We start from the raw sequence: 115,343 nt of genomic DNA, 5'->3' as shown, positions 1-115,343 counted from the left end.
AATTTTTCTATATGTATATTATTAAACACATCTCCTGCTCTTGATTATCAAAATCCTTAAATCTTGTTTTATTTATATGTGCAAGTTTTGCACTTATATTCATTATTTTCGATAATTGATTCTCAGAATAGCTTTGGAGTGTAGAAAGTAGTTGATTAGTTAACGTAAAGAACATTGGAGTCGTCAGCTCCGTCTTGGGAGCTAACTTCTCGAAATGTAGAGTTTTAGCAGAAGAAATAATAGCAAGCATTTCTATCTAGCCGGAGTACTCGGGAGAGATGAAGTAGTGCTAGCGATATTTCTGTTAGTACTATCGATTGTTTGCATAATTGCATAGCTTGGATCACCGTCAAGCTCTACTAATTCTTTGGGTTTCGTAGTTTTTTGACCGGTACAGCCAATTAAAGCTATAGAAGCAAATAAAATTATTAAATATCTTATCATAAATACCCTGTTTTAATTTTACACTTAAGATAGCTGCCTATTATTATAATGTCAAGTGAGAGGAAAATTTTAGTACCCTACCCTATAACCTTTCAGTAATAGTCTAAAGATTCTTCATAATATTTTAAATCTAATTCTGCATAATTTAAATTAGGTTCATCTTCGCTTCTTTCTATTTCGGGTTCAGGTTTAGGCTTATCATAATTTTTTCTAGTTTTTAAATAATATTCTAAAGTTTCTTCATATGCCCATATAGGTAGAGGGTGATTATCAGATTCTTTTTCTAAATATATCATTATTGATGATGTTTTTTCCTTTAAAGATTCATTACATAATTCTTCAACAATAGGATAATATTCTTTCTTATTCAGATACTAAAGGCATGATTGTTGGTTTACTATCATTTAAGTAATTATATAATGCTTTAAAAAAAGAATCATATTTCTCATTACCTATAATATCGTGATATATAAAAGAGTCTATATTAAGTGCTTGAATAACCAGCTTCCCATCTATCGATAATATTTTTTTGAAGAGTTCTAAATCTTCAATATGAAGAGCCATGGAAAAAATATTATTATGTAGTACCATGCTTTTTATTATTTGCCACTTCTCTATAGTACTATATTTAGCCCATTCCATAACTTATTTACTTCTTAAATAAATTTTTAGGCATTCTGTAATAAACCATATTATAGAATTTTTCGCTTTCAGGAAATTTGCGTTTGCGGATAGAGAAATTACCGAAATTTCTGATTTCGATACGTTTTTGTTCTTTAAGAGATTCATTTAAATAATCTAAAATTAAATCTACTGAATCTTTAACATCTTCTTTAGAAAGATAATTCAGCTTATCATGTATTTTATCTATTAAATAATTCTTAGTAATCATTATTAAAAAATCGCTTTGATTCCGTTAAAACTATTTTTAAAAAAACTAGGTGCTATACTACCAAAATCTTCAAGTATTATGTCCATTAATTTTGGTGTTGGTTTTAATTGATAATCTTTAACTAGTAGATTAACATTAATTTTCTGAACTTCCTGTAACCATTTTAATGCAGTATCTTCCGAGCCTATAGCATCCACAAGCTTTAGCTTTAAAGCCTGACGACCTGAATATACTCGTCCGTCTGCAAGCTTTTTTACTTCTTCTATAGGAAGATTACGCCTCTCTGAAACAAGTTCAAGGAAGAAATTATAAGTATCTTCTATATTTTCCATAATGGTTACCCGCACTGCTTCCGTCAGTTTTTCGGTAGGATTTGGGACAGCTTTTAATTCACCCGATTTGAAATTATTAAACTTAATCCCCAATTTTTGAGCAAGCTCCGTTACCTCGGCTGTTTGTAGTATTACACCGATTGAACCCGTAATAGTTCCGTTATGGCTGATAATATAATCACCTCCAAGAGAGATTAAATAACCGCCGCTTGCAGCCATTGTTCCCATAACTATCACTACCGGCTTTTTTGCAGATATTTTACGCAGAATATTATAAATTTTTTCAGAGCCGACTACCGTACCGCCTGGAGAATTTACATTAACTATTAACGCTTTAATATGAGAATCATCAATTATTCTTTTGAGCTTTTGGTCACGCTTTTCGTCTTCAAGAATTATTTCGTCTATTAATACGGAAGCTATATAGTCTTCATTACTATTAATAGGTAAAACCTCTTTTGGAGCAAAATCTTTACCGACTAGTAAGAATACGATCGCAATTAAAATAATAGCTGCTAGCTTCCAAATTAACAAACGAGATTTTATTTGTCTTCTTTCAATTAAATAATCAGGTGTTATACTCATAATTTTATATACTTTTTTAGAATACTATAGTCAATTCAGATCTATACTGTGACAGGCGTGAGGAGCGAAGCCTATAATAAATAGGCGAGCCGACGAACAACGAAGCACAATAATAGGTATCAATTGACTATAGACCGTTCTTAGGACGTTCAGGACTCTTCATCATCTCAAAAAACTCACCGTTAGTTTTAGTATTTTCAAGTTTTTTGAGTAAAAATTCTATTGCTTCACTGCTACCCATCGGATCGATAATACGACGAAGAACCCACATTTTATTTAATATTATTTTATCTACTAATAAATCTTCTTTTCTAGTTCCTGATCTAGTTATATCAATAGCCGGATAAATACGCTTATCGGCAATCTTACGATCTAGAACTATCTCGGAATTACCTGTACCTTTAAACTCCTCAAAAATTACCTCATCCATACGAGAACCGGTTTCAATTAAAGCCGTACCAATTATAGTAAGTGAACCGCCGTTTTCAATATTTCTTGCTGCTCCGAAAAATCTTTTAGGTCTCTGAAGAGCATTAGCATCAACACCGCCCGTTAATACTTTACCTGATGACGGCACTACGGTATTATAAGCACGAGCTAAACGTGTTATCGCATCTACTAAAATTACCACGTCTTTTTTATGTTCTACTAAACGCTTTGCTTTTTTGATCACCATTTCTGCAAGCTGTACGTGCCTACTTGCTGGTTCATCGAAAGTAGAGCTCACAACCTCCCCACGCACGGAACGTTGCATATCGGTTACTTCTTCAGGTCTTTCGTCTATTAACAGTACTATTAAAAATACTTCCGGATTATTGGTTGTAATTGCATGTGCTATATTTTGTAATAATACGGTTTTACCTGTACGAGGCGGTGCTACTATTAATGCACGTTGTCCTTTACCCATAGGGGCAACAAGTTCAATAACCCGTGTACTAAAATCCTTACTATCTTTACTATTATTTTCAAGTTCTAATCCTAATTTTTCATCAGGATATAAGGGGGTTAAATTATCAAAATGAACACGATGATAAGCTTTAGAAGGGTCTTCAAAATTTACTCTATTGACTTTCAGTAAAGCAAAATAACGTTCTCCGGCTTTTGGAGCTCTGATCTGACCTTCTACAGTATCACCGGTACGCAGACCAAAGCGACGAATCTGACTAGGGGAAATATAAATATCATCAGGGCCTGCTAAGTAGTTTACTTCCGGCGAACGTAAAAAACCAAATCCGTCAGGTAGTACTTCAAGTACCCCCTCTCCCACTATTAAACCTCCCTGCTCTACGGATTTTTTCAAAATTGCAAAAACTAATTCTTGTTTAAGTAATGAATTAATATTTTCAATTTTTAATCCTTCTGCTTGAGCTTGTAGTTCCTCCGGTAATTTACGTTTTAATTGTTTTAAATTAATAATATTACCGTTCTCTGCAAAATTATTATGATTGTTATTGGATTCGGTATTGTTAAGTTCTGCTGTGGATTCTTTATTAGTGGTGTTCATTATTTTATTATTAATAGATTATAATTGAAAAGTTGAGTTAGCAATTAAGTTTAAAGGTAAGTAATATACTTTTTTAAATTAGGAATCAAATTAGATTTTTAGAAAGTTTTATTTATTCTTGCGGTTTGAAGAATTATTTATCTTGTTAGCTTATAAGAGCTGTATATGTATGTAAAAGCATACTAACAACGTTAATAGCACATTGTCAACCCAAATCGTCATTGCGAACAGGTAATCGGTAAATGGTCATTGCAAGAAAATTACGAAGCAATCTTAGGAGTTTATTATATTATTTCATGAGATTGCCGTACAGCTTACGGCTGCGTAGCTCATGACGATCCTGGTAACCTCTTCTCGCAATGATGGATAAATCAATCCACGTAACGCTAGCAATTCTTTGATTTTAACAATAACACATTTGTATTAAGTAATGGGATGCATACGTTTTTAACTTCATTTAATAAGGCCTCATTGCTTATTTCTTGGTTTAATTCGCTGCGTACCGCATCAAATATTTCTCTTAAACTTTTCTCTTCTACCATATATTTAAAAATATATTTAGTGCTTCTAAATATCGACATTGAGATATTAACATTATTTAATATCGCATTATTAATAGTAAAATTAATAGCATTATTTATTGCTGAGGGATTAGATTCCAAATGCTCATAAATTTGTTTAGCAAAATTGGCAATATTATGGAAGTACGGTATATTATCAAGGTCATCAAGAGAGGCTACACTATCTTTTTGATTTGATACGTAAAATGAATGTTTAATAATATTACCGGTAAGTATTTCGGAAATTGCTTCTCTAGTTACTTTATCCATCTTTTTAACTTTTTGTAGAAGTGAAAAATCTTTTATATAATTTTCCGGTCTTAATAAAATTTTCTCTAAAGGATCAAGATAATCAACAAAATTTAAGCTTGCTTTTTCTACGAATTCATATAACTCAGGAACGGAATAGGCTCTATCCTGTTTGTGCAGGAACATATCATAAACTCCGACGTCACCGAAATTTTGGTAATCTGAAAATAACTCCCAACCTCTTTTATACCAGTTAGTAGCAGGCAAATTATCTAGAATTAGCTTCCCGTTCATTACTTCTTCGACACGGCTTTTAGTATCTTTATTTATCATTTTCATTAAATCCTGAATTTGATAAACACCGGTACGTCCGTATTTAGCATATACCATTAAACCCATACCGCCGGTCGGCTTTAAAGAATCTTTTAGATTTTTTAAACCTTCATCAGGATTTGCTAAATGATGAAGCACGCCGGTACAATTTATATAATCGAATTTTCCAAGTTTTAGATTAGGTATATTTAATATTGAATCATTAATCCATTTAATATTTTTAAGACCTCGTACTTCTGCACGTTTTTGTGCTACTTCCATGCTAGGCTTGCTGAAATCTAGATATATTATTTCGGCATTTTTATCTTTTAACTGCTCGGCAAGATAAATAGTCGAATCACCGGTGCCGCCGCCTGCTATTAAGCATCTAAAATTATTATTAAAATTTTCTTTTCCTTGATATAGAAAATGGTTTAATTCTCCTAAGAACTCACCGCATATTGCAAGTAAACGTTCTTTTTCTTGATTTGGGTCTCTGAAAGGATAAGGATAATCTTGATAATGCTCTTGTACTTCTGCTAAGTCTTTAGAAATTGTAGTATTTTTTTTTTTCTTTAAACTGCTCATAAATTATTATTTTTTAGGTTGTTATTATATATACTTGTCTATCTACTCTTTTAGAAGTATATCTTTTATAATTAATTGAATAGTATAATTATCTTGCCAATTATTAGTTTTTAACGTTCCTATTGCGGCAATATTTTTTGCTTTAGGGCTTAATAAAACATCTTCAAATGCAGTTCCTACCGAATTAAAAGCAATAGCAGATAAGGCTTTATTACCAAAGCCTTGCTTATTTGGAACAAGTATACATTTAATATGCTTACTTCCAACGATATCCGCTTTTAATACAAATAAATCATCGAATTTAAATATAGGCTTATGATTTCCTTGACCGAAAGGCTCTAAAGTGTTTAATTCCTCCATTAAAGGGAAATTCACACTATTAACCGTTAAATCAATATCATATTCCGCATGCTTATAATTTTCTAGTTTATTTATACTAATTCTAAAAGCATTATTAAAAAAATTCTGCAATTCTTGTAATTTTTCAGCAGTTACGGTAAAACCTGCCGCCATAGCATGACCTCCACCTGCTATTAGCAAATCTTTGCTTTTAGCATTGATAATTTCAGCACCAAAATCAATACCTAAAATAGAACGGCATGAAGCTTTACCAATCCCGTCATTTAAAGCTATAACTGCCACCGGCTTATCAAATTTTTCTTTTAATTTGCTGGCAACGATTCCTATAACGCCTGGATGCCATCCTTCTTTTACGATAAATAATAAACTACTATCTTGTTGTGTCAAAGCAATTTCCATCGCTTCTTCTATCATTAATAACTCAATTACTTTACGCTCATTATTATGTTTTTCAAGTTCTGCAGCTAATTTATTTGCTTCATTAGAACAACTAGTAGATAGGAGATTAGCCCCTAAACTTGACTTTCCTACTCTACCGCCCGCATTGATACGCGGACCTAGAATAAACCCTAAATGATAACATTTTGGTATTTCATTAAGCCCTACCATATCATATAATGTTTTAATCCCTATATTTTGCCTTTGTTGCATTACTTTCAATCCGCTTGCAACAAATGCACGATTTAAGCCTGTTAATTTCATCATATCGCAAACAGTACCAAGAGCCACTAAATCTAGATACTTCATTAGATTAGGCTGAAGCATTGTTTGCGTGAAATAATTTTGCTTCTTTAAATTCGATAATATTGCAGTTGCAAATAAGAAAGCAACTCCTACGGCTGCCAAATGTTTATATTCGCTTTTTTCATCAATACGATTTGGATTTACTATAGCTACTGCATCCGGTAATATTTCCGGAGCTATATGATGATCGATTACTATAACATCAAGGTTAACGTCTTTTGCGTATTTTAGGGCTTCATGTGCCATAGTACCGCAATCAACCGTAATTAATAATTCTGTGCCGTTATCTTTAATTTTTTGCATAGCAAAAGGAGTTGGACCGTATCCTTCAGCTATACGATCGGGAACATAAATATCACATAGCATATTTAAATCTCTAAAAATATTTTTAAGTAAAGCGGCTGAAGTAGCACCGTCTACATCATAATCGGCAAAGATACATATTTTTTGGTTATTTAAAATAGCTGTAACGGTTCTATCTACAGCCTTTTTCATATCAAGCAGATGAAAAGGATCAGGTAATAAATTTTTGATTTTCGGTATCAAAAAATTTTCTACTTCCTCTAGATTATTTACTCTTAATGATACTATCCTAGCAAGTAAATCACTAATTTTGAAACTACGACATAACTCGGTGACTATATCTTCGTTAATCAGTTTCTGCTGCCAGATTTTACCGTTTATAGATGCTTGTGGTTTCATTTGTTTATTAGGCTGTATTTTTGCTTTATATCTCCAAAAGTTTTGTAGCTTCATCATCCGCAATTAAAGCTTCAACAAACTCATCTAATTGTCCGTTTTTAACTACTTCGTCTATCTTATAAAGTGTTAAGTTTATTCTATGGTCGGATACTCTTCCCTGTGGGAAATTATAAGTACGTATCCGCTCCGAACGATCTCCCGAACCGACCTGCCCTCTTCTGCTGTTGGCTCTTTCTTGTTCCTTTTTACGTCGTTCTTCTTCATAAATTCTAGCACGTAGAATTTTTAACGCCTTTGCTTTATTTTTATGCTGTGACTTCTCATCTTGCAAGGCTACGGTAATACCGGTAGGGATATGAGTTATACGTACGGCAGAATCGGTAGTATTAACGTGCTGTCCACCAGCCCCTGAAGCTCTATAAGTATCGATTCTTAAGTCTTTATCTGCAATTTTAATATCAACCTCTTCAGCCTCAGGAAGTACTGCAACCGTTGCTGCCGAAGTATGAATACGTCCTTGTGATTCCGTTTCTGGTACTCTCTGTACTCTATGAACGCCTGACTCAAATTTGAGCTTAGAGAATACATCTTTGCCTTTTATTGACGCCGATGCTTCTTTATAACCACCTATTCCCGTATCGGAAATTGCTAATATCTCAAAACGCCATCCTTTTAACTCAGCATATCTTTGATACATATTAAAAAGTACGGCAGCAAAAAGTGCAGCTTCTTCTCCGCCGCTTCCTGCTCTAACTTCAATAATAGCACTTTTACTATCCGCATCATCTTTCGGTAATAAAGCAATTTTTACGGCTCTTTCAAGTTTTGATAACGAATTTTCAAGAGTGTGTATTTCGTCTTCAATCATTTCTAAAGTGGCATTATCAAGTCCCACTTCTAGCTTAAAATTATTTGCTTCTTCAAGCTCAGATTTAGCCTTATTATATTCTTTAATTTTTGCTACAACATCTTCAAGTTCTGCATATTCTTTAGATGCCTTCACAAACTCGTCTCCCATAATGCCGGAAGATAGTTTGTTGCCTAAATTTTCATATTTATCTAAAATTTTTACTAAATTATCTGAAAAACTCATGTTATTTTATTGTGATTTGTTTATGGGTGAGATTTCAACGTTATTGCGAGAAGAAACTGAAAGTTTCGACGAAGCAATCTCAGGATATTTGACGAGATTGCCACGCAGCCTATGGCTGCTCGCAATGACGACTTATATCAACATCAAAGCGGGACTCTCTATAAACTTTTTAAATGCTGCCAAGAACTCAGCACCGACTGCTCCGTCTACTACTCGGTGATCGGCCGAAAGAGTTATGTCCATAATTGTTGCTATAGTTATTTGATCATTCTTGACTATAGCACGTTTTGCACTAGCTCCGACGCCCATTATACAACTTTGCGGTGGGTTAATTATAGCATTGAAATTCTTAATACCATACATACCGAGGTTAGAAATGGTAAACCCTCCGCCCTGAAATTCTTCAGGGGTTAATTTATTATCTTTTGCTTTCTTTATTAATGCTTTCATTTCACGAGATAGTTCTAGAATGTTTTTTTGATTGGCATTTTTAACTATCGGCGTAACAAGCCCGTTCTCAATCGCTACCGCTACTGAAATATCGACATTATTGTAATATCTAATTGCATCTTCTCCCCAGCTAGCATTGGCATTTGGCACTTCTTGTAAAGCTTTGGCTACTGCTAAAATAATAAAATCATTAACCGATATCCTTGTTGATTTATCTTCAGAAAAAGATTTATTAATGTCTTCTCTTATATCTAACAATTTATCGACATTACATTCTATAGATAAATAAAAATGTGGAACTGTTTGTTTAGATTCAAGCAGACGCTTGGCTATAGTCTTGCGGATATTATTATTTGGTACTAAACGATCTTCTTCAGGATTTCTGCTAACTATTTTATTATGAGCAGTGCTAGGAGTATATGATAAGATATCTTGTTTGACTATTCTACCGTGCGGGCCGCTACCTTTCACGCTCTCAACTCTAATATTTCCCATTTTTGCAAGTCTTTTTGCAAGCGGTGAGGCGAGTATTTTACTAGCATCATGTTTTATAACTGTTACCTGTTCTTCTACATTAGCTATATTCTCGTGGGGTTTCGGAAGATTAGCATCTGTTTTCGGCGACGGTGATACACTATTATTTTTTGCAATAAACGCATCAATGTCCGTTTTTTCTTCTCCCTCTTCACTTAACACAGCAATTAAAGAGTTAACAGGTACATTTTGACTATTTTGCGGGATAACTATTTTAGCAAGTATACCTTCGTCTACTGCTTCTACTTCCATCGTTGCTTTATCGGTTTCAATTTCAGCAATTACTTCCCCAGGATTAACTTTGTCCCCTTCTTTTTTTAACCACCTAGCTAGATTTCCTTCCGTCATAGTTGGAGATAAAGCAGGCATTAAAATTTTAATCGGCATAACTTATTTAGATTTAATTTTTTATTGTTGTTACTACACGTCATTGCGAGGAGAGGCAAAGCCTCGACGCGGTAACCTTATGAAACAGTAAAATTCCTGAGATTGCCACACTCTCTACGTTCGCGCGCAATGACGATTTGAGTAGCTATTGCACCTTAATATCAGGGCTAACGATCATTATCATCTGCTTACCTTCCATTTTAGCATGCTGATCGATTTTAACGAGTCCTTCGAGCCCTACTTCTATACGTTTAAATAGTTCTTGACCGACCTCTTTATGAAGAATCTCTCGCCCCTTAAACCATAAAGAAATTTTTACTTTATCTCCGTCTTTTAAAAATTCTTTGATTTTTCTTAGCTTAGTTTCAAAATCACCTATACTAATATTAGGTTTAAATTTCATTTCTTTAAGTACGACGATTTTTTGCTTTTTGCGTGCTTCATGCAAACGTTTTTTGCTTTCGTACTTAAACTTACCAAAATCTAGAATTTTACAGACAGGGGGTACAGCATTCGGTGATATCTCGACTAAGTCAAGACCGGCTCTTTCCGCCATATCTAATGCTTCTCTAATATTTACGACGCCGTGCATTTTGCCGTTTTCGCCTACTAAACGAACTTCTCTAGCTCTGATTGCTCTATTAGCCTTAGGAAAATTATTTTTAGAAATAAAATTGCTCCGTATTATGTTTATAAATAAATATATATCGCATTTAACTTATTTTATTTAAAATTACAAGTAAATAAAATATTTTATCTTTAATTTTATTTAGAAAGTTTTAAAAAAAAATTGAAACTACAAGGCAAATTCCAAATATTAATAAATAGATTCGTGTTAATTTAGCGACTCTTGCCTGTATTTTTAAGTTTTTTAGATCTATAGCATGCTTATGAGCTTGTTCTTTTTGTGCCATATGCATTAATTTCTGTAAAGTACCGGGATAAATACTCTCATACTCACTGATTAAATCAATTGGCGGTAATATATGTTCAAATTTTTTATGGTAAAAATTATTATCAGGTTCGTTTACACTAAAAGTCTTAGCATAACCTTTATTTAATCTAGTATTTTTGTTAAAAAAACGTTTAGTCTCTTTCATATTCCTTTTTTATTTTTTGAAATGTATATAATATATTACTTTCAACTATTTTAAAATAATCAATTAATTGCGTTTCTTTTTTTTGCTGTTGTTTGGAGCTTTTCATATTTATTATATTCTTTAGCTCTGCATATACTAGTTTTATAAAACTTTGTTTCATTGATTATACTAAATTTATAAAATCTGTTTTTGATGTTAGCGGTTCGCCCCTAAAATTTATAGCATTATTAAATTTATTGCAACAGGTTATAAAATTTTTATCACATCCGGCAGTAATTTTTACTTCCTCGGCATCTTTAACATAATCCGGTATAATATCCTCTAATATAATCAAATCACCGAAATTGCTTAGAACTTTACTGTTAAAACGATTTTCGCTGAATATAATTTGACCGCCGTTATAATAGCCGTTTTCTTTATCTCAATCTAGTATTCTTAAACTTTCCTTGAGCATTTCTGTAACCTTATATATGCCACTATATAAAGCTTTATCTATTTTACATTGACTATCTCCGAAAACTGCTCTACATGTTTTGCTATATCAATTAATTATAGTCTGATTATATTTTACCATTTCAGGTTTTAAATGTATTTAAAAGTTTAAATCATATTTTGTATATAAAGTGCAATAATATGTAATGAAATGCTCAAAAACCTTGTCAGTATATATTTATTATTTTAACAATAGCATTATTTAAATCCATTGTCGTCGTAATGCCGTTTTCCTCAAAAATACCTTCAATGATTATATGGTTTTGTGCGGAATCGTTAAATTCCGCGTCTTTTAAATCTAAACCGGAATTCGGTCAAAAAACTCTCTCTTCACTTTTTATAGCATGATCGCTATTTGTTAAGTTTAATTCCTCAACGCTAGCTCGCTTAATTTGAAAACAATAAACAAAATTTGTAAGCTTTGTAATTACCTCTTCAATCGCAATACTCATATAATCACCTCCACTAACTCTATGTTGGATAACGCTATAGAACCGCCATTACAATAAGAATATTCAAAACTATCTATACTAAATCTAACTGCTACGTCAAAAGTAAAATCAGCAGTTAAAATTACATCTTGACCTAAGGGACTTGGTCAGGTCACTATACCATCGTTGTAATCTACAATGCCCATAGTTCTAACATTATTAATATATAGAATTACACTATTATTAACCGGTTGAGTGATACTCGTTCGTAAGGAGCAATAGGATTGCTATATATCTTCCTTAGCTGAAATTTATTTAAATTACCGTCCCCTTTTAGCAATAACTTCGTTAATTCCTCTATAATCTGCATAATTCCTAAATCTCAAAGCAAAATTACTTCCACATCTTGCTTTAAAAAAGCTATTAAAGCTTAAATTCCGTACTGCTTAACCTTGCATTTTTGATTAAATATTTCTGACAGCCATAGTTGCGATCTAAATGTCTTGCTTCTCTACCGAATTTAGTTATAGCGTGCGAAGTAGAAAATTCCGGCTTCCCAACCGCAAAACTTTCAATAAATTCCGGCATGCGTATATCGTGAAAATTCATAAGATACCTGAGCTGTTAATGAAAAAGGATAAGATCATTTTTAATTAAAGAGCGAAAATCTTCATTCATATCTATATTCCATCTTTTTATATCTATATGTATTGATATATCAGATTCGTCTAGTGCTTCCCTAATTTTAAGCAAAACTTCATAATTAATATCATCCATAATACAAAGATCAAGATCGGAGAATTTTTTTGCATTACCTTTAATCCTTGAACCGTAGGCATAAAATTTATAAGGATATTTCCCAAGTATAGAACGTAATATTAACAAATCTTGCTTTTCAATCTGAACCACTATATTTCTCCAAATTATTTATAAGCTCATTTAAAGCATCAGAAAAATCATCAAAAATACTAATTACTAGTTCTAAATTTTTTTCATTATAAGTATGAACCGTAATGTTACGAATCTCTATAAATTTAAACCATATTCTAGGGTCAGAAATCAACCCGCTAACCGCTGCTTCCCGAAATACATCCTTTAAAACATAAGGTGTTTTGCCGGATTTTTCACAAAAGCGTTTCATTGTTTTCCAAGCTAGTTCATAACAAAATTCAAAAGATTGGATACTGCCGGCTTTGTTCTGCTCAGTATCTAAATGTTTACGAAACTCTTCGAATTTCTTCCTTGATTTTAATAGACTACTTATATCTAGCCCTGCGATTAAATGCATTTTATACTCCTATTTTTTGCTTTAATAATGCCTGATAATTCATTACCAGTTTTGTACTTACTAAGTCTTTGCTAGTTTGAAACTCTATTTTAGTTATTTTTATACCAACAACATTTTCAAATGAGTGATGCTCTATTTTATCGCTTATTTTACTAGCAAGGCTTAGAGCGATATTACGGTTTTTATCATTAGTAAAAATACATATTTCAAATTCCAGCTGCATTATATTTTGTACATTAGTAGATATATTATTAACATGCAATATATTAACAAGTAAGAACGGACATTTTGCATCCTGAACAAAAATATATTTTATTAATTTTAGTTTTGATGTCATTATAGTTTATAAGTCATTTATACAAACTTAGCTGCAAATTATAGATAAAATCATGATACATATATTTCCAACGCTATTATATTTAAAAATTTACTCTTTTCTTCAACGTTAATAATTCGTTTAATTTCAAATTTCTATTCTTTAAATAAAATACGCATTTTAGTAGTGATATTTTTAATAAATCTTATTTTAAATAAAAAATATCCTTCTGTTATTATATGTCCGAAGCTTATATTTTCTAGAGCAAGGAATTTACTATCGCATAGTGGTTTAATTTCGGCATAGTTTGTTAATTTCTCTACCCATCTATCCTCTTCCATTTCTTCTCCTGCGATATTTTTTAAAAATTTAATTTGATGCTGAAAATTTTTCACTACTGTTTTTGTTATTTTATTACCTTTTAAATTAAGTAAGATGTCATCCTAGCTCACTTGTAGGCGTTGCCTGTATGGATCATTTATGTCATTCCCGCGAAGGCGGGAATTCAGTAATAAAAAGGTATAAATATATTGATTTTTAATATTAAAAGCTCGCTTTACCATGGATTCCCGCCTTCGCGGGAATGACATATTAAGTATATCTAATGAAATACCCCACTCTTAATAGTTTCTTGGTTCACCACATCCACCCCCTACTCTCTTTACGGCATAAAATTTTACAAAATGCTTTTCAGTGTAAGGAGCACGTATAATATTAATACCGCTTCTATCTACTATTTTATAACCTGCTTTAAAGTCACCTATCGCTATATTTCCCTTTTTATCTATAGGAGGCATAGCGGAGCTACAAACTACCAGTACTCCAAATATAGTTTGCTTAAAGGAACCGGATAGTGAAGACTGCCAAATAAAACGTCCTTGGTGCTCTTTAAGCTTCTGAACTTCGGATAAAGTAATACGATTCATGAGCAAAGTTGCATTCACTAAATATGCTTCTTTAAGGGAGTTTATAAAATCAAGCAGCCCATCGGCGGTAATTTTATTACCCATCTTAATCTTCTCGATTTTATCATGGTTAGGTGATAAAATATCTCTAGGTTTTTTTATACCGTTACTATTGATAAACGCATTATTTTCCATTTTAACGAAACTATCACGCAATCTTTCACCGAACCAATTTTTAACCCTAATAGTCGTATCCTCAAGTAATGCCTGGCTAGCTTTAGATTGTGCATATAGTTCATGAACAAAAATACGCTGCTACTTTAACTTCGCTGCCGAAGTCTCTTCTCGAGCTTCTACTTCTCCAATCCAGCCACTGCTAAATTTGCCGTCCTCGCTTATTATATCAATTGCATTCGTAGAAATTGTTTCAATCGAAGCTAACTGCCTCATTGGTGATCTAGCATTTATTTCGGTGATGATACTGTTATATAAAGTCTGTAATATTAAAACGTTCCCTGCTTCCGTACTACTATTTAGAGATGACTTTTGCATAAGCCCATTATCTTCGCCTTTACGTATGTAATTAATAAACGAGTTTTTTTGTTCCTGATTTTCTATATTAATACTATTTGGTCTTTCTAAAATATTTTGCATATTATATAGCTTTTCCTCTCACTCATTGATTTTATCTTGATATTCTACATCTTGACTTTTAGTAATATATAAAATTTCTTTGATTAGCTGGAAAAGTAACAATGCTTATCTCTAAAAGTTCTGCTTCAGTAATTACTCTTTGCCTTGCATCATTATAAACCGAATTTTTTATATAAAAACCTATAGATAATCCGTCTTTGCGCCTTGCTTTATTAGCTCTATCGCCACCATTCCTGCCTTGACCTTATTATTTATCACCGCTTCCATTTTTAAACCGTGATCATTTTCAGCCAAATGAGTAATAATCCCGATAGACTTTTTACTGTTGTGTTGCCAAAGAAATTTTACGTTATGATGAGAAGCATTTGCAAAGCCCCCTTCACAAGTGTATCATTATGATGATCGATAAGATTATAAACACTCGCATAGCCGATAATTACTAACTCTTTATTGGTTATGGATTTTATTTCCATATTGTCGAAAGTTTGATTGCTGTAGATTATTTTTTTCATATATTTATTACCTATTTTCTGTTGTCATCCCGTGACTTGATCACAGGACCCATTAAGATAATATAACTGAAAAAATGCTAGCACTAAGAGGTGGGTGTTGTATGGATCGAAAAATACGGTGTTATCCTGTGGCTTGACCAGTTTTGTTGCATGGCTCGAAAAACCTACTCAATGTCATTCCCGCCTACGCGGGAATGACATAAACCTATCCACGCAACAAGGCTAGCTTGACCACGGGATCCATAAAAAAATTTAAAAAGACTGGATCTAGCTCACAAGTTGCGGGATGACAGGAGTAACATTTAAGATATCAAGTATTTACTATCATCAGTAGATTTTGTACCCATCAAAGGTACTTCTTCAAGTTTTTCGGCTTCTTCTTCCGGCATTTCAAAAGATAATAATGTTGAATAGGAATATTCAAATTTACAAAAATGCCATGCTTTATCAAATTGCTCATTGCAATCTCTAATAATTTGTTTTAACATCATTACTTATGCATTTAAAATTACGATAATAAAATAATATATTAGAAGTAATAGCAAGACTATCTAGCTGCTTTTCTAAACACTTAGTATTAGTAATCATTCTTAAAGGAATATTTTGGCATGATTTATATCCAAGTTTTTGACCTATTAAAATAATATAATCACTAAAAACTAAATCCGGTAAAATATCGTAAATAGTACCGCTACAATAAAGCTGCGATAGAGGCAATATTGCCTCTTCTTCACCAAGTAGCATAGCACAGGTCAAATTTTCTACTGCCGACTCAAACAATAGATTAACTGCTTTTTTAGTATAAGAAGGCCATTGATCGTGAAAAACAAAAAACATTTCTTGTTGTCTTAAACCTGCCTTAAACAACTGATTTACCGGTGATAGATAAAAGATTTTATTGTTTTTTATAGAATTAAACATTTTTTAACGAAGCAATTATTATTTTTTTCTGTATCTTCGCCTAACCCAAGAATCTCTATTTGTTGTGCGGTATTGAATTCTGTCTGCTGTAAGGGAACAGGTGGTGGAGGTGCTTTATCATCAGCATTATTATATTTTGTTGGTTCATTTACTTTAGAAAGCAGCATTAACATGCTTAAACTATCATTTTTTTAGGCTTATCTAATGGTCCACTTAATTCTAACGATGTATCAGGTTGCGTTAATAGCTCCAGAGTATTAGATATATTGTGTGACGTGTTATCGATAATACTGAATATGTCTTTTATTTCAGTATCTTTTACATATTCAATAATAGCAGATTCAGCTTCCTTTTTTATTGCGTCGGTTATTTCTGATTTATATTTTGACTTGGAGCTTATAATAACTCTAGTACATTTTACAGCCAAAACTTTAAGCCCTGCAGATAAAGGATCATCATTTTTATAATCCAAAACCATACAATTTTGATCACCGCATTTTTTCCCTATTGAAAGAATAAAATCTCCCTTAATAATATCTTTTTTAACTGACCAGCCGTTATAATAAAATTGAGATAAATAGTAAGCTGCCTCCCCTTGCTCGCAAAAGAATGTTTCTTTTAATTTTTTGATGTAATTCACATATAATGTTTTCGTTCTTAGGTGTCATTTCTAATGTATTAGTTTCTGATCTCATAAATAGCCGGTTGATGTCTGTGAGATATTGATCTCGTGCTGCTGTAAACATTGCATCAGAAGTTAATTTTTATCTTGGTTATTTATCATTATTTTTATCCCTTTATTTTTTTAAGATATGGTGCAGTGTGTTGCGCCTGTTAGCCCGTAATCATCATTCTTAACATACTCTCTATATTTTTCTATTGGTTTTGAAGTTATAGATTGAGATTGGGCGTTAGTAGGCTTTATTATTGCTTCTGTTTCTTGAGGTTTTTGAATTATAGATTTATGCTTATCTTTATTGCTACCCAATACGGTAAATTTGTTTATTGCTTCTTTACATTCAAAAACACTTGCATCGGTAATTAAATGGTACTCAGTGGGTAAAGTACTATTAAAATCTGTTATAATTGATTTTAAATTAGAAAGAATTAAGTATTCAGGAACGGCCATTCTCCCTGTATTGCATTCATATATCCATTTTCTATTATAGCTAGCTCTTTAAGTTCAGAGTAATCATATATCCCAAAATCTTTTAAACATAAAGAATTTGTCAAGGTGATTTCCATTTTTATAAAATTCTGATAAATATGCACAAGCATAATTAGGCATTTTTTTATTACTTCGTCATATAATTCTACTAAACCTTCACATGCGTTATTATTACCCGTAAATAATGTACATTTAAAAGCTTTTTCAATTTTATAAAATCTTGCATGAATGTACTAATGTTATTAGAAGAAAGTTTTTTAAATTCGTTTAATTGCTCATATGCATTTGTTAAAAACGCTTGAGACAGATAACTTGGGTTGTTATTCTCTTGGGGCATATTATTTATTATCTTGTTAAATTGGAGCTTAAGTAGAAGTTAACAAAAATTAAATCTACAATCTAAATTTAGTAATATTGTTGCTAAAAAAAAAGTTCGGCAGTGGAAAAAGAGATTATTTTTTTGGAAGGTAGTTGCAATATTATTCTGCCGGTATTATCGATATCTTTAAAAAGACCAGTTACTATATCATTTTGATATTTAACGCTAATATTTTCATATAACTTATAAGCATGTTCTAACCATTTTTTTCTAATAAAAGGAAAACCGTTATTGTGCCAAATTTGATAATATTCTTCAAAATTTTCTATTAATATCTCGAGTAAAGCTTGCGGTTCTATAGGTAGTAGATTTTCGCTTATTAAGCTAGTAGTAGGCTGGTCGATATTATCAGGGTGATAGGTAATATTAATGCCGATACCGATAATAAGGTAATAATTATTTTCTACTTTAACAGATTCAAGAAGTATACCGGCAATTTTCCGACCGTTAATTAATACATCATTGGGCCATTTTAGTTGTATAATGTTATTTTCATTCCTTATGTCATTCCCGCTTTCGCGGGAATGACATAGAGAACTATGGGAGTGACATAAAGAGGTTATACTATCATAAACACTAAGTGCCGTAACAAAAGATAATTGCGGCAATAATTCTAGCTCTTTATCAGGCTTTATTAGTAAACTTACATGTAAGTTACCTGACCTAGACTGCCAGTTTTTGCCGCTTCTACCACGTCCGTTAGTTTGAGATTTGGCAAGTACTGCATAGTTTGAATCAACTTTAGCATTCTGAGCCATTCTCATAGCCTCAGAGTTTGTACTGTATAGCTTGTCAAAAACAATTAGTTTAAATTTACCGATATTCATTTTTTTTAGTAGCCGTCATTGCGAGCTTTGTTGCATGGCGCGAAAAATCCGCTCGATGTCATTCCCGCGAAAGCGGGAATGACATAAAAACACCTCACTCACCCCTACTGACATGACTTGTAGCTACACTATGTCTGCTTTGAATTTTTGGTGCTTCGCTTTTACTCTTAGTTATAAAGCTTTCTAAATCTTGTTTAGTAAATTTAAACTTAGCAATATTTTCATCAAAGGTTTTAGTTTTATCAAATCTTACATCTTTATTTTTATCTATTCCAAGTACCTCAATGAAACTATCTTTTATTTTACTTGAAGCAGTAGTATCGTTTAAGGTATACAACAAAGCGTTCAATGAGTTTGTACCGGCTTTTAGTGTATTATTACGACTAGTTGCAGCAATAATTACATATTCTTTAAGCTTTTCATTTAATTCTTTTTCGTTTAATGCTCCGGTTTTACAAAATGATAATAACATCTTTGCTTTATCATCATGATTTTCAATAACTCCTTCTTGCCATTTAGAAGTATTATTTTCTTTTAACGGAATAAACATTTCTAACAATTTAGTGCCAAATGTTTTATGTAGATTTTTATTATCATAAACTTCATAAACATTTAGTAGAAATTTTTGATGGTCAAATATTTTATCTGCTTCTTTGCCAAGGTCATGATTATTCAAATGTCCTCTAGTTTGACAATATCCTTTAATATGCAAATAATCAGAATATTTTTGTGCATCTTTGAAATCCAAAGTATCTATTCCGGCAGTATCTAAAACAATAGTGTTTAAAGCATTTTCACGTAACTGCTCATTAGTTGCTTTTAGAGTTTCAGTATATTTAAATTTTCCTCCTACTTTTGCAAGCGTCTTAAATAATATATCAGTTAAAAACTTTACGATCTCACTTGGGCTTTCAAATTTTTTTGCACTATATATAGCAATATTTGCATCAGCTTCCATACCCGTACCAAAAGCCATAGCTAGAGTTCTACCTTGCTTTTTAGCTAAGGTAATCTCCTCCATATTATCAGTTACTGCTTTTGTATCAAATTCCGGTTCATTGCCTTTAAAATATTTTGTCGGTATATTATCTCTATATCCACCGTCGATATATTTTTTACCGTCAATTTCTACCGGCTTAAAAACAAGCGGTATAGAAGCAGAAGCACGGCAAACTAAAGCAATTTCAACATTTGGCGTATCAAAGCTATTGAAAATAGTTAGTTCACTTGTCTCTTGCTGAGTTGCCGTAATTACTAAATCCTTATACTGCACTGGATCGTATTTTCGCAGTAACGCTATATCCTTAAAATATATTTTACCGTCTTTTTGGTTGGATCTTTCTCTTAATTCATCAAGAGCTTTATCATCTTTAACATTTACTATATCTGATCTCTGTAAAAAATTTCCTATATTTTCTTTAATAACAAGTTCTAATAGAGCATATAAAGGTTTACCGTCTTTATTTAGCTGTACTATACCTGCCGAAAATCCTTTTTTTCCAAGTAAAGTTTGCAGATTTGTATTTTTAGAAATTTCTTCAAATCGCTCAGGCGGTGTCCCAAGAGCTACCACTGTGGCAGTTATAGCACCAGCGGAAGAACCTGCTACCGCCTTGACATTATCTAAAATACCAGCTTTTTTTACTGCCTTATAAGCTCCGGAATATATTGCGCCCTTAGCTCCTCCTCCACTAAAAGCTATATATTCGATAGGAGCTTTCTGTGCTTGCTCTAACTCCTGCAATGTTTTGGTTTGATTGCTAGAAGATTGTTGAATTTTTTTTAGGTCTTTTAACTCCTCTAATATATCAGATTGCTCATTAACTACAGGAGTTTTTGACTCTTGCTTCAGATTATTAATAATAGGATGTTTTCTTACCTTTATATCAGCCATGTTTTATTTTATTAAGTTATCTTCTACAAACTTCCAGTTAATCATATGCTTAATAAATATGTCAACATAATCAGGTCGTTTGTTACGATAATCAATATAATAAGCATGTTCCCATACATCACATGCAAGAAGCGGCTTCATACCGTTTGCTATAGGTGTACCGGCATTAGCGGTTTTTATAATTTGTAACCTATTATCGTGATATACAAGCCATGCCCAGCCGCTACCGAACTGCCCTACTGCCTCTTGCTTAAACTGTTCGCAAAACTCTTCAAAACTACCGAAATCTTTATTAATTTGTTCTAATATTTTACCGCTTGGTTTACCTCCGCCCTGCGGCTTTATTGAATGCCAAAAAAAGGTATGATTCCATATTTGGGCTGCGTTATTAAAAATAGCCGCATTTGAGTTTTGTGATGACCATTCTATTATTTCTTCTAAATCTTTTTTTTGTAATTCTTCTTTATCTTTGAGTAAATTGTTTAGATTTTGTACATAAGCATTATGATGCTTACCATGATGATAATCAAAAGTTTCGAGAGTAAAATGTGGTTTAAAACTTTCTTGCTCATAAGGTAAATCAGGTAAGATAAAAGGATATGAGGTTTGATTAGATTTGTTGCAATAGGTCATATTATTTTCTCCTATGTTGGTTTTTATATATTTATAGCGAGAGTCATTGCGAGGAAAAATTGAAAATTTTGACGAAGCACAATCTCAGGAGCCCTACTTTATGAGATTGCCACGCTCCTTGCAGTTGCTCGCAGTGACGATTTAGTATCCACGCAGGAATGACATCATAGTAACTTATGAAAATCGGAAACTAAATAAAGCGATCCGGTTATTATAATATTTGCTTTATTATCGCCGTTTATCTTCTTTATATCACTAATCGCTTCTTCGAGTGAGTCGCTTGCGCTAAAATCAATACCACTCTTTCTGCCTTCCAAATTTATTGTTTCTGCACTATGGCTTAGCGGTTCGGATAAAACTTTAACGCCGTAACCTTTAATTGTCAAACCCTTAAAGTAAGAGCAAAATTCCTCGATATTCCTATTTTTAGTCATACCGAGTATTAAATATATCGATGATTTTAAATTATCACGCATCCAATTTGCCAAAACTTGAGCTCCGCTATTATTGTGAGCTACGTCTATCCAAATTTGAACATTATCACCTATTAATTTAGAATATTTTTTCGGTTCTATTTTTTCAATTCTAGCAGGCCAAATAGTATTTTGTAATCCTTTAGCAATAACCTCATTATTAATATTAAATTGTTTGTTAATAAGGCTTATTAAGGCAATAACACTTGCAGCATTTATTAATTGATGATCACCAAGTAGCGAAGGAGTCGGAAACTCATAGGTAAAATTTCGTGATGAATAAATAAATCCGTTGTCCGTCTTTTTAATACCGAAATCATATTCATAACAGAAACTCGGTACTTCTAACTCTTCAGCCCTTGCAAATAATGTTTCATAAACTTCCAAAGCTTGCATACTTATAACGCAAGGAACGCAAGACTTCATAATACCAGCTTTCTCAACTGCTATTAGGGGTAATGTATTACCCAGCATATGTATATGATCATATGAAATAGGTGTAATTAAAGTAATTAACGGTCGTTCTACTATATTTGTTGCGTCTAACCGACCGCCTAGTCCCGTCTCTAAAATTAATATATCAGCTTTTGTTTTCTCAAATGCTAGAAATGCTGCTGCCGTAGTACCTTCAAAGAAGCTAGGTTCAATATTAAATTTTTCGCTTGCTACCCTCACCTGCTCACAAACCTGCCATAATTCATTATCCGAGATTTTCTCACCTGCTACTACGATTCGTTCATTAAATTCTAATAAATGAGGAGATGTATAGCAATGTACCTTATAACCGGCAAGCGTAAAGATGCTTTTAAGCATAGCACTGCTTGAACCTTTACCGTTTGTACCTGCTATATGTATGACGGGAGGAAGCCTTAAATGAGAGTGACCTAAGGCTCTTAAAAGTCTTGCTATATTTTCAAGATCATATTTAATGTTATTTTTCCAGGTCGGCACCGGAAAATGCGGCATTAGCATTGTTATCTCATGAATAATAGAGTTATACCATATTTGTTGTCCACTTAAAGATCGATGCCATTCCTGCAAAGGTGGTGTTTTGCATGGCTCAAAAAACCTACTCGATGTCATTCCCGCTTGCGCAGGAATGACATCGAAACTTTAGATCAACTGTTTTTAGGCAATACTGAAGTTCACCGAGTTTTTGGTTTTACTATATTGATAAGTCCAATTAATAATACTGATTTAATTATTCCCGGTATTATAAAAGGTAATACGCCGCCGTAAAATGCACCGCTTGCTCCTAAGAGTGTAGAGAGCCACATCCAGCCTAAACTCATAATAATTATATTACCGATCAAACATAAAGATATCTGATTTAACCGTTTATTAGAAGTAAAAATTTTATCTTTTAAGCTAGCCATAACATATACGGCAATTATAAAACCTGCTAGATATCCTCCGGTAGGACCGAATAATATTCGTAAACCGCTTGAAAATTCTCCGAACACAGGGATTCCCATTGCTCCAAGCGTTATAAAAGATAATATTGTTAAAGGTGCGGTCGTCTTATTATATGTAAGTCCGATGAATATCACTGCAACGGTTTGCAATGAAATAAATATAGGCTTTATAGGTATTACTATTTGTGAACAAATAGTAAGTAATGCCACTCCTAAAACTATTTCTATTGCTTGCCTTGTAGTTAACGGTAGTGAGATTGAATTAAGTTGCATAAAATTACCGCATGATTTATTTTTAAGTAATTACACTAAATAGAATTATATAATGTCCTTGTCAAGAATATAAAAATGAAAATAAAAATTTATAATGATCTAGGAGTTTCAAAAGACAGTATTAAGCATTGCGTGCATACCTTAAGACTTTATGCTCCAAAGTATAACGTAGTTATATTACTGCACAAGAAATTATAGACGAAAAGTGGGTTCAAAACACCTTATTACTTATTTTACTCGGTGGAAGAGATTTATACTATGTACAAAAATTGCAAGGCAAAGGAAATGCTAATATAAAGAATTATATTAAAAACGGTGGTAATTTTCTTGGGATATGTGCAGGCAGTTACTACAGCGGTAACTATGTAGAATTCGCTAAAGGAATAAATATAGAGGTTATAAGTAAAAGAGAATTAAAGATTTTCAATGGAACGGTTAGAGGACCAGTGTTTGCTCCTTATTATTACAACTCACATAAAGGAGCAAGAGCCGCTTATCTAAAAATAAATCCAACACTTAATTTAAATATTAAGGATTGTTATGCTTTTTATAATGGCGGTGGATATTTTATTGATGCAGAAAATACCAAAGATACTGAAATAATAGCAAGTTATGAAGATTCTCAGGCTGCAATAATAAAATGTACTTACGGCGACGGGACAGCTATTTTAAGTGGAGTTCATCTTGAATATGAGCCTGCACTCATAAAAAATCAATCTCTTAATAATATTCGTAAAATACTCAAAGCTTATGATACGGAAAGAATCAAATTATTAAATTATATAATAGACTTCTTCGGACACTCGCTTATAGAGAGGAATTTGTAGGAAACACGCAACACAGCACCGCAGCGTACATAGAAGTACGTGAGGATGCGAGCAGCGAATTGACGCACAAATTACCTCTAGAAGTAGAGTTTCCGAAGAAGTCTATTCAAAAATCTAAATCTGTATAATAGTTGGGGGGGGAAAAGCCAGGGATTCTATCTTGTAGTAATAACCTAAAAGCCGGTCTTGATTTAATTAGTGAATACCAATGTTTGATAAGCGTCCATTTATCCCAATAAATCTCACCGAAATAATCGAGTACCGATAAGTGACAACTGGCGGCAATATCGGCAATAGTTAGTGAATCCGATACAAGATAACTTCTTTTTTCTAGTAAAGAAGTTATATATTCTAAGTGATAATTTAAATTATTTTTTGCAGCACGTAAAAACTCGGTTCGTGGGCTGCTCATTTTAGCAATTGATCTTATAACTTTTTCATCGATAATAATCTTAGTAACTTCACGATAAAATTTATCGTTAAACCAAAAGAATAATCGTCTAATTTCGCAACAAATATCAATATCTTCATCTAAAAAATTAAAATTCGGATATTTGCTATTAAGATATTCAACAAAAGGATAAATACCTACTACAAATAAGCCGTATGATTCTGCTAAAATAGGTAAAGTTCCGGCAGGATTTATTTTTAAGAAATCTTTATTGAATTGCCAATAATCTTCTTTAATCGTAGTAAATTCTATATCTAATTCTTTTAAGAAGACACGGGCTTGTCTTGAAAGAGGACAAATAGGATTATGATATAACTTTTTCATTAAATTGTGTTACAGTCCTAGTCATTCCGCGACTTGATCGCAGGGTCTATCAATATTTAATAAGCTGTTTTCTAAGCTCCCGCGATCAAGTCGCGGGATGACAATAAGGTCTATAAGCCGGATTCTGTATGAATATAAATTCATTGCAGTTATTTATCTAGGATAAACGTTACCGTTTACCTCAAGCGATCTACCCGCATTACAAGCCGGCTAGAGATAACCCGGGAACTTGATAAGTTCTGTAACGCCTATTTGATCTTGCTCTTGGTGGGGTTTACCATGCGTAATTTGTTACCAACTTACCGGTACGCTCTTACCGTACCTTTTCACCCTTACCAAAAATACTCGATCAACTTCAAAAATTGGCTGCGTCATTCCACAAGTACTAACGGTACTCACGTATTAAGTATACGCTCCGTTCCTCGTCTTGTAAACTCCTAGCTCTTTTTGAAGTTGACCTTCGTATTCATACTTGGCGGTGTATTTTCTGTGGTACTGTCCCTAAAGTAATAATACTCTGCCGGAGGTTAACCGGCACCATACCTCTATAGAGTCCGGACTTTCCTCGTGATCTATAGCTTTGCTATATCATCACGCAACTGCACGACCATTTAGAATTATGGTCAATTTTCTTAAATTAGTCAATAACATTTAGAATAAGTTCAATTAACTTATTAGGTTCTGTGAAGGTTTCTAATTGATTTGCTATTTTGAGATATTTTTTAGCGAAAATTAATAAGATTTTTTTTGAAAATTTGACTTTTGTACACAGAATATAATTAAATTAACAAGTATAATAATAAATTAAAATTTCAACTATTTTTATTAAAGATATTCTTAATTTAACGTTGCTACTATTTTTTTCATACTGTATAAATATGTATTTATGCTCCTAAACACATAAATTGTTAGCAAATTTTGATATATGATATGAAAAAATTAATTTATTATTTTGGCAGTAATGGTAGTGATGGAAACGCTAGCATGAAAAATATACTTGGTAACAAAGGTGCCGGTCTTGCCGAAATGTCCAACCTAAAACTACCTATTCCTGATGGTTTTACAATCACTACAGAGCTATGTAATTACTTTTATACCCACAATAATAACTTGCCTAAAAACTTTCAAAGCGACTTAAAAAAAGCTATCACCGAACTTGAAATAACTACCGGTAAAATTTTCGGCAGTACAAGCAATCCTTTATTATTATCGGTGCGTTCGGGCTCTACGATTTCAATGCCTGGAATGATGGATACTATCCTTAATCTTGGAATGAATAACGAAGTGTGTAATGCTCTTGCGGATTCCTGCGGTGATAAACGATTTGCTCTTGATAGTTACAAAAGATTTTTAGAAATGTACGGTTCAACGGTATTATCTATACCTAGTGATCTATTTGAACAAATTTACGAAAAGCACAAAATGCAAGCCGATATTCATAAAGATAGCGATATTACCGTAGAATTATTAGAAAAAATTATTGATGATTTCAAACGGTTGCATATTAAGTATACTAAGCAACTAATTAATGATCCTTATGAACAGTTAGAATCGGCAATTAAAGCGGTGCTACATTCTTGGATGAGTAATAGAGCGGTTATATATAGAAAAATCAATAATATTTCGGAGGATTTCGGTACGGCTATTAATATCCAAGCAATGGTTTTCGGTAATTTAGGTAAAACTTCAGCTACGGGAGTTGCTTTTACTAGATCACCTTCTACAGGAGAAAAAAAACTCTTTGGAGAGTTTTTAATAAATGCTCAAGGTGAAGACATAGTATCGGGAACTAGAACACCTATGCCTATTATTGCAAAAGATTCAAATTCTATGCAAGCAATGATGCCGGAAGTATTTAAGGAGTTATCACAAATTGCGCAAACGCTTGAAGAACATTACTTAGATATGCAGGATATAGAATTCACTATAGAAAATAATAAGCTATATATTTTGCAAACACGTACTGCAAAAAGAACAGCCATCGCTGCTATTAATATTGCCGTACAAATGGTAGAAGAAAAGCTTATTTCTAAAGAACAAGCCTTAATGCGAATCGATCCGGAATCATTAAATCAATTATTACATACAAGAATTGATTACAGTAAGGGGCTTACTTCTATTGCTGAGGGGCTACCTGCTTCTCCTGGGGCTGCAACAGGTATTGCAGTATTCTCACCTTATGATGCCGAAAAATTATCTCATCATCATAAAGTAATTTTAGTACGCCATGATACTAGTCCTGAGGATATTAACGGAATGCATGTTTCTTCAGGTATTTTAACTATTAGAGGGGGAATGACTTCACATGCCGCAGTTGTGGCAAGAGGTATGGGGACACCTTGTGTTTGCGGTACAAATAATTTATCTATAGATGAGAAAAAGCAAATATTAACAGCAGGCGACATAGTTATTAAACAAGGTGATATTATAACGATTGACGGAGGTAGCGGTAAAATCTTCTTAGGTGAAATGCCGTTAATTCAACCTACTTTCAGTGAGGAATCAAAGTTAATTTTAGATTGGGCAGACGAGATTAGTAGCTTAAAAGTTCGTGCAAATGCTGAAACAGTTAACGATGCTTTAGTATCTATAAAGTTTGGAGCTCAAGGTATAGGTTTATGTCGTAGCGAACATATGTTTTTTGATACAAATAAAATTCCTTTAGTAAGAGAAATGATTATTGCTCCTGATATAGAACGGAGAAAGCTTGCTGTGCAGAAATTATTACCTCTGCAAACTGAGGATTTTAAAGCTTTATTCAGAGTAATGAAAGATAAGCCGGTAAATATTAGATTACTTGATCCGCCATTACATGAGTTTTTACCTACCACCGAAGAAGATAAAAAGAATTTGGCCAATAGCTTAAATCTACCTTTATCCATGATTAATCAACGTCTTCATGCTATGCATGAAGTAAATCCTATGCTCGGTCACCGTGGATGTAGACTTGGTATATGTTCACCGGAAATTTACCAAATGCAAATTGAAGCAATTTTTACAGCTATTTTTGAGCTACATAAAAAAGAACATATAGAATGTAACTTAGAATTAATGATTCCTTTAATTAGCAATGTAGGTGAAATACAAAAGCTTAAAATGGATATTTATGCGGTAATAGAGAAATTAGAGCAACGTTATAGATATAAGTTTTCCTTTACGTTCGGTACTATGATAGAACTACCCAGGGCAGCACTCGGCAGTAAGAAAATAGCTAAGGAAGTTGACTATTTTAGTTTTGGTACTAATGATTTAACTCAGACTACATATGGAATTTCTAGAGATGATATGGCCTCTTTTCTTCCATATTATTTAGAAGAAAAGATTTTTGAATCCGATCCATTTACTACTCTCGATGAAGAAGGAGTAGGAGAATTAATTGAAGTTGCTATAAAACGCGGAAAAAGCAGTAATGCTAATTTGAAACTCGGAGCTTGCGGAGAACATGCAGGGAACCCTGCCTCTATAGAATTTTTTCATAGAATGAATTTAAACTATGTTTCTTGTTCTCCATACCGTATCCCTATAGCAAGAATCGCCGCAGCACAAGCTAAAATTAAACACGGGTGAAGGCGTTGTTGCGAGTGGGTATTGATACCTATAGTACCGGACATTTTGCGTTCTATGTCATTCCCGCGTGGCCTTGTTGCGTGAATCAATTTCACCTCTGTCATCCCGTGGTCAAGCCACGGGGTGACACAGTGGGTTTTGCCGGTCCACGCAATGACTAAAAAATTATTTACAAATTAATATGATCATAATACCGATATTAAGCATTTTTGGGTTTTCGTCTTTTTTTGCCAAATATTTCAAAACAAAATTGACTTTCGCTCTTCCCGTCACAATCAGCATATTAGTACCGATTTTATATTGTTTTGCTATGTTAAAGCTATTACCGGCTGCAACATATATATGTTATCTCATCGGTATATTTTTAGCTTTTATGTCATTCCTGCATTTCATAGGCGTTGTTGTAGGGGTTGGCTCTGCTCCTGTCATCCCGCGACTTGATCGCGGGATCCAGTTAAAAATGTTTAGTATTTTTAAGTTATATTTTTGGATACCGTGGTCAAGCCACGGTATGACACCGCACGCATTTCTTGATCTATGCAATAATACCTTCTTCATGTCATTGCTGTGGAAGCAGGAATCTAGAAAAAATATAATTGAAATCATTGTATTTACTTTATTGATTCTTTTGTTTTTTCTTTATACCAGAGATGCATCGCTGCATGCTTATGATGATTTCTCACATTGGGGAATATTTACTAAAGAATTGTTATATTTCGGTGTTTTTGAAAATCAGTCTTCGTTAACTTCCATTATTACTACTCATGCCCATTATCCAAGAGGAGCTGCCGTTTATCATTATTTTATGCTGCTACTTTCAGGTTATTCGGACGGTAACGTATTATTTGCTCATTTCTTATTACATTTAGCATTTCTAGCTCCTTTAGCCGCAAATAAGAAATTGTGGCAAACCGGAATGTTGTTTTCACTTTTACTTTGCGGCGTAGTATTATATACGACCGGGATTCGTTCAATATATAACGATAGTACTATTGGCTTAATGTTCGGAGCTATTTTTGCAATTTATATCCTTGCGGAAGACAAGAAAAAAGCATTATTGCTTATTTTACCTATTACGATATTACTTGCCTCTTTCCGAGAAATTGGAACATGGCTTGCTAGTTTTGCTTCGATAACTCTTATAGCTCATTATACAATTTTTTATAAAAAGCCTAAAAAATCAAGTGATTATATTACGTATCTGATTTTACTTACTTTACCTATTTTGTGTAATTTTATTTGGATGAGTTATTTTAAAAATACCCATGATTTTTTTGACAGATGCGAACATAGTTTTAGCAATTTAGTATATATTGCTGAAAATTTTAATGAACAGCATAGATCATTATTACTGAATTACGGTAAATTTCTCTTGTTATTCTTATTAAAAGAAGGAAGTTTAGTTGTATATACTATTTGTATAGCTGCATGGTACGGAATTCGTAAATATAAACCGGATTTGCTTAAAGAATATAAATTTTTCCTGATAAGTACGTTTGTGTGTTTTATAATTTTTGCTTTGTGGCGGTTATATTTATATTTCTTTAACTTTAGTTATGAAGAGGCAATTAGAGGAGCATCGTTACTGAGATATCTTGGATGTTATGTTATAGCTATCGGAATGATTGCAGCTTCATATGTTAAAAATAGTATTTTCTTACACAAGCAAAGTAATAAAGAGTTATTTATATTCCTTCTGCTGCTTGCTGTTTCTACGTTTTCCGTAGTAAAAAATATACTAAGAATCAAACACTTAAACTTAGAACAAAAGAATTTTATCCAGCAAACAACAGAAGTTAAAAAGCTATTGGAGCAAGGCAATAAAATTGAATTTAACTTTAGCGGTAAGAAAGATAATTTACAATGTTATATATTAAATTATAATCTAGTACCGTATTTAGGTAAGAAATCCTTACAAGAATGCATAAAAGCTCCTAAAGAAGCAATTATAGAAACAAATGAAGAAGCGGTATACGCTCCTTTTAAATAGCGTTGAGGATTTGTTGCACAGCTTCTATGTCATTCCTGTGTGGCCTTGTTGTGTAGATATTACCCCATCATTGCGAGCAGTCGTAGTACTTGCGTGGCAATCTCATAAAATAATAACAGACTTCTGAGATTGCTTCGTCAATTACTATGCAATTTCCGTAGCTTAGACGGGAAAGCTGATTCACGCAACAACATCACGCGAGAATAACATAAAACCAATATAGATTTTAACAATTATGGATATAAAATATAATTTAGCTACCGCTTACCGAATAATGGCGTATTTATCGCTGGATGGTCATACTTATACGCATCTATCCGCAAGACCTCAAAATGCCAATTTTTACTATATTTATCCTTTTGGACTCAGATTTGAAGAAGTAACTACAGAGAATCTTTTAAAAGTTAGTTTAGACGGACAAATTTTAGAAGGGGAAGAATATCAATATAATAAAACCGGTTACTTTATTCATGGTAGTATTTATAAAACACGCCCTGATATTTCTGCCATTTTTCATTATCATACTCCTGCAGTTATTGCCGTTTCTGCTTTAAAATGTGGGCTTTTACCGATTAGTCCAATGGGCATTACATTTTTACGACAGAATATCATATCATAATTATAATTCTCTAGTCCTAGATGCTGACACACAGAGTAGTAGACTTGTTACTGATCTTAAACAGAATTATGTGATGTTACTTCGTAATCACAGTACTATTACCTGCGGCAAAACTATTCATGAAGCTATGTTTTATATTTACCATTTAGAACAAGCTTGTAAAACGCAATGCCTATTAAATTCTACAAAAGAACAAGAGCTTATAATCCCTTCTGTAGAAATATGTAAGCAGACGGTAAAAGACTTATTATCGTTTAAAGCAGATTTAGGCAAACGTGACTGGGAAGCTTGGCTACGACTTGTGAAGATGTGATCACAATACTACGACCCCAGCGGCTTTACTGGCTTGTTTTAAGGATTTATCAAGTGTTGCTATTGGTAACCCACAGCGTAATGCTAGCTCTAAATAGCTAGCATCATAAAGTGTTAATCCATATTGTACGGCTAAATCCATTGTCTCAAACCATATATGCTCCAGTGTTATTTGATCAATTTTGATGTAAAGATCCTTTAAAGTATAAATTGCTTGGTGACGTTGATTTGCAGTAAGACGTTTTGTACGCTCTGCATATGATAATACATTTCCAATCTCAAGCTCCCAAATAGCAGGGACAATTGCTCCTTCTGTTATGGTTTTATCTAGTATGTCCAAGCTTGCTACTTCATCAGGCATAAGCCATGATAAAGCGATTGAAGAATCTAAAATAAAAGAGACCATTTTTTACTTCTTACCCTCATTTTTGTAATTTAGCCATACTTCTAAATCCGATGGTTGTAAATTAATTTCTTTTGCAAGTTTTCGAAGTCTAAGAACTGCAATCTTTGCTATTTCAATATTATTATGAGAATCAATAGGAACAATTTTTGCAGCAGCTTTCCCTCTTTTAGTAATTAAAATTTCTTCACCTTTACTAGCGCGGTCTAATAATCTAGAAAAATGGGTTTTAGCATCAAAGGCTGTAATTGTGTTTTTCATATAATTAACTAGTTAATTAACTAGTCAGTTATAACATATTTTAAATTTAAATGTCAAAAACTTTAATAGACATCTTTCCAAACGCTTATAGAGAGGAATTTAAAGGAGACACAGAAGCACTTGTCACCGCTAGTGTGTACGTGAGGATACGAGTCTAGACTCGATGTATAAATTACCTCTAGAAGCGAAGTTTGAGAAAATGTCTAATGCTTACAACCGCTACCGTGAATATGTGGAGGCTGGAGTTTTATATGCTTTAGCATCTTTTTAAGTAGTGTATCACGCTTAAGTTTTGATAAATAATCTAAGAAAGTTTTGCCGTTTAAATAATCTATTTCATGCTGAATTACAGTTGCTAAAAAGCCTTCTGCTGCTAGTTCTTGCTTATTACCGTTATAATCAAGATATTTTACCTTGATTGCTTTTGATCGTGTAATAGATGCTTCAATGCCTGGAAACGATAAAGAACCCTCAATAAAAGTTTTTTTTTCTTCCGAAAAATAAGTGATGTCCGGATTAATAAAAACTATAGGCGATGATTTATTATTTTCATGTAGGTCAACTACCTCTATACGCTTTAATATTCCTACCATATTAGCACCCAAGCCCACTGCCCTTTCTATATGTAAATTCTGAAGCACTTTATCGACAATAGTACGAATATTATCATCAACAATGTCTATATATTCTGCTTGTTTTTTAAAAATATCGTTTGGTGCATAAACTATTTGATAGTAAGGTTTATCTTGATTCATTAATATACTCTGATAAATGAAGGGTTATTTTTGCATTGCTAAATAAAGATAGATATCGTTATTGCGAGCGAGCATTGTGGCATAGACCGGTTTTCCCGTCATTGCGAGGAAATTACAAAGTAATTGACGAAGCAATCCAGTAAAAAATTCTAATTTACAGAATTTTTTTAATTATTTTCTAGATTGCCACGCAGCCTATGGCTGCTTATAATGATGACTCAGTGTCCATGCAACAACGCCTCCTTGCAATGGTGTAACTTGTTCAAACCATCAATATTTATTTAGCAATGCCATTATTTCATTACGATAGCTGATAATATATTCTGATTATAAGGTTCTTGCAAATGATATGCGCGTCTTTTACTTGGATATTTTAATGGATTTGTGTAAGTATCTTCAGCAATATTTTTTATATCTTTGACGCCTGCTTCTTTAAGTTTTAACTCTACAAAAGCCGGTAAATCAAACATATAATGATTTTCTTTTATAGAGTTTATAAAAAACTGTTTATTGTTAATATCCTTACTTAAGAAAGCTTTATAATATTCATCATCAACTTCATATGAACTTTGCGCTATAGCAGGACCTATCACTGCTATTAAATTCTTTGCTCCTTTTTCTGTTATTTTAGTAACTATATTACTAATAATATTATTTATACTTCCTTTCCAACCTGCATGTGCCGCTCCGATTATTTTACCGTCGCCGCTTGTAAGTAATACCGGTACACAATCTGCCGATTGTACCGCTAATACTAAATTTTTTTTAGTTGTAATGCTGCCATCTGCTTCAGGTACGGCAATTATGGACTCATCAGCATTAACAATTTGATTGCCATGTGTTTGGTTTAAAATTAAAATATCTTGTGCTTTAAAATAAGTAGTAATAGATTTTTTGTTTTCAACTATTTCTGTTTCATGTATAGAATTATTTTTTTTTATATATCTATGACTAGAATTATTGAATGTTTTATCAAAAATTTTATAATAAACTGATCCGTTTATTAATCCTTCCATGAAAATACCCTATATTAATTATAATAGTTTTATTAATACTTTATCCGGTCGTTTACAAAAAAATAAACAGCTAGAAAAAATAATAACACAATTTCATCAAGACTATAACCTAATCCCTATTATCGGCGTAGAAATAGAGTTTTATTTAAGTCACAATATTGATATAGCTAAATTTGAAATACTTTCAAGAAAATACTTAGCTAGATTTAAAATTGCTAAAATAAAAAAAGAAAAAGGCAATAACCAATTTGAAATAGATCTTCCCCCTTCTATAAACTTAATACAATATATAAAAAATATATTAGAGGTTAAAACTATTTTAAAAAAAATGGCACAGCAGTTAAACGGTTATATAGATTTTTCGCCTAAGCCGTTTTTGGATGATTATGGTAATAGTATGCATTTTCATATTAATTTTAATTCCGAGTTCAATGATTATTATATAATTTTAGCAGCACAAGGGCTATGTCACTATATGTTAGACACCCTACTCGCTTTTATGCCTACTACTCTAGATTATTCACGGATAAATAAAAAATTTATGGCTCCTACGCATATATCGTACGGTGGAAATAATAGAAGCGTAGCCGTACGAACTCCAAATGCTTTTCCCAAACGTTTAGAACATCGCTTATCTTCCCCCGAAACCGATCCATATATAGCAATTTTTACTATTTTAAAGTCAATATTGTTGGCTTTAAAATCTCCAAGTTCGCTCCAAACAATAGAAAAAATTTACGGGAATGCTTTCGATCCACAATATAATTTAACTCCATTACCGACATCATCTCAGGAGAGCTTTATGTTATTTAAACCGGATTTTTTTTAATAATTTGTATTTTGTTTACAAAACCTAAAAACTAAACAATAATTGTTTTTTACAACTAAAATAAAGATTGATATAAAATATTAAATATAAAACTGCCGAAATTGTTTCAATTAATTATTTTATTTTTGTAAAACTAAATACTGATGAAGTGCTTTAAGCTACACTTCATTCTATATTTTCATAATTTTTCATTAGATAATTAAATTCCGCACCATAGATAAATATCATATTTATAATATAGAAGAATATTAATGTAACTATTATACTACCAAGGGAACCATACATTAGATTTAATTGATTATAGTAGACTATATAAGTTGAAAGCAAATAGCCGCTTATTATCCATAATATCACAGTTAATAAAGCCCCTGGAAATACATCAATAAAATTGAGTTTTACATTAGGTAATATATAATACAAAGACGAGGCACCTAAAAATAATAAAATTAAAATTAAAGAATATCTTATAAAATTTAAAATGATCTTATATTTTTCAATGGTCTCTAATATTATCGGAATTTTTGTAAATAATATTGGAATCACCACTAAAAGAAACATAGTAAAGGTAATCAAGGCACTAATTATAAGAAACTGTATAATACTAAGTAATCTTCTTCTTATATAAGGGGGGGGAGATTTTATTTGATATACACGATTTAAAATAGTCCTTAAACATTCTACAAAAGAAGAAGCAGTCCAAATACTGCCTACTATGGCAAGATTCATTAAACTTTGAGGAGGAGCACTTAGTAATTCTCGTGTTCTTTTTTCTATTGATTCCGTTGCTTGTTCCGGAAGACTCTCTAGAAAAATTTGTATAAAATTTTGACCAAGTTCTGAAGCTCCTAAAAAGCTTGTTAAAGCTAATAAGAATACTAGGAAAGGAAAAATAGATAAAAGGATCATGAATGACATATATCCCGAATGTTCAATGCCATCATCTTCTATTGTTCTAAATAAGGCTACATAAAGACAATTAAAAATTTTTCTCATTATAAAAGCTAAGTTGTTATTATTAATTTTATATTTAATCTTAAATAAGTTCGCTGTAAATAATTAATTTATAATTAAAATGAAACTATACTTTATCCTTGATTTGAAATATTAATATAGAAATGAAGTTTTTCCTTGCATTAATTTTATATTTTTCTATAGTACGCCAAAATTTTATTTTTTTATAAATTGTAATTTATGCTTCAGTAAATAAGTTTTTAAAACATAAGGTATTCATATTTTAAAAATAATTTTAAAGTTCTTATGATATTTTTATTTGATAAGAAATAATTTTGCACGATTTAATAATTATTTACCAAATGATTACAAAAAACTTAAAAAATGTTATTTTATAGTTGCTTATAATATTAATTTATGGTATCATTTCTACTTACACTTGGATAAGTTTAATGGTATAACAACCAAATGTTTATAATATATATAGGATAATATCATTTTTGTTCAAAGAAAATTTTAAATATAGTTATAATTAAGTAACCAAGGAGAGGATAATGGGTAGAAAAAACGATATTATACAAAAAATTGATAGTTTTATCGGCAAGAAAATTTATTCTTTAAGACTCGCTAAGGGGTTGTCTCGTCAACAACTTGCTGAAGTAATTGATGTTACGCATCAACAATTACAAAAATACGAAAAAGCAATTAATAGAATTTCTGTAGGAAGGCTAGTACTAATCGCAGAAGCTTTAGATAGGAATATTGATTATTTCTTTGAAGGTTTAGAAGAAGCTAATAAACCGCAGCCCGTACATACTCAACATCAACGTATGTGCATTGAAGTTTCAAGAAATTTTATGAAAATTAATAGCACGGAAGAACAACAAGCCATTAATAATTTAGTAAAATGTTTAGCTGGAAAAGAAAAACTAAAGACTAATGCATAAAGGCAAGCTGCCATACTGATTATGTTATGATATCATTTATGTCATTCCCGCAAAAGCGAGAATCCAGAAAATAACTTTAACATTGATACAGAAGTTACATATTTGATAAAATAAACATATAAAAAACTTATTTTTTATATGTTTTACTAGATTCCCGCTTTTAGCACAGAATACAAATCTTGATCAGCGTTGTGGAGGGGAAGACCCTCTTTTAATAGGTATTGATTTATTTAAATTTTCCGACTGAATGCTATCTCTTGCATTCATTAATGCTCCCATAATTTTTATATTCTTTTTGATGTTAACTCTATCTACTCCTACTACCATTTTAGCTTTTTCAATATCCGGCTTATCTTTACTTATAGGTTTTAATTCAGACTTTCCTGATACTACCCTTACATCTTCTGTTTTAACACTAGGGTTTTCAATTGCTTCTGCTCGTTTTTGTTCTTGTAATAACTTATCTATAGTTTGTAAACGTACCTCTTTAGATAAAGTTTTATCATCAATTAAATTAGCTTTAATGAAACTTTGCTGTTCTTCAGTAGAAGATTTAGTACCAAATTCCTTTACCAGCTCATCTACTTTTTTTATTGATTCCTCTTTTTTTTCTTTAAGAGTTTTAAGGTTACCATTTGGAGAAAGCATAGCACGAAAATTATTGACTTTCTCAACTGCAAGCTTAGAGATATTATTTAATATACTAGAAGTTTCTTGTACAATTCTTTCTTCTGCCGACACTACCGGTTCTTTAGATTTTTCTAATGCTTCTATAACAGGATTAACAGCGTTAATTACTTCCTGAGCTTTGTTATATATATCATCGCGAGGCTTGTGTTCTTCTATATTCTGTCCTTTTAACCCTTCAGTTAAATTTTGAGTTTCTCTATCTAAAGCTGCCTCACTCGCTGCATCTTTAGCTTTTTTAAGTGCCTCTTTCTCAGAGTCATTAATATTACTATTATCGATCCCGCTAGAAACTGCCTTAGTTATTTCAGGACCTCCTTTGCCTTCATAAATACCATCTACTAACCCTTTAGTCATTAGCTCTCTATAAGGTAAATTGGTCTTACTTTCTGCAATACCTTTTTCCGCTGATGCCATAATAAGTGCTTTATTAGGTAAGGATAAAGAGGTATCACTATGAGTAGCTATAGTCTCGCCTACCCCTTTAACAATCTCTGCTTTGTCTTGAGCTTCAAGCGAGCTTTCTGCAACCGTGTTAGTAATTTCTTGAATTATTTCGCCTTTGACTTCTGCTGTAGCCGGACCATCTAAAACATTAGACGTAATGGCTTGTATGTTTATTGTTTTTAATTCAGTATTACTTAGAGGATCAAACAAAATATCATTTACTTTTTTTATTGTATCTTTTTTAGTTGGTTCTGCCGTAATCTTATCTAAATTCTGCTGTATCAATTGTTGTTGTGCCGGACTGAGCACTTGGGCTTCTACACCTTTCTGTAATACAGAACCTAATAATTTTTGTTTTTCCACATTGCTTAATTCAGAGACATTAACCTTATCACCTACTGCTATAAGCATTGTCCCTTTATCTTTAGTAGAAAGGTTACTTTTTATTACAGCATCCGTAATACCGTCAATTGCTGCAGCTCTACTTGCATCATCTTTAAGACTTAAACCGACATCTACTGCTTTTTCTAACATCTGCTGTTTTTGCTTCGGCTCAAGATTCTCTGAATTTAAAGCGATAGCTACTGTAGCTTCAAGCATTTTTGATTTTGCTAGGTCTGGGGTATTCTGATCATTTTTTATGGTTTCTAATACTGCATTGACTCCAGCTACTTTTGCATCCGGTGTGAGGTTTTTATTATTGACCGTATTTTCAGCTAAAACAATGATATTAGTCTGCTTTTCAGCAATATCACTTGTCTCATTATTAAGAATTGCCGTGGCTGCTTCTTTAATTAAATCAATTTCTTTTGTGAAACCTGCATTTACATAATTTAATAAATCTTGCATGCTGCCTGATAAAGCTGTAGCTGCATTAAGAAGGTTTGGATTCACTTGTTGCGACTGTGGCATTTGTGAAGTCTCAGGTTGCAGTGGTTGGTTAGTAGGAGTAATTGGTGATACTTGTTGTTTATACTGAGGTGGTTCAACCGATGAACTTGCTGTTTGCTGTGGAGTTATTAGCGGTTGTTCCTTACTTTGTCCTTGTCCTATTATAATATCTTCAGCTTGCGATAAATCAACGCTCTGCCCTTGGTTTAGTTCTACCTCTTTCATCATTTCTTTATATTTACCGCGTGTTACCGCAAGTGTATAAATTTCTCCACCATGCTCTATATAAGCTATTGCGTCATCTCCGGTTCCGGCAAATTTTAAAGGTTTTGGTGAGCTTATTTCTTTAAGTTGAGGTTTACCGTTTGGTCCTTCTTCGTAGTGGGCAGTGAAATATACGGCTTTATCTTTGGAGGGCTTTGTGCCATCAGCTTTTAATGCTACCATCGATAAATGCATTGACCCATCGGCTTTATCAAGTTTTATAGGAAAATCTATTTCCCTATATGAGCTGATCTGAACCTGAGTACCGTCTTGTTTAGCTACAGTAAAAGGCTTAGTTTTAACAGTTGTTTCATTTAAGGTACAGAGTTCATCACCTGCATCATTTTTAACTACTGTTGCTCTAAGATCGTTTGCACTTACTTGATTTTCCCACTGTACCGGTTTAAATCCACCAGGGTATCCACTAGCGGCACTAAATGTATTATGAACATTTTTATAGCCGGCTATTTCTATTGATTCTAATTTCTTTTTAAGCTCAGGATTTTCTAAAGCCTTATCAATAAATTCTCTATTAGCCGGATTACCGAAAAAAGTACTTAATGTTTTATCTTTTTCTTTTTCTTCTTCTATTTCTTTTCTTTTTTGTTCAGCTAAATCACGGTCTGCAAGGACTGCCAGGTCTTTTAATATTTGTTCTATTAAATTATCTTTTTGCGGTTGTATAATTGTTTCTCTTACAGCCTTGGTTATTGGGGCTGATGTCTGACTGTCAGGAGAAATATGGCCCGATAAAGCACTAATTGAAGGGGTAGATTGAGCAGAAGATGCAGAAGTAGCGATAAAACCATCGTCAGCTTCTAGTTCTGGGGTTGTAGTTTGAGATAAAAATTCTTTTTTCTCTTGTTCTAATTTTTGCTTTTGTTCTTCTGTATATTCCTTATTTGCTAAAGGATCAAATTCACTTGTATCTAGGTTACCGTCTTTACTCATAAAACCTCTCATTTAACCAAAAATTAATTAGCACAAACTGTAAGTGATGCGTAGTCAAGCCGATGTTGTTACGTTGATCTTTACTCTCTATGTCATTCCCGCGTAGGCGGGGCATCCAGTCACTAAAAAGTCTAAGCACATTAGATTTTTAAATTAAAAGCTCGATTTATTTCGCTTGTTTCTGGATTCCCGCCTACGCGGGAATGACATAACATATCCTCTTTCACAGTTTGTGTTATACTGTCAAAGATAGTATATAGAGATTTTAGTAATATCAAGAAAAAACTAATATTATTATTGAGAAAATTTAATAGAATTTTTATATTCTTTATTGAGTGCTTTAGTTGCCCAAAGCCAGGTTAAGCAAGTAATTATAAATATAATCATTAAACAGATGGAAATAGATTGATAACTAGCGGAAGGTAATATTATAAATACCAATGATTGTAAAAATGCACTACTAGATTTACCGAGTTTTGTACCTATCATGTCGGCAGCAGCTTTGCCTTTTATTTTTATTTCCGGATCTAAAGGAACATAGGCCATTTCTTTTGTTGAATCAAATAAGGTATATTTACTTGATTTACTAAGCACATTTTGAATAGCACCTATTGTTATAGCAATTAAAGCAGGATCGGTTAGAATAAAATTTGCTATTATTAAGCCGGCAAATCTTTCAAAATTATTAACAGCAAAAAATAATATACCGGTAATAAAAACTATTAAAGGGGTGATAACAGCTGCCGTAAACCAGCCAAGTCTTCTCACTATATTTGAACCAAGTACGACAAATAAAATAGTCAATACTCCGGTATAACGCAAATAACTGCCTATAAAAGCTGCATATTCGGTTGGAGTTTTATAAATTTTAGTAGCTGCTGCTTTCCAAGGACCTTCTACTAAATTAATGGCAAGGCCATAGCAGATAAGCAAAGTTGCAATTAATCTAATATGTCTTGACGATAGAAGCATCTTACAACTTGCAGCAATAGTCATAGATTTTTTCTTTGCTTTAAACCTGAGTAACGCCATATGCTCTTTGTCTAGTACTTTATGATTAAGCAACCAGAAAGTTTTAATAGCTATTATTCCTAAAATTAATACTATAGTTAGTATAATTTGTATAGAAAGTGTATGAAAAGACGATTGCAATGCAAATTTATTAGTTATGTAATCATTAATATTACTTAGATTTTCTAAAAACTGCCCTGCTAAATAAATACCTGTTTGACTCAGTAAACCGAATAACGGATAAAATCTTTTAGATTCTTCCACTGTAGTAATATTATTAACAAACTGCCAAAACAGTAATGCGAAAACTACGTTTGGCCATAATTCGGCTATTATATAAAATAACGAAAAACTCCATTTTGATAAAAGCAATATAAACCATTTTAAATTAGGTAAACTTGCCGTTAAATTTTGAACGGTTACAGGGCTTAAATGCAGCATTTCATGATTTGGAAAAATAATGTAAGCAAAAAGAGCAAAGAATGTTAAAAATATTGATATAATAAGATAAAATATATTTTCTGCTTTCATCTTATTAACAAGCTTTACATATATAGCAGTCATTAAAAAAGCTGACGGCATCACTCCCCAAAACTTCAAAAACGAGATAGTCTCGGCACCGATCATAGTAGTAACAATACTATCTTTTAAAGCTCTGATTAGATTTTGGATAAATAAAATACAGAACATTAATAAAGTGATGAATAAAAATTTAGAAACTTCATGGCGTTTTATAGGCCAGATATAATCAGTAAGTTTGGAAAAACAGCTATTGATTTTAGAGGCAGAATTTTCTATATTACTGAGGTTAATCGTCATTATTTGGTCTAACCTATCTTGCTATTGGCTAGAGTTATATATTAAAGATTTTCTAAGTTTAAGTCAAGTTAAAATCAAATTAAAATGAGTAATTATTGGTTAAATATTTATAAACCAAGAGGTATAAGTTCTGCTCAACTTGTTAGCATAGTAAAAAAAATACTCGGTAAAACCAAGATAGGACATGCCGGTACTTTAGACGTAGAAGCGGAAGGAATATTACCGCTTGCCGTAGGTGAAGCTACAAAGTTGATACATCTGCTAATTGATGCTAGAAAAACCTATATTTTTACCGTAAAATTCGGAACGCAAACCAATAGCGGCGATTATGACGGTAAAGTAATAGCAACGAAAGATTGTATCCCTTCTCAAGAAGAAGCTTATGCCGTATGTTCTAAATTTATCGGTAACGTAACACAAATACCGCCGGCTTTTTCAGCTCTTAAAGTTAACGGTGTAAGAGCTTATAAATTGGCTAGAGAGGGAAAAAAAGTAGAATTAAAGCCACGAAATATAACTATTTATGATCTAAAATGTTTAAATTTTGATGAGAAAAATGCCACCGCTACATACTATACGGAATGCTCAAAAGGTACTTATATAAGGACTTTAGCAGAAGATTTGGCATTGTCCTTGCAAAGTTTAGGATTTGTGATAGAATTACGCCGTACTCAGGTTGGAATATTTAAAGAAGAAAATGCTATCCGCATTAAATCGCCTGACGAAATTACCAAAAATTCCCTAGAGGCAAAAAGTATAAAGATAGAAGCAATACTGGACGACATCCTGGTTCTTGATGCAACTGACAGCCAAGCACAGCAAATTAAATATGGACAGAAATGTTTATTTAATTATGAAAAAGACTTTAGACATCTTACCAAATTTGCTTATAGAGAGGAATTTGAAGGAAACACGGAACGCAGCACCACAGCGTACACTTTAGTACGTGAGGATGCGAGTACCGGGTTGACGTATACATTACCTCTAGAAGTAGAGTTTGGCAAGATGTCTGTTGATCTTTTATGGGTTCGCTATAAAGGCACTTTGCTTGCAATAGGTAGCTTAAACAAGAGTTGCTTTAATTCTTTACGAGTATTTAATTTAACACAAGACTTCTTTTAAAACTGGAAGTCTATATATTTAAGGAGAAATTATCGATGTCGATTACTACAGAACGTAAGCAACAATTAATTAAAGAATATGCTATAACGGAAAATGATACCGGTTCAAGTGCAGTGCAATGCGCTATCTTAACTGAAAGAATCAATAATTTAACCGAGCATTTTAAATCTAACCATAAAGATCATACTTCAAGACGCGGATTATTAATTTTAGTCGGGCGTCGCCGCAGATTACTTAACTATATTAAAAAGAATAATATTAGCAAATATTTAGATTTAATAAGTAAGCTAGGAATTAGAAAGATTAAGTAGTGGGATAATCGTCATTGCGAGCAGCCGTAGGCTGCGTGGCAATCTCGTCAAATATCCTGAGATTGCTTCGTCAAATTACTTCGTAATTTTCCTCGCAATGACGTGGTAGAATACAATAAAATATAAATTATGAAATGAGATAAATAGATGTTTAACGAAATAACTAAGAGTATTACATGGAACGGGAAAGTTCTTGAGCTTAGTACAGGTAAAATAGCAAGGCAAGCTGACGGGGCAGTTACGGTAAAAATGGGTAATTCCGTTTTACTATGTACGGCAGTAGTAGCTAACAAAGCAAAAGAGGGTATAGGTTTTTTTCCTTTAACAATTAATTATAGAGAAATGGCATATGCTGCCGGTAAGATACCAGGGGGATTTTTTAAACGTGAGGGAAAAGCATCAGATAGAGAAGTTTTAGTATCTCGTTTAATAGATAGACCGATTAGACCATTATTTCATCCGGCTTTTGTGAATGAAACGCATGTAACTTGCAGTGTTCTTTCATATGATCCTGAAACTCCGGTAGATATACTTGCAATTATCGGTGCATCGGCTGCACTTAGCCTATCCCCTGCTCCTTATCTAGAAATAGTTGCGGCAAGTAAAGTAGGTTTAATCAATGGTGAATTTGTTTTAAATCCAACACTTGAATTATTAAAAACAAGTCAGCTTGATTTAGTAGTTGCAGGAACATCAGATTCAGTAATGATGGTTGAATCGGAAGCTTATTTACGCTCTGAAGAACAAATGTTAGAAGCCGTAAAATTTGGATTTGAAAGCTTTCAGCCGGTAATAAAGATAATTAAAGAACTAGCAGAAGAAGCTAAAAAACCAAAACTTGAAATGCAAGATTTATATCCTGCTTCATTAAAGAAAGAAATTGAGAAGTTATTTGTAAAAGAAATTGAACAAGCTTTTGCAATTAAATCTAGACAAGAACGTAGCACTAATTTAGATTTAATACTTGGAAAAGTTCTTACACATTTTGTAAGCGACATAGAAAATAAAAAATATAGTAATTATCAAATCGAATCAGCTTTAAAAGCTATTGAATCAGATATATTACGTAACGAGATTTTAGAAAAAAATAGACGTATCGATGGAAGAAGTACCACGGATATAAGACAAATTGCTTGTGAAATAGGTTTACTACCTTCCGCACATGGTTCAGCTTTATTTACTAGAGGTGAAACGCAAAGCTTAGTTAGTACTACATTCGGTACTAGTTTAGATGAGCAGATAGTTGACAGTTTAGAGGGTGAGTATAAAGAGCGTTTTATGCTCAATTATATCTTTCCGCCCTACTCTGTAAATGAAGCAATGCCTATGAAAGCACCTAGTCGTCGTGAAGTCGGACACGGTAAACTCGCATTGCGTGCTATTAATCCAATATTACCTAATAAAGTACAATTTCCTTATTCTATTAGAGTAGTTGCCGAAACTACGGAGTCTAACGGTTCTTCTTCAATGGCAACTGTTTGCGGTAGCTCTCTTGCTTTAATGTATGCCGGCGTACCGATAAAAGCACAGGTTGCGGGTATTGCTATGGGACTTGTTAAGGAAGGCAAAAAATTTGCCGTATTATCGGATATTCTCGGCGATGAAGATTATTTCGGTGATATGGACTTTAAGGTTGCAGGAACTAGCGAAGGGATTACTGCATTACAAATGGATATCAAAATATCCGGAGTAGATTTTAAAATAATGAAAGTAGCTTTAGAGCAAGCACGACTCGGTCGTTTGCATATACTGGAGCAAATGAATAAAGTTATCAGTAAACCAAATAACGAACTAAGTAAAAATGCTCCTTCTACTACTACTATAAAAATAGATAAGGATAAAATTAGAGATATTATAGGACCAGGCGGTAAAGTAATAAAGGAAATTTGTGAAACTAGCGGTGCTAAAATAGATATAAGCGATGACGGTACGGTGTCTGTTTATGCTTCAGATAGAGATAAGCTAAAAGTTGCCTTAGATAAAATTAAAGCTATTGCCGTTGAACCTGAAATCGGTGAAATATTTAACGGTACGGTAATGAAAGTCTTAGATTCCGGTGCTTTTATTAATTATTTAGGTAATAAAGACGGCTTTGTTCATATTAGTGAAGTTTCAGAAGAAAGAATAGAAACGGTTAGCAGTGTTTTAAAACAAGGCGATATAGTAAAAGTGAAGCTAATAGGCTTTGATAATAAAGGCAAGGCAAAATTAACTATTAAAAATGCTGATAAAGATAAAGCTTCAAATAATACAAAGCCAAAAACTAATGTTAATAATGCTAAGGACAATTCAGAACCTGAGCAGCGACGTGATTCTAGTAAAAAACGAGCTTGGAATGAAGATAATAATGCTGAAACTGCTGAAGTAATTACAGAACGTAAGTATTTTAATTGATATGAAGCTTAATCGTCATTGCGAGGAAATTACGAAGTAATTGACGAAGCAATCTCAGGAGTTTGTTATTATTTCATGAGATTGCCGTGCAGCTTACGGCTGCTCGCAATGACGGTTCGGGTATCCACAAAAATAGCTCATAATACTAATAATTTACTGGATACCATGGACAAGCCATGGTATGACAATGAGTAAATAAATGACCGACACAAATAATTACCGAATCATCGCAAAGAGGGTTATTTCTAGTGAAGCAAGTGCTTTAGAAAAATTATCCGAAAATATCCCTGAAGACTTTAACAGAATTATAGAATTTTTACTATCTTTCAAAGGACGGATAATCCTAACCGGCATAGGCAAAAGCGGTTATATTGCAAGAAAAATAGCTGCTAGCTTTTCTTCAACCGGTATGCCTGCTTTTTATTTACATCCGGCAGAAGCAAGTCACGGCGATTTAGGTATGGTGACGAGAAATGATCTAGTAATTATGTTATCTAATTCCGGTGAAACTAAAGAACTATTTAATATACTTGAATATTGCAAGAACTCTTCCATAAAAATTGCTGCAATGACAATGAATAAAAATTCTACTTTAGCTAAAAGAAGCGATTTTTTATTAATAGTACCTGAATATCCGGAAGCTTCTGTAATTGGAGCTCCTACTATATCATCTTTAATCATGCTATCACTCGGTGATGCTTTAATGACTGTTGTACATGAAAAACGAGGCTTTACTAAAGATGATTTTAAAATTTATCATCCGGGAGGTACAATCGGTGCTAATTTAACAAAAATTAAAAACCTAATGCGTAGCGGTGATGAAATACCTTTAGTATATGAAGATACTTCCTTTGCCGAAACTATAATTATTATGAATAAAAAACGTTTAGGTTGTACGCTTGTAACAGATAAAAACCAAAACTTGGTGGGAATTATAACCGATGGGGATTTACGTCGTCATATTAACGATCAAATCCACTTAAAAACACCCTCAAGCATTATGACCAAAAACCCTATTCATATTTCATCGGAAATATTTGCAAAAGAGGCTTTAAATTTAATGAAAGCCAAGAATATCACTAATATACCGATTGTTGATGATAACATTATTATAGGCATTATTCATATTCATGATTTACTATGCATAGGGGTTAGCTAAAATCTATGCCCTCTTCTTATAAACGGCGAAAAAAAATTTGGAAATCTGTATATCTTTTAATAACAGTTGGAATTTTGTATATAGGATATATATTAATTAAAAGCAGTTATATTAATGAAGAAAACGATATTAACTTTACAAAAAAAAGTTTAAAAAATAATAAAAATTTTGATTTAAAGTATAATATTATATTGAAAGATTCAATTTTTGAAGGAGTAAATAAAAATTTAAATGCGTATAAGATTAAAACTGAACGAGCTATAAAAGAGTCGGATAACAAATATAAACTAGATATAATAAATGCTATTTATAACGTAAATCAAGACCAAACTCTTATTATCAATGCGAAAGAAGGCTTTTTAGATGAAAAATCAAACATATTAGATTTAAAAAATGATGTAAAACTTTTTTTTGATGAGATCATATTTCACACTAACGATGCAAGGATTGATTTAGTAAATAAGAATATAACCGGTCATTCCCCTGCTAAGTTGCTTTACAAAAACTCTTCAATTACTTCGGATAGTTTTAATACGAAAGATGAAAATAATATTATAATTTTTAAAGGCAATGTCTCTACAATCATCGATTTATCGGATTAGACATCTTTCCAAACCAGCTTATAGAGAGGAATTTAAAGGAGACATGGAACGCAGCACCGCAGCGTACAAAGAAGTACATGAGGATATGAGCACCGATTCGACGTCTAAATTACCTCTAGAAACGAAGTTTGGAAAGATATCTATTATTAAACTTGTTTTACTTCTTATAATTAGTACCATAATATATGCTAATGATAAAAATATTTCAAATTTACATATCAAATCTGATAGTTTAATTATTGATAGAACCAAACAAAAAGCAGCATATCTTGGAAATGTTATTGTTTACTTCGATAATGCGATACTTAGAACGAAAGAATTATATATTTTTTATAAAACAATAGATGAAAAGCAAACTATTGATCATATAGTTGTCCCTACTAAATTGACTGTAGAAAGAAAAATAAATAATGAATTATTACTTGCAGATAGTGCTAAATATTTTTTCGATAATAAACAACTTATTCTACTTGGTAATGTAATATTACAGCGTGACGATAATGTTTTAAAAACTAATAAACTAATCTACTATGTAGATATTATTAAGAAATAGAGCTATTTACCGTTGGTAAGTCATTGCAAGCGATTGCAAGAAGTGTGACAATCCAGAAAATAATTAAAAAAAAATGCTAAAGATTAGTATTTTTAACTTGATTGCTTCGTCAACTACTTACGTAATTTTCTTGCAATGACGTTGAAAATTAATCCACGCAACAAAATCTTAACAAATAAAAAAGATGGACAGCTTACACGTTAAAAATATATCAAAATCCTACAAAAAAAGGAATATATTAACTGATATATCTCTGAATATAAAACAAGGAGAGATAGTTGGTTTATTCGGTCCGAATGGAGCTGGTAAAACAACTTGCTTTAACATTATTATCGGTTTAATGAAACCGGACTCAGGGCAATTACTTTTAAATGATATAAATATTACCAACTTGCCTATTTATTTACGAGCAAGGCTTGGAATCGGCTATCTTCTTCAAGAACCTTCGATATTTCGGGGATTGTCGGTTGAAGATAATATTAAGGCTGTAGTTGAGATATCTGAAAATGATAAAGAAGCAATTGAACAAAAAACCCATAATTTGTTAGAGAAGTTTTCGATAGTGCATTTAAAAGATTTATCCGCTGCTAGCTTATCAGGCGGTGAAAGGCGTAGGCTTGAGATTGCACGTGCACTTGCAGCAATAGAGCCTAAATTTATCATGCTTGATGAACCGCTTGCCGGTATTGACCCGCTTGCTATTTCCGATATCAAAAATCTAATTAATTATTTACGTGAATTTAATATAGGTATATTAATTACCGACCATAACGTACGTGATACTCTAGATATAGTCGACCGTGCTTATGTTATTTTTGAAGGTAAAGTATTATTAGAAGGAAGTGCTAAGGAAATAGCAAATAGCAAGAAAGTTAAGGAAGTGTATTTAGGTGAGAGTTTTAGTTTCTAGACTATGCAAATTCGTCATTGCAAGCGACTTGCAGGTGTTGTTGCATGGATTGTTTTATGTCATTCCCGCGTAGGCGGGAATCCAGTAAAACCTATAAAAAACAAGTTTTTATAGGTTTATTTTATCACACTATGTAGCTTCTATATAAATATTGAAGTTATTTTGCTGGATCCCCGCCTACGCGGGGATGACATCGAGTAGATTTTCCGAGCCATACAACAAGGCTCTTTTGCAGGAATGACATAAGAGCCATGTAATAATATTCAAAACAGTTTTCTATGCAAATTAACAAAGCAATTTTTAGGGCTTATGATATAAGAGGTAATAGTCTTAAAGATTTAACGGAAGAAGTAGCTTATAAAATCGGCTTTGGTTTTGCCGAGATGACTATAACGAAAGATAACGATAAAATCTGTGTCGGTTTAGACGGTCGGCTTAGCTCCCCTACCCTTTGTAAAGCTTTAGAACTAGGATTAACTCACTCAGGGGCTGAAATCATCAATATTGGCGTAGTTCCAACACCGGTTTTATATTTTGCCGATAAACACTTTACGCCCGCCGGTAGTATTATGGTCACGGGGTCACACAATCCTCGTGACGATAACGGCTTTAAAATACTACAAAACGGTAAACCTTTTTTCGGTGATCAGATACAGGAGTTATTGACTAAGATTTTGGATAACTACTCCAATACTACACCAGCATCCCCTTATGTCATTCCTGCGAAAGCAGGAATCCATAATATACAATCTAAATACCTAAAACGTATTTTAGATGGAATAAACATTAATCCCAAATTAAAAGTAGCTTGGGATTGCGGCAATGGCGCAACTGGCGATATTGTTGAAGAACTTAAAAAGCATCTCTCAAACAAGAATATAATCATACATAGTAAGATTGACGGAAATTTTCCAAGCCATCATCCTGATCCTACAAATCCTGCTAATTTGCAGGAGCTAATAAACGTGGTTAAAGAACAAAATTGTGACCTTGGTATAGCTTTTGACGGCGACGGTGATAGAATCGGCATTATAAGCTCAAGCGGTAAAATATTATTCGGTGATCAAGTTTTATGCATTTTTGCTGAGGATATTTTAAAAGAAAATCCAAACGCAACTATAATAGTGGATGTAAAAGTCAGCCAATTTATAGTCGCTAAAATAAAATCATATGGAGGACATCCTATAATATGGCGAACAGGTCATCCTTTTATTAAAAGCAAAATGCTTGAGACAAAGGCTTTACTCGCTGGCGAAATGAGCGGGCATATATTCTTTGCCGATAAATATTTTGGTTTTGACGACGCAATTTATGCAGCTCTTAGATTTTTAGATTTACTTAGTAGATCAAGTAAAACTCTAGATGAGATAATAGAGGATATACCGAAAAGCTATAGTACACCGGAAATTAAAATTTTTGTTCCTTCAGAGTTAAAATTACAAATTATTAAAGAGATTAAAGAAAAATCATTAGAAGAGAAAATAGAGTTTAATGATATAGACGGTGTACGGGTAAATACTGCACATGGTTGGTGGCTCTTGCGTAGCTCTAATACCGAATCTATTATAGTTGCAAGGGCTGAATCAGATAGTAAGAATGGTTTAGAGGAAATAATCACTATAATTAATAAATATCTTGAAAAATACGGATTATTAATTAATTATTAAAACATTATTGCTTTCTAAAATATTATTTTATATGTTTTTCTTACATTAAATTAATATAAAGAAAAATAATAGAGCCTACTGATAATCCTCTCATTTTTAAACTTAACAGTGACGTAGCCGCATCTAACGGTTTAAATAGTCTGACCATTGACTACAGTGATGCAGGCTTATTTAATGGTCCAACTATTAGTTATGACAACAAACTTGGTACAATAACATTTAGTGGACCGGCAGATAGTAATGCTAATACTGAGACTTTAGGAAATACTATTAATACTGATGAAACCGTTTAAGGGTATGAGGTCATTCCTGCGAGACGTTGTTACATGGATAGGTTTTTCCGCCATTGCGAGGAGTGGCGTTAGCAACGACGCGGCAATCTTATAAAATAATATAAAAAAACTCCTGAGATTGCCACGCCAGCATAAATGCTGGCTCGTAATGACGATACAAGTTCGTATTTATTAGTTAAACAAGTGACAATGAAAGAAATATACTCAAATGATTTGGAGAATGGGAATGTAAAACGAGGAGCGAGTACGCACAGCCTATATTTAATAGGTGATCCGAAGTGTTGCAGAAACAATTCTTCAAAGCAGAAGAGTATAATTATATTATGCGGGCCGACTGCTAGCGGGAAGTCTTATTTAGGTCATGAACTGGCTAAAGCTTATAACGGCGAAATCATTAATATCGACTCAATGCAGGTTTATAAGGAAATTCCTATTATTACCGCCTCCCCTCCGAAAAGCTACAAAACTGAAATCTTGTATCACTTATATAACTTCTTATCAATGACAGAAGATTTCTCGGTAATAAAATATCTAAAACTTGCGACAGAAAAAATAAAAGAAATAACCGATAGGGGTAAGCTACCTATATTAATAGGTGGAACGGGTTTATATATCAATTCTTTAGTTTTTGGCTATAATAATATTCCTGATATATCAGAAGATTTACGAGAACAGGTAAGAAACTTACATGCTAAAATAGGCAATATAGAATTATGGGGTAAATTAGAGAAGCTTGACCCGCTTGCTGCTTCTAAAATAAACCAAAATGATACTCAGCGTTTAATTAGAGCTTGTGAAGTATTCATGCAAACCGGTAAATCTATTTTTTCTTTTCAAACTTTGCCAAAAGAACAAATCTTATCTGATTTTAATTTCAAAATTATTTTCTTAAATCCTGAGCGAAAATTTTTATATAAAACATGTGATGAGCGTTTAGATAAGATATTTAAAGAAGGGGCAATTGATGAAATAGCTTTAATAAAAAAGCAATTTGCTCCTAAAGATTATACGAATTTGAAAGCTGTAGGGATAAAAGAAATTTTAACTTATTTAAACGGCAATCTCACTTTAGATGAGGCTTTAAATGCAGCTCAAATACGAACCCGTCAGTATGCTAAAAGACAAGTTACTTGGTTTAAAAATCAGATACAAGATAAAATCACATTGGAATATGCTAACCAAGAAGAATTTACTCAAACTTTAAAAAACCCTTTTAAAACTATATAGCTTATCTACGTATTTCGTCCCTCTTTTTATTATTGGAAATAGGAGTAATGGACAGTGTATTTGTCTTAGGTCCTACAATATTAATCTTACTATTTAAATTTGAGACGATACTTTGTGCTTCTTTTAATACATCAGCCGGAACTTTATTTTCTAATTCTGGTTTCTTATCAGATTTTTGATTAAAATAACCAACTCCCGCTTTAACAACATTTAGTATTTGTTTAATAATATTCAGTGCTTGCCCTTCTTTCCACACTAAACTACCTATACTAGTAGCAACATTAATATATTTTTTTATTTTCAATATTTTCTAAGATTTGAATCAGCTTATCCGGTTGATTGAGCATAGGTGTGAAGGTATTATATCATTCTTTCTTATCGAGCTTATTTATACCGGGTACATCTTTTAAAGTTTTATCTAAAATACCTGTAAATATTTCCTTATTATCGTTTAAATATTTTTGATCTCGGGATTATCTTTAGTTAACATTACCAATTCTTTAGCTATTCCCGTATAATCACCTTTAACAAATCCATCAAAAACCTTTTTTCATGATTCAGGATTATCAAGTAATATAGGCATTACATTCGTAAGTCTTGTAGTATCTTGTGTTTCTAGTCCATAATTTTCAAGTTGCTGTTTTATAGTTTGGCTATTTCATCTTGCTCTAAAATGCCTTTAATTAAATTATCGAATAAACCCTCTTTACTTTGCTCTACTAATATATTTTTAACTTAAATGAAGATTCATTAAAAGCAGTAATTACACGGCTTGTTACGGTCATATCATCGCCTTTATTTATATCTGTAATAATAGCATGTGCAATTTCCGGTTTTGACATAACTTCACCTACTATACTAAGCATTTGTTTATCGAAATTATATTCTTTCGTCATGCTTTGTATATTCGGAGTATTTTCAATAATAGCTGAGGCAATATCTGGTAAGACTGCTTTATTATCAGCAAAAAAACTTTTTAATTTATCGTCACCCGCTACCATTTCTAAAGATTTCTCGAAGAGCCACCATTACTCCTTGATTTGCATTCAGAGTATCAAAAATCTCTATTGTTTCAGACATTTTACTTAATAAAGTAGGAATAATATCATAATACTCGGATCAACTTTATAGCTTTCAAAATATTCTTTTAAGAAAGGTTTAGCTTGTTCTTTAGTTTCTATTAAGAAACCTTCTATAATTATTTATTTTTCAGGAGATAATTTATTAAACCTTTTGAGAGCATTAGGATTGTTTATATTTTCAGCCAGCTCTTGTTTAAACTCAGGATATTCATTAAATATTTTTATAACTTTTATGTATCATTTACTTTGAGGTGTTTGTAATATATCATCAAAAGCTTTTATAACGCCAGTTTAGGATAAGGGAAGTTGTGAATTGTTTAAAAAAGGTATAAATTTATTAGTTTTAGTAAGATTAAAAGCATTAACACAAGCTAGAATATGAACTAAAAAGTTGTTAGGTGACCTATGTCTTGAATGTTCAAGATTCATGTTTTTCTTTAATACACGTTAAGAATAGACTTAATTAACGATCTTTTACGAAGTAGTATCTTATCTTCTAAATCTAATAGATAGATTCTTCATATCTTTCCTTATTCCTGTAAATAAATGCAAGCCTCTAGAGTTTAATATGCTAAATAAATCCTTAGAGATATAAGCTTTATCACCAAAGATTTTGCCTTTTAATGCGGTAGTTATACTGCTTGCTACTGATAAATCACTACTATTTGCTTTGGTAAAGAAATAAATTAAGCACTACTTAAATTTTAATTTATATTACAGAATATGGTAATTCAATCAATTTGATCTAAGATTTATGGGGTTATCTGTGTATTTGTTTACTTTTTGTAGGTAATGATGCGTAAGTATGTGATTTATCGTGATTATCTACTATATGCACTTTACTATCTAAATTTGAAACTATATTTTTTGCTTCTTTTAAAACATTTAATTTATTAATATTTTCAAACTCATTTTTAAAGTTATCTTTTAACTGTTCATTGAAGATTTCTTTTGGTAAATAAATTCCACCGGTAATAGTACCTACTCCAGTATATTTAGATTTAGAATTTAAAGTAGAGGCAATATTACTTGCTAACTTTTCTAGATTTTTTGGCTCTAAAAAATTATTTATATTATCAGGATTTTCTTTAGAATATTCAGAAACGATAGGTTTGAGCATCTGATTTATCATGTAAAAATCTTCACCTCTATTATCACCTTTATCAAAAAGTTTTTGTGATATTTTCTCGCTTAAAATATTTGTCAATAAATTACTCTTAATATTTTGTTTATTTGCAATATTTTCATATAAAGGGTTCAATATTTGTAATGGAGAATTTACATGATTTGTAATATGTTTATATTGATTTGTTTTAGGAGTAGCTAGGTTAGTAACCATATTCATAGGTAGTGAATTTAGTTTTTCTATAATATAGTCTTTAATCGTTTGATTTTCTTCATATAATCTTTTTACTTGTTGAGCAATTTCTTTTTTACTAAGTACATTTCTTTTTCCTTCAGCTTGTATTTGTAAAAATACTTTATCAATTGCCTTATCAATTAATTTTGCTTGTTGTTCTTGAATTAGTTTAGGTATTAAAGGAGGGATAGCCTTATCAAGATTGTAAGTATCAGTAAGTAGCATTAAATTATCAGGTAATTTAGCCTCTGCTAAATTAATATTTTTAAAATTACAATCTTTTAAAGAAGTTACTTTAGTTAAATCTGCATTTTTTAATGATACGCCTGAGAAGTCGATATTAGATAAATTACCTACTAATATAGCTCCCTCTAAGCTGAATTTTCCATTTTGTATTTTATGTAAATTATTTCTAAGAGTAATTTCATCTATAGTTTTATCTTTAAAATCTTGTGATGGACTAAATACGTCTTTTACTTTTTCAGTAGCATAGCTAAAACCTGCTTTTATAATATTCGGCAATTGCCCTTCCAAATAATTTGTTTTTTGAGCTAGATTATATATAGCACTAGCAACCCCACGATAATTACTTTTTTCAGCCTCTTCTATAACTTTAACTAATTCATTAGGATGGTTTAACATTGATGGAAGTACATTATATAATTCTTTCTTATCAAGGTTATTTATACCTGGTATGTCTACTAAAGTTTTATCTAAAATACTTGCAAATATTTCTCTATTATTGTTTAAATATTTTTTAATTTCAGGATTGTCTTTAGTTAAAGCTATTAACTCTTTTGCCATTCCCGTATAATCACCTTTAATAAAATCTCGAAAAACCTTTTTTAATGATTCAGATTTATCAAGTAATATAGGCATTATGCTCGTTAGCTTTGTAACATCACTCGCTTCCAGACCATAATTTATAAGTTGTTGTTTTATAGTTTGGCTATTTTTTGCATCTTGTTCTAAAACTCCTGTGATTAAATTATCAAATAGACCTTCTTTACTTTGCTCTACTAATATATCTTTTAATTTAAATGAAGGATCATTAAGGGCGGAGATTATATTACCGGTTAAACTCATATAATCGCCTTTATTTAAGTCTGCAATAATCTCATGAGCAATTTCCGGTTTGGACATAACTTCGCCTACAATACTAAGCATTTGTTTATCAAAATTATATTCTTTTGTTATGCTTTGTACGCTAGGAGTATTTTCAATAATACCTAAAGCAATATTTGGTAAGATTGTTTTATTATTAGCAAAAAAACTTTTTAATTTATCATCACCAGCTACCATTTCTAAGGATTTCTCAAGAGATATCATTACACCTTGATTTGGAGCATTAAGAGTATCAAAAATCTCTTTTGTCTCAGGCATTTTATTTAATAAAGTAGGAATAATATCTAAAATTTTAAGATCAATTTTGTAGGTTTCAAAATGTTCTTTTAAGAAAGGTTTAGCTTGTTCTTTTGCTTCTTCTAAGAAATTTTCAATAATTATTTGTTTTTCAGGAGATAACTTAGTAAATCTTTTTAGAGTATTAGGATTGTTTATATTTTTAGCCAGTTCTTGCTTAAAATCAGGATGTTCATTAAATATTTTTAATAAATTTTTCTTTTCGGGTTTTTGTAATATATCATCAAAAGTTTTTATATAATCGCTTAGAAGTATTTCAGTTGCTCCTGTACGTATGTATTTCGTAATATCTTCACTCTTTTCGTTAAAGAATTTTTGGAAGTTTTTATCGGTAACCAGCATATCTAAAGTTCTAGAAGTCACTTTATTCCAGTCCGGTAGCTCTTGCTTTACTGCAACTGCAATTTCTTGAAGTTTTTTAAGTACTTGTTCATTTTTAAAACATTCTTTTAGTATTTCGAGTCCCTTTTCATCTAAAGCACTCTTATCTTGAAATTCTCTAAAGCCCGCATTTGCTAAGATTTGACCTATTTTAGGCAAATCATCCGAATGTTTTTTTAAAAATTCCCATATTGGAGATTTTTCAAGAAGTGATTTTTGAAATTCCGGATCAAGATATATCTTAGAAGAGTTAGCAAGCTTAACAAGATTATAAGTACTTATAGGATTAGTTAAAATAAATCTTACTCCGAGTAATATCGTTCTTAAGCTTATACTCTTTGAAGATGATAAGTCCTTAATTGCACTCTTTAGTACTTTATTAGCTTTAGAAGAAGATAAAACTTTTTCTACAACTTTTTGATAGTTTTTATTATTTATAACAGCCATAAAATTACTCGAAATTTTTAAATATTCTAAATCTATTTTAAAAAATAAAGATCAGGTATTTTTCATTTTTTGTTATTGTTGTTGTTAATATGTATACTTTGACACAACATGTTCAGCATCCGAGGACTTACAAAGACATGGCTGCCAATTTTTCAAGTTCTATCTGAGTATATTATTTAGCCTTCGCTTTTGGCGTCCATCTCAGTGAATACTTCTTCCCATGAACCGGTAGTCGCTGCTTTTGAATATTCAGTTGCTCTATTTTCAAAAAAGTTCGTATGCTCGACTCCGTTTAGCATTTCATCAAGCCAAAGAAGGGGGTTATGATTTACTAAATATACATCTTTGAGTCCTAGCTGCATTAAACGACGGTCGGCAATATAACGAATATATTGTCTTACTTCATATGCCGTTAATCCCTCAATACCGCCAACTTCAAAAGCAAGTTCAATAAATGCATCTTCAAAATGCACAATAGTCGTACAAGCTTCATAAATACGTTTACGTAAAGTTTCCGTCCAAACTTCAGGGTTTTCTCTTACAAAAGTCTTAAACAGAGTAATAATTGAGTTAGTATGAAGTGTTTCATCACGCACTGACCAAGCAATAATCTGTCCCATACCTTTCATTTTATTAAAACGAGGGAAATTAAGCATGATCGCAAAAGAAGCAAATAGCTGTAATCCTTCAGTAAAAGCTCCAAATACTGCGAGTGTAGTTGCTATATCTTCTTTGGTATCCACTCCGAATTGCTGCATATAATCATACTTGTCTTTCATTTCCTTATATTTAAGAAATGCTGAATATTCTACTTCCGGCATACCTACCGTATCAAGTAAATGTGAATATGCTGCGATATGTACCGTTTCCATATTAGAAAATGCCGATAACATCATTAATATTTCAGTCGGTTTAAATACTCGTGAATAATGCTTCATATAGCAATTATTCACTTCAATATCTGCCTGTGTAAAAAAACGAAATATTTGCGTTAATAGATGTTTTTCCCCTGAAGTTAAGTTATATTTCCAATCTTTAACATCGTCGGCAAGCGGTACTTCTTCCGGTAGCCAATGAATTTTTTGTTGAGTGTGCCAAGCTTCATATGCCCATGGATATGAAAACGGTTTATAAATTGGCCTTGCATCAAGTAGTGACATAATTTTTCTATTTCTTCTTTTGAAAGTTTAGTATATTTAATTATTTTCTTTATCGGCTCATTATCCGCTAACATTTCTTTTGCTATTTCTGTATTTCTTCTAGTTTCTCCAATTTCAATACCCTCAGCTTGCCCCTCATTATATTTAGTTTTTTGATTTAACTCTTCCGTTTGAGCAGCAAGCATCGCTTTAATATAATTATCATATTCTGCTTCGCTCCAGTTTCAATAGTTTTATAGACTGATAATACTACATCTTTTGTATGTTGCGGGAGTTCTTTTGCTCTATCGAATTTAGCCATCATATATAACCAACCATCTTCTAAGCTTTCTAACTCATCTGCTGCTTTAGTAAACTTGTCTAATTCAACAAATACGTAAGACAAGCATTTAAGTTGATGCTTACCGTTGCCGACATTAATAGTTTGATGATAGCTAATACATTCCTTTTCCTCGGGCAATGCCTGAAACCCAGAAGTAATTACTACCATTACTACAGGAGCTAGATCAGCATATTCTTTTCCTCTTTATTAATTGCGAAGAAAATGCTATACAACTGTAAAATTGTACTCTTGCTAAAAAAGCATCGGCATAGCCGTTTTGCATCTCAACAATATAAATATTGCCGGAGTTATCTCTAACTTTTACGTCTACTATACTCCTTTTATTCTGCCCTAAATCCGGTACTTGTTCGTTTGAAATATATTCAAGGTCGATCATCCAACTCTTCAGGTAACCTCATAATATTATTGAGAAAGCTTAGTAACCTTGTTTTATCCATAAACAATTTTTTAAATGCTAAGTCATTTATTGGGTCTAAATATCTTTGCATAGTTATATTATACTTACTGACAAGCTAAGCATTCTTCGTAGTTACCGGCTTCTGCTAACTTATCGTTTTGTTCCTCTAAATCTTTAAAATCGGCCTTTAATACGTCATGCGAGACCTTATCGGCTCGCTGTATTGATGTCGATCTACAGTAATATAAACTTTTTACTCCTTTTGTCCAGGCTTTAAAATGAATATTATTTAAATATTTCTTACTAACATTCCCTGGTAAAAAGATGTTTAAAGATTGTGCTTGCGTAATGTAAGGAGTACGATCGCTTGCCAAGTCAATTAGCCAATTCTGATCAATTTCGTAAGCGGTTTTGAAAACCTGTTTTTCTTCTTCGGATAAAAATGTTAAATGTTGTACTGATCCTTCATGTGTTGCAATCGAAGACCAAACTTGATCATTATTAAATCCTTTCTCCTCTAATAACTTTTCTAAATGTTTGTTACGCACGTTAAAAGAACCGGTTAAAGTCTTTTGTACAAAGCTATTAGCAGCAAACGGCTCTATTCCGGGTGAAGCATTACCTGCTATTACCGAAATTGAGGCGGTAGGTGCTATTGCGGTTTGATTGCTAAATCGTTCATTACTTCCTGCGTCTAGAGCATCAGGACATGCTCCTTTTTCTTTACCGATTTCTATTGAGGCTTTATCAGCTTCAGCAGATATATATGCAAATATTTTTTTATTCCAAACTTTTGCCATAACCGATTCTATCGGTACTCTTTTCATTTGCAAAAATGAGTGGAAGCCCATTACACCAAGTCCAACGCTTCGCTCACGTAAAGCCGAATATTTAGCTCTTGCCATAGTATCCGGTGCTTTATTAATAAAGTCTTCTAAAACATTATCAAGGAACAACATAATAGAATGGATAAATTCTTTATCATCTTTCCACTCTTCGTAATACTCTAAATTTAAGGAGGAAAGACAGCAAACAGCAGTTCTTGACTTTCCTAGATGGTCAATTCCCGTCGGCAATGTAATTTCACTACAAAGATTAGACATTTTAACTTGAAGCCCTAATTTTTTATGATGCTCAGGGATAGATTTATTAACACTATCGATAAATAACAAGTAAGGCTCACCTGTTTCTATTCTAGTAGTTAATAACTTAACCCATAAATCTCTTGCTCTAACTTTATTTACGACTTTTTTGGTAGCAGGACTAACAAGGTCAAAATCCGTATTGTTTTCAACTGCTTTCATAAATTCATCGGTTATAGTTATACCGTGATGAATATTAAGAGCTTTACGGTTAACATCCCCACCTGTCGGACGTCTTATATCGATAAATTCTTCAATTTCAGGGTGATTAATAGGCAAATATACAGCCGATGAACCTCGTCTAATAGAACCTTGCGAAATAGCAAGAGTCATAGAATCCATTACTTTAATAAACGGTATAATACCGGATGAATGACCTTTATCACGAATCCCTTCATTAATAGCACGAACATTACCCCAATAACTGCCAATCCCGCCACCGCGTGCAGCAAGCCAAACATTTTCTGTCCATAAATTTACTATATCATCTAAGCTATCATCGGTTTCATTCAAGAAGCATGAAATAGGAAGTCCCCTATCCGTTCCGCCGTTACTTAAGATTGGTGTTGCTGGCATAAACCACATTTTACTCATATATTCATATAACTTCTGAGCATGCTGTTTATTTTCGGCATAATAACTAGAAACTCTTGCAAATAAATCTTGAAAATCCTCACCTTTCATAAGATATCGATCTCGCAGAATAGCTTTACCGAAAGGAGTAAGTAAATTGTTATGGTTGTTGTTTATAGTTATTTGAAATTTATTTTTTTTAAGCGTGTTCATTATAGGTACTAGTGGGGTTATAGGCGTTATTCATAATGCTTATTTTAAAAAAATGACACCATATTCAGTGTATAGAATTTTCACCTAAGTAGACACGAGAATAATAATTTATTCAATATAAATATTTATTTTTTTTTTAGATTTTTGACTTGACACAAATCACTCTTGATATATCCCCATCCCATATTTGAAGTAATCAGCGAGGAAACACCAAGTTGCTTCGTATGATATTGATTTTGATATAAATCGGTCAATGAAATGCTTTTATTGGAATCTAAATTTAAGTTAAATGGTATATAGGCAAAATTATTTTTATGTTTACTGTTTAAATCGGTACCTATAGTAAAACTTAAGAAACCTTTTTTAGTAATATTTCTTTGATAAGTTGATGATAATATATTTGAGCGTTTACCTTTTTGTATTGTGTTATTTACGACAAAAGACAAAAAATTAACACTTATATTACCAAAATCGGTATTACCGCAGCTAGCTGAAAATCTGATAATTTAAACTTGAGAAAATTTTATCGGGATAGTTATATACGTCCTGATAATTACTATTAATATCAAAAGATTCCGATTCATAAGTATAGCTGCAATTAATTCTTTGAGAGCAACCGAAATTTTTGATATTATTTGCAGCTGAAATGCCTATAATGCCAAAATTGCCGATTTTAAAATTATTAGTTACCCCTACTGTTCCATTATTTTTTAAAAATTCAAAATGTCCGCCGCTTGTTAAATAATCATTCATACCAAGCATATAATCAGTATTTAGAACTAAATATTTATAAGCATTGCTATATATAGTAAAATCTTGTCTTTGAAAACCTGCTTCGTAAGCGAAATTTGAAAGCCCGGGACGTAATAAACTCGGTTATGCATAATAAGGAATAGTCATTGTCTGAACTTTACCGGTGATATCTTGCGTTTTAACTATTAAATCACCTCTACCGGTGATAACCGGAATATTGGTTATATCAAAATCCCCCATATGAGCTTTAGCATTATATATAGGTATACTATTTGAAAATATCTCTATACTGCTTGGAAGTTCTGATTTCCCTCTAAAATCCAGTCACGGATAGGTAACTAAATTCGGTCTAACTGCAAAATTAGTAGCATACTGAATACCGGCAAATCTAGTTGAATTAGACCAAGAAGACGCTTTAGTTATGCCTACCCCTACCCACCAATTAGTCATCTTATCCACATTCTCATATGTCCAATTTGTGTCTAAACGTGTAAATTTATTTTGGTTTTTTGTGGTATTTGTGATTTTAGACAAATTTGATTTAACGGCTTCAGTTTGAAATAAGAAACTATAACTATATACACCGTTTTCAGTGAAATAATTGAGTTCCTCTACTCCGGCTAAATAATTAATATCATCATTTGGACTAAGAGCCACATCATAGTTTAAATATACCCCACTAATAAGTTTAGTATCGACGTTCTGCATAGGACCACCCGAAACATCAAATGATTGAGGTTGCATTTTTTCCGCTAGAAAAGTAATATTTAAATCTAAATTCTCAAAGTTTAAACCATATTTAGTACCCTCAAGCAAATCTAAATTAATATATGCAGTATCATGATAATTCACTAAACCCTGCTTAAGATCATCTTCTTGAACATCAAAATGTTCTATATCTTCAAGAGGAATTAAATAATGACCTTGAGTGTTTTGCACTATAGTCGGCAATATATCGGTTTCGGTATAATTAACTTTTAACGAAACAATCAATTCACTCTCACCCGCAATTTCATTAGCGCTCTTCTCAAATTCTACTGCTAGAGGTAATAATTGGGGCAATAACCCTAACTCCTTATCCTCATGTACGTTTGTATCCGCTGCGATTCAATGCGAAGTATCGCCAAGAGATTCCGATATAACTCCATATGCAAAACTCACCGGTATAAAAAATAATACCTATAAACCGATATTATTGTATTTAAAAAGCACATTGCTTTAATTTATTTAGTTTTAAAGATTTTTAACCTGATATTGTTATAGGTATGCTATGCTGGACCACACAAGATCTACGGTAGAGGTAACACTATTCTCTCACTTCACTCTACGAGGTAATTCTTTTATAAAAATTCTATAGTCTTTTGCTTTAGTAGAATAATTCTGTGTGTTTTTTAAAGCTACCCGTATCAATTGTATTTTACCGTCATGTAAGGTAAATGTTACCGGAGTTGCCACTAAATCTTTCATCTTTATATGTACGCTTTAAAAGAATTAATTGAAACTTTTTAGGTGCATAATCATTATTTTGCACCGTCATAGTTGCTATTTTATTACCTTTGTTTATCTCTATATTGACAGGTACGATAGTGGCACTGGTAAAAGAATTAAAAGTTAAGAATATAGATAGAATAGGTAGAAATCTTAAAAAATATTTTTTCATAATATCAACATGCCACGGTTACTGTAATTGTATCATTATAAGTATCGGAAGGAACATTTGCGCCTTGAAGTATTTTGCTGTATATTGTGAGCGTTTGATCTAGTCCTGTTCCAATTACCCAGTCACTTGATTGATTTCCCCAATTCTGCGTTCTCCCTGCATTGGAGTAAAGATTATAAGGTAAATAACTAGTAGTGTTAACAAGACCAGTCATTTTACGGGTACTAGTTGTAGCAGCAGGTGCGGTACCGGCATTTAATGAAACAGTATAATTTATAAAGTACACTTTATTATCATTGTATTTGTTTGCAGAGCATCGGCAGTTGGAACATATGTACCGAAAGCTAAAGGAGTAACCGTAACTATACAAAACGGTAAAACCGTCGCACTAACAAGGAAAACAGCATTAGCGGAGGAGGCAAAACTATTGCCCGTACTTATAGTTAAGATAATAAAACCGATAATATTTCGTAGAATCTTAATTTTCATAATTTATAATAAAAAGAATTAATTTCTATTATTAATCTTTTGCAAAGTTTAACGATTTTACAAGGCTAGTTTAAGAAATGGTTATATTTAAATATGAATTGATTATATCCCACAGAATTTATTTTGGTTTTTCTTTAATTTTTTTTTACATTAAAATATAATGAAATATAACCCAAATTAGCTATAAATAGAAATATAATTGACTACTTTATTTGACTATAATAATACTTTTATTTTTGCAGGTTATAAAATGACTATTAAAATAGCAATCAGTCAAATTAAATCTCATTGCCTTGCAATAAATAATAGAAAAATTACAAACAGATAAAAAATCTATTATAATTACCAAAAGAGATAGGGAAGTAGCACAAATATTACCTATAAATACTAAAAAATCTCATTATTCGGTATGCTAAAAAACAAAGCCGAGAAAAGCGGATATATTAGAACCAGTAGAAGAAAAGTGGAATGCAGCACAACCTTTAAATGCATCTCGTCTAGTATAATATCCGACAGTTTTTAAAAATCCCCCTGCGAAAATGTTGGATTTCTATAAATATACTCACATAACCATTGATTATTTCCTCAATATCTAATAAAATCTTTTTTAAAATTTAAATATAAAAAGTATGTATAATACTGATGTTGTAATAATAGGTGCCGGTCCGGTTGGATTATTTGCAGTTTTTCAAGCAGGAATGCTTGGCATGAAATGTCATGTTATTGATGCACAAGAAGTTATCGGCGGTCAGTGTATTACCCTATATCCTGAAAAGCCTATTTACGATATACCGGCATATCCTAAAATTGCAGCAGAAGAGCTAATAAAACAGTTAGAACTTCAAGCAGCTCCTTTTAACCCTATATATCATTTAAATCAGCAAGCTATAAAGCTAAATAAACAAGATGATTTTTTTAAAATTAAAACCTCAAAAAGCACTCTTATTAAAAGCAAAGTTATTATTATTGCAGCAGGAGCAGGTTCATTCGGTCCAAACAAACCGCTCCTTGCGAATATTGAAGATTTTGAAAGCAAGTCGGTTTTTTATTTCATCAATGATAAAAGCAAATTTGTGGGTAAAAATATAGTTATAGCAGGCGGCGGGGATTCAGCTGTTGACTGGGCTATTTCTCTTTCAGATATTGCAAATAAAATATATTTAGTACATAGGCGGGATAAATTTACGGCAGCTCCTGCAAGCGTAAGGCAATTAAGGCATATTGCAGAAACCGATAAAATCGAGTTAGTAACCGGTTATCAATTAAATGCTTTAGATGGTAATAATAGTGAACTTCAATCGGTTATAGTTAAAGATTTACAAAATAATACTCGCAAATTGGATGCCAATATATTACTACCTTTTTTTGGTTTAAAACAAGATTTAGGTAGCTTAGCAAATTGGGGTTTAAATGTTAAGCTTCACCATATTGAAGTAGACTCTTCCTATTATCAAACTAATATAGAAGGTATTTACGCCATTGGCGATATTGCTCATTATGTCGGTAAGCTTAAGCTGATTCTTACGGGTTTTGCTGAAGCGGCAAGCAGTCTTCATCATGCTTATAGTAGAGTATTTGACGGCAAGGCTCTACATTTTGAGTATTCTACTACCAAATACGGGGAAAAGAAGTAAGAGCGTTACTAAATAAAGAGATCGTCATTGCGAGCAACCGTAGAGAGCGTGACAATCTCATGAAACAATAACACACTCCTGAGATTGCTTCGTCAATTACTGACGTAATTTCCTCGCAATGACGTTAAAACTGAACGGAGACAAAAATAAGAGTGAATAATATAATTGATGGTAAAGCATTAGCCAATGAGATACTAGCAGACTTAAAGCTAGAAATTCAAGAACTTACAAACCAAACCAACTCTTCACCGAAGCTTGCTATAGTCCTAGTAGGCGATAATCCGGCAAGCATTATTTATGTAAGAAACAAAATAAAAAATGCACATAAAATAGGAATTTATACTTTATTAGTAAATCTATCTACTACTATTCATACTAATGATTTAATATCAAAAATCAATGAGTTAAACCTTGATAACGAGATTTCAGGAATTATAGTGCAGCTTCCTTTGCCAAGCTCCATAGATAAAAATAAAATTTTATCGGCAGTATCACCTTCTAAAGATATCGATGGTTTCCACCCTTTAAATGTCGGTTACTTACATAGCGGGATTAGTCAAGGCTTTATTCCCTGCACTGCTTTTAGTTGTCTTGCAGTTATAAAAAAATACGAACCTAATTTAACCGGTAAAAACGTTGTAATTATTGGACGCTCAAATATAGTAGGAAAACCTTTAAGTGCTTTACTATTAAAAGAAAATTGCAGCGTTACTATTTGTCATTCTAAAACACACAATTTAAGCTCTATTACTTCTAAAGCCGATATTGTCGTTGCTGCAATAGGCTCACCTTTAAAATTAACTGCAGAATATTTTAATCCTGAATCTATAGTAATTGATGTAGGCATTAATAGAATTAGCGGCAATAAAATTATCGGTGATGTTGATTTTGGAAATGTTCAGTCTAAAGTAAAATATATTACTCCCGTCCCAGGCGGCATCGGGCCGATGACTATTGCGTTTTTACTTAAAAATACGGTTAAGGCATTTAAGGATTCCTTATATACTCTTGATAAGTGAAAAGTAGATAGACGAAGTTTAATTTAAAAAATTGGCGTAGTTGTTTGTCTACGCTGCGTTCAAAAAATATGAAACAACTACGCCAATTTTTTAAATTAAACGAGTATCTTATAAACATTTGCAAGTTCTACATAATTTCTTACATTATCTTGCATATATTCTAAATCTTGATCGGTTAAATATCTAACAAATTTTGCAGGGGATCCCATCCATAATTCTTGAGATTTAATTATCTTCTTTGGCGGGATAAGACTTCCTGCAGCAATAAAAGCATATTCTTCTATTACTGCATAATCCATTATCGTAGCACTCATACCGATAAAAGCATTATTATGTATTGTACAGGCATGAATAAGAGAGAGATGACCGATAGTTATATTATCGCCTATTTCTACCAGTCCGTTAAATCTTGAAGTATGAATTACACGACCGTCTTGTACGTTAGTATTATTTCCTATTTTTATCGATTCAACGTCGCCTCTAAGAACCGTATTAAACCAAATGCTTGAATTAACCTATTTCAACATCTCCTATTAAAGAGCTGCTTTCGGCAATATATGCACTTTTATCAATTCTTGGCGTAACTCCTTTGTAAGGGATAATGAGCATTAATTATAATCTACCCAAGAAATATTACCGTCTTTACGATAATAAACTATATTGATACGATCATTATTTATATTTTTAAATACTACTGCGGGTAAATCTTCTAAATCCATTTTCATTACCGCTTCTTTGACTGATAATTTTAATATTTCTACAGGCTTTTCAGCGATAATTGCCGGATTATCATTATCTGCGGCGTTAGAGGTTTCACTATCAGATTGCGGATTAATAATATATTTGGTACCTTCGTAAGCAATTTCTGATATTTTTACTTTACCCGCATGATGATTTTTGAATTTTGATTTATATTTTCTAAGCTGTTTTTCTAGTTTTGACATAGCTTTATCAAAAGCTACATATATATCGCTACAACTATCATTACTTTTGACTATATTATGTTTACCTGAGCCATATTTTACTATAATATCACATTTAAAGTTAATTCCCTCTTTTGAAAAATGTATATCTATATTTATTATATCGGTAAAATATTTTTTAACAACTTGCGTAGCCCTCTCTTTTGAATATTCTTGTAAATTATTACCGATAGAAATATGTTGACCTGAAACTGAAATAATCATAAATAACCTTTATAATCTGAAATAATTAATATATAGGCGTTACTAAGTAACACCTATACAATTAATTTATATTTAGAGTAATTTCAAGTTTTATTACAAATTAATTTATTTAAATTTTAGCCGTAGAGTTTAGGACGCTTATCCTTATTTTGTTGCGATTTAATTAGTTTTTTAGCAGTCTTTCTTACATAATTAGGCTCAATGCCGATTTCTAAGCAGGTAGCATTAAAATTTTCATTATTTTCAAAAAGCCATTTTTTAGCGTTATATTCTGCTTTTGTTGCCTCTTTCTTGATAGAAGTATTAGTTGCATCTATTATTGCCTGCATAATAATAGCACTTCTAAGAGCAATATTGGGTATAGGATTATAAAGTTTAATGCGCTCAAAAGGAGTAGTTAATTTAATGACATATGGTTTAGTCATATAAAACCTCTAATAATTATTAATAAAGTAAGATTTTAAAAATAAATGTAACCAATAGGTTTTTCTTTTTTAACAAAGTCCTTAAAAAGTATAATAATTTTCAAGGCTTCAACTAGTAGTGACTAATTTGGATTAATAGAGATATCTAGTAATTATAATATTAGGAATAAGCTATAAAATCTAAACTTTAGGTTCTGTATATTTTTTGATAAAATACGATATTTTACTCTTGCAGAAATAGAAGAATTGTTATATACATTGTTATCTTTGATATATACTCAAATGATTTCAAGAATTGAATTTTATTTTGAGAGGTGAGCACCCGCAACCTATACTTAATAGATGAGGATGAGAATCCTTGATAAAATGCAATAGCAATTCTTAAAAGCAGAAGAGTATATAAGGGGGTGTAGCTCAGTTGGTTAGAGCATCTGCCTGTCACGCAGAAGGTCGCGGGTTCGAGTCCCGTCACTCTCGCCAAGCCCTTTCAGGGTTTCGGAATTTCCCGTCGTTTTCTAAAAAATCCATATGCTCCTTTTATTTTAATTGTTATATTAAACTCTTTTAAATTCCGAATTTTAAATATTATAAAAAACTAACTTTGTATATTCCTTAAAGCAACCTCAATTCATCTATTCACACTTTTAGTTAAATTTCTATTGTATTCTTAAAACTTTTTATTATTCTATCTATAAGCTCATTTTTAACAAAAATTAAAATTTATAGAATTTAATAAGAATTTAGCAGGGCTATTTGCAGCATCCGTACCTATATTTTGAGTTACATTACCGTCACCTATAAAATTCAAAATGTACCGCCTACACCGCCGGTGCTAAGTACTGCTCCATTTGCTCCTACGCTACCTGTTACCGTGCCATCACCTGCAAATATTAACTTACCGCTTCCGTCTCCGGCAGTAGTTGTCACTGCTCCGGTTAGCGTAACCCCATCTGCTAAAGCTAAAATAGAGCCATTCTTATTTAAAGCTACGGGAGCAAATACATTAGCTAAGAACGTAATGGGGTTTTTGCTCCGATATTTATGAGTTTTAAGCTGCTGCCGTTAGCTCCAATCGTACCGTTAACATTACCGCTTTGTATTGTCAGTGTTCCTTGGTTATTTGCAGAGGTCGTAACTGAACCGGTCACACCATTTACTATTAACTCACCATCTGCTCTAAATAATATGTTACCACCCGCTCCTAGGTCTAAAGCTTGGTTAAATGTTACCTGCTCCGTACTATTCATACTAAGTAACTTCGTAAATACCGTATTATCGACTACGACATCACCTGCTCCGTCTACTATGAAATTCTTAAGGCGATGGGTATTATCCTGCCCTATAGTATAAGGTCCACCGTTATTTACTATAGTTAGGTATTTTGTGATTGCTCCTATTCGCACTATTCCATATTCATCATTGCCAGATTTGTTTAAATTATTATATAAGGTAAATTGCCTATAATTTATGTTACTAGTATGCACTAAATCTAATTCTGAATTTGGTCCTTCAAATATTATCGTAGCACCGTTATTTAGCAAATTTACATTCCCATTTGCTGCATCTATTGTATATGTCGTATTATCCGCTATTCTAATATCACCTATATCTCCGGCACTTGGATCATTGATTGTTAAATTAGCATTTATTTGTATTTTTGCTTTTATAGCGTTTAATAATGCAACATTGATTGTATTTTCGGTATTTATTATTAAAGTACCGCCGCTAGCATTACTATTATTAAAAGTAATACCTCCTACATCTAATAGACCGTTAACACTTATAGTTCCCGAAGCTAAAACACTATCTGCAAAAACAATACTATTTACCGTAGTATTACCTTGTAAATCAAGAATCTTACCGTTACCTCCATTACACTGAAGTATATTTAAATTATTTATATTTCCGTTAAATGTAGCATTCCCTATAAAATTTAATGTACCGTTTACTCCGTTAGCACCGTTTATATTACCCGTAACCGTTATGTCGTCATCTAAATTAAGTACGGACGTATATACTTTGTAAATTAATATTAGTAGCTTTTAATATTGTAGAATTAAGGCCGCCCCAAGTAAAACATTTACTGCAGCTAATGAGCCTATATTACCTATATCACCTATTATTATGTTACTACTACCAAGATCATGAGCTAGATTTAGTATCCCTTGATTGTCAACGCCGGTAGTATTATTTATATTACCCGTTAACGTTGTTATATTACCGTCAAAAAGAGTAAGTATAGAGTTATAGTTAGTGAGATTTATATTTGCAGCATTAATTGTAATATTACCTGTTCCGGGCATATAAATCTGTGCTTCCCCGTTTCCTACATTTATTCCGGAAAGAGAGTTAGTTAGACCTATGTGATTTGATATAGTACCCGTACCTGCAAATGTTATTGTACCGTTATTGCCAGTTACCGTATTATCTATCTGAGTTATAATATTTAAACCGTTATTAATTTATAAAGTAGAATTCTTACCGGCGAAATCTATATTACTAAATGTTTGATTACCGACTCCGGTAATAATTGACGTAACATTATTATTAATAAATTTAAGAGGACCGAAATTAGGAGTAAGACCTACTGTTGCACTAAGAGACCTATTGATACATTTTGACTTACCTCAACCCCACCAAAAGCAGGTAGTGTTATTAATGTATTTATCCCGCCAATAACAGCATTTGCTTTATCGGCCGATATTTTAATTCCAAACCGCTATTTGAATAATATTGCCGTTATTAAATACTTCTCCTACAAGACCCGGCACCGGTACTCAAGCTTACGCTACCGAGATTAGGAATTGTTGCTCCTGCAGTATTAGAGCTAGTGAATAATGTTCCGCATAATGATGCCGTTACTAAAAATTTTCTTAATATTTTTGATTCTTTCATTAATATTAACCCCAATACATTTAAATTAATAATTTGTAGCAACTTTTTTACAACAATAAAATAGAAGCAGATAGAGCTAGATTCAGAAAGCTTTAGACAAGATGAATTGACGACTGAGCCTGCGGAACATACAAAATGTACGTGAGCAAAGGCAAATAGTAGTGTAGAAATTTAATTATGTATTGAAAATTAAGTTAAAGGAATTTCTCAATGAAAGTTGGAAAGCAGCAAGATAAACTAAGCTGTTTTGTCTTTTATTGTAGGCATGGATTTTACTACCTCGGATAAGCCGCTTTGAGTAGCTGCCGCAGTAGTAGCAGCATTACTGTGTCACCCCCCATGGGGTCCATAAAAACAATAAAAAATACTAAAATTATTAGTATTTTTAACTAGATCCCGTGGTCAAGCCACGGGATGACAGAGGTGAAATTGATCCACGCAACAATACAATCAATTCAGCCCAATTTAGTGACAGGCGTAAGGCAGGAAGCCTATAATAATAGGCGAGTTCAAGATAGTCAGGCATTAAGCAAGAAAAATCGCATTTTGATTGAAAAGTCAAAAAGAATTACTTTACTATAGCTTGCATTAATTTCATTGACTATTAACAAATCTCTATTTATTTATCGGTGTTTCTACCAAAGCATGCTTAAGTACTTGATCAATATTTGATACAGATATAATTTCTAGGCTTTCTTTTATATTCGGCGGTATATCTTTCAAATCTTTGACATTCTCTTCAGGAATCAACACGGTTTTAATACCTCCCCTACTTGCAGCAAGTAACTTCTCTTTAAGACCACCTATAGGTAAAACATTGCCTCTTAAAGTAATTTCACCGGTCATTGCTACAGTACAATGTACGGGTATTTTAGTCATCAACGAAACAATAGTCGTAAACAAAGCACAGCCGGCAGACGGTCCATCTTTTGGAATAGCTCCGGCCGGTACGTGAATGTGAATATCAAAATCTTTATAATTGTCATACCTTAATCCAAAATTTATTGCTCTGCTTCTAAAACAACTATAGGCAGCCATTGCCGATTCTTTCATAACATCACCGAGTTTTCCGGTGGTCTTTATTTCACCTTTCCCTGGAAATGCTAAAGCCTCTATAGTTAAAAGCTCTCCGCCTACTTCAGTGTAAGCAAGTCCCGTGGTACTTCCTATTTGATCTTCTTTCTCGGCAAGCCCGAAATTATATTTCTTAGTTCCTAAAAATTCTTCAAGATTATTACTATCTATGGCGATATGCTTAACACTTTTATCTGCTAAAATCTGCTTTAATGCTTTTCTAGTTAATGCCCCTATTTCACGCTCTAAAGCTCTTACACCTGACTCCTTGGTATAATATCTAATTAAATCCAAAATTGCCGCCTCGGATATAGTAATTTCATCTTTTTTGATTTTATGCATTTTAAATTGTTTTGGCACTAAATAATTTCTGGCAATTTGGAGCTTTGCTTCCTCTACATAACCGGAAATATATATTTTTTCCATTCTATCACTTAAAGCTCTAGGTAAATCATGAGAGTTAGCAGTAGCAATAAATATTACATTTGATAGATCATATTCTACTTCTAGATAATGATCAACAAAGTGACTATTCTGCTCAGGGTCTAATACCTCAAGCAAAGCGGATGCCGGATCACCTCTAAAATCAGAACTCATTTTATCGATTTCATCAAGCAGCATTACAGGATTACTAGTCTTAACTTTCTTAAGTTGACCTAAAATTTTACCAGGCATTGATCCAAGGTAAGTTTTTCTATGCCCTCTGATTTCTGCTTCGTCTCTAACACCACCGAGCGCAAGTTTAGTATATTTTCTGCCCATTCCTTCGGCAATAGATTTTACAAGTGAAGTTTTACCGACCCCTGGCGGACCTATTAAACATAATATAGGTCCTCTAATTTTACTTGAACGCTGTAATACCGCTAAATATTCTATAATTCGTTCTTTAACTTTTTCAAGTCCAAAATGGTCACGATTTAAAATTTTCTCTGCTTGGTTAATATCTATTTTGCTATTATCATACTTACCCCAAGGCAGGCTAAGCAATGTCTCAAGATAGTTACGCGTTACTCCCGACTCCGCTGACATTTGGTTCATGGTACGGAGTTTCTTAAGTTCAGCCTCAGCTTTTTCTTTTGCTTCTTTTGATAATTTTAAACTTTTAATTTTTTTCTCAATATCGGCAAGTTCTGATTTATCTTCATCAAGCTCTTTTTGAATAGCTTTCATTTGTTCGTGCAGATAATAATCACGCTGCGTTTTTTCGATTTGCTTTCTTACTCTTTGCTGCAATGCCTGCTCGGTTTCTGAATTTACTATATTGGAAGTAAGCGTACTAATAACCGTAGTGATACGCTTAAAAGGACTAGTTTCTTCTAATAAATGCTGCTTTGCCTCAAGTGAAGTTATCAAATGTAAGGCTAATATATTTATAATATTTATGAAATTAGTGCTATTACTTATTTCTTTATTGATAGTTTCAATAATTTCTGCATTAACTTTCTTATCATTAATCGCATATTTACTAAATAGTTGTACTGCATTATCAACGAGTGAACGCATGTTATTAACGTCAAATATTTCTTCATCCGGAATAATTTCGTAATTTGCTTCAAAAGCTTCCTCGCCTTTGATATTGCTTAGCTTTACTCTTGCTACTGCTTCTATTAAGATTTTTGCCGTATTATTAGGCAGCTTCACTATTTGGATAATCTTGGCAAGTATAGCTGTGTTATAAAGTTCGTGTGTACTAGGGTTTTCTTGATCAAATTTTTTCTGTAAAGTTACTAAAATATATTTACTATTATCTTCCGCGGAAATGGTAGTATGAGAGAGTGCTTGCAGCGATTTTTGCCTACCCACAAAAATAGGAGCAATTACTCCCGGGAATACTACCATATCTCTCAGTGCCATTAACGGAAGGGATTTTTTATTCATCAATTAAAACCTTTTAAAATTTCTAATTATTAACTATATAATATAGTATCAACCTGATTTCAAGCTACCATTATTAATTATATTTATGAATTTATTACTACAACCTCCTCAAAATGTAGCAGCCGCACATAATAGAATAAAACAATATCTACATTTAACTCCGATCGTGCACTCTGAAAGCTTAAATGAGATGCTCGGTCATGAGATTTTTTTTAAGGTTGAAGCATTACAAAAAACCGGTGCATTTAAAGTTAGAGGCGTGTTAAATCATTTATTAGAATTAAAAGAGCAAGGAAAATTACCTGATAAAATAGTCGGTTATAGTACGGGTAACCATGGAATCGGTCTTGCTTATGCAAGTAAATTATTCGGTATTAAAACAAGGATTTATTTACCGTTAAATACTTCAAAAGTAAAACAGCAAGCAGCTCTTTATTACGGCGGTGAAGTTATATATACATATACTCGACAAGAAGCGGAAGAAAAAGCAAAAGCAGATGAAAAGCAAGGATTTTACTATATGCATCCTTCCGATAGTGATTCTACAATAGCAGGAGCAGGCACGTTATGCTATGAAGCATTACAGCAGCTAGGTTTTAGTCCTGATGCTATTTTTGCCTCTTGCGGCGGCGGCGGCTTAATTTCCGGCACATATCTTGCCAAAGAATTAATATCACCGACAAGCTTGTTAATAGGTTCAGAACCTTTCAATGCCAATGATGCTTATTTATCTGTTAAAAATAATAAAACATATAGATTTAACTATGCTCCGAATACTATTGCGGACGGTCTTAAAACCTTGAGTGTATCAGCTCGTACATTTGAATATCTGAAAAAACTTGATGATTTTTATTTAGCAGAAGAATATGAAATATATTACTGGACAGCGTGGCTTACTCATTTACTTAAAGTAATATGCGAGCCGTCCAGTAGTATAAATATGGTTTCAGTGGTAAATTTTTTAAAAACACAATCCAAAAAACCTCAAAAATTACTAGTACTAATCTCAGGCGGTAATATAGATCCTATTCTTTATAATGAATTATGGCAAGAGGAGTATTTAAGCATCTCACCTAAATCTTTATGTTCTGATGTCATTTCTGCGGAAGCGGGAATCTAGTAACCTTTAATGTCATACCGCGACTTGATCGCAGTATCTTAGGGCTCAGCTGGTGATACAAGACCCCGTGGTCAAGTCACGGGGTGACAATAAAAACTCTAGATTCCCGATTTCGCGGGAATGACATAGAAGCAATGTAACAAAGCCTCCTCACAATGATGAAGTTATATTAAAATTTAACCCTTTCTTCTTACTGCTTCTTGATTTTTAGTAGAAGTATTAGGAGTGATTTGCGGATGTCTTATATTAGAACTTCTTAGTTCTATTGAATCTTCAAATATGGTTTTATCAAATGCTATTGGATTGATTTTTCTGAGTTCCGCTAAATTAAAATTATTAACTTGTTGCGGTTGAACTATAATAGGCTCACCCGTAACAGGAATTAAATTTTTAAATTCAGGATTAGTTGCTGCTTTATCTTTATTTTCATTTAAAAATTTTGTTAGACCTGCAGTAATTTCAGGATTTGTTAAAGCGTTTGAAAAGATTTTATCATTAATTGTCTTCACTACATATCCATCACTCAGAGTAATATATTTATCTACAACTTTTTCTAATCTTTCTTCCAAATAGTTTCTACCTGTAAATATCTGCTTAAATTTTTCCCATAAAGAAGTACCCCTATCATTAATATCTTTTAATTCAGTGGCTATTTTAGTACTATTCTCAGTTAGATAAGTAGAATCTAACTTATTTAATTCCCTTATTATTTCAGGATTCTTTATGCCTGATGAGTTAGCAAGTATAATAGTTTGTTCTAATTGCTTACTAATTTTATTATTTTTTTCTAATCTATTACTAATCTGCTGCAGCGTATAAGTGGCTGCCTTTTGTAATTCCCTAAATTCCACTTGAGATAATTGATTTACTCTTGGGATAAACTGCTTACTATCTTCATTAAATTTCTGGTTTTTATCTCCTTGAATAATAAATTTTTCATATTTCTCAAGTTTGTCTGGAGTGTTTTTAGGATCTTGTTTTAAGATTTCTATAGCTTGATCTTTTACAGCCTGTGCATATTGCTCTTTAGGTATAGACTTTCCGCTTACGGCTATTAATGCTTCTTTAGTTGCTCTTATAGGATTGGCAAAGATTTCTTCTTCATCTTCTATACCCATCAATGATAATTCACCAAAAGGTCCTCCTTTATTTAGAGGAAGTACGAAACCCTTAAGTGCTGCTTCAGCCCTTGCGACATCAAACTTTAGCTTATCTGCTAAACTAGGTATTAGTTTTGTATCTTGTCCTAAATTGATATGCAAGTTATCTACTAATTTTTGTATATCTTTATTTTCTACAACTTCACTAATAATTTTACTGGCAAGTACTTCAAGCGTACTAGTGATATATTCTTCAGATTGTAAATATTGTTGAATAGGATCGGGAGTAACAATATTTTTATTCAAAGTATCTAATCTACTATCTACGTTTTTTATATCAACTATTTTAGCTTTTACTGCAGCCAACATCTCAGTCACTCCATCGTTTTTTTCAATAGTATCATCTATATTAGTTATAATATCTGCCATATAATACTCATTATTCAGTTATTTGATATAATGAACTAAATTATCAAACTTTTTCCAAACTCGCAACTATATTATCATATAAATCACTACTTACTATACCCTGACTGTTGTCCACTCTCTCTACTTTTATTAAGGTTTTCAACATGAGATATAGGGGTTGTGATATAGAAGACTTATAGCCTTGGGGTATTGTTTTATTTTGCTTTACAATATTTGGTGCTTGTTTTTCTCTTGGTAGTTCTTCCGACAAATTTTTCGTTTCTATATGTAGACTATTACTTTTTTCAAAGTTAGCAAATGCTTTATCTATATTTTTTTTGAGAATAATCCGTACCGGTAAAAACTGATACTATTCTTTGCCATAGCTTAGGTTTGGTTACTCTTTGTAATTCTAATGCTATACTTTCTCCCCATCCGTGTTCCGTTAAATATCCAGGATTTAACTCTGCTAATACTCTTTTAGTACCGTTAACAAGCGCAGGATTGCTGCTCCCAAGTAATGGGGCAAAATTCTTGATAATTTCTTTACCTTGCTCTATCATTTTTTCAGGCGGTAGTTTACTTATCGCTGGTAATAAAGTTTTAATTATATTAGGCTCAGTTACTCCTAACTCATTAATAGACGATAAAGCTTTTGCTGCTTTTTCATTTGTTTGAAAAGTAATTTTAAAAAATTCAGCTATCTTTAATACTGCTTGTGTTAATGCTTCTACTTGCTTTGGATCATTAATTTGCTCTTGTTTATCAAGTTTAGGGGTAGTATTTTAGTAAGAAATTTTCTGTAGTGACCTAATGTTGTTTCTGAAACATTTTCTTTAAGGTTATCTAATGTTTTATCTATTAATTTCTCTCTATATTGTTCTTTAGATATTTTTTGGTTAGCTAATTCTAACATAGCTTTTTCTAATGGTTTTTTAATATACATCACTTCATCTTCACTTAAGCCATTACGTTTTTCGTCGTTCATCTGCTCTACTTGATACTCACTTAAATCTATGGCAAAACCTTTTAAAGCAGCTGCATTTTTAGCATTTGCAACGCTATATTTTCCTTTTTCCTCTTCTGACGAAATTAATTTAGTTACTTCATCATGAGTGTTATATCATAGTGTCAGTTAAAGATTGAACTAGATTCAATTGCAGTAAAAATATTTTGTCTAGTAGCGGCAACATAGTTAAGAGGAGCAGAAGTATCTTTAAAAAATTTAATTCGAGTATTAAATTTACTATCAAAATACTACTTATATTGTCAAATTTATTATATAATTCTTCTGTACTTAATGGAGCCTTACGATTTCCTTCAGGTTTATTAGCATCTTTAGCCATATCACTTCCTCTATTAGTTATTATTAATTACATTAGATAATAATTAGTTAAAGAATGCAAACCAATTTAAAATTTATGAATGAAAATTAATTAAAACTTATAAAAAGAATTGTATTTTTTCATAGAAGAGGTCCTGATCGTAATTTCATCAGGGATTTCGGTTATGAACCTTGAAGGGTAAGAACGGACTATTTCATAAAATATTTTTCTGCTTTCAGCATGAGTAATGTAGAGGTCTTTTTTGGCTCTCGTAATGCCGACATAAGCAATGCGGCGTTCTTCTTCTAAGCCTTTTTCGCCATCTTCGTCTAGAGATCTTTGAGACGGAAATACGCCTTCTTCCCAGCCCGGTAAAAATACCACGTCAAACTCAAGCCCTTTAGCTGCGTGCAGGGTCATTATAGTAACAGAGCCACCGTAATTGGTTTCAAGCACTTCATTTTCCATAACTAAGCTTGAATGTTCGATAAAATCATGAACATCGTTAAATTCAGCAATAGCTCTAAGCATTTCGTTAATATTTTCGATTCTACCGAATGCTTCTTCGGTTTTTTCTTCTTGAAGCATTTCAAGATAACCGGAATCATCAAGTATTGCTTTAACTACGTTTATTGGAGCATCTATACTAAATCTTTCGTACCAATTATCAATTTTAGTAACCAAATCTTTTAGAGTTTCATATGATTTTGCTTTAATCTCACCTATTGCTAGCATTTCTTTAATGGCTGCGAAATTAGAAATATTTCGCTCAAGTGCATAGACTCTAATTTTATTTAAGCTAGCTGCACCTATTGCCCTTTTCGGCACATTTATAATACGCTCAAGTGCTAGATTGTCATTTTGATTCAAAGATATACGGATATAAGCAAGCACGTCTCTTATTTCCATACGTTCATAGAACCGCAAACCGCCTATAATTTTATAAGGCATAGCACTATTTATAAACGCTTCCTCAAAACTTCTTGTTTGAAATCCGGCTCGTACTAATATTGCAATATTGCCGGCATTACACCGGTCTTTTCGCACTAACTTATCTATTTCACCGGCTATATATCTTGCTTCTTCTTTATCACTCCAACAAGAGATAATTTTTATCTTTTCACCGTTTTCCCTATCTGTCCATAACGTTTTACCGTGACGGTTTTTATTATTATTGATAACATTGGAAGCAGCAGCAAGTATTGGCAAAGTTGATCTATAATTCTGCTCTAATTTAATAATTGTTGCACCTGCAAAATCTTTTTCAAAACGTAATATATTCCCGACTTCTGCTCCTCGCCAACCATAAATAGATTGATCATCATCCCCTACACAGCAAATATTTTTATATAAACTTGCGAGCATTCTTGCCCATAAATACTGGACAACGTTAGTGTCTTGATATTCATCGATTAAAATATATCGATATTTTTCTTGGTAATATCTTAGTATTTCAGGGTTTTTAATAAAAAGCTCATTATTATAAAGTAGCAAATCTCCAAAATCTAAAACATTAGCAATAAGTAAATTTTTCTGATATTCTTCGTATACAAGTTTTGCAACCCTCTGCAGCGGTAAATTAGTATCTGATACTGATAGTTTAGTTGGTAATAATCCTTGATCTTTCCATCTAGAAATTATGATATGTATTAATTTAGGAGCATATTTTTTAGTATCAATATCTTTTAGCTTTACTATATCTTTCACTAGTTTTAATTGATCATCATGACTAATAATAGTAAATCTATTATTTAAACCAAGATTTAAATGCTCAATCTGGTCACGTAATATCCTAGCTGCCATTGAGTGGAAAGTGCCTATATTAAGACCATAGCAATTAATTAGACTATTAACTCTTTCAGCCATTTCTTTAGCAGCTTTATTAGTAAAAGTAACGGCTAGAATATTTTGAGGTGAGGCTAAATTTTGGTGAATAATATTAGCTATTCTTGAGGTAAGTACCTTTGTTTTACCTGTCCCTGCACCTGCAAGCAATAAAAGCGGTCCTTCAGTGTGAAGAACTGCTTTTTGCTGCTCTGGATTTAATGTATATATGAAATCTTGATTTTGCATTTGTTTTAAGGATGTTGTGCTATGGTTCTACTATGTCATTCCCGCAAAAGCAGGAATCCAGTAAAACATATAAAAACTTGTTTTTATATGTTTATTTTGTCAATAATATGTATTTCGTATAAATATTAAAGTTATTCTTTCTAGATTCCCGCCTTCGCGGGAATGACATTAAAGCATTAAAATATCACCTTATTCTTCTTAGATTTTTAATAATATACGAAATAGTAATTATCGGATTACAAATAATTATTTTAAATAACCTAAAACAAGAGCTTAAATTTCTATCTTCAATAAACCAATTATATAAATCATTTATAGGTTTAATCTCAGCAGGAATAATATATTGATCTTTAAATAATTCTTTTAAAACTCTTTTTGCCTGTTTTGCTTCTACTTTACGCTCTATTGTTAAGCTTTGATCATGTACTCGGTAGAAATATAAAGATTCCGGTATATGAGCAAATTTCGTAACAAGCCCAAACCTTAGCCAATATTCATAATCATCCACTAACTGCATATTTTCATTATATCCACCTACTTGCCTTGCTAAATCGGCTCTATATAAGAAACATGCACCGACGCAATCTCTAATCGGTAAAAACTCAGGAGGTTCTTGATAAAGTCTTATTCCTACTTTACCGTGGTCATCGATCAAAGTATAATCAGTATATACAAGCCCTATCTCAGGTGAATTATCAAGTATCTTAACCATTCTTTCTAAAGCATTTTCATGGAAAAGATTATCATCTGAAGTCCAAGTAAAATACTCCCCCTTGGCCTCTTTAAAAGCAATATTAAGACTTGCCGGTAATCTTTTATTGGTCTCATTTACTATTACCTTAATACGTGAATCCTGCTCTGCATATGTCCTAGCTACTATAACGCTATTATCTTTTGAGCAATCATCAATAATAATAAGCTCAAAGTCTTTAAAGCTTTGATTAAGGCAACCCTCAATAGCAAAAGGTAATAGCTTCTTTCTATTATAAACCGGTAAAACTATTGAGATTTTTGGAAGATTACTATGCATATCCTCCTAACATATCAAGAGTATTCAAACTATTAATTATATTTTCTATTAGTTCTGATTCCTCAGATTTACATCCATCTTCAAGGATTAATAATATATTGCTTAAAGCATTATTAAGCATTTTAGGTATTATAGTATTTTGCTCTTCAAACCTTTTAATTAGTTGCATCAAAGGATCAACATATTCAATTGTTAACGATTCTTTATATTGATCTAATAGCTCGGCAAGACAATCAGATACTGCCCATAACAAAAGATCAGCTCCTTCATTATCTATTAAATCCAATACTTCATAAATTTTTTCAATTTGTACTGCAATATTATCTGCAAGCACTGGCATAATTTTTACTATTTATTACTTAGATTATTATATTTTCTATGTCATTCCCGCGAAAGCGGGAATCCAGAAAAAATAATCTTAATACTGCTACAAAGAATTATATTTTTTATAAAATAAGAATATAAAATAATTTTTTATATTCTTTACTAGATTCCTGCTTTCGCAGGAATGACATAAAAGGAACCATATGGGCATTCTTAATTCTGTAAATTTATATATTGCGTATTTAGATATTCAAATATCCCTTCAAATGAGCCTTCAACTCCAAAACCTGAAGCTTTACGTCCTGCAAAAGGTGCTTTTGCATTTGCAGGTAACGGGTCGTTAATCGATACCATACCAAAATCAAGCTTAGACGCTATCATTAGTGCCACAGATATATTATTTGAATATATATATCCTTGCAAGCCGTATTCAGTATTATTTGCACGTTCTATTACTTCATCCAAATCTTTAAATTTATAACAAGCAACTACCGGACCGAATATTTCTGTTCTAAAGATATCCATATTATCCAAACAGTCAATAATAATGGTAGGCTCAATAAAATTATCAACAGCTTTACCGCCGCAAATTAATTTAGCTCCTTCACTTTGTGCATCAGCGAGTAACTTTTGTATTTTTTCTATGGCAGCAGAATTAATTAACGGACCTACATCCGATTCCTTATCAAATCCGTCACCGGATTTAAGCTTAGTAAATTTAGCCTTTAGAATTTCTATAAATTTTTCATATATAGATTCTTCTATAAATATTCTGTTAGGTGCAGTACAAGACTGTCCACTATTTCTAGTTTTAGCGATTACTAAATCACTTACTACTTTCTCTAAATTATTATCTGCCGTTATAATGAAAGGAGCATTGCCACCAAGCTCCAAAGATAAACGTTTTAGAGTATTTGCGGCATTTTGATATAGAATTTTACCGACATTTGTAGAGCCGGTAAATGATAATTTCCGAAGCCTAAAATTTTCACAAAAAGCCTTACCTATAATATCTGAACTACCTGTAATTACATTAAATACTCCGGCAGGCAAACCGGCATCGCTTGCAAATTTCGCAAGTACTAAAGCTGATAGAGGCGTAAGACTTGACGGTCTTAATATAACGCTGCAACCCGCAGCTATTGCAGGTACTACCTTGCGAGTAATCATTGCATTTGGAAAATTCCAAGGAGTTATAGCAGCAGACGGTCCTACAGGCTCATATTGCGTAACAATTTTATGAGTTTTACTATTACCGGGTTTGATAGTCGAATGAATATTATGTATAGCATATGTATACCAATCAATAAAAGAGGCTCCATATAAAATTTCTTTTTTTGATTCAGCAAGTACTTTACCCTGCTCTAGGGTTAATATATGACTTAACTCCTCAATATTTTCGATTACTAAATTATACCATCTTCTAAGAATCACTATTCTCGCTTCAAATGAGCTTTGTGACCATGAAGAAAAACTAGTCACCGTATTATTAATCGCTGAATTAATCTCAGATAATCCCAAATTCGGAACTGTAGCAATTTCTTTTAAGGTCGCAGGATTAATAACAGATATTTGCTTCCCGAACTCTATAAATTCACCGTTTATATAATTCTTTCCTGTAATGTTTTTAAGTAAGTTCATATATTTCTCATTACCTGCATGGATACTAAAATCGTCATTGCAAGCGAACATTGGCGTTGTTGCATGGCTCATTTTATGTCATTCCTGCGGAAGCAGGAATCCAGAATCAAGCGAAATGAATCGAGCTTTTAATTTCAAAAATTTGCTGTATTTATTTTTTCTGGATTCCTGCTTCCGCAGGAATGACATAAAATGAGCCATGCAACAAGGCCACAATTCCCGTAACTCAGACGAAAAAACTGTTACAAACTTATCTTAAAATTATACGGCAATACTAGCAATAGAAATATTTATAATGAATTATTTATACCCGAATTTTCACCACCCATTTGACTTTCTAATATATCATAAGAAATATTTTCCAAATTAGCATGTTTTATAATATTAATGATATCTTCAGGAGCTATTGCGTTTAACATAAGATTCAATATTTCTTGAGGAAATTTATATCCAATGTCAGATAATATAGTAGAGTTTTCAGTTATATTATAATAAAGTAATACACCTGCCTTGTTTAAGTCTTCTAGAATATTTTCTCAAAATAAATTTGATACTTTACCTACCTTTATAGCCTCAGCTATTTTAACCCATAACTCAGCTCAGAGGGACTTATTTCTTCTTTGCCACAAGCTATTAAATTCTTGAATGGCTCTAAATAATTACCTTTAACTCCTTTAATATTGCCCCATGCATACTCAATAACCTCGATGAAATATCAGAGTAATATTTTAGGATTTATTAATTGTGACTCTAAAGAGATCACAGCTGAGAGAAATACTTTTTCTAAGTTATTAAATAACCGCCTTTATTAAGATTTATATTTGCTAACAGCCAACCATTTGAGTCATCTCCATTAAAAATCCAATTCTGATGTAACATTGAGTCAAAAGTAAAATTTTTAAATATATTATTAGTTGTAGGCTTATCAGTAGCTAACCTAATATCAGGAGCCTTTATCACTTGATCATATCTAACTCCGGTTATTTCTAGCTCTGTAAATTTTTCACTTGGACTATTTGGATAAAAATGATTTAAGTAAAATTTTATTGCAGAATATATTAAAAATTTTTGTAAAAATGCGGCTTCTTCTAGCTCTATTTCTAAATTAGCATTTTTCAATGCTTCTAAATATTTATGTTAAAACTACCTCGTCCAACTAACAATTTCATAAGTAATGGATATGTATCAATATTTTGTTTTTGTGGTGGTATATTTATTATGTGCCAAGTCATTATATTTGTACCTAATTAAATTAATACACAATGACTATAATAAGTGTCTTACTGAATGCAACAATTTTTTATTAACCTATATGTTAATTTACAGCTAAAAAATCTAAATTATTTATTTAGAAATTTTTCAGCCTCAAGAGCCGCCATACAGCCTGTTCCTGCAGCAGTTACTGCTTGTCTATAAATTTTATCCTGAACGTCACCAGCAGCAAAAACACCTTCTACACTAGTTCTAGTAGTGCCTGACTTCGTGATGATATAATTATCGTCATCCATTACAATTTGTCCGGTAAATAGCCCCGTATTCGGTGCATGCCCAATAGCTATAAATACACCGCTACAATTCAATAAACTAATCTCTTTGGTGTGAACATGTTGAATTTTAACTCCGGTAACGGATTTTGGTTTATTGCTACCTACAATCTCATCTATTACATGATCCCAAATTACTGATATTTTAGGATTTTTAAATAATCGATCCTGTAATATTTTCTCAGCTCTAAAACTATCTCTTCTATGCACTATAGTGACTTTGCTAGCATGATTGGTTAAGTATAAAGCTTCTTCTACTGCACTATTTCCTCCCCCTACTACAACTATTTCTTGATTCTTAAAAAAGAAACCATCGCAAGTAGCACATGCCGAAACACCAAAACCACGAAATTTCTGCTCTGAAGCTATACCAAGCCATTTTGCTTCCGCACCGGTACAAATTATTATGCTCTCCGCGTCATATTCATTTCCTGCTCCTGTAAATACTTTAAAAGGTCTTTTTGATAAATCCACCTTTTCTACGTAATCACTAACAATTTCCGTACCGACATTTTTAGCCTGCATAGACATCTGCTCCATAAGCCAAGGTCCTTGCACCGTTTCTGCAAATCCTGGATAGTTCTCAACATCAGTGGTAATTGTAAGCTGCCCGCCTGGCTGCATACCATTTATTAATATTGGTTTTAAAGCAGCTCTAGCTGTATAAATAGCAGCACTTAAGCCCGCAGGTCCTGAACCTATTATTAGTACTTTAGTAGTAATTTTCATAATTATTATTTATTAATTTAAATGATGCCTATGTCATTCATGCAAAAACAGGAATCCCAAAAAACATATAAAAAACAGTTTTTTTATATGTTTATTTTATTAAATATGTAATTTGTACCAAGATTAAGGTTATTTTTCTGGATTCCCGCTTCCGCGGGAATGACATCCTGAACGTTCGTACAACACAATGTCACACAATCTAAGACTTCTTTTCTAACCAAGATTTGACATAGTTAATTTCTTCAGGGTTCATTAGAGAAGGAGCATGACCGGCATATTTTATTTCATAAAGATCAAAAATTTTTGTTTCTTTCATCTTTTTAATAGTAGATTTTGTTAAAATTTGAGATTTCATCCCATGAATTACTAATATTCTACATTTTATTTTATTCCATACAGACCATAGTTTAATATCTTCCTGGTTACTAGCATTTTTCATTCCTTTTGTTATAGCAGGATCATAATTCATTTTATATTTTCCGCCGAATGTAGAAATTACACTATATTTTGTTAAATAATCCCAATCTTCTTCATCTTGAATACCGCTTTGTGCATAAATAAGTTTTAAATGTTCTTTTGCACTAGCCAAATCATCTAAGAGTATCGTTTTTTTAGCATAACCTCCAATTTTAATTAAAGGAGCAGCATCAATAAACGCCCCTATATCATTTAATATTAAGGCTTTAAAAATATTGTTATATTTACTGGCAAGTACCATACCTATAATACCGCCCATTGAAGTACCAAGCCAAATAGGATTTTTGATATTTAGCCTTTTTAAAAAAAATAACGTATCTTTAATATAAGTCGTATAGTTATAATGATTAGCTTTTTTAAAATTTTCGCTATCACTGCGACCAGGATAATTTATTGCAATTACTCTATAATCTTTACTCAACTCTTTAGCTATTTTATCAAAATCATGAGCATTTCTAGTTAAACCGTGAGCACATACTATTATATTTTTATTTTTAGGATCACCGAATTCCACATAAGAAATTTTATGTTTCGGTATATATTGAAGAGGTAATAAATTAATATAGGGACCAATTTTTATTGAATTAATTTTCATATGAACCTATTAATACCAATTTAGAATAAATTTTAAAAAACTCATTGTCATCATGTTATTAATTTAAGTCACTTAAAAATATACTGACCATGGTCGGCATATATATAACTACAAAAAGCAAAGATAAAAACACAGTAGCTGCAACTTTTTCAGGGTAAAATTTCTGTAAATTCGCTATAACTATAGTATTTGCTGCGAGTGGTGCCGTAGAAAGTAGTTTTAGGGCATTATAGTAATCATTGTTATACCATTTTGTTACAAAATGATCAAACATGATAAATAACCCTACTCCCAAAGGATAGAATAGAAATTTAGCAGCAAAAGTAGCAAGAGTAAATTTGATATCGACTTCAAATTTTTGTAGAGACGAAAGAGCAAGACCCACCATCACCATACCGAGTATCGAAAAAGAGCCTTTCATATTATATATAAAATCATCTAAAAAATCCGGTAAAGTAAAACCGCAAAAACTAAATAAACATCCCAAGAAAAAAGCGTTTAAAATCGGTAATTTTACTACTTTTAATATACTATCAGTGGTATTAGCAAAGCTCCTCATACAAATATAAAAGCCGACGGAACATTCATAAATATTCACTCCTATAACAGCCATCATGTAAATACTTAATGTATAATCATCAAAAAGTGCTGCAGCTATAGGCAACATAAAATACCCGCCATTTGCCGTACCTGCAGACAAAGCTATAATATTACGTGTATGATCCTGCCAAAATTTACCAAAAAAATAATAAGAAAAGAGCGATAAGAGTGTTGCAATTACAAATGTTACGACCGTAACGCTTAATGCCGCAAGTGTTAAGGTTGTACTAGCAGGTATCGTAAAAAATACTATAGGCGATATAAAATAGAATAGTAACGAAGAGATACTATCTCTTTCAACATTTGAATATTTACCTGCTAAAAATCCTATTACTACACTTAATAATACCGAAACGGTTTTAAAAAAAACTATACTAAAGATTATCATGTAATGAGCTAAAGATATAATTACTTATAATATATGAGGTTTTATTTTTTTTTCACTAAATTTTGTAAAGATTTTTACTTCATCAGACCAAAATAAATTTTTAATTGAAATTTAAAAAATCTTATGTTATTTAAGGTATCTAATTTAATAGAAAATTTTCATATTATTTATGCAAAATCTATTATCCTTATTCATTATATTTTTTTGTTTAAATATATATTCTAATCCCATGCCACTTGGTCTTGAATGAAATAAAACTACCAATATAGATCTAACAAAAAAATACAAAATCATCAATAAAGAACCTAATTATTGGCAAGGATATAATTTATAGAACCAAATACAAAAACTATATCTAAAGCTTTAGTGATATGTAATGATTTTAATGTAATAGAAGCCGTTATTTTAACTATAGATCAAAATAAATTTGAAAAGATAAATATAGTTTAGAAGAAGAAAATGATAAAGTGGTTACTTTCAAGGATGGTGAATGTGTAATCATACTTGAATCTTCTGCATTAAATACCGAAATGGAACTTGTATATATAACAAACGGTTTTTATAAAGAATTTTTAAACAAACTAGATAAAGAAGAAAAATTAGAGCAAGAACAGATGAAGAGATTGCTGTAATACTTGATTGGTATTGCTCGCGTGGAGTCATATGTCATTCCCGCGGAAGCATTGTTGCGTGGATACCTATGTCATTCCTGCTTGCGCAGGAATGACATAAGGAATAACACACGAAGCTACTTCGGAAATTATAGGCATATGTAAATTATATTTTTTTATCAAATCCAAAACTAATTTTAATGCTTCGCTTCCCTCTACTAGCTCTTTATATTCCTGTAAAAATTTCTTTTTATCGCTACTCATTCCAAGTTCATAACCAAATTTTGTATTACGTGAGCCTAACGAATAACAAGTAAGCACTAAATCGCCTACTACTCCCGCTTCTAGTAAAATATCAGAATTTTTTTGCATACCACCTAAAGCTTTCGATAAAATAGCAATTTCTTTCAAGGCAGCTACTATAAGCGTTGCTCTTGCATTTTCGCCCTGCTTTTTTGCTAAATCAATCCCACTTTTAATAGCAAAAATATTTTTTAAAGCTCCTGCTACCTGTAATGTTACAATATCGCTTGACACATTAGTAATAAAAATTTTTGAACTTAGGTTATAAGCTATTTTATTTGCTACATCTATATCTAAACTTGCAATACTTGCCGAAGCAGGTAAATTTTTAGCAAGTTCTTTTGCTAGATTCGGACCTGCAAAAAACGCTGTAGGGCTATGTGGTAATAGAGTTTTTAACCTATCTGAAAATAATGCGGTAGGATTACGGGCAAAGCCTTTTGTTGCAATTAGAAGAGTATTGTCTTTAGAAATGCTGCGAGTTTTTAATAATTTTATTGAGTTATCAAAAGCGTAAGACGGCACTGCAATAATAATTAGTTCAAAATCCTTAATTATATCTAAGTTTGTAGTAGCCTGTAAATGAGCAGGTAATTTAATATCCCCTAAATATTTTACGTTAGTTTTGTTATGTAAAATTTCCTTTGCTATTGCCTCATCACATAAAAATAAAGTAACGTTATTACAGTTTTGTGCTGCTAAAGAAGCAAGGCTAGTACCGAAACTCCCTCCCCCATAAACCGCAATATTTTTAAATTTGTTCATGTGCTTATTTTTTCTTTATCACTTGCAGGTTTGTAGGTATCGTTGCTTGGCTTGTTTATGTCATTCTCACGAAGGCGGGAATTCAGTAAAACCATATATAAAAACGTGTTTTTATATGGTTTTTTTATCAAATATGTAACTTCTGTATCAATATTGAAGTTGTTTTACTGGATTCCCGCTTCCGTGGGAATGACATCGAGCGAATTTCTCGAGCCATAAAACAATACCTACGCACAATAACAATTTCACTACTCCACAGCTTTCTCAAGATTTACTATTATAACGGGTGACTTATTAATTTCTTGTTTTAAGGTTTTACGAATTGTTCCTTTTATTGCCTCGATTACTTGTTCATCCGACAATGCTTTTTTAGCCTGTTTATTTTGAATGGTAACAAGTTCTTTAATGTCGTTTTTAATGAGGTTAACTAATGCCATATCCTCTTTCGGATCAAGCAGCCCGGGCATAGACAGCATTGGGTTTGCAGCAAGCAGTCCTTTTTTATTAATGACTACTGATGCTACCACGATACCCGACTCACGCATACGTCTTCTAGCTTTGAAAATCGGAGATTCAACGGGCAGCAAATAATTACCGTCAACAGCTAAATAACCGTTTTCAACCTTTGAAATTACTTTTGCATTATTAGGTTCAAGCAGTACTACACTACCGTTTTCAACCTTTACTGCCTGTTTTATGCCGTTTTTCTTAGCAAGCTTAACATGTTCATGAATATGTACAGGCTCACCGTGAACAGGTATACAAATATTCGGTCTAATTAGAGAATACATTTTTTGTAGCTCGTCAATCGATGGATGTCCTGAAACATGTACAAAATGGTCTCGCTCGGTAATAACTTCTACACCGGCTTTAACAAATATATTAAATAGCCTGAATATTTTCTTTTCATTACCCGGAATAATTTTTGAAGAAAAAATCATTGTATCCTTAGGAACAAGCTTTATAGACGGGTGAGAATTACTAGCCAGTTTTGCGGTGGCAGCCATAGGCTCACCTTGACAACCGGTAGCAATTACTAATAATTCTTCTCTTCTAAATCTGCTAACATCACGTTCACTAATTAGAGGAGCAATATCTTTCAAATAGTCGCTTTCCTGCGCAGCAAGCATCATACGGTGCAAACTTCTACCGGTTAAGACTACTTTTCTACTCGCAAGCCCTGCAGCATGAATTATTGTATCAAGCCGTGCTAAATTAGAGGCAAAGGTTGAAACTACTACCATTTGAGGACAACCGACTATAATATCTACTAAACTTTTTCTAACATCCCCCTCAGAACCTGAGCTTCCTTTATTAAATACGTTAGTTGAATCACAAACAAGTGCAAGCACCCCTTCATCTCCGTAAGATTTTAAAAGCTCCTCATCGGCTTTTTTCCCAAGTATCGGATCATTATCAAATTTCCAATCTCCCGTATGTAAAATATTACCTGCATCCGTACGGATCATAATTGCTTGCATTTCAGGAGCCGAGTGAGTCAGTGGCACCATCGCTAAGGAAAAAGGATCTAGATTTATTTTACTACCGGGTTTTACTTCATGAATTTTGATATTTTTAGCAAAATCATATTCATTTAAACGAATTTTTAAAAAATTTGCTGTAAAAGTAGTAGTATAAATAGGACATTTAAGGCTATTCCATAAATATTGGACTCCACCTAAATGATCCTCGTGAGCATGAGTTAAAATCAGACCTACTATATCTTTTTTATATTTCTCTATAAAGCTGCTATCAGCAATTATCATATCAACACCGGGTAAATAATCATCGGCAAAACCGCTACCACAATCAATCATTAACCATTTACCTTGATAATGGTAAAGATTAAGATTCATACCTATTTCATTAGATCCCCCTAGCGGTACAAATAGCAGATCATTTTTATGATTTTTGATGTTGAATGATGACATAATTTAACTTAATATTTATTTTATTACTTTATTCTTATAACTTATTATTAGTTAAGCGTCTATATATTAAAAAAGAAATTCATATTATGAATATAAATAAAATAGCATTGATTTATAACCAAAATTCCAAACATTTAGCTATTATAGAGGAAATAAAAAAACTCTATAATTATTGTAAAATAGAGGAAGCGGAGGTAATTATCGTAATAGGCGGGGATGGAGAATTACTACATAATATTCACCACTATATGCATCTTAATATACCTTTTTACGGAGTTAATTTAGGAAGCCTCGGCTTTTTAATGAATCTTTTAGATACCAAAAATTTATTACAAAATATACATGAAAGTACGGTTTCTATCCTAAATCCTCTTCTTATGCAAGTCGAAGACACGAGCGGTCAAATATATACGGCACTTGCTATTAACGAAGTATCGATATTTCGCAAAACTAATCAAGCTGCTAAATTTAGAATAGACGTAAACGGGATAGAGAGAATGAGCGAATTAGTAGCAGACGGAGCTTTAGTTGCAACACCTGCCGGAAGTAGTGCTTATAATTTATCTGCCGGCGGTCCTATTTTACCGCTTGAGTCAAACATGTTATGCCTAACCCCTATCTGCTCGTTTAGACCGCGTAGGTGGCACGGTGCTTTACTGCTTTCATCTGCTACGATTAAATTTGAAATACTTAATACAAATAAACGACCGGTAAATGCTACTGCCGACTTTCAGGAGTTTAATAATATCACAAATGTTACCATTAAATCTACTAAGGATAAGCCTATCACACTGCTCTTTAATAAAAACCATACTCTGGAAGATAGAATTATTAAAGAGCAATTCGGTGGGTAATTATTAAAAAATATTAATAATGTTTTGACTAAGCATTAAACTAATGTATGATGTCTTGTTAAAAATAACTAGGCATCATATATGAAATCAAAAAAGCCTTCTATTAACTTTTCCGAAAATAACCATATTGTATGGTTACCACTTAAAACTCGCAATATTACCTTAAATACAGCTATAGAATTGTACTCAGCAATAGTTAAAGATTTTGATATAAAAAATAAAGCACTATTGAAGAAATAAAAAATTCAAAATTAGCTTCAGAATTTGCTAATTTAGCAATTAAGAAGATAAAAGAGGTCAAAACCCCAAAAAAGCTATTGGAATGTGTATTACAGTTACGAAGAACTTAAAAATCATGAGTTATTTAAAGATTATGAGATTAGTGAATATAATGCTTTGATTAATAAAAATTCTAAAGTAGAAATATTTTTCAAACCTATAGCTCCAATTCTTCTAACCCTATCACTAAGATTATCAATAAATTTATCGCTAAGGAAAATATTTTTCGTTTAGCCGTAGTAGAAAAGAATATTTCATTAATGGAAGAAGTAGCGAAAGATATATTTAAATCAGCACCTATAGTTTTAAATTTACTTAAAACTATAGGAGAATGGTATCAGAAATATCTAAATATTATTATTTGTAAAACCTGAATTTCAACTTGATATTATTAAACAATTAGCAAATATAGAAGATTTTGCTATTCTAAGCTCTTTTTCTAAAATATTGCTTGCTACCAAAAATATGATGAAATAATAACATTATTTGCACCACGACTAGCGAATCTAGTAAACAATGAGCAAAAACAGGAAAGTAAATTCATCTATTTTTGCCGTTATAATCTATCAGTAGCCTATAATAATACAGAAAAATTATCATTAGACGAAGAGCAATTATTACGCATTTTAAAGGATCGACCAAACGATAGCGATTCAATCTATAACTTATTTAATATTTATTTACTTAACGAAAGGGCAACAGAAGCAAAAAATTTAATCAAAAATGCTCCTACAGATATCAAAATTTTGACAGCAATGAGTTTTAATTTAGCTGAAATTGCTGAAGCTAAATTAAATCTAATTAACCAAGACAATTTATCTAAAGATAGTAAAGAACAGTTTCAATGTTTTCAATATATTGCCAAATACAATCAATATTCTGCTGCTGAGAGAATTGTGAATGAAGCAAACCTAAAGGATGAGTGAATCGAAATTAGCAACTCCATTGGTGGTGCTATATTACTATCGACAACAGCCTTATTATATACCAAACAATATGAATTAGCTAAACAATTTATACAAAACAATACCTAAAAATAAAATAACTCCATATCTCAGTAATATCTTCCAGGACATAGCATTTTTATTAAATCCTGAAGAATATATTAACCACATTCATATCGAAGCTCTTGTTAGCAACCTTAATTTTGCACAAGCACAAGCTATAGAAAAAATTAATAAGATTATCACTTGTTTAATAGCAATTAAGAAATACGACTTAGCGTTAAAGAAAGTTGAGGAAATTTTACAATATGATAATAAAAATCAGGAAGCCACTGAGAATGGACTCACAGCTGCAAAGCTAGCTAATGATCACGAAAAGATACAGAAATATATTGGTTTATTATCACTTAAAGAAGAGCTAGAGCAGTATGAAAATCAAAATCCTATAGAAATTCATGAATATTATCAATCAATAAAAATACACATTTACTTCATACTATCGGGCAGGTTATTCCTAGTTACAGCAGTTGGAAAGTTAATCAAGAAGGAGAAATTACAAGTAATAACACTACTGCTTTAGGCAAATATCAAGGACTTGAATGTTATGGAAGAATTAGCGAAAAATTAGATAAGAAGCAATGTGATAAATTTATAAATGCCTTAAAGAAAGATATAATAATATAGACAACAGGGGGATAACGGCGTTAAATTTATCGGCAAAAAAGCAGTTGAAATTAAAATTGATGGCGACCAGCGTTTATTCACAAATATATTACATTCACACGAAGGTGAATTACTGATAAATTTTGATCATCAAGGAAATCATAATGATGTAATAAAATTCGCCGGCGAACATCATCTAGAATTTCATCAAGATTCACTATAACTTTAATAAAATTATTAATTTTTACTCAAAAGGTTGGCGTAGGTTAATAGCGGCAGATACGGTACCCTCATCTAAATAATCAAGTTCACCTCCGATAGGTATACCGCTCGCAAGGCGAGAAATTTTAGCAGGCTGCTCTTTTAAATATTCTGTAATAAAATAAGCAGTAGTCTGACCTTCTAAAGTAGAATTAGTAGCAATAATAACTTCTTTAATATTTTCTGCAAAACATCTTTTAAGTAGTTCAGGTAACCGCAGTATGCTAGGGTTTTGTCTACTAGCTGCCGATAAATTATGACCGAGTACATGATATAAACCTTTAAAATTACCGCTACGCTCCATTGCCCATAATTCAGCCACAGTTTCGACAATAGCAATAATTGATTTATCTCTATATTCAGAAGAACAAATACGGCAAATATTTTCCGTATCCATATTACCGCAAATCTCGCATTTTACTATTTTCTTATCTATCTCTACAAGATTATTAATCAGGCTTTTTAACCTTACGTCTTTATCTTGCAATAGGTAAAGCGCTATACGCCTTGCCGATCTAATACCAAGACCGGGTAATTTTGAAAAAAGATAAATTAGCTGATCTATATCATTATCATTTGTTTCATTCATAAATATACTTGTTTAATTTGAAAAATGAGCTACGTCGTATTATAAGAACTGCGGTACTCACCTATTAAGTATACGCTCCGCTCCTCGCCCTATATACTCCTTGATCTTTTCCAAATTAAACTTCGTCTATTACTTAGGAGTATATTTAAGACTTAATAACGACGGTTCCGGCTATTTTATCATGTAATGCTTGTTTTTTAGAAGAAAAAAGTATGAAAAAAATACCGATAGGAAAAGTCATATACCCTAAAAATCTTTTAATTAACTGCTTTAAAGTCGGACGATTTAATGTTATGGCATCTACGATTTTCATACGTAAAAACATTTTACTAAGCGTTGCACCTTTATAATACCAAAGCGTTATGAAATATGAGCCTATTACTAATATATTAGTAGCAAAAATTGAAATATTAAACAAAATATATTTATTAAAATTGCCTGTTTTAAGATATTCATAAAATTCCTGACTCATAACCGAGTTAAACATTTCATTGGGATTATGAAGATTAATGTTATTGCTAAGGAAATAATCATTAAAGAACAACCATAATAAATTAAAAGAACAAAATTGTGATATTGGAATTGCTATAAAGGCAAATAATGATAAATCAAGTGCCGTAGAAAAAATTCGTGCTATAAAATCAGGATAAATAATTTGCTTTTTCATTGCCAGTTACTTTATTTTGGTGTTAGAAGTAAGGGTTGTGGAAATCGTCATTGCGAGCGCCCATAGGGAGCATGGCAACCTCAGGATTTTGGCACGAGATTGCTTCGTCAAAACTTACAGTTTTTCCTCGCAATGACGATTAATGCCCCTAATCAAAATTTAATATATTACATTCATGAATCAATTTGAAGCATATAGTTTATTATTTGTTGATAGTTTTGTCTCAAATCTTGTTATAGGTTTTCAGAATGAACTAATATTTCATGCTATGAAAATGTTCGGAGGCTATAATAGTTTAATAATGCTGTTAGTAGCTATTTGTGCTTCTCTTAGCGGTAATGCAGTCAATTATATTTTTGGAAGAATAGTTTTAAATATCTTTTATGCTTCCAAAAATGCACAAAATATTTTAAGACATAAAAATTTAACAAAACTATATTATAAATATGAGATATTTATAATTTTCTTAATGGCATTTTCTTTTTGGGGAAGCTTTATTTCTTTATTCTCCGGTTTTTTTAAAACAAAATTTCTAAAATTTTTAGGTATTGGTTGTTTGGCAAAAGCATGCTATTATGCCTTAGAATTATATATATTTTAACTCATGAAAAAATTAACCAAAACTAATTCTCATAGACAACAAAAATTAGCAAGCATTATAAATGAAGCATTAATAGAAATTCTAAGGCGTGGCAAAATGCTGGATAGCAGACTTTTTGATTGTCCTCTCACTATTATGAAAGTTATAGTTACTGCTGATCTCAAAATAGCTAATTGTTATTTCTTGCCTTTTAATACTAAACTAACAATAGATGAAATTATGGATGCATTAAATAATTCTAAAAATGCTATCAGAAATTTTATTACTAATAAAATAAATATGAAATTCTCGCCTGATATAAGATTTCATTACGATCACGGATTTGATAATGCTATAAAAGTGGCACACTTATTAAAAGACCTCTGAATATAAGAATCTAATAGTTTATTAAAAAAATTATTATTAATAAATTGTTTTAATATTTAGGTTATTGTATCATGCCATATTTTAATCAGTAATGTTATAACTTAAATATGCATAACAAAATAGATAACTTAAAAGAAATAAAAGGATTAACAGGTTTACGCGGGTATGCTGCATTATGGGTATTCTTCTTACACGCCACATATAATTGGTCAGGTAACTCAATTGGAATGAATATAGCAAGATTTGGCGGTCTTGGGGTCGTAATATTTTTTGTGTTATCCGGCTTTATTTTATGTTATGTAGTATATAATACTAGATTTTATACACATACCGTTAGTTATAAAAGTTTTTTATTTGCACGTATTGCCAGAGTTTATCCCTTACATTTATTTATGCTTTTATGCGTATTAATGCAGAATCGATTTTTCCAGAAATTCTTTCACCCTCCGATAATTCTTATACTTTTCTTCTTAATGTGTTCCTTATTCAAGCATGGGGGTTCACGGATTTAGTATCTTGGAATCAACCTTGATGTTCAATAAGTACGGAAATGTTTGCATATTAATTATTTCCTTTTTTAATATCATTGATACAAAGATTATCAATAATTAAGTTATTGATAATCTTGTTATTTATATCTTATTGGATAATTTCTGCTCCTTATGCTTTTCAATGGCTGCAGACCCATATTAGTATAACGCAAGAGTACAATTTGCTTATGGTAAAAGCTTAATAATGTTTTTAGGTGTATTTATTTTTGGTTGTATAACATTTTTTATTACAAAACATATAAAATCTTTGAAACTTAATTATATTATTTATGATATTATTACATTTGTAGGCATTGCTGTTTTTGCTTATATTTTTATTATAATTAATGCAGAAACACTTTGGTGGCCGTTGGCTCATCCTTAATAATTATTGGAACATCTAATGATTCAGGATTAAATAAACTTATTTTCGATAATCCAACAACATATTTTCTAGGTTACATTTCATATGCTTTATACCTTTCTGCTTTTAATTACAGAATTTTTTGTAGCATATTACTGGATTTATCCAACTCCTTTATGGCTTAAATTTGCTACTTCGGTTACAATAGCTACTATTTTGCATTATATAATTGAAATTACCAGCTCGCCAGTTCATTCGTCAATTAAAAGTGAATAGATAGATAGGTGCTAGAGGATAAACTCAATCATTGAAAACAATAATTATCCGTTATACTAAAAACGCTTAAAAATTAAGCTTTAGTACAACAGCCCCCTAGCATACATGGACTAAAGGCTATAAATGTTTTACAATGATGAAGTTTAAACATCATTTACAAAACGATAATATCATAATAATCAAGATATTTTTAGTTACTTTTTAAACTTTAAGTATAAATCAAATAAAAAATAAATCCTTATTTTTATTAAATAACTTTAAAAGATTATTTTTTTATATTAAGATATCAGAATAATCTTTTAATAAAAATAAATAGAAAATGTCTCCTCAAATAATAGAGTTATTAATTTTTGCCGTTATTACCTTTTACATTATCAACAAATTAATTACGACTCTCGGTTCTACTTCAGAAGAGGAACAGACAAAGCAAAAATCTTATTTTGGCGAACCGGTTATTAAAGACGTAACTTACAGTACAGTTAAATCTAATAAAGAAGAAAAAAATATTCCAACAGCCCAAGATATTAAAGCTTTTAAAGATATAATAGTGGAACATAATATAACTGCGGTTGTAGATGGAATGGCACAAGTCCATAAACGCCTTCACTCCTTTGATCCGGTTAAATTCATAAATAATGCTAAAACTGCTTTTCAAATGATTATAGAAGCTGCTTATAAAAAAGATGCTAAAGAATTATCTGAGCTGATAGATAAAAGATACTTGGAAGAATTTGAAAAAATAACACCGTCCTATGGTGATTTTTTTGATTCATCGGCTTTAAGTGCAAAATATTCAGAAATTTACATGTTCGGTAATAACATATTTATTAAATTACTATTTCAAGGTAAAAATGTAGTTGACAAAATCGAAGATTTAAAAGAAGAATGGACATTTACACGTAATGCTAATACCAAAGAAGTTGATTGGTTTTTAAGCAATATTGAGAGAGTGTAGCAATTATATTTTATGACCTGAATATCATTTCCGCGAAAGCGGGAATGATATCAAAAGACTACAAAACTAATAGTAATGAGTAAAATTTTCTATATTATAGGCACTATATTAATAGTAAGTGTCGGTATTTTTATGTTTCAAACGCAAACGATAACGGATAACAATCAAATAATCCCCAGAAAAGTTTTATTCGGTAACCCTGATAAAGCAAGGGTTTCTCTAACCCACGACGGCAAATATATTCTATATGTTGCACCGAAAGACGGTGTATTAAACATTTGGCTAGCACCCTCAGATGATATTAGTAAAGCAGAAGCCATAACCCATGACAAAGGACGCGGTATTTGGTCTTATGCTAAAGCTTATAATAATAAAAATATTTTATATACCCAAGATTTTAACGGTGATGAAAATGACCGCATTTATAGCTATAACATAGAGACAAAAGAGACAAAATTACTTACTCCCACAAAAGGAGTTAAAGCCGAAATAGCCGGAGCAAGTCATAAGAAGCCAAATGAGATATTAATATATTTAAATGAGCGTAATCCTGAATATTTTGATATTTACAAATTAAATCTAGATACTCTAGAAAAAGAACTGATTTATAAAAATGATAGATTTACTGATTATGTAACCGATGAAAATTTAAATTTAAGATTCGGTAGCTTACTAGATAAAGACGGAGCTGTTGAATATTATGAATTAAAAGACGGAGAACCAAAGTTATTTACTAAGATATCAATGGAAGATTCTTTTAACACTTCCATACTTGGTTTTGATTCTAGTGGTGAAACTTTATATATGCTAGAGGGACGTAATCGTAATACCTCTGCACTTAAAGCTATAACACTAGCTACAGGTAGTGAAGAAATATTAGCCGAAGATGCAAAAGCCGATATTGGCTTATTTACAGTTCATCCCACAAAACAAACTCCGCAAGCAGTATCTATAGATTATGATAGAGTCTCATATAAAATATTAGATAAAGATATTGAAGATGATATTAAATATTTGCAATCTATTGATCGCGGTGATTTAATTATTAATAGTAGGACGCTAGACGATAAAACTTGGATCGTTGCTTATATGGCTGATAATGCACCGGTGAAATATTATAAATATGATAGGGCAAATAAAAAAGCTGAGTTTTTATTTACTAATCGCAAAGAACTTGAGCAATATAATCTTGCTAAGATGATACCGATAATTATCAAGTCACGTGACGGGCTTGATTTAGTTAGCTATATCACTTTTCCAAATGATGTAAAGCTCGATAAAAATAATATACCCGATAGAAAAGTACCTCTAATTTTAAATGTCCACGGTGGTCCGTGGGTACGTGATAGCTGGGGATACAATCCTGAGCATCAGTGGCTTGCAAATCGTGGTTACGCAGTTTTAAGTATAAATTACCGTGGTTCTAACGGTTTTGGGAAAGATTTCTTAAACGCCGGTAATTTAGAATATGCCGGTAAAATGCACACCGATTTAATTGATGGTGTTAACTGGGCTATTAAGAATAATATAGTTGATTCTGATAAAGTTTGTATTATGGGCGGAAGCTATGGAGGTTATGCAACGCTTGTAGGTCTTACCATGACGCCTGACGTATTTGCTTGCGGTGTTGACGTTGTCGGTATGTCTAATTTATTAACTCATGTGCAATCTAAAGCTCCTTATATGACACCATTGTTAAGTATATATAAAACACGTATAGGACCTTGGGATACTGAAGAAGAAAAAGAGTTTTTAAGACAAAGATCACCGATTAATTTTGTTGATAATATCAAAAAGCCTTTATTTATAGCACAAGGTGTTCACGATGTGAGAGTCGTGCAGGCAGAATCAGAACAGATTGTAAACAGCATGCAAGCAAAGCATATACCGGTAGTTTATGCACTTTACAAAGATGAAGGTCATGGATTTGCAAAACCCGGTAATAGAATCTCATATTACGCTCTTGCTGAGCAGTTTTTAGCTAAGATTTTAAAAGGAAGAGCGGAACATATAGGAGATGACTTAAAGAATGCTAATCTCATTCTGAATGATAAAGAAAAAATTAGCGGTACAGAGGCAGAAAAAATTATAGATACGGCAGTTGGGAATTAAGAAGAAACTGTCATACCGTGACTCGGTGTCACCCCGTGGCTTTTGACCACGGGATCTAGTGAAAAATACTAATAGTTATTAGTATTTTTAATTGTTTTTTAGATTCTTGCTTTCGCAAGAATGACATAGAAGAGCGAAAATGACATTAGGTAAGTTCAGAATAATTTATTGGAGTACTATCATGCTACTTACAAATACTGAAAATTCTTATGGCTTAATTGCAAAACTTTTTCACTGGATCATGAGCATTATAGTTATAGCAATGCTCGTTGTCGGTTTTTCTTAATGGATAATTTCGTAGCACTTCCTTTAAAATGGCAATTATACGGGATACATGAAGCAGCCGGTATAGTTGTTTTATCGTTAGTAATAATAAGGCTTTTATGGAAATTCTATAATGCTAATGTTTTGCTACCGGAAGATATGCCGAATTGGCAAAAAAAAGCCGCTAATATTAATATAAATTTGCTATAGCTTTTAATGTTATTAATGCCGATAAGCGGCTTCTAATGACTATTTTATCAAACCATCATATTGATTTTTATGGTTTGTTTACTATAAATTCTTTTGCTCCAGATTTACAATTTGCCAAAATCTTTAAAAAAATCCATAAAAAGGCTGCTTATTTACTGCTTTAATTATTTTGCATATACTAACTTTATTAGGAAAGATAACGTATTAAAGAGGATGTTGAATGAGTAACCTCATTATAAACTTATTGACATATAATAAATTGTGTTTTATATACAAAGTAAGATCAGATAACTTACTATATTAGTATTAAATGCCAGAGTAGTAGTCTCATAGAAAGGACAGGTAGTGATACTTAAATATATAAGCAATAAACTTGGTTTACATTCAGGCTCTGAGTTAATAATTAACTACAAAAAAATGAAATATTAGAATTGCTTCCTATAAAAAAAGATATCTATAGCTTTTTTGGTAAAGGTAAGCATAAAGCTAAAAACGGTCCGGTGGATGTAGATGAAGCTATTAATATTGCGGTTATCGAAAATGATAGGAATTGACACTAACATCTTAACTCGTACTTTTCTTGAAGATGATAAAATACAAGGTCAAGCAGCTCAAAATTTCTTAAAAAATAACATCCCTAATAAGATTTTTATTGCATCATATGCATGAATTTGTATGGGTGCTAAAAGTAAATAAATTTACTCGCCAGGAAATTTATGAAGCAGTAATTAATCTTATTGATAATTCCGGCTTTATCATTGGGCATCGAGACATAATAATATCAGCTGCTGAGAAATATATTAAAGGTAAAGCAGACTTTGCCGACTATATGATTGTTGCAGAAGGAGAAGTCAATAGTGCTAATCAGTTTATCACGTTTGATAAAGACATAGTAAGAGAAATTAAAAATGCATCTTATCCATAAAAATTAATAACAACTTAAATAAATTATTTAAAATGAATATTCATGAATATCAAGCAAAAGAGATTTTAAGAAAATACGGCGTACCTACTTCCACCGGGCTAGTTGTTACGAAAACCGCAAAGATTAATGAAACCATAGATAAATTAAATACGGAAGTATATGTAGTTAAAGCACAAATACATGCCGGCGGTAGAGGTAAAGCAGGCGGTGTTAAGGTTGTTAAGAGTAAAGAAGAAGCCAAAAAAGTTGCTCATGACATGTTTGGTATTAATTTAGTAACGCATCAAACAGGACCTCAAGGACAAAAAGTAAACCGTCTTTATATCGAATCAGGTTGTGATATTGTAAAAGAATATTATTTTAGTATAGTATTTGATAGATCGGCTAGCTGTATTACTTTCATAGCTTCTACAGAAGGAGGAGTTGATATTGAAGAAGTAGCAGAAAAAACTCCGGAAAAAATTATTAAATTTTCCGTTGATCCTGCAACTGGTTTACAAGATTTTCATATGCGAGGCATAGCTTATGAGTTAGGCTTTAAGGATAACCAAGCCAAACAGATGAAAGAAATAGTAAAATCAATCTATAATGCTTTTATTGAAACCGATGCAGCACAAATTGAAATCAACCCATTAATTGTAAATAGCGACGGGAACTTATTAGCTTTAGATGCAAAAATTACTTTTGACGACAACGGCTTATTTCAGCATCCGAATATTACGGCAATGCGTGATCATGATGAAGAAGATCCTCTAGAAACTAGAGCAGCAAATGCAGGACTTAGCTATGTAAAAATGGACGGTAATATCGGTTGCATGGTTAACGGTGCCGGTCTTGCCATGGCCACTATGGATATTATTAAACTTTACGGTGCTTCGCCTGCTAATTTCTTGGATGTCGGTGGTGGAGCTGATCGTGAGCGTGTAAAAGAAGCTTTAAAAATAATTTTATCTGATAAAGAAGTACAAGGGATTCTAGTTAATATTTTCGGCGGTATCATGCGTTGTGATATTATAGCAGAAGGGATTATTGCAGCTGCAAAAGACATAGGTATAAAAGTACCATTAGTAGTTCGTTTAGCCGGTACAAACGTTGAAAAAGGCGAAGAAATTTTATCAAATTCCGGTTTAGAAATAATACCGGCACATGATTTAGCAGATGCGGCAAATAAAATAGTTGAAGCGATACGGTAGATAACCGTCATGAGCTATGCCGGTATTGACCTTGTTGTATGGCTTGAAAAACCAGTTCAGTGTCATACCATGGCTTGACCACAGTATCCATAAAAAAATTAAAAAAGGACTGGGTCCCGCGATCAAGTCGCGAGATGACATCAAAGTAAAATAAAAACAATAAAAATTATTTAACATGGCAATATTAATAAATAAAAAAACACAAGTTATCTGTCAGGGTTTTACTGGTTCACAAGGAACTTTTCACTCTGAACAAGCGATAGCGTACGGCACTAACATGGTTGGCGGTGTTACACCCGGCAAAGGCGGTCATACTCACCTTGATTTACCTGTATATAATACCGTACATGAAGCAAAAGCAAAAACCGGTGCAAATGCAAGCGTTATATATGTTCCGCCCGGCTTTGCCGCTGATTCGATATTAGAAGCAATCGATGCCAAAATTGAAGTAGTAGTATGTATAACGGAAGGAATTCCGGTGCTTGATATGGTGAAAGTAAAACGCGCTTTAGTCGGTTCTAAAACTAGATTAATCGGTCCTAACTGCCCTGGAGTTATCACACCGGGTGAATGTAAAATCGGTATTATGCCTGGGCATATTCATAAAAGAGGAACTATAGGTATTGTTTCAAGATCAGGTACTCTAACTTATGAAGCAGTAGCGCAGACAACAGCAGTAGGACTTGGACAATCTACGTGTGTCGGTATAGGTGGCGATCCTGTTAACGGCACTAATTTTGTTGATTGTATTGAGATGTTTTTGAAAGATGATGAAACAAAAGCAATTATTATGATCGGTGAAATTGGCGGTAATGCAGAAGAAGATGCAGCTGAGTTTATCAAGCAGTCAAAAATCAAGAAACCTATAGTAAGCTTTATTGCAGGTATTACAGCACCTCCAGGTAAAAGAATGGGACATGCCGGAGCTATTATTACCGGAGGAACAGGAAGTGCCGAAGATAAGCTTGAAGCGCTACAAAGTGCCGGCGTAACTATCACTAGATCCCCTGCCGATATCGGCAAAACTATGTTGGATTTACTCAATAAAGGCTAAAGTTATTCAAGAGCAATTGCTGTCATTCCTACCAGACCTTGTTGCGTGGAGACTGAAGGTCGTCATTGTGAGGAAATCACGTAAGTAATTGACGAAGCAATTTCAGGATGCTTGACAAGATTGCCACGTCGCTTTGCTCCTTGCAATGATGATTTGGTATCCATGCAACAATGCTTTCGCGGGAATAACATAAAAAGCATTTACTGGTCTACGCAACAATTCTTAAGAACTCTTATTATCCCTAATTTCTTTAACTATATTTAGTAATTGTGGGAAATCTATTAACCCAGGTATTAATTTTGAATCAATTATATACGCAGGTACTCCTTGAATTCTAAGACTTCTAGCTATTTTCATATTTTGAGTAATTAAATCTTTAATCTCATTGCTATCGGCAATTTCTTCAATTTCCGTAGCATTTAAGCCATTCTCAGTTAACAATTCTTTTATAGATTCCTTAGAAACATCTCTTATTTTTATTAATTCATCATGAACAGCTTTGAATTTACTTGGATTAACCTTATAAACGGCTAAAACTATTCTTGCAAGATATTCGGAAGCATCTCCAAGGATAGGAAGCGGTCGTAATACAACTTTAACTTTTGGATCGTTTTGCAATAATTCATTTATAGAAGCATCGCTTTTTTTACAATAAGAACAATTGTAATCATAAAAAACAATTATTGTTACATCACCGTCTTTATTGCCTATAACAGGAAAGCTTGTGCTATCTTCAATACCTAACTTATTATCTTTGAGATAGTTATTAACTTTAGTCTCATTTTCCTGTACTTTACGTTTTTGCAACCCTTCTATTGATTCTATTATTATTTCCGGAGTTTTAAGCAAATAATCTTTGATTATTTCTTGTACTCTTTCCTCTTCACATTTTCTTGCATCTTCGCTTTGTTTAACCTCAACGGAAACCGGATTTGTAGAATAAGTTTTCATTGTTTTGAAAACAAATAAAACTCCTATCACAACTACAAACATAACCAATATTTTACCTATAATATGCTGCATAAATACCTTTTTTTAAAAATTTTATATCTTCCTAAAGTCTAAGTAACTCTATATGTCATTCCCGCGAAAGCGGGAATGACATAAAACGAGCTATGTAACAAAGCCGGCTTGTCATCCGGTGTAGCAAAGTCCATTACTTCTGTCTTATTAATCTGCTCTGATCTCTTTTCCAGTCTTTTTCTTTAATTGACTCTCTTTTATCATGTAATTTCTTACCTTTAGCAATACCAAGTTCAACTTTCACTTTATTTTTTTTATTAAAATACATAGAAAGAGCTACTAGCGTATAGCCTTTTATTCTAATTCTACCGATAATTTTCTTTATCTCTTTAGTATGCAACAATAACTTACGCGGTCTACGAGTAGCATGATTAAATCTATTCGCTTTTTCATATTCTGCAATATGGCAGTTATACAAAAATACCTCATGTCCGATATCTGCCGCATGACTTTCTGCTATAGAAGCTTTGCCTTGACGCAGAGACTGTACTTCACTACCCTTTAATACAATACCCGCTTCTAATCTTTCTTCAATAAAATAATTAAAAAGGGCTTTCTTATTTTGTGCAATAACTTTCTTATATTCGGTCATATTTTTATAGAGAGTGATGTTACGATGTTTTCAATTTGTTTTTTGGCACTATCGCTTGCTTCAGTTAATGGGAGTCTAATTTCATTTTCACATAAACCTAAATAATGTGCAGCATATTTTATCGGAATCGGATTAGATTCTACAAATAATGCTGTATATAAAGGCAGTAATTTCTGATGGATTTCTAATGCTCCTTTAGTATCGTTCTTATTCCATTTTTCTAATAGCTCTTTACATATATTAGGAACAATATTCGAGGCTACAGAAGTCCACCCTACCCCACCTTGAGCGTTAAAAGCTAAGACTACTTCATCATTACCGGTTAAAATATTGAAATCCTTTTTAACTGTTGCTCTGATCCGCAATGGACGTTCTAAATCTACACCACAATCTTTTAATGCTAAAATACGCGGTAGCTTGCTAAGTCTCAATATTGTCTCATCAGAAAAATCTACTCCGATTCTAGTTGGAGCTGAATATAACATAATAGGTATATTACACGCTTCATGCAATGCTTCAAAATGCTTATAAATCCCGTGTTGAGTAGGTTTGACATAAGATGGTGGACTAGCCATAAAACCATCTACTCCGATTTTTGTAGATTCTGCTGCAAGTGCTCTTGCATAAGTAGTATTATTTGATGAACACCCGCTTATTATAGGAATACACTTATTAACAATTTCTACGCTAGTTTGCAATAATAATTTATATTCTTCAAAGCTTAAACTACTACTTTCTCCCGTTGAGCCTGCAATTAATACTGCATCGACTTCATGCTTTATTTGATGTTTTACAATTCTCTCTAAAGCATATAAGTCTAACTTATTATCTTTAAAAGGTGTTATAAGTGCGGTAATTAAACCTTTAAATATGTTATGCATGATTTTTTTGATTTTAATTGTTGAGCTTATTAAATCGTCATTGCGAGAAGAATTACGTAGTAATTCGACACAGCAATCTCAGGAGTTTGTTATTATTTTATGAGATTGCCACGCAGTCTACTACTGCTCGCAATGACGACTCGGTATCCATACACAGGCAATACCGCCTCGCAATGACGTTTCTTCTACTCCCTAACAACACGCCCATACTCTTCTTTCAAACGATCTGCAATTTTATGATCATCAAAAATAATCTTTTTATTGCCAAGATCTATAGAATCAATATTTTGTACCTCAATTGCCGTGCCTGTAACAAAACATCCGGTAAAATTCTCTATTTGCTCTAATTTTAAACGCTCTTCTTTTACTTCTAGACTTAAATCTTGTGCAATTTCAATAATAGTCTGTCTTGTTATACCGTTTAAAAACCTATCGGCAATTGGAGTATATAATATTTTATCTTTAACAAAGAAAATATTTGTTGTAGTGCATTCAGCAATATACCCTTCATAATCAAGTAATAATGCATCATCATAGCCAAGAGCCTTAGCTTCTTTTTTACTCGTTATTGCCATATTATATTGAGCGGCGGATTTAGATTGCACCGGGGTGCTATCAGGCATTGCTTTACGCCAGCGGCCTACATGCAAATTTATACCTTTCTCAAAAGACCTCGGCATAGATGGAATACCGGCAATCAAAAGATTAGTAGATAAATACTGATTAGTGATATTTAGCGACTCGTCTCCGCACCAAATAAGCGATCTTATATATGCATCCTTAATATTATTTTGTTTTATTACAAGTTCATGAGCTTTTATTATCTCGTCTACATTATAAGGTACTTTCAAACCTAATGCTTCTGCTGATTTTATTAATCTTGCCGTATGTTCTTTTAGTTTAAAAACTTTGCCGTTATAAGCTCTCTCCCCCTCAAATACCGATCCTGAATAATGCAGGCTATGAGTCAAAACATGAATCCTTGCAAATTGATAAGGAACTAAATCACCGTTAATCCAAACATGCCAAAAAACTTGCTCTAGTTTTATCATTGTCATTAACCTATATTTATATTAAAGTATTGTCAATCGTCGTGAGCTATACGGCCGTAGCTCTTATGTCATTCCCGCAAAAGCGGGAATCCAGTAGTATTTAAAGTGATCCCGCGACTTGATCGCAGGACCTCAAAACACAGCCTGCTACATAAGATCCCGTGGTCAAGCCACGGGATGACAATAGTGAAATACAATTTTTTTAAATTAAACGAGTATACATGCATACATACGAAGCACATATTTTAATCGTTGATGATGATAGCAGAATATTAGCACTTTTAAAGCAATTTTTAAATAAAAACGCGTTGTTAGTATCAACGGCAAGCTCAGTCATAGAAGCTAAAAATTTATTAAAAACTTCTAACTATGATTTAATTATTTTAGATGTTATGTTACCTGAAATAACAGGGCTTGATTTTGCTACTACTATAAGGGATGCCGGTAATAATATTCCTATAGTTATGCTTACTGCTTTATCGGAAGCCGATGACCGTGTTAAAGGACTTGAAGCCGGTGCCTCTGATTATATAACTAAACCTTTTGAACCGCGAGAATTATTACTTCGGATCAATAACTTAATCAATAATTATAATAACTTTAAAAAAGAAACGAATATAATTAAATTCGGCAATAATTTTTATAATTCCGATACAAAAGAATTTACCAAGAATAATCAAATTGTATCTCTTAGCTCTACTGAACAAAAATTACTTGATATATTAATAAAAAATTCCGGTAAATCTACTAGTCGTTTTGAACTGTCAAAAATAATGGGAGGGCTTAGTATGCGTTCTATCGATGTACAAATTACAAGAATAAGAAGCAAAATAGAAGACAACCCAAAAGAGCCGAAATATTTAAAAACCGTGCGTAATGAGGGCTATGCACTTTATATCTAAATTATTACAGCATATTTCAAAGAGCTTCAGACAAGATAAATTTAAAAGCGAGCCTGCACAGCGTATAAAAATACGTGAGCACAGACGAGTCTTGAAAAATTCGCTTGTATCAAGCTCTTTGAAATATGCTTTACCGAGAACATTATTTGTACGGTTTATGTTTATTATAATCATTCCGATTTTAATAGGACAAATTGTTGCTATATTTTTGTTTTACGATCGTCATTGGTATAATGTTTCATATTATACTAGTACTATTATTATCAATGAAATAGAATCATTGATTAAAGAACATAGAAATAATTCAAGAGAGATAACCCATTTATCAGAAAATTATCTTAATTTATCTTATCAGTTTCAGCTGAATAAACAGTTATCTATAAAACAACCTAAATTAGGTGAACCTTTAACTATATTTAAAAATATTTTAGCTACAAAAATCCATGAAAAAAATATAGTTAAACTAAATAAGGAAAATAAAATTGAAGTATTTTTAGAATTACAAGATGGAGTATTATATATTACTTTTCCTGCAAAGTTACTACTTAATCCTACAGTATATATATTTGTTTTATGGATTATATCTTTAACTGTTATATTACTTTCTGTTTCTATTATTTTCTCCAAAAATCAAATTAAATCAATACTCACTCTTGCGGATAGCATGGATAAATTTGGTCGAGGTGTTTTAAAAGACAAAAATTTCAAACCTTCAGGCGCCTTAGAAATAAGAAAAGCAGGACTTGCTTTTTTAAAAATGAAAGCTCGTATTGAAAAACAAATTACTAAAAAAACCACTATACTTGCTATGATTTCTCATGACCTTAGAACTCCTTTAACAAGAATGAAGCTACAACTTGAATTGATGGAAGAAAGCGAAGAAATCGAAGGGTTAAAACAAGATATATTAACTATGCAGCAAATGATAAATTCTTATTTAGATTTTGCTAAAGGTGAAAGTATAGAAGAATTTGAAGACATTTTATTATTACCTTGGATGGAACGTTTTTTTAACAAATGGTCACATGTAAATATTGAATTTATAAAATCTACTAATTTAGATAAACTAGAAGTACGCATTAAGCCGAATGCTTTTGAAAGAGCCTTGTCTAATTTAATCGGTAACGCTATAAAATATGGAACTAAAATTAAGATATCCTCAAAAGATAATTCATCTACCGTAGCTATAATTATTGAGGATAACGGTCCCGGTATAGATGATACGGAAACACACCTTGTATTTAAACCGTTTTATAGATCAGATAAAGCAAGACAGCTTGATAATGCAAGTAACGTAGGACTTGGGCTTGCTATTACTAAAGAAATAATAAACGATCATAAAGGCTCTATTTATTTAGAAGATAGCCAGGATTTAGGCGGACTATCGGTAAGAATCGAAATACCTAAAATATGACTACCGATGTCCTTCCCGTGTAGATACCAAATCGTCATTGCGAGGAGAGGCAAAGCCGAGGGCGTGACAATCTCAGAAATTTTATATTGTTTCATGAGATTGCCACGCTCCTTTTAGTCGCTCGCAATGACGGAACAATCGATCCATGCAGCAACATCTAAAATATAAAATAATGACTAACATAAAACATTTAGCAATAATAATGGACGGTAATGCTCGTTGGGCAGATCGGCATAACTTAACAAAATCTGAAGGGCATAAAGCAGGAGCCGATAAAATGCGTGAATTACTGCCTGAGTTTATTAACCTTAACATACCTTATATAACTTTATATACTTTCTCTTCCGAAAATTGGCAACGCTCAAGCACGGAAGTAGATTTCTTAATAAAATTATTAAGTATTTATTTAAAAACCGAATTAAATAATTTACACAAAAACGGCGTTAAAATAAAAGTAATAGGTAGGCTTAATTTATTAAGTAGCTCATTGCAAAAACAAATAAATAATGCTATAGAGTTAACGAAAAATAATAATAAAATAACACTTTGTATAGCTTTTAGTTATGGAAGTCGTCAAGAAATAGTTGATGCCTGCACAAAAATTATTACAAGCGGTAAAAAAGCAGTAAGTAACAGCGATATACAACACGCTTTATATGATCCTGAAATGCCGGATGTAGATTTATTAATAAGACCGGGCGGAGTTTATCGCATCAGTAATTTCTTGCTTTGGCAAGCAGCTTATGCTGAATTATATTTCTCACCCAAATATTGGCCTGATTTTAATAAAGATGATCTACAAGAAGCTATAAATGATTACTCAAAAAGGAAAAGAACATTTGGCAAAAGATAAACAAAAATCAAACATATATTTAAGAATCCTGTCCGGTATAGTTTTAGTTCCGTTATTTGTCGTAGCTATATTATGGCATAAGCCTTTATTCTATATTCTAATGATATTAGTAGGTACGGGAATGTTAAGTGAATGGTATAATATGACCTACTCTTCTATTCCTTATCTATTAATCGGGCTAATTATTATTCCGATTCCTATAAGCCTATTAATATTTTTAAGTATGGAAGATACCAATAGATGGCTTATTATGCTTTATTTTTGCATAATGTGGTCGGTAGATACTTTCGCTATGATTGGCGGCAAAACTTTTAAAGGAGCAAAACTTGCTCCGAAACTTAGTCCTAAAAAAACCTGGAGCGGTTTAGTGACGGGAGTATTATCAGCAGGTTTAGTTGCGGTATTAGTTAGTTTTATACCAAACTTTCATATTGCAAATTACTATTTTTCAAATAAAATTTATTTGTTTATAATTAGTTGTATATTAGCATTAATAGCTCAATTAAGTGATTTATTTGTTTCATATTTTAAGCGAAAATTTAATATTAAAGATAGCGGTCATATAATACCCGGTCATGGAGGAGTGCTAGACAGATTTGATAGCATTATTTTAACCGCTCCGATATTATTTCTTATGAATATATATTTATGATAATACATTTAAATAATCATTCTAAAAAAATAATTTTAAATATCTTTTTAGCTTTACTGCTTGGATATTTTGTTTTTCATTGCATATATGGTAACAAAGGGATTATTGCATATTTAAAAGTAAATAGGGAGCTTGAAAAAGCTTATGATGAACTAAAAGGCTTACGAGCAGAAAGAGTAGAACTTGAGCATAACGTCAAATTACTTCGAACGGAATCTCTAAATAAAGATATGTTAGAAGAACAAGCAAAGAAAGTTTTAGGAGTAGCTGCTCCAAATGAGCAGGTGTTTAATCACCAATAACAAAACTTTGTTGTCATCCCGCGACTTGATCGCGGGATCCAGTCTTTTTAAATTTTTTTTGGATACTGTGGTCAAGCCACGGTATGACACAGAACGCGTTTTTCGATCCGCACAACAACATTATTGATTAAAAGGAATTAACAATCATTTATGACTATAAAAATTTATCAAAACGACCTACCTAATAATTTTGAACTTGAAGGAGATCTAGCTATAGATACCGAGACAATGGGGCTAAATCTACACAGAGATAAACTATGTTTGCTACAATTTAGTAACGGCAATGGTGAAGCTCATCTTGTTCATTTTACAAATCAAGATTATACAGCTCCTAATTTAAAAGCATTATTACTAGATAAAACTAGATGCAAGATATTTCATTTTGCTAGATTTGATCTAGCATCCATAAAAAAATATTTAAGTATAGATTTAGAAAATATCTTTTGTACTAAAATATCTTCAAAACTAGTTAGAACTTATACCGATAATCATGGGCTTAAGGATTTGTGCCGAGAATTGCTTAATATAAATATTTCAAAACAACAACAATCTTCCTATTGGGGTACTGATAATTTATCTGCAGAACAACAAGAATATGCAGCAAAAGATGTGCTTTATTTGCATCAGTTAAAAGATATTTTACAAAAAATGCTACTTAAAGAAAATAGGTATGAACTTGCCCAAGATATTTTCCGTTTTTTACCGACAAGAGCTAATTTAGACCTTATCGGTTGGAATGAAATCGATATTTTCATGCATTAATTTATTAATACCATTTATTGACTTCAGGTACAAAATCAGGGCACTCTTTAATAGCTAATTGATTTTTTTAAATTACTAAGCCTACAATAGACTTATTGCATAATGTAGCTAATAGGGAAGAATTTGAAGGAAACACGGAGGCACTTGCCACCGCAGCATATATAAAAATACGTGAGGATGTGAGTACCAGATTGACATACAAATTGACATACAAATTTACCCTTAGACGCAAGTTATACAAAAAGTTTAATCTCTCAGGGTTTAATTCCCCGAAGCTCTGCTTCGTGATATACTAATTAAAACTTTTTGAATAGATACCTCGTAGCTCTGCTGCAAGTAGTATCATTTCATTAGTAACTAAAAAGGGGATCTTTATGACTAATAGAAAAAAATAGACGTGCTAGGAGTCAGATTTAAATCTAAGTCTAGATAGTATAGCAAACCTCTGTTATCCTAGGGTTATAACTTGTGAAACAGAAGAAGACACTTTAAGTATTGATGGCGGTGTTTTTGCCGCATTTTGGTGGGCAGCCAATTATATAATAGATAAAGTATTAATGCTAATAACAGACAATATTTACTATTACCTTAGAGAAGATGCATTATGAAACTTCATCTTATCAGAGTTATAAGGGTGCTTCAAAAGGTACTTACCATAATAATTGCAGTAATTTTATAAATGAGACGAAGCAGCATTATGACTCTTCATTAGATAAACATAAGGAGGTAGTTTTAGGTAATACTACTACTTTTTTTGGGTTAGTATGGTGGTAATACAATAACAGTATGTTAGGTGTCATACTGCGGCTTGACCACGGTATTTAAAAATAACTTAAAGTACTAATAATTTTAGTATTTTAAACTAGATCCCGTGATCAAGTTGCGGGATGACAGATTCAAAAAATAATATACTTCTGATAAATGAAAAGTAGATAGACGAAGTTTAATTTGGAAAAGAGCAAGGAGTCTGTAAGCCGAGGAGCGGAGCGTATATTAATACGTGAGCATCCTAGGACTTACCAAGACGACGTAGCCAATTTTCCAAATTAAACGAGTATATTCACAATTTTACGAGGAACGAGGATAATCTTCTTCGGCTCTTTCCCTTCTAAGAACTTTTGTACCTTTGGCAGACTGACGGTAACTTGCTTTATTTCATCTTCACTTACGGAAGTTTTAAACTCATAGGTATCACGGAGTTTGCCGTTAACCTGCACTGCCATAATATATGTATCTAACTCTAGCATTGATTCATCAAATGCAGGAAAAGACGAATTATATAATCGCTCTTTATTGCCAAGCTTCTGCCAAATTTCTTCCGTAATATGCGGGATAAAAGGATTTAGTAGCTGTACTAAAACATTAAAGCCATGCCTTACGGTTTTAACATCAATTTTATCTTTGGATATTTCAGCAGATATAGCATTAGAAAGCTCGCGCATACGTGCTATTGCTCTGTTTAGGACAAAATGCTTTATATCTTCGGCGACGTGCTTTATTGTAAAATGTACTAACCTATTAAGCTCTTTATTAATCTCGCTATTCACATCATCTTTTAAAGAATCTATCGCCTTAAACATATACTCAAGCTTATTAATAAAACGTGAGCAGCCTTCAATAGCGCTTGCCGACCATTCTAGATCTTTCTCAGGCGGACTATCGGACAGTACAAAAAGCCTAATAGCATCTGCCCCATATTGCTCTTGCATTGTCTCAAGATCGATAAGATTCTTTTTAGACTTACTCATCTTTTCAATGCGTCCCTGCACTACTCTGTTATTGCTTTCTTTATGAAAAAATTCATTACCCTTTTTAACTACTTCTTCAGGATATAACCAATTATTATGTTCATCTTTGTAAGTGGCATGTAACACCATACCTTGAGTAAATAGCCCTTTAAAAGGCTCTCGAACGCTTACGTAATTCTGTTCGTCCATTACTTTTGTGAAAAACCTTGCATATAATAAATGCATTACCGCATGTTCAATGCCGCCTATATATTTATCGACCGGTAGCCAGTAATCACAAGCTTTTTTATCAGTCATCTCTGTAGCATTGCTATTGCAATATCTCGTAAAATACCAAGATGATTCAAAAAATGTATCAAAAGTATCGGTTTCACGCACAGCCGGCTTATCGCATTTCGGACAATTAACATGTTTCCAACTAGGATGATGATCAAGCGGATTGCCGTGACCGTCAAAATTTACATCATCAGGTAAAGTAACGGGTAAGTCTTTGTAAGGTACGGGAACTATGCCACAAGTTTCGCAGTGAATCATAGGAATAGGACATCCCCAAAAGCGCTGCCTTGAAATCCCCCAATCTTTTAGATGATAATTTACGCTGCGTTTACCTATGCCTAGTTTCTCAAATTCTCCGATGACTTCTTGTTTCGCTTCGTTACTAGTTAAGCCGTTTAGAAAACCCGAATTAATTAAAATTCCATCTTCCGTATAAGCGGTCTTTTGTACATCCATATCTGCTTTAATTACTTGTTTAATAGATAAATTCATTTTAACAGCTAATTCATGGTCATGTTCGTCATGAGCAGGGCAACCAAATATTGCACCAGTGCCATAATCCATTAGCATAAAATTAGTAATAATAACCGGTAAAACTATATTTGAATCGAAAGGATGAGTAACAAAAAGACCAGTAAATACACCTTCCTTTTCAGCCTTTTCTAGTTCGCTACTTCCTGTAATATGCGAGCATTTAGTTATAAAAGCGAGTATTTCAGGTGTTTTAGAAACTAACCGCTCTATTATCGGATGATTAAAGGCAATTCCTATAAAGCTAGCACCAAAAATGGTTTCAGGTTTGGTTGAGAATACTTCTATAGTAGTCTCTTCATTATCCTTAATTTTGAAATGAAAATTAGCACCTATCGATTTACCTATCCATTTCTCTTGCATAGACCGAACAGCTTCAGGCCACGCTTTTAAATTCTGAATTTCGTTTAATAATTCTTCAGCATAATCGGTAATTTTTAAGAACCATTGCTTTAAATAACGTTTTGCAACTATTGCACCTGAACGCCAACCCCGCCCGTCTACAACTTGTTCATTCGCAAGCACGGTATTATCAACCGGATCCCAATTAACAAGCGATTCTTTTTGATAAGCAAGATTTCGTTCATAAAGCTCTAAAAAGAATTTCTGCTCATGTTTATAATACTCAGGATCGCAACTATTTATCTCTCTAGACCAATCATAAGAAAAGCCCATAGATTTTAGCTGCTTTTTCATATTCTCGATATTAGAATATGTCCATTTTTTTGGGTGAGAATTATTTTTTATTGCGGCATTTTCGGCAGGTAACCCGA

General features: G+C 32.3%; 118 protein-coding genes, 1 tRNA gene, 1 other RNA gene and 16 pseudogenes (2 of these 136 running past the window's edge). 47 read left to right on the top strand and 89 right to left on the bottom strand.

The features are described from left to right. From A3305_RS06975 to A3305_RS06800, 34 genes and pseudogenes are all read right to left on the bottom strand, one after another. Nucleotides 1–250, bottom strand: a pseudogene (locus tag A3305_RS06975) (YaaA family protein) (it extends 460 nt beyond the left edge of the window). A 2-nt stretch (nucleotides 251–252) separates the two neighbouring features. After that, on the bottom strand, nucleotides 253–444 hold the full coding sequence (locus tag A3305_RS06970; protein WP_014392314.1) for a hypothetical protein: 192 nt from the start codon (nucleotides 442–444) through the stop codon (nucleotides 253–255). A 92-nt stretch (nucleotides 445–536) separates the two neighbouring features. Continuing rightward, complete coding sequence (locus A3305_RS06965) at nucleotides 537–740, bottom strand: hypothetical protein (RefSeq protein ID WP_014392313.1); 204 nt, start codon at nucleotides 738–740, stop codon at nucleotides 537–539. 67 nt (nucleotides 741–807) lie between these two features. After that, a complete protein-coding gene (locus A3305_RS06960) occupies nucleotides 808–1,008 on the bottom strand; it encodes a hypothetical protein (protein ID WP_041860601.1) in 201 nt (66 codons plus the stop codon). Between the two features lie 85 nt (nucleotides 1,009–1,093). After that, nucleotides 1,094–1,336 (bottom strand): HU family DNA-binding protein, encoded by a 243-nt coding sequence (locus tag A3305_RS06955; RefSeq protein WP_014392311.1) that lies wholly within the window; start codon nucleotides 1,334–1,336, stop codon nucleotides 1,094–1,096. A 2-nt stretch (nucleotides 1,337–1,338) separates the two neighbouring features. Next, on the bottom strand, nucleotides 1,339–2,253 hold the full coding sequence (gene sppA / locus A3305_RS06950) for a signal peptide peptidase SppA (protein ID WP_014392310.1): 915 nt from the start codon (nucleotides 2,251–2,253) through the stop codon (nucleotides 1,339–1,341). A gap of 127 nt (nucleotides 2,254–2,380) precedes the next feature. Beyond that, entirely contained in the window at nucleotides 2,381–3,757 is a 1,377-nt protein-coding gene (rho, locus tag A3305_RS06945; RefSeq protein WP_014392309.1) for a transcription termination factor Rho, read from the bottom strand. 386 nt (nucleotides 3,758–4,143) lie between these two features. Beyond that, a complete protein-coding gene (locus A3305_RS06940) occupies nucleotides 4,144–5,466 on the bottom strand; it encodes a class I SAM-dependent methyltransferase (protein WP_014392308.1) in 1,323 nt (440 codons plus the stop codon). A 42-nt stretch (nucleotides 5,467–5,508) separates the two neighbouring features. Continuing rightward, complete coding sequence (gene recJ, locus A3305_RS06935) at nucleotides 5,509–7,272, bottom strand: single-stranded-DNA-specific exonuclease RecJ (protein WP_014392307.1); 1,764 nt, start codon at nucleotides 7,270–7,272, stop codon at nucleotides 5,509–5,511. A 25-nt stretch (nucleotides 7,273–7,297) separates the two neighbouring features. Beyond that, nucleotides 7,298–8,365: a peptide chain release factor 1 gene (prfA, locus tag A3305_RS06930; protein WP_014392306.1), complete on the bottom strand. Its 1,068-nt coding sequence runs from the start codon at nucleotides 8,363–8,365 to the stop codon at nucleotides 7,298–7,300. Between the two features lie 132 nt (nucleotides 8,366–8,497). After that, nucleotides 8,498–9,736, bottom strand: coding sequence for a pyruvate dehydrogenase complex dihydrolipoamide acetyltransferase (locus tag A3305_RS06925; RefSeq protein ID WP_014392305.1), 1,239 nt, complete (start codon nucleotides 9,734–9,736; stop codon nucleotides 8,498–8,500). A 145-nt stretch (nucleotides 9,737–9,881) separates the two neighbouring features. Continuing rightward, nucleotides 9,882–10,442: a translation initiation factor IF-3 gene (gene infC / locus A3305_RS06920; RefSeq protein ID WP_081120932.1), complete on the bottom strand. Its 561-nt coding sequence runs from the start codon at nucleotides 10,440–10,442 to the stop codon at nucleotides 9,882–9,884. Between the two features lie 73 nt (nucleotides 10,443–10,515). Further along, on the bottom strand, nucleotides 10,516–10,836 hold the full coding sequence (locus tag A3305_RS06915) for a DUF2335 domain-containing protein (RefSeq protein WP_014392304.1): 321 nt from the start codon (nucleotides 10,834–10,836) through the stop codon (nucleotides 10,516–10,518). Continuing rightward, complete coding sequence (locus tag A3305_RS09650) at nucleotides 10,823–10,996, bottom strand: hypothetical protein (RefSeq protein ID WP_008580225.1); 174 nt, start codon at nucleotides 10,994–10,996, stop codon at nucleotides 10,823–10,825. The genes A3305_RS06915 and A3305_RS09650 overlap by 14 nt, the downstream gene beginning before the upstream one ends. A 3-nt stretch (nucleotides 10,997–10,999) precedes the next feature. Beyond that, nucleotides 11,000–11,221 carry a phage BR0599 family protein gene (locus tag A3305_RS06910; protein ID WP_231289126.1) on the bottom strand — a complete coding sequence of 74 codons (222 nt, stop codon included), beginning with the start codon at nucleotides 11,219–11,221 and terminating at the stop codon, nucleotides 11,000–11,002. A 274-nt stretch (nucleotides 11,222–11,495) separates the two neighbouring features. After that, nucleotides 11,496–11,780 (bottom strand): annotated as a pseudogene (locus A3305_RS10825) (hypothetical protein). Next, a pseudogene (locus A3305_RS11630) lies at nucleotides 11,777–12,368 on the bottom strand (TIGR02217 family protein). The pseudogenes A3305_RS10825 and A3305_RS11630 overlap by 4 nt, the downstream one beginning before the upstream one ends. A 15-nt stretch (nucleotides 12,369–12,383) precedes the next feature. Next, the gene (locus A3305_RS06895; protein WP_014392300.1) at nucleotides 12,384–12,668 is read right to left on the bottom strand and encodes a nucleotidyltransferase domain-containing protein; all 285 of its coding nucleotides are present in this window, start codon (nucleotides 12,666–12,668) and stop codon (nucleotides 12,384–12,386) included. Next, nucleotides 12,655–13,047, bottom strand: coding sequence for an HI0074 family nucleotidyltransferase substrate-binding subunit (locus tag A3305_RS06890; RefSeq protein WP_014392299.1), 393 nt, complete (start codon nucleotides 13,045–13,047; stop codon nucleotides 12,655–12,657). The genes A3305_RS06895 and A3305_RS06890 overlap by 14 nt, the downstream gene beginning before the upstream one ends. A gap of 1 nt (nucleotide 13,048) precedes the next feature. Then, complete coding sequence (locus tag A3305_RS06885) at nucleotides 13,049–13,384, bottom strand: hypothetical protein (protein ID WP_014392298.1); 336 nt, start codon at nucleotides 13,382–13,384, stop codon at nucleotides 13,049–13,051. 134 nt (nucleotides 13,385–13,518) lie between these two features. Continuing rightward, nucleotides 13,519–13,758, bottom strand: a complete 240-nt coding sequence (locus A3305_RS06880; RefSeq protein ID WP_014392297.1) for a head-tail adaptor protein — start codon at nucleotides 13,756–13,758, stop codon at nucleotides 13,519–13,521. Nucleotides 13,759–13,983: 225 nt separating this feature from the next. Further along, nucleotides 13,984–14,922 (bottom strand): annotated as a pseudogene (locus tag A3305_RS10815) (phage major capsid protein). A gap of 58 nt (nucleotides 14,923–14,980) precedes the next feature. Then, nucleotides 14,981–15,234, bottom strand: a pseudogene (locus A3305_RS10810) (HK97 family phage prohead protease). A gap of 32 nt (nucleotides 15,235–15,266) precedes the next feature. After that, complete coding sequence (locus tag A3305_RS10805; RefSeq protein ID WP_226983904.1) at nucleotides 15,267–15,434, bottom strand: HK97 family phage prohead protease; 168 nt, start codon at nucleotides 15,432–15,434, stop codon at nucleotides 15,267–15,269. A 302-nt stretch (nucleotides 15,435–15,736) separates the two neighbouring features. Then, nucleotides 15,737–15,925, bottom strand: a complete 189-nt coding sequence (locus tag A3305_RS10800; protein ID WP_226983903.1) for a hypothetical protein — start codon at nucleotides 15,923–15,925, stop codon at nucleotides 15,737–15,739. After that, complete coding sequence (locus tag A3305_RS10795) at nucleotides 15,903–16,355, bottom strand: hypothetical protein (RefSeq protein ID WP_014392295.1); 453 nt, start codon at nucleotides 16,353–16,355, stop codon at nucleotides 15,903–15,905. Before A3305_RS10795 ends, A3305_RS10800 begins: the two co-directional genes overlap by 23 nt. Further along, nucleotides 16,340–16,522 carry a hypothetical protein gene (locus A3305_RS06855; protein ID WP_226983902.1) on the bottom strand — a complete coding sequence of 61 codons (183 nt, stop codon included), beginning with the start codon at nucleotides 16,520–16,522 and terminating at the stop codon, nucleotides 16,340–16,342. The genes A3305_RS10795 and A3305_RS06855 overlap by 16 nt, the downstream gene beginning before the upstream one ends. Nucleotides 16,523–16,530: 8 nt before the next feature. After that, nucleotides 16,531–16,995 (bottom strand): hypothetical protein, encoded by a 465-nt coding sequence (locus tag A3305_RS06850; RefSeq protein ID WP_014392293.1) that lies wholly within the window; start codon nucleotides 16,993–16,995, stop codon nucleotides 16,531–16,533. Nucleotides 16,996–17,160: 165 nt separating this feature from the next. Further along, on the bottom strand, nucleotides 17,161–17,484 hold the full coding sequence (locus A3305_RS06840; protein WP_014392292.1) for a hypothetical protein: 324 nt from the start codon (nucleotides 17,482–17,484) through the stop codon (nucleotides 17,161–17,163). Between the two features lie 459 nt (nucleotides 17,485–17,943). Continuing rightward, entirely contained in the window at nucleotides 17,944–18,729 is a 786-nt protein-coding gene (locus A3305_RS06825) for a biotin--[acetyl-CoA-carboxylase] ligase (RefSeq protein WP_014392290.1), read from the bottom strand. A gap of 94 nt (nucleotides 18,730–18,823) precedes the next feature. Further along, nucleotides 18,824–20,623, bottom strand: a complete 1,800-nt coding sequence (locus A3305_RS06820; RefSeq protein ID WP_014392289.1) for a patatin-like phospholipase family protein — start codon at nucleotides 20,621–20,623, stop codon at nucleotides 18,824–18,826. Between the two features lie 3 nt (nucleotides 20,624–20,626). After that, nucleotides 20,627–21,256, bottom strand: coding sequence for a superoxide dismutase (locus A3305_RS06815; protein ID WP_014392288.1), 630 nt, complete (start codon nucleotides 21,254–21,256; stop codon nucleotides 20,627–20,629). Between the two features lie 164 nt (nucleotides 21,257–21,420). Further along, a complete protein-coding gene (locus tag A3305_RS06805; protein ID WP_014392287.1) occupies nucleotides 21,421–22,701 on the bottom strand; it encodes a folylpolyglutamate synthase/dihydrofolate synthase family protein in 1,281 nt (426 codons plus the stop codon). Between the two features lie 173 nt (nucleotides 22,702–22,874). Continuing rightward, entirely contained in the window at nucleotides 22,875–23,417 is a 543-nt protein-coding gene (locus tag A3305_RS06800; RefSeq protein WP_014392286.1) for a biotin transporter BioY, read from the bottom strand. A gap of 176 nt (nucleotides 23,418–23,593) precedes the next feature. Between A3305_RS06800 and A3305_RS06795 the strand changes: the two genes are divergently transcribed. Beyond that, entirely contained in the window at nucleotides 23,594–24,244 is a 651-nt protein-coding gene (locus A3305_RS06795) for a BPL-N domain-containing protein (protein WP_306765196.1), read from the top strand. After that, nucleotides 24,187–24,363, top strand: a pseudogene (locus A3305_RS11625) (palindromic element RPE1 domain-containing protein); the annotation flags it as partial. The gene A3305_RS06795 and the pseudogene A3305_RS11625, both read left to right, overlap by 58 nt. Here A3305_RS11625 and A3305_RS06785 read toward each other — a convergent pair. After that, nucleotides 24,351–25,019: a glutathione S-transferase family protein gene (locus A3305_RS06785; protein ID WP_014392285.1), complete on the bottom strand. Its 669-nt coding sequence runs from the start codon at nucleotides 25,017–25,019 to the stop codon at nucleotides 24,351–24,353. The pseudogene A3305_RS11625 and the gene A3305_RS06785 overlap by 13 nt on opposite strands. Nucleotides 25,020–25,116: 97 nt before the next feature. Next, nucleotides 25,117–25,634, bottom strand: an RNA gene (rnpB, locus tag A3305_RS06780) — RNase P RNA component class A. Nucleotides 25,635–25,949: 315 nt separating this feature from the next. Here rnpB and ppdK point away from each other — a divergent pair. Next, the gene (gene ppdK, locus A3305_RS06775; RefSeq protein WP_014392284.1) at nucleotides 25,950–28,586 is read left to right on the top strand and encodes a pyruvate, phosphate dikinase; all 2,637 of its coding nucleotides are present in this window, start codon (nucleotides 25,950–25,952) and stop codon (nucleotides 28,584–28,586) included. Between the two features lie 165 nt (nucleotides 28,587–28,751). Here the strand turns inward: ppdK and A3305_RS11620 are convergent, their stop codons facing one another. After that, on the bottom strand, nucleotides 28,752–28,868 hold the full coding sequence (locus tag A3305_RS11620; protein ID WP_144010750.1) for a pyruvate phosphate dikinase: 117 nt from the start codon (nucleotides 28,866–28,868) through the stop codon (nucleotides 28,752–28,754). Between the two features lie 28 nt (nucleotides 28,869–28,896). Here A3305_RS11620 and A3305_RS06765 point away from each other — a divergent pair, with 28 nt between their 5' ends. Continuing rightward, complete coding sequence (locus tag A3305_RS06765; RefSeq protein WP_014392283.1) at nucleotides 28,897–30,576, top strand: hypothetical protein; 1,680 nt, start codon at nucleotides 28,897–28,899, stop codon at nucleotides 30,574–30,576. A 235-nt stretch (nucleotides 30,577–30,811) separates the two neighbouring features. Further along, a pseudogene (locus A3305_RS06760) lies at nucleotides 30,812–31,508 on the top strand (class II aldolase/adducin family protein). Here A3305_RS06760 and A3305_RS06755 read toward each other — a convergent pair. The 5 genes and pseudogenes from A3305_RS06755 to pgeF form a co-directional block, all read right to left on the bottom strand. After that, nucleotides 31,509–31,913, bottom strand: a complete 405-nt coding sequence (locus tag A3305_RS06755; RefSeq protein ID WP_014392282.1) for a type II toxin-antitoxin system VapC family toxin — start codon at nucleotides 31,911–31,913, stop codon at nucleotides 31,509–31,511. It abuts the pseudogene before it with no gap. 3 nt (nucleotides 31,914–31,916) lie between these two features. Next, nucleotides 31,917–32,171 carry a type II toxin-antitoxin system Phd/YefM family antitoxin gene (locus tag A3305_RS06750; RefSeq protein WP_014392281.1) on the bottom strand — a complete coding sequence of 85 codons (255 nt, stop codon included), beginning with the start codon at nucleotides 32,169–32,171 and terminating at the stop codon, nucleotides 31,917–31,919. A 203-nt stretch (nucleotides 32,172–32,374) separates the two neighbouring features. Beyond that, complete coding sequence (gene def / locus A3305_RS06740) at nucleotides 32,375–32,926, bottom strand: peptide deformylase (RefSeq protein ID WP_014392280.1); 552 nt, start codon at nucleotides 32,924–32,926, stop codon at nucleotides 32,375–32,377. An 88-nt stretch (nucleotides 32,927–33,014) separates the two neighbouring features. Further along, nucleotides 33,015–33,118: pseudogene (locus tag A3305_RS09055) on the bottom strand (lytic transglycosylase domain-containing protein); the annotation flags it as partial. 101 nt (nucleotides 33,119–33,219) lie between these two features. After that, a complete protein-coding gene (pgeF, locus tag A3305_RS06735) occupies nucleotides 33,220–33,942 on the bottom strand; it encodes a peptidoglycan editing factor PgeF (RefSeq protein ID WP_014392279.1) in 723 nt (240 codons plus the stop codon). Between pgeF and A3305_RS06730 the strand changes: the two genes are divergently transcribed. After that, nucleotides 33,941–34,771, top strand: coding sequence for a glutamine synthetase family protein (locus A3305_RS06730; RefSeq protein WP_014392278.1), 831 nt, complete (start codon nucleotides 33,941–33,943; stop codon nucleotides 34,769–34,771). The two genes, pgeF and A3305_RS06730, sit on opposite strands and share 2 nt — an antisense overlap. A 165-nt stretch (nucleotides 34,772–34,936) precedes the next feature. On the opposite strand, the gene A3305_RS06725 is transcribed toward A3305_RS06730, so the two are convergent. Then, a complete protein-coding gene (locus A3305_RS06725; protein ID WP_014392277.1) occupies nucleotides 34,937–35,764 on the bottom strand; it encodes a YihY/virulence factor BrkB family protein in 828 nt (275 codons plus the stop codon). Between the two features lie 512 nt (nucleotides 35,765–36,276). On the opposite strand from A3305_RS06725, the gene A3305_RS06720 reads away from it, so the two are divergent. After that, entirely contained in the window at nucleotides 36,277–36,669 is a 393-nt protein-coding gene (locus A3305_RS06720) for a helix-turn-helix domain-containing protein (protein WP_014392276.1), read from the top strand. A 183-nt stretch (nucleotides 36,670–36,852) separates the two neighbouring features. Here A3305_RS06720 and A3305_RS06715 read toward each other — a convergent pair whose 3' ends face one another. Together A3305_RS06715 and tlc4 are read right to left on the bottom strand one after the other, a co-directional pair. Further along, complete coding sequence (locus tag A3305_RS06715; RefSeq protein WP_014392275.1) at nucleotides 36,853–39,909, bottom strand: Sca4 family spreading effector; 3,057 nt, start codon at nucleotides 39,907–39,909, stop codon at nucleotides 36,853–36,855. A 294-nt stretch (nucleotides 39,910–40,203) separates the two neighbouring features. Further along, the gene (tlc4, locus tag A3305_RS06710; RefSeq protein WP_014392274.1) at nucleotides 40,204–41,739 is read right to left on the bottom strand and encodes an NTP/NDP exchange transporter Tlc4; all 1,536 of its coding nucleotides are present in this window, start codon (nucleotides 41,737–41,739) and stop codon (nucleotides 40,204–40,206) included. 84 nt (nucleotides 41,740–41,823) lie between these two features. On the opposite strand from tlc4, the gene truB reads away from it, so the two are divergent. The 10 genes and pseudogenes from truB (at nucleotide 41,824) to miaA (ending at nucleotide 51,977) form a co-directional block, all read left to right on the top strand. Further along, nucleotides 41,824–42,861 carry a tRNA pseudouridine(55) synthase TruB gene (truB, locus tag A3305_RS06705; protein ID WP_014392273.1) on the top strand — a complete coding sequence of 346 codons (1,038 nt, stop codon included), beginning with the start codon at nucleotides 41,824–41,826 and terminating at the stop codon, nucleotides 42,859–42,861. 35 nt (nucleotides 42,862–42,896) lie between these two features. Next, nucleotides 42,897–43,172 carry a 30S ribosomal protein S15 gene (gene rpsO / locus A3305_RS06700; RefSeq protein ID WP_014392272.1) on the top strand — a complete coding sequence of 92 codons (276 nt, stop codon included), beginning with the start codon at nucleotides 42,897–42,899 and terminating at the stop codon, nucleotides 43,170–43,172. A gap of 147 nt (nucleotides 43,173–43,319) precedes the next feature. Then, nucleotides 43,320–45,566 carry a polyribonucleotide nucleotidyltransferase gene (gene pnp, locus A3305_RS06695; protein WP_014392271.1) on the top strand — a complete coding sequence of 749 codons (2,247 nt, stop codon included), beginning with the start codon at nucleotides 43,320–43,322 and terminating at the stop codon, nucleotides 45,564–45,566. Nucleotides 45,567–45,765: 199 nt separating this feature from the next. Next, a complete protein-coding gene (locus A3305_RS06690) occupies nucleotides 45,766–46,725 on the top strand; it encodes an SIS domain-containing protein (RefSeq protein WP_014392270.1) in 960 nt (319 codons plus the stop codon). 5 nt (nucleotides 46,726–46,730) lie between these two features. Beyond that, on the top strand, nucleotides 46,731–47,327 hold the full coding sequence (gene lptC / locus A3305_RS06685) for an LPS export ABC transporter periplasmic protein LptC (protein WP_014392269.1): 597 nt from the start codon (nucleotides 46,731–46,733) through the stop codon (nucleotides 47,325–47,327). A gap of 85 nt (nucleotides 47,328–47,412) precedes the next feature. Beyond that, the gene (locus A3305_RS06680) at nucleotides 47,413–47,880 is read left to right on the top strand and encodes an LptA/OstA family protein (protein WP_410524384.1); all 468 of its coding nucleotides are present in this window, start codon (nucleotides 47,413–47,415) and stop codon (nucleotides 47,878–47,880) included. A 184-nt stretch (nucleotides 47,881–48,064) separates the two neighbouring features. Further along, nucleotides 48,065–48,790, top strand: a complete 726-nt coding sequence (gene lptB, locus A3305_RS06675) for an LPS export ABC transporter ATP-binding protein (protein WP_014392267.1) — start codon at nucleotides 48,065–48,067, stop codon at nucleotides 48,788–48,790. Between the two features lie 278 nt (nucleotides 48,791–49,068). Next, complete coding sequence (locus A3305_RS06670; RefSeq protein WP_014392266.1) at nucleotides 49,069–50,457, top strand: phosphomannomutase/phosphoglucomutase; 1,389 nt, start codon at nucleotides 49,069–49,071, stop codon at nucleotides 50,455–50,457. Between the two features lie 62 nt (nucleotides 50,458–50,519). Beyond that, nucleotides 50,520–50,750 (top strand): annotated as a pseudogene (locus A3305_RS11890) (hypothetical protein); the annotation flags it as partial. 135 nt (nucleotides 50,751–50,885) lie between these two features. Continuing rightward, nucleotides 50,886–51,977 carry a tRNA (adenosine(37)-N6)-dimethylallyltransferase MiaA gene (gene miaA, locus A3305_RS06660; protein ID WP_014392265.1) on the top strand — a complete coding sequence of 364 codons (1,092 nt, stop codon included), beginning with the start codon at nucleotides 50,886–50,888 and terminating at the stop codon, nucleotides 51,975–51,977. Nucleotides 51,978–52,149: 172 nt separating this feature from the next. Here the strand turns inward: miaA and A3305_RS10790 are convergent. The 13 genes and pseudogenes from A3305_RS10790 to A3305_RS10765 all read right to left on the bottom strand — a co-directional run. Then, a pseudogene (locus A3305_RS10790) lies at nucleotides 52,150–53,341 on the bottom strand (hypothetical protein); the annotation flags it as partial. Between the two features lie 207 nt (nucleotides 53,342–53,548). Next, nucleotides 53,549–53,695 carry a transposase gene (locus A3305_RS06645; RefSeq protein WP_231289122.1) on the bottom strand — a complete coding sequence of 49 codons (147 nt, stop codon included), beginning with the start codon at nucleotides 53,693–53,695 and terminating at the stop codon, nucleotides 53,549–53,551. Nucleotides 53,696–53,819: 124 nt separating this feature from the next. Next, a complete protein-coding gene (locus A3305_RS06640; protein ID WP_014392262.1) occupies nucleotides 53,820–56,669 on the bottom strand; it encodes a pentapeptide repeat-containing protein in 2,850 nt (949 codons plus the stop codon). 176 nt (nucleotides 56,670–56,845) lie between these two features. After that, a complete protein-coding gene (locus tag A3305_RS06635) occupies nucleotides 56,846–57,829 on the bottom strand; it encodes a ribonucleotide-diphosphate reductase subunit beta (RefSeq protein ID WP_014392261.1) in 984 nt (327 codons plus the stop codon). Nucleotides 57,830–57,986: 157 nt separating this feature from the next. After that, complete coding sequence (locus A3305_RS11300) at nucleotides 57,987–58,319, bottom strand: hypothetical protein (RefSeq protein WP_264357815.1); 333 nt, start codon at nucleotides 58,317–58,319, stop codon at nucleotides 57,987–57,989. 16 nt (nucleotides 58,320–58,335) lie between these two features. Beyond that, nucleotides 58,336–58,548: a PD-(D/E)XK nuclease family transposase gene (locus A3305_RS11295; protein WP_050982621.1), complete on the bottom strand. Its 213-nt coding sequence runs from the start codon at nucleotides 58,546–58,548 to the stop codon at nucleotides 58,336–58,338. A gap of 125 nt (nucleotides 58,549–58,673) precedes the next feature. Then, the gene (locus A3305_RS06620; RefSeq protein ID WP_014392260.1) at nucleotides 58,674–60,497 is read right to left on the bottom strand and encodes a ribonucleoside-diphosphate reductase subunit alpha; all 1,824 of its coding nucleotides are present in this window, start codon (nucleotides 60,495–60,497) and stop codon (nucleotides 58,674–58,676) included. A gap of 125 nt (nucleotides 60,498–60,622) precedes the next feature. After that, nucleotides 60,623–60,943, bottom strand: coding sequence for a hypothetical protein (locus A3305_RS10780; RefSeq protein ID WP_226983901.1), 321 nt, complete (start codon nucleotides 60,941–60,943; stop codon nucleotides 60,623–60,625). Nucleotides 60,944–60,983: 40 nt separating this feature from the next. Next, on the bottom strand, nucleotides 60,984–61,250 hold the full coding sequence (locus A3305_RS06610) for a hypothetical protein (protein WP_144010748.1): 267 nt from the start codon (nucleotides 61,248–61,250) through the stop codon (nucleotides 60,984–60,986). A 324-nt stretch (nucleotides 61,251–61,574) separates the two neighbouring features. Next, a complete protein-coding gene (locus A3305_RS10775; RefSeq protein ID WP_226983900.1) occupies nucleotides 61,575–62,312 on the bottom strand; it encodes a hypothetical protein in 738 nt (245 codons plus the stop codon). 181 nt (nucleotides 62,313–62,493) lie between these two features. Continuing rightward, nucleotides 62,494–62,787, bottom strand: a pseudogene (locus A3305_RS11615) (fimbria/pilus periplasmic chaperone). 127 nt (nucleotides 62,788–62,914) lie between these two features. Further along, nucleotides 62,915–63,196: a spore coat protein U domain-containing protein gene (locus A3305_RS10770; RefSeq protein ID WP_226983899.1), complete on the bottom strand. Its 282-nt coding sequence runs from the start codon at nucleotides 63,194–63,196 to the stop codon at nucleotides 62,915–62,917. Next, nucleotides 63,184–63,399: a hypothetical protein gene (locus A3305_RS10765; protein ID WP_081120907.1), complete on the bottom strand. Its 216-nt coding sequence runs from the start codon at nucleotides 63,397–63,399 to the stop codon at nucleotides 63,184–63,186. The genes A3305_RS10770 and A3305_RS10765 overlap by 13 nt, the downstream gene beginning before the upstream one ends. Before the next feature lie 250 nt (nucleotides 63,400–63,649). On the opposite strand from A3305_RS10765, the pseudogene A3305_RS11885 reads away from it, so the two are divergent. From A3305_RS11885 to folD, 3 genes and pseudogenes are all read left to right on the top strand, one after another. Continuing rightward, nucleotides 63,650–63,905 (top strand): annotated as a pseudogene (locus tag A3305_RS11885) (type II toxin-antitoxin system Phd/YefM family antitoxin). A 123-nt stretch (nucleotides 63,906–64,028) separates the two neighbouring features. Continuing rightward, a complete protein-coding gene (locus A3305_RS06580; protein WP_014392257.1) occupies nucleotides 64,029–65,033 on the top strand; it encodes an NAD(P)/FAD-dependent oxidoreductase in 1,005 nt (334 codons plus the stop codon). A 152-nt stretch (nucleotides 65,034–65,185) separates the two neighbouring features. Continuing rightward, nucleotides 65,186–66,052, top strand: coding sequence for a bifunctional methylenetetrahydrofolate dehydrogenase/methenyltetrahydrofolate cyclohydrolase FolD (gene folD / locus A3305_RS06575; protein ID WP_014392256.1), 867 nt, complete (start codon nucleotides 65,186–65,188; stop codon nucleotides 66,050–66,052). A gap of 95 nt (nucleotides 66,053–66,147) precedes the next feature. Here the strand turns inward: folD and A3305_RS06570 are convergent. From A3305_RS06570 to A3305_RS06560, 3 genes and pseudogenes are all read right to left on the bottom strand, one after another. Continuing rightward, nucleotides 66,148–66,661, bottom strand: a pseudogene (locus A3305_RS06570) (gamma carbonic anhydrase family protein). Beyond that, nucleotides 66,661–67,239 carry a ribosome hibernation-promoting factor, HPF/YfiA family gene (hpf, locus tag A3305_RS06565; RefSeq protein WP_014392253.1) on the bottom strand — a complete coding sequence of 193 codons (579 nt, stop codon included), beginning with the start codon at nucleotides 67,237–67,239 and terminating at the stop codon, nucleotides 66,661–66,663. Before hpf ends, A3305_RS06570 begins: the two are co-directional and overlap by 1 nt. 116 nt (nucleotides 67,240–67,355) lie before the next feature. Continuing rightward, nucleotides 67,356–67,664 carry a hypothetical protein gene (locus A3305_RS06560; RefSeq protein ID WP_014392252.1) on the bottom strand — a complete coding sequence of 103 codons (309 nt, stop codon included), beginning with the start codon at nucleotides 67,662–67,664 and terminating at the stop codon, nucleotides 67,356–67,358. Between the two features lie 403 nt (nucleotides 67,665–68,067). On the opposite strand from A3305_RS06560, the gene A3305_RS06555 reads away from it, so the two are divergent. Further along, nucleotides 68,068–68,144: transfer RNA gene (locus A3305_RS06555), tRNA-Asp, on the top strand. Between the two features lie 324 nt (nucleotides 68,145–68,468). On the opposite strand, the gene A3305_RS11290 is transcribed toward A3305_RS06555, so the two are convergent. Both A3305_RS11290 and A3305_RS10760 read right to left on the bottom strand, forming a co-directional pair. Further along, the gene (locus A3305_RS11290; RefSeq protein ID WP_264357814.1) at nucleotides 68,469–68,591 is read right to left on the bottom strand and encodes a hypothetical protein; all 123 of its coding nucleotides are present in this window, start codon (nucleotides 68,589–68,591) and stop codon (nucleotides 68,469–68,471) included. An 80-nt stretch (nucleotides 68,592–68,671) separates the two neighbouring features. Next, entirely contained in the window at nucleotides 68,672–69,148 is a 477-nt protein-coding gene (locus A3305_RS10760) for a hypothetical protein (protein WP_014392251.1), read from the bottom strand. On the opposite strand from A3305_RS10760, the gene A3305_RS10755 reads away from it, so the two are divergent. Next, the gene (locus A3305_RS10755; RefSeq protein WP_014392250.1) at nucleotides 69,132–69,545 is read left to right on the top strand and encodes a hypothetical protein; all 414 of its coding nucleotides are present in this window, start codon (nucleotides 69,132–69,134) and stop codon (nucleotides 69,543–69,545) included. The genes A3305_RS10760 and A3305_RS10755 overlap by 17 nt on opposite strands. Before the next feature lie 161 nt (nucleotides 69,546–69,706). Here the strand turns inward: A3305_RS10755 and A3305_RS06535 are convergent, their stop codons facing one another. The 3 genes from A3305_RS06535 to lon form a co-directional block, all read right to left on the bottom strand. Beyond that, entirely contained in the window at nucleotides 69,707–69,967 is a 261-nt protein-coding gene (locus A3305_RS06535; RefSeq protein WP_045799429.1) for a hypothetical protein, read from the bottom strand. Between the two features lie 439 nt (nucleotides 69,968–70,406). Further along, nucleotides 70,407–70,559, bottom strand: a complete 153-nt coding sequence (locus A3305_RS06525) for a hypothetical protein (RefSeq protein ID WP_226983898.1) — start codon at nucleotides 70,557–70,559, stop codon at nucleotides 70,407–70,409. A 615-nt stretch (nucleotides 70,560–71,174) separates the two neighbouring features. Further along, complete coding sequence (lon, locus tag A3305_RS06520; RefSeq protein ID WP_014392249.1) at nucleotides 71,175–73,511, bottom strand: endopeptidase La; 2,337 nt, start codon at nucleotides 73,509–73,511, stop codon at nucleotides 71,175–71,177. Nucleotides 73,512–73,596: 85 nt separating this feature from the next. Between lon and A3305_RS06515 the strand changes: the two genes are divergently transcribed. After that, nucleotides 73,597–74,631 (top strand): serine/threonine dehydratase, encoded by a 1,035-nt coding sequence (locus tag A3305_RS06515; RefSeq protein WP_014392248.1) that lies wholly within the window; start codon nucleotides 73,597–73,599, stop codon nucleotides 74,629–74,631. Between the two features lie 176 nt (nucleotides 74,632–74,807). Here the strand turns inward: A3305_RS06515 and A3305_RS06510 are convergent, their stop codons facing one another. From A3305_RS06510 to A3305_RS06455, 14 genes are all read right to left on the bottom strand, one after another. Then, nucleotides 74,808–76,160, bottom strand: coding sequence for a hypothetical protein (locus A3305_RS06510; protein ID WP_014392247.1), 1,353 nt, complete (start codon nucleotides 76,158–76,160; stop codon nucleotides 74,808–74,810). A gap of 43 nt (nucleotides 76,161–76,203) precedes the next feature. After that, complete coding sequence (locus tag A3305_RS09630; protein ID WP_014392246.1) at nucleotides 76,204–76,410, bottom strand: hypothetical protein; 207 nt, start codon at nucleotides 76,408–76,410, stop codon at nucleotides 76,204–76,206. 52 nt (nucleotides 76,411–76,462) lie between these two features. Then, complete coding sequence (locus tag A3305_RS09625) at nucleotides 76,463–76,702, bottom strand: hypothetical protein (RefSeq protein WP_014392245.1); 240 nt, start codon at nucleotides 76,700–76,702, stop codon at nucleotides 76,463–76,465. Between the two features lie 167 nt (nucleotides 76,703–76,869). Continuing rightward, nucleotides 76,870–77,127, bottom strand: a complete 258-nt coding sequence (locus A3305_RS06505; protein WP_014392244.1) for a hypothetical protein — start codon at nucleotides 77,125–77,127, stop codon at nucleotides 76,870–76,872. A gap of 130 nt (nucleotides 77,128–77,257) precedes the next feature. Further along, a complete protein-coding gene (locus A3305_RS06500) occupies nucleotides 77,258–77,485 on the bottom strand; it encodes a hypothetical protein (protein WP_014392243.1) in 228 nt (75 codons plus the stop codon). Between the two features lie 90 nt (nucleotides 77,486–77,575). Continuing rightward, nucleotides 77,576–79,537: a DNA helicase PcrA gene (gene pcrA / locus A3305_RS06495; RefSeq protein WP_014392242.1), complete on the bottom strand. Its 1,962-nt coding sequence runs from the start codon at nucleotides 79,535–79,537 to the stop codon at nucleotides 77,576–77,578. 184 nt (nucleotides 79,538–79,721) lie between these two features. Then, nucleotides 79,722–80,567, bottom strand: a complete 846-nt coding sequence (locus A3305_RS06490; protein WP_014392241.1) for a glycosyltransferase — start codon at nucleotides 80,565–80,567, stop codon at nucleotides 79,722–79,724. Next, entirely contained in the window at nucleotides 80,560–80,907 is a 348-nt protein-coding gene (locus A3305_RS06485; protein WP_014392240.1) for a hypothetical protein, read from the bottom strand. The genes A3305_RS06490 and A3305_RS06485 overlap by 8 nt, the downstream gene beginning before the upstream one ends. Nucleotides 80,908–81,104: 197 nt before the next feature. Then, nucleotides 81,105–82,532, bottom strand: coding sequence for an NAD-dependent succinate-semialdehyde dehydrogenase (locus tag A3305_RS06480; RefSeq protein WP_041860596.1), 1,428 nt, complete (start codon nucleotides 82,530–82,532; stop codon nucleotides 81,105–81,107). 290 nt (nucleotides 82,533–82,822) lie between these two features. After that, complete coding sequence (locus A3305_RS11285; protein WP_014392238.1) at nucleotides 82,823–82,951, bottom strand: hypothetical protein; 129 nt, start codon at nucleotides 82,949–82,951, stop codon at nucleotides 82,823–82,825. Between the two features lie 364 nt (nucleotides 82,952–83,315). Next, nucleotides 83,316–83,651, bottom strand: a complete 336-nt coding sequence (locus A3305_RS06470) for a hypothetical protein (RefSeq protein ID WP_014392237.1) — start codon at nucleotides 83,649–83,651, stop codon at nucleotides 83,316–83,318. Between the two features lie 221 nt (nucleotides 83,652–83,872). After that, entirely contained in the window at nucleotides 83,873–84,805 is a 933-nt protein-coding gene (trxB, locus tag A3305_RS06465) for a thioredoxin-disulfide reductase (protein WP_014392236.1), read from the bottom strand. A gap of 199 nt (nucleotides 84,806–85,004) precedes the next feature. Continuing rightward, nucleotides 85,005–85,877 carry an alpha/beta fold hydrolase gene (locus A3305_RS06460; RefSeq protein WP_014392235.1) on the bottom strand — a complete coding sequence of 291 codons (873 nt, stop codon included), beginning with the start codon at nucleotides 85,875–85,877 and terminating at the stop codon, nucleotides 85,005–85,007. Nucleotides 85,878–85,935: 58 nt separating this feature from the next. Beyond that, on the bottom strand, nucleotides 85,936–86,865 hold the full coding sequence (locus tag A3305_RS06455) for an AEC family transporter (protein WP_014392234.1): 930 nt from the start codon (nucleotides 86,863–86,865) through the stop codon (nucleotides 85,936–85,938). Nucleotides 86,866–87,332: 467 nt separating this feature from the next. Between A3305_RS06455 and A3305_RS09620 the strand changes: the two genes are divergently transcribed. Beyond that, nucleotides 87,333–87,497 (top strand): hypothetical protein, encoded by a 165-nt coding sequence (locus A3305_RS09620; RefSeq protein ID WP_014392233.1) that lies wholly within the window; start codon nucleotides 87,333–87,335, stop codon nucleotides 87,495–87,497. Nucleotides 87,498–87,563: 66 nt separating this feature from the next. Here A3305_RS09620 and A3305_RS06450 read toward each other — a convergent pair whose 3' ends face one another. Continuing rightward, complete coding sequence (locus A3305_RS06450) at nucleotides 87,564–88,544, bottom strand: NAD(P)H-dependent glycerol-3-phosphate dehydrogenase (protein WP_014392232.1); 981 nt, start codon at nucleotides 88,542–88,544, stop codon at nucleotides 87,564–87,566. A 248-nt stretch (nucleotides 88,545–88,792) separates the two neighbouring features. After that, on the bottom strand, nucleotides 88,793–90,475 hold the full coding sequence (locus A3305_RS06445; RefSeq protein ID WP_014392231.1) for a ribonuclease J: 1,683 nt from the start codon (nucleotides 90,473–90,475) through the stop codon (nucleotides 88,793–88,795). A gap of 86 nt (nucleotides 90,476–90,561) precedes the next feature. On the opposite strand from A3305_RS06445, the gene A3305_RS06440 reads away from it, so the two are divergent. The 4 genes from A3305_RS06440 (at nucleotide 90,562) to A3305_RS09615 (ending at nucleotide 92,534) form a co-directional block, all read left to right on the top strand. After that, complete coding sequence (locus tag A3305_RS06440; RefSeq protein WP_014392230.1) at nucleotides 90,562–91,329, top strand: NAD kinase; 768 nt, start codon at nucleotides 90,562–90,564, stop codon at nucleotides 91,327–91,329. Between the two features lie 81 nt (nucleotides 91,330–91,410). Continuing rightward, the gene (locus A3305_RS10750) at nucleotides 91,411–91,569 is read left to right on the top strand and encodes a hypothetical protein (RefSeq protein ID WP_226984042.1); all 159 of its coding nucleotides are present in this window, start codon (nucleotides 91,411–91,413) and stop codon (nucleotides 91,567–91,569) included. 84 nt (nucleotides 91,570–91,653) lie between these two features. Beyond that, the gene (locus A3305_RS10745; RefSeq protein ID WP_226984041.1) at nucleotides 91,654–91,842 is read left to right on the top strand and encodes a hypothetical protein; all 189 of its coding nucleotides are present in this window, start codon (nucleotides 91,654–91,656) and stop codon (nucleotides 91,840–91,842) included. A 521-nt stretch (nucleotides 91,843–92,363) separates the two neighbouring features. Beyond that, nucleotides 92,364–92,534: a hypothetical protein gene (locus tag A3305_RS09615; RefSeq protein ID WP_014392228.1), complete on the top strand. Its 171-nt coding sequence runs from the start codon at nucleotides 92,364–92,366 to the stop codon at nucleotides 92,532–92,534. Nucleotides 92,535–93,459: 925 nt separating this feature from the next. Here the strand turns inward: A3305_RS09615 and recR are convergent. Together recR and A3305_RS06420 are read right to left on the bottom strand one after the other, a co-directional pair. After that, the gene (recR, locus tag A3305_RS06425) at nucleotides 93,460–94,065 is read right to left on the bottom strand and encodes a recombination mediator RecR (protein ID WP_014392227.1); all 606 of its coding nucleotides are present in this window, start codon (nucleotides 94,063–94,065) and stop codon (nucleotides 93,460–93,462) included. A gap of 145 nt (nucleotides 94,066–94,210) precedes the next feature. Next, nucleotides 94,211–94,732: an RDD family protein gene (locus A3305_RS06420; RefSeq protein WP_014392226.1), complete on the bottom strand. Its 522-nt coding sequence runs from the start codon at nucleotides 94,730–94,732 to the stop codon at nucleotides 94,211–94,213. Between the two features lie 175 nt (nucleotides 94,733–94,907). Here A3305_RS06420 and A3305_RS06410 point away from each other — a divergent pair, with 175 nt between their 5' ends. The 12 genes and pseudogenes from A3305_RS06410 (at nucleotide 94,908) to sucD (ending at nucleotide 103,582) form a co-directional block, all read left to right on the top strand. Next, nucleotides 94,908–95,333, top strand: a complete 426-nt coding sequence (locus A3305_RS06410) for a YqaA family protein (protein ID WP_014392225.1) — start codon at nucleotides 94,908–94,910, stop codon at nucleotides 95,331–95,333. A gap of 3 nt (nucleotides 95,334–95,336) precedes the next feature. Continuing rightward, nucleotides 95,337–95,699 carry a 30S ribosome-binding factor RbfA gene (gene rbfA / locus A3305_RS06405; RefSeq protein ID WP_014392224.1) on the top strand — a complete coding sequence of 121 codons (363 nt, stop codon included), beginning with the start codon at nucleotides 95,337–95,339 and terminating at the stop codon, nucleotides 95,697–95,699. 107 nt (nucleotides 95,700–95,806) lie between these two features. After that, nucleotides 95,807–96,211, top strand: a complete 405-nt coding sequence (locus tag A3305_RS06400; protein WP_014392223.1) for an acyltransferase family protein — start codon at nucleotides 95,807–95,809, stop codon at nucleotides 96,209–96,211. 977 nt (nucleotides 96,212–97,188) lie between these two features. Then, a complete protein-coding gene (locus A3305_RS06390) occupies nucleotides 97,189–97,824 on the top strand; it encodes a Tim44 domain-containing protein (RefSeq protein ID WP_014392222.1) in 636 nt (211 codons plus the stop codon). Nucleotides 97,825–97,899: 75 nt separating this feature from the next. After that, a complete protein-coding gene (locus tag A3305_RS06385) occupies nucleotides 97,900–99,936 on the top strand; it encodes a S9 family peptidase (protein WP_014392221.1) in 2,037 nt (678 codons plus the stop codon). Between the two features lie 139 nt (nucleotides 99,937–100,075). Then, a complete protein-coding gene (locus A3305_RS11880; RefSeq protein ID WP_226984040.1) occupies nucleotides 100,076–100,222 on the top strand; it encodes a hypothetical protein in 147 nt (48 codons plus the stop codon). Beyond that, on the top strand, nucleotides 100,222–100,410 hold the full coding sequence (locus A3305_RS11875; RefSeq protein WP_226984039.1) for a hypothetical protein: 189 nt from the start codon (nucleotides 100,222–100,224) through the stop codon (nucleotides 100,408–100,410). Before A3305_RS11880 ends, A3305_RS11875 begins: the two co-directional genes overlap by 1 nt. A gap of 6 nt (nucleotides 100,411–100,416) precedes the next feature. Beyond that, a pseudogene (locus tag A3305_RS11605) lies at nucleotides 100,417–100,574 on the top strand (cytochrome B). A gap of 181 nt (nucleotides 100,575–100,755) precedes the next feature. Continuing rightward, nucleotides 100,756–100,964 (top strand): annotated as a pseudogene (locus A3305_RS06370) (AbrB family transcriptional regulator). Beyond that, nucleotides 100,951–101,335, top strand: a pseudogene (locus tag A3305_RS06365) (PIN domain-containing protein). The pseudogenes A3305_RS06370 and A3305_RS06365 overlap by 14 nt, the downstream one beginning before the upstream one ends. 32 nt (nucleotides 101,336–101,367) lie before the next feature. Next, nucleotides 101,368–102,528 (top strand): ADP-forming succinate--CoA ligase subunit beta, encoded by a 1,161-nt coding sequence (sucC, locus tag A3305_RS06360; protein ID WP_014392218.1) that lies wholly within the window; start codon nucleotides 101,368–101,370, stop codon nucleotides 102,526–102,528. Between the two features lie 175 nt (nucleotides 102,529–102,703). After that, the gene (gene sucD / locus A3305_RS06355; RefSeq protein ID WP_014392217.1) at nucleotides 102,704–103,582 is read left to right on the top strand and encodes a succinate--CoA ligase subunit alpha; all 879 of its coding nucleotides are present in this window, start codon (nucleotides 102,704–102,706) and stop codon (nucleotides 103,580–103,582) included. A gap of 222 nt (nucleotides 103,583–103,804) precedes the next feature. On the opposite strand, the gene A3305_RS06350 is transcribed toward sucD, so the two are convergent. The 4 genes from A3305_RS06350 to A3305_RS06335 all read right to left on the bottom strand — a co-directional run bounded on the left by A3305_RS06350 (nucleotide 103,805) and on the right by A3305_RS06335 (nucleotide 107,136). Continuing rightward, nucleotides 103,805–104,605: a DsbA family protein gene (locus tag A3305_RS06350; protein ID WP_014392216.1), complete on the bottom strand. Its 801-nt coding sequence runs from the start codon at nucleotides 104,603–104,605 to the stop codon at nucleotides 103,805–103,807. Between the two features lie 133 nt (nucleotides 104,606–104,738). Further along, complete coding sequence (gene smpB, locus A3305_RS06345; RefSeq protein ID WP_014392215.1) at nucleotides 104,739–105,197, bottom strand: SsrA-binding protein SmpB; 459 nt, start codon at nucleotides 105,195–105,197, stop codon at nucleotides 104,739–104,741. Then, nucleotides 105,194–106,078: a 4-hydroxy-tetrahydrodipicolinate synthase gene (dapA, locus tag A3305_RS06340; protein WP_014392214.1), complete on the bottom strand. Its 885-nt coding sequence runs from the start codon at nucleotides 106,076–106,078 to the stop codon at nucleotides 105,194–105,196. The genes smpB and dapA overlap by 4 nt, the downstream gene beginning before the upstream one ends. A 185-nt stretch (nucleotides 106,079–106,263) precedes the next feature. Next, complete coding sequence (locus tag A3305_RS06335) at nucleotides 106,264–107,136, bottom strand: branched-chain amino acid transaminase (protein ID WP_014392213.1); 873 nt, start codon at nucleotides 107,134–107,136, stop codon at nucleotides 106,264–106,266. A gap of 215 nt (nucleotides 107,137–107,351) precedes the next feature. On the opposite strand from A3305_RS06335, the gene A3305_RS06330 reads away from it, so the two are divergent. The 7 genes from A3305_RS06330 (at nucleotide 107,352) to A3305_RS06285 (ending at nucleotide 113,065) form a co-directional block, all read left to right on the top strand. After that, nucleotides 107,352–108,032: a response regulator transcription factor gene (locus tag A3305_RS06330; protein WP_014392212.1), complete on the top strand. Its 681-nt coding sequence runs from the start codon at nucleotides 107,352–107,354 to the stop codon at nucleotides 108,030–108,032. Further along, entirely contained in the window at nucleotides 108,016–109,446 is a 1,431-nt protein-coding gene (locus A3305_RS06325) for a palindromic element RPE3 domain-containing protein (protein WP_193353169.1), read from the top strand. Before A3305_RS06330 ends, A3305_RS06325 begins: the two co-directional genes overlap by 17 nt. A gap of 145 nt (nucleotides 109,447–109,591) precedes the next feature. Continuing rightward, complete coding sequence (gene uppS / locus A3305_RS06320; protein ID WP_193353168.1) at nucleotides 109,592–110,299, top strand: polyprenyl diphosphate synthase; 708 nt, start codon at nucleotides 109,592–109,594, stop codon at nucleotides 110,297–110,299. Beyond that, nucleotides 110,259–110,951, top strand: a complete 693-nt coding sequence (locus tag A3305_RS06315) for a phosphatidate cytidylyltransferase (RefSeq protein ID WP_014392209.1) — start codon at nucleotides 110,259–110,261, stop codon at nucleotides 110,949–110,951. Before uppS ends, A3305_RS06315 begins: the two co-directional genes overlap by 41 nt. Then, on the top strand, nucleotides 110,948–111,253 hold the full coding sequence (locus A3305_RS06310) for an FtsB family cell division protein (RefSeq protein WP_014392208.1): 306 nt from the start codon (nucleotides 110,948–110,950) through the stop codon (nucleotides 111,251–111,253). Before A3305_RS06315 ends, A3305_RS06310 begins: the two co-directional genes overlap by 4 nt. A 150-nt stretch (nucleotides 111,254–111,403) precedes the next feature. Then, entirely contained in the window at nucleotides 111,404–112,015 is a 612-nt protein-coding gene (locus A3305_RS06300; protein ID WP_014392207.1) for a ribonuclease D, read from the top strand. 948 nt (nucleotides 112,016–112,963) lie between these two features. After that, nucleotides 112,964–113,065 (top strand): palindromic element RPE5 domain-containing protein, encoded by a 102-nt coding sequence (locus A3305_RS06285; RefSeq protein WP_014392206.1) that lies wholly within the window; start codon nucleotides 112,964–112,966, stop codon nucleotides 113,063–113,065. Here A3305_RS06285 and leuS read toward each other — a convergent pair. Continuing rightward, nucleotides 113,062–115,343, bottom strand: partial view of a leucine--tRNA ligase gene (gene leuS, locus A3305_RS06280; RefSeq protein WP_014392205.1) — the 3' portion only. 226 nt of this gene lie beyond the right edge of the window; 2,282 of the gene's 2,508 nt are visible here — the last part of the coding sequence; the start codon falls outside the window, past its right edge; it ends in the stop codon at nucleotides 113,062–113,064. The genes A3305_RS06285 and leuS overlap by 4 nt on opposite strands.

Origin of the sequence: Rickettsia amblyommatis, from assembly GCF_002078335.1 — a bacterium.
Lineage (GTDB): Bacteria > Pseudomonadota > Alphaproteobacteria > Rickettsiales > Rickettsiaceae > Rickettsia > Rickettsia rickettsii.
The sequence above is the reverse complement of the archived record's forward strand: the minus strand, read 5'-3'. Positions and strand labels throughout refer to the sequence as shown.

Coding starts and splice junctions, on each gene's coding strand:
- A3305_RS10800 (WP_226983903.1), bottom strand. CDS start 15,925: ATGATGTTAAAACAAATTATTAGAGATTGCAATGAGCAATTTGATAAA.
- A3305_RS06515 (WP_014392248.1), top strand. CDS start 73,597: ATGAATTTATTACTACAACCTCCTCAAAATGTAGCAGCCGCACATAAT.
- A3305_RS11295 (WP_050982621.1), bottom strand. CDS start 58,548: ATGATCGACCTTGAATATATTTCAAACGAACAAGTACCGGATTTAGGG.
- A3305_RS06670 (WP_014392266.1), top strand. CDS start 49,069: ATGCAAATTAACAAAGCAATTTTTAGGGCTTATGATATAAGAGGTAAT.
- A3305_RS06820 (WP_014392289.1), bottom strand. CDS start 20,623: ATGGCTGATATAAAGGTAAGAAAACATCCTATTATTAATAATCTGAAG.
- A3305_RS06325 (WP_193353169.1), top strand. CDS start 108,016: ATGCACTTTATATCTAAATTATTACAGCATATTTCAAAGAGCTTCAGA.
- A3305_RS09625 (WP_014392245.1), bottom strand. CDS start 76,702: ATGATAGAGCAAGGTAAAGAAATTATCAAGAATTTTGCCCCATTACTT.
- A3305_RS06525 (WP_226983898.1), bottom strand. CDS start 70,559: ATGAAAGAATCAAAAATATTAAGAAAATTTTTAGTAACGGCATCATTA.
- A3305_RS06330 (WP_014392212.1), top strand. CDS start 107,352: ATGCATACATACGAAGCACATATTTTAATCGTTGATGATGATAGCAGA.
- A3305_RS06450 (WP_014392232.1), bottom strand. CDS start 88,544: ATGAACAAATTTAAAAATATTGCGGTTTATGGGGGAGGGAGTTTCGGT.
- miaA (WP_014392265.1), top strand. CDS start 50,886: ATGCTGGCTCGTAATGACGATACAAGTTCGTATTTATTAGTTAAACAA.
- A3305_RS06535 (WP_045799429.1), bottom strand. CDS start 69,967: ATGCCCGGAACAGGTAATATTACAATTAATGCTGCAAATATAAATCTC.
- A3305_RS10795 (WP_014392295.1), bottom strand. CDS start 16,355: ATGTTTAATTCTATAAAAAACAATAAAATCTTTTATCTATCACCGGTA.
- sucC (WP_014392218.1), top strand. CDS start 101,368: ATGAATATTCATGAATATCAAGCAAAAGAGATTTTAAGAAAATACGGC.
- A3305_RS06805 (WP_014392287.1), bottom strand. CDS start 22,701: ATGCTAATGCCGCATTTTCCGGTGCCGACCTGGAAAAATAACATTAAA.
- A3305_RS06925 (WP_014392305.1), bottom strand. CDS start 9,736: ATGCCGATTAAAATTTTAATGCCTGCTTTATCTCCAACTATGACGGAA.
- A3305_RS06750 (WP_014392281.1), bottom strand. CDS start 32,171: ATGAAAAACACAATTACAGCCTTTGATGCTAAAACCCATTTTTCTAGA.
- A3305_RS06840 (WP_014392292.1), bottom strand. CDS start 17,484: ATGGCCGTTCCTGAATACTTAATTCTTTCTAATTTAAAATCAATTATA.
- A3305_RS06560 (WP_014392252.1), bottom strand. CDS start 67,664: ATGACTAAACCATATGTCATTAAATTAACTACTCCTTTTGAGCGCATT.
- trxB (WP_014392236.1), bottom strand. CDS start 84,805: ATGAAAATTACTACTAAAGTACTAATAATAGGTTCAGGACCTGCGGGC.
- pnp (WP_014392271.1), top strand. CDS start 43,320: ATGTTTAACGAAATAACTAAGAGTATTACATGGAACGGGAAAGTTCTT.
- A3305_RS06725 (WP_014392277.1), bottom strand. CDS start 35,764: ATGAGAAAAATTTTTAATTGTCTTTATGTAGCCTTATTTAGAACAATA.
- A3305_RS06480 (WP_041860596.1), bottom strand. CDS start 82,532: ATGAACTTACTTAAAAACATTACAGGAAAGAATTATATAAACGGTGAA.
- prfA (WP_014392306.1), bottom strand. CDS start 8,365: ATGAGTTTTTCAGATAATTTAGTAAAAATTTTAGATAAATATGAAAAT.
- A3305_RS06635 (WP_014392261.1), bottom strand. CDS start 57,829: ATGTCACTACTTGATGCAAGGCCAATTTATAAACCGTTTTCATATCCA.
- A3305_RS06825 (WP_014392290.1), bottom strand. CDS start 18,729: ATGAATATCGGTAAATTTAAACTAATTGTTTTTGACAAGCTATACAGT.
- A3305_RS06765 (WP_014392283.1), top strand. CDS start 28,897: ATGTTAAAGCTATTACCGGCTGCAACATATATATGTTATCTCATCGGT.
- A3305_RS10805 (WP_226983904.1), bottom strand. CDS start 15,434: ATGAAAAAAATAATCTACAGCAATCAAACTTTCGACAATATGGAAATA.
- A3305_RS06885 (WP_014392298.1), bottom strand. CDS start 13,384: ATGACATCAAAACTAAAATTAATAAAATATATTTTTGTTCAGGATGCA.
- A3305_RS06445 (WP_014392231.1), bottom strand. CDS start 90,475: ATGTCATCATTCAACATCAAAAATCATAAAAATGATCTGCTATTTGTA.
- A3305_RS06755 (WP_014392282.1), bottom strand. CDS start 31,913: ATGGTCTCTTTTATTTTAGATTCTTCAATCGCTTTATCATGGCTTATG.
- tlc4 (WP_014392274.1), bottom strand. CDS start 41,739: ATGACGATTAACCTCAGTAATATAGAAAATTCTGCCTCTAAAATCAAT.
- A3305_RS06505 (WP_014392244.1), bottom strand. CDS start 77,127: ATGAACGACGAAAAACGTAATGGCTTAAGTGAAGATGAAGTGATGTAT.
- A3305_RS10765 (WP_081120907.1), bottom strand. CDS start 63,399: ATGAAAATTAAGATTCTACGAAATATTATCGGTTTTATTATCTTAACT.
- A3305_RS06350 (WP_014392216.1), bottom strand. CDS start 104,605: ATGCAGCATATTATAGGTAAAATATTGGTTATGTTTGTAGTTGTGATA.
- pgeF (WP_014392279.1), bottom strand. CDS start 33,942: ATGGAAGGATTAATAAACGGATCAGTTTATTATAAAATTTTTGATAAA.
- A3305_RS06420 (WP_014392226.1), bottom strand. CDS start 94,732: ATGAAAAAGCAAATTATTTATCCTGATTTTATAGCACGAATTTTTTCT.
- A3305_RS06800 (WP_014392286.1), bottom strand. CDS start 23,417: ATGCAACTTAATTCAATCTCACTACCGTTAACTACAAGGCAAGCAATA.
- A3305_RS06680 (WP_410524384.1), top strand. CDS start 47,413: ATGAGCACCGATTCGACGTCTAAATTACCTCTAGAAACGAAGTTTGGA.
- A3305_RS06440 (WP_014392230.1), top strand. CDS start 90,562: ATGAATATAAATAAAATAGCATTGATTTATAACCAAAATTCCAAACAT.
- A3305_RS06460 (WP_014392235.1), bottom strand. CDS start 85,877: ATGAAAATTAATTCAATAAAAATTGGTCCCTATATTAATTTATTACCT.
- A3305_RS11880 (WP_226984040.1), top strand. CDS start 100,076: ATGACATTAGGTAAGTTCAGAATAATTTATTGGAGTACTATCATGCTA.
- A3305_RS06500 (WP_014392243.1), bottom strand. CDS start 77,485: ATGGCTAAAGATGCTAATAAACCTGAAGGAAATCGTAAGGCTCCATTA.
- A3305_RS06390 (WP_014392222.1), top strand. CDS start 97,189: ATGTCTCCTCAAATAATAGAGTTATTAATTTTTGCCGTTATTACCTTT.
- A3305_RS06720 (WP_014392276.1), top strand. CDS start 36,277: ATGGGTAGAAAAAACGATATTATACAAAAAATTGATAGTTTTATCGGC.
- A3305_RS10750 (WP_226984042.1), top strand. CDS start 91,411: ATGAAATCAAAAAAGCCTTCTATTAACTTTTCCGAAAATAACCATATT.
- lon (WP_014392249.1), bottom strand. CDS start 73,511: ATGAATAAAAAATCCCTTCCGTTAATGGCACTGAGAGATATGGTAGTA.
- A3305_RS11300 (WP_264357815.1), bottom strand. CDS start 58,319: ATGGTAGTAATTACTTCTGGGTTTCAGGCATTGCCCGAGGAAAAGGAA.
- A3305_RS06580 (WP_014392257.1), top strand. CDS start 64,029: ATGTATAATACTGATGTTGTAATAATAGGTGCCGGTCCGGTTGGATTA.
- recR (WP_014392227.1), bottom strand. CDS start 94,065: ATGAATGAAACAAATGATAATGATATAGATCAGCTAATTTATCTTTTT.
- A3305_RS06385 (WP_014392221.1), top strand. CDS start 97,900: ATGAGTAAAATTTTCTATATTATAGGCACTATATTAATAGTAAGTGTC.
- pcrA (WP_014392242.1), bottom strand. CDS start 79,537: ATGCAAAATCAAGATTTCATATATACATTAAATCCAGAGCAGCAAAAA.
- A3305_RS06510 (WP_014392247.1), bottom strand. CDS start 76,160: ATGGCAGATATTATAACTAATATAGATGATACTATTGAAAAAAACGAT.
- A3305_RS06400 (WP_014392223.1), top strand. CDS start 95,807: ATGCATAACAAAATAGATAACTTAAAAGAAATAAAAGGATTAACAGGT.
- dapA (WP_014392214.1), bottom strand. CDS start 106,078: ATGCATAACATATTTAAAGGTTTAATTACCGCACTTATAACACCTTTT.
- A3305_RS06890 (WP_014392299.1), bottom strand. CDS start 13,047: ATGCATTTAATCGCAGGGCTAGATATAAGTAGTCTATTAAAATCAAGG.
- A3305_RS06960 (WP_041860601.1), bottom strand. CDS start 1,008: ATGGCTCTTCATATTGAAGATTTAGAACTCTTCAAAAAAATATTATCG.
- A3305_RS06620 (WP_014392260.1), bottom strand. CDS start 60,497: ATGAACACGCTTAAAAAAAATAAATTTCAAATAACTATAAACAACAAC.
- sucD (WP_014392217.1), top strand. CDS start 102,704: ATGGCAATATTAATAAATAAAAAAACACAAGTTATCTGTCAGGGTTTT.
- recJ (WP_014392307.1), bottom strand. CDS start 7,272: ATGAAACCACAAGCATCTATAAACGGTAAAATCTGGCAGCAGAAACTG.
- A3305_RS06855 (WP_226983902.1), bottom strand. CDS start 16,522: ATGCTGCTTTCTAAAGTAAATGAACCAACAAAATATAATAATGCTGAT.
- A3305_RS06940 (WP_014392308.1), bottom strand. CDS start 5,466: ATGAGCAGTTTAAAGAAAAAAAAAAATACTACAATTTCTAAAGACTTA.
- A3305_RS06785 (WP_014392285.1), bottom strand. CDS start 25,019: ATGAAAAAGTTATATCATAATCCTATTTGTCCTCTTTCAAGACAAGCC.
- uppS (WP_193353168.1), top strand. CDS start 109,592: ATGCAGCAACATCTAAAATATAAAATAATGACTAACATAAAACATTTA.
- A3305_RS11285 (WP_014392238.1), bottom strand. CDS start 82,951: ATGTTAAACGCAATAGCTCCTGAAGATATCATTAATATTATAAAACAT.
- hpf (WP_014392253.1), bottom strand. CDS start 67,239: ATGATTATTTCAGTTTCAGGTCAACATATTTCTATCGGTAATAATTTA.
- rpsO (WP_014392272.1), top strand. CDS start 42,897: ATGTCGATTACTACAGAACGTAAGCAACAATTAATTAAAGAATATGCT.
- A3305_RS06300 (WP_014392207.1), top strand. CDS start 111,404: ATGACTATAAAAATTTATCAAAACGACCTACCTAATAATTTTGAACTT.
- A3305_RS06410 (WP_014392225.1), top strand. CDS start 94,908: ATGAATCAATTTGAAGCATATAGTTTATTATTTGTTGATAGTTTTGTC.
- A3305_RS06965 (WP_014392313.1), bottom strand. CDS start 740: ATGATATATTTAGAAAAAGAATCTGATAATCACCCTCTACCTATATGG.
- A3305_RS06335 (WP_014392213.1), bottom strand. CDS start 107,136: ATGACAATGATAAAACTAGAGCAAGTTTTTTGGCATGTTTGGATTAAC.
- A3305_RS06610 (WP_144010748.1), bottom strand. CDS start 61,250: ATGAATGATTATTTAACAAGCGGCGGACATTTTGAATTTTTAAAAAAT.
- A3305_RS06490 (WP_014392241.1), bottom strand. CDS start 80,567: ATGCATAGTAATCTTCCAAAAATCTCAATAGTTTTACCGGTTTATAAT.
- lptC (WP_014392269.1), top strand. CDS start 46,731: ATGCCCTCTTCTTATAAACGGCGAAAAAAAATTTGGAAATCTGTATAT.
- A3305_RS06730 (WP_014392278.1), top strand. CDS start 33,941: ATGAAAATACCCTATATTAATTATAATAGTTTTATTAATACTTTATCC.
- A3305_RS09615 (WP_014392228.1), top strand. CDS start 92,364: ATGAGTTTTAATTTAGCTGAAATTGCTGAAGCTAAATTAAATCTAATT.
- A3305_RS10755 (WP_014392250.1), top strand. CDS start 69,132: ATGTTACTAGTATGCACTAAATCTAATTCTGAATTTGGTCCTTCAAAT.
- sppA (WP_014392310.1), bottom strand. CDS start 2,253: ATGAGTATAACACCTGATTATTTAATTGAAAGAAGACAAATAAAATCT.
- lptB (WP_014392267.1), top strand. CDS start 48,065: ATGGACAGCTTACACGTTAAAAATATATCAAAATCCTACAAAAAAAGG.
- A3305_RS06315 (WP_014392209.1), top strand. CDS start 110,259: ATGATTACTCAAAAAGGAAAAGAACATTTGGCAAAAGATAAACAAAAA.
- def (WP_014392280.1), bottom strand. CDS start 32,926: ATGAATCAAGATAAACCTTACTATCAAATAGTTTATGCACCAAACGAT.
- A3305_RS11620 (WP_144010750.1), bottom strand. CDS start 28,868: ATGCTGATTGTGACGGGAAGAGCGAAAGTCAATTTTGTTTTGAAATAT.
- rbfA (WP_014392224.1), top strand. CDS start 95,337: ATGAAAAAATTAACCAAAACTAATTCTCATAGACAACAAAAATTAGCA.
- A3305_RS06915 (WP_014392304.1), bottom strand. CDS start 10,836: ATGAAAGAGACTAAACGTTTTTTTAACAAAAATACTAGATTAAATAAA.
- A3305_RS06815 (WP_014392288.1), bottom strand. CDS start 21,256: ATGACCTATTGCAACAAATCTAATCAAACCTCATATCCTTTTATCTTA.
- A3305_RS06955 (WP_014392311.1), bottom strand. CDS start 1,336: ATGATTACTAAGAATTATTTAATAGATAAAATACATGATAAGCTGAAT.
- truB (WP_014392273.1), top strand. CDS start 41,824: ATGAGTAATTATTGGTTAAATATTTATAAACCAAGAGGTATAAGTTCT.
- A3305_RS06485 (WP_014392240.1), bottom strand. CDS start 80,907: ATGCCAGTGCTTGCAGATAATATTGCAGTACAAATTGAAAAAATTTAT.
- A3305_RS06970 (WP_014392314.1), bottom strand. CDS start 444: ATGATAAGATATTTAATAATTTTATTTGCTTCTATAGCTTTAATTGGC.
- A3305_RS06640 (WP_014392262.1), bottom strand. CDS start 56,669: ATGGCTGTTATAAATAATAAAAACTATCAAAAAGTTGTAGAAAAAGTT.
- A3305_RS09650 (WP_008580225.1), bottom strand. CDS start 10,996: ATGAAACAAAGTTTTATAAAACTAGTATATGCAGAGCTAAAGAATATA.
- A3305_RS06690 (WP_014392270.1), top strand. CDS start 45,766: ATGACCGACACAAATAATTACCGAATCATCGCAAAGAGGGTTATTTCT.
- A3305_RS06310 (WP_014392208.1), top strand. CDS start 110,948: ATGATAATACATTTAAATAATCATTCTAAAAAAATAATTTTAAATATC.
- rho (WP_014392309.1), bottom strand. CDS start 3,757: ATGAACACCACTAATAAAGAATCCACAGCAGAACTTAACAATACCGAA.
- smpB (WP_014392215.1), bottom strand. CDS start 105,197: ATGACCGAATATAAGAAAGTTATTGCACAAAATAAGAAAGCCCTTTTT.
- A3305_RS06455 (WP_014392234.1), bottom strand. CDS start 86,865: ATGATAATCTTTAGTATAGTTTTTTTTAAAACCGTTTCGGTATTATTA.
- A3305_RS11875 (WP_226984039.1), top strand. CDS start 100,222: ATGGATAATTTCGTAGCACTTCCTTTAAAATGGCAATTATACGGGATA.
- ppdK (WP_014392284.1), top strand. CDS start 25,950: ATGAAAAAATTAATTTATTATTTTGGCAGTAATGGTAGTGATGGAAAC.
- A3305_RS06715 (WP_014392275.1), bottom strand. CDS start 39,909: ATGAGTAAAGACGGTAACCTAGATACAAGTGAATTTGATCCTTTAGCA.